Here is a 115,343-nt window from a genome sequence, read left to right as displayed (position 1 = left end):
AACCTTTGTTCCTCAAAAAAACAATTCAGTAACCAAAATCAACAACTCAGTATTATTTAATTTTAAATGAATAATAACCAAAGTACTTTTGAAGTATAAATTAACAATCAGAGTTTTAATCATCAAAATCAGAAGGCACTGAGTTGCTAAGAAACTAAGAAAAAAACTTAGATCTCAGAACCTTAGTCCCGAAGCCTCGGGATAGAAACTTAAAAAAGAAAAACCATGACCAAAATTATCGCAATCACAATGTTATTTATCTGCAGTTTTATTTCTGCTCAAAATGTAAAACTAACTGTTTCTATTTCAGGTTTAAAAAACAACACAGGAGTTGTTAAAGTAGGCTTGTACAACTCAGAAGGTACATTTCTTAAAACAGTTTATAAAAGTCTTGCTTCTGAAATTAAAAATGATAAAGCAGTTGTTACATTTGAAAATCTTCCGGCAGGAGAATATGCAATTTCAACGTATCACGATGAAAACAATAACGGGAAATTAGACAGAAATGCAATGGGAATACCTTCTGAAGATTATGCGGCTTCAAACAATGCTAAAGGATTTATGGGACCTCCTTCCTATAATGATGCTAAATTTGTTATCAATAAAGATTCAAAAATTGAAATTACATTATAAATACTAATCAATAAAATTAATATAACCATTTAATTACTTATAAAATGAAAAGAATAATCACTTTAATCGCATTATTTATAGTTGCAATAAGCGCTGCACAAACACAATTTGAACAAGGAATGGGGAAAGCTTTCGGACTTTGGAAAGAAGGAAAAAATTCAGAAGCTTCGGCTATGTTTGAAAGAATTGCTTCGGCAGAAAAAACAAGCTGGTTACCCAATTATTATGTTGCAATGGTAAATACGACAGCAGCATTTAGTGAAAAAGATCCAACTAAAATTGATTTGATGCTAACAAAAGCGCAAGATGCAATTGATGTTGAAATGATAAAAGATCAAAGCAATTCAGAATTATACGTGATTCAGGCTTTACTTTATACGGCTTATGTGGTTGCTGACCCAATGACAAATGCGCCAAAATATTCTTCTAAAATAATGGAAGCTTATGCAAAAGCAAAAACCTTGAATCCAAATAACCCAAGAGCAGTTTTTGGAGAAGCTGATTACCAGTTAGGCGGAGCAAAATGGACAGGAGTTGACACAAAACCGCTATGTGCGCAAGTTGATAAAGCTATCGAACTTTTTGCTACTTTTAAACCAGAAACACCTTTTTCTCCAAAATGGGGATTAGACAGAGCTTTGGAAACCCAAAAATCTTGTAAAAAATAATAATTAATAAAATAAAGTAATGTCTTTAAAACCAAATTTGTTTAAAGCGTTTTTAGTTGGCGGAGTTGTTTTTATATTCTCCTTTCTAATTCGTTTTGCTTCGATTGGAACCGAAGTTTTCAGCAAAGATTTATACATTTTTTTCTTGTATTGCATGTTATACAGCATTGTTTTATATGTTGTTAATGCCTCTTTATTTGTATATCTCGACAAAGTTTTTAAAGACGGGAGATTTTCAACAAAAAGAATTTTAATTGGATTTACAAGCTCCTTTTTCATTTCGCTCTTTGTCATTTTTTTATTGCGAATTTTTACGCAGGTTGTTATAGAAAAAAGGCCGATAATTAGTTTTTTGGCAAATGAAAGAGCGGCTAGTTATATTGAGTCTTCGGTTATAACTTTTATTATTTTACTGATATTTCATGCACTTCATTTTTATCGATTATATCAGGAAAATAAGGTAACGCAGCAAAAAATTATTGCAGGAACGGCAAATGCGAAATTCGAAAGTTTAAAAAATCAGATAGACCCGCATTTTCTTTTTAATAGTTTAAATGTATTAAGTTCTTTGATCGAAGAAAATCCGGATAATGCACAACGTTTTACCACTTCTTTATCTAAAATTTATCGCTACGTTTTGGAGCAAAAAGATAAAGAACTGGTTTCTGTTGAAGATGAATTGTCATTTGCAAAAACCTACATGAATTTGCTGAAAATGCGTTTCGAAAATAGTTTGTTTTACGAATTGCCAGCAACAACAGATATTAATCCCGATGCAAAAGTGGTTCCGTTATCGTTACAGCTTTTACTCGAAAACACGGTAAAACACAATATTGTAAGCGAGCAGAAACCGCTGCATATCAAAATTTTTGTTGACGGAGATTATTTAGCCATTCAAAATGTTTTTCAAAAGAAAGAAGTTTTGCAGGACAGACAAGGAGTTGGTTTGCAGAATATTGTAGATCGATACGGAATTATAACCAACAGAAAGGTTTTGATAGAACAAAACAAGGAAACTTTCACCGTTAAAATTCCAATTTTAACCAAACAAATTACAGTTATGGATGCAAGTGTAGATTATAATGATGAAAATAAAGCTTATTTCAGAGCTAAAAAAAGAGTTGAAGAACTCAAAGGTTTTTACGGAAACATACTTTCATATTGTTGTGTAATTCCATTTCTGATCTTTATAAATTTAAAATTTTCACCAGGATTTCAATGGTTTTGGTTTTCGGCTTTAGGCTGGGGATTTGGAGTAGTAATGCATGCGTTTAAAGTTTTTGGTTATAGCTCTGATTGGGAAGAACGAAAAATTAGACAGATTCTGGAAAAAGAGAATAACAATCAAAAAAACTGGAAATAGTCATGGAAACAAATTCTGATATTGATCGTGAAAAATTTGATTTTCAAATCGCAAATAAAAAAGTAATAAAACTAAAGTCATTTTATGTACATACGTTTATTTACATCACAGGATTAATTATTTTTATTTTAAAAGATTATTACGGATTTCCACTCAATTTCTTTCCGTTCAAATATCTTAATTACATTATAATGTTAATTTGGACTTGTGTATTTATAATTTCAGCAGTTGATATATTTGCTTATTATAAGATTTTTGGAGAGGAATGGGAGCAAAATAAAGTCAAAAATATTTTAGATAAAAGAAAAGAAAAACAAAAATGGGAGTAATCATGGAAATGAATTTTAGCGAAGAAGACAGATACTATCTTGCAAAAAAGAAAGTAGAAAGCATAAAAGGATTTTACGCAAATCTTACGTCATTTATTGGTGTGAATGTGATTTTAATTTTCATTAATTTATATACAACACCAGATCATTTGTGGTTTTACTGGCCGCTATTGTGGTGGGGATTAGGCGTGCTTTTTCACGGATTAAAGGTTTTTGAAGTACTTCCGGTTTTAGGAAAAGACTGGGAAAAAAGAAAAATCAAAGAATTCATGGAAAAGGAAAAAGAGAACAAAAACAAGTGGAAATAATTTAATTTAATAATATAATGGGAAGATTTAGAAGACGTATGTACGAAGAATATTCGCAAGAATTTTCAACAGATGAACGCTTTAATGAGGCGTACAGAAAAGTAAAAAGAATAAAAAGTTTTTATTCGCATTTAAGAATTTATATTATCGTAAACGCTATCATCATTGTTGCCAGTGTAAATGACGACTTTTTTTCAAAAGGAATTCTGGATAGCGGATTATTAGATTGGGAAACATATTCAACTGCTTTATTTTGGGGAATAGGTTTATTGGCTCACGGACTCTCGGTTTTTGGAAGAGATGTGTTTTTTAGTGCTGATTGGGAGCAAAGAAAAATTGAGGAATATATGAAAAAGGAAGCTGCCAGTAATAAATGGGAATAATTGTAAATTTACTTTTTTAAATTTTGCTTTGTAATAAATGACAACACTAATAATAGAAGACGAAAAACCGGCTGCAAGGTTATTGCAACGAAAGTTAGAAAAGCTAAATATCGCTGTAGAAACCATGCTGCATTCTGTAGAAGAATCAGTTAACTGGTTTTCCAATAATGAGCATCCGGATTTGATTTTTCTGGATATTCAATTGTCAGATGGTTTGTCGTTTGAAATTTTTGAAAAAGTAGAGATTAAAAGTGCTATCATTTTTACAACTGCTTATGATGAATATGCCTTAAAAGCATTTAAACTCAACAGCATCGATTATCTTTTAAAACCTATTGACGAAGATGATCTTGACGTCGCGGTTGCTAAATTTAAAATGCGTTTGCCTAAAATAGAATCCGAACCCAAAAATCTTCAACTGGATTTTGAGCAAATACGCCAAATGTTGTCTAATCCTTTTGAAAAGAGTTTTAAAAAGCGATTTACCGTTAAAATCGGGCAGCATTTAAAAGTAATTACCACAGATGAAATAGAATGTTTTTTTAGTGAAAACAAAGGAACTTACATTCATACTTTCGACAATCGAAACTATTTAGTCGACTCGACCTTAGAAATTTTAGAGCAGGAATTAGACATGAAGAATTTCTTTCGCGTAAGCAGAAAATTTATTGTTCAGCTTCCTGCAATCAAAGAAATTCAGGTGTACACCAATTCTCGCTTAAAAGTTATTTTGCCATCGTATAAAGAAGATGAGGTTATTGTAAGTCGTGAAAAAGTGCAGGATTTTAAAACCTGGTTGGGGTAAAACTGTTCGTTTAAAATTATCCAATCAAATTCATCTCAATAGTAAAGAGCCATCGGCTCGATCTATTTTGTAGGGCCGGATTTTAATCCGGTTTAAACATAGCGAATTCAGCAAATCAAAGCATAAAAAAATCCTTCATTTGAAGGATTTTTTTATGCTTTGAAATTTATTATTTACTTAATCGGTGTAATGTAAATGTCATAGCACTTAAAAGGAAAAATGCCATTATTTGATGAATTAATCCTAATGCCAATGGCACACTATATAAAAGTGTAAATACCCCAAGTAAAAATTGAATAAAAACGAAAACTACTAAAGTTTTGATTCCGTTTTTTTGTGTTTGGCTAAGTGAAAATTTACTGCTTTTGTAAGCAAGAAAAAGAATCAGAGCCACAACAACATAAGCAAAAGTTCTGTGTACAAACTGAACTCCACTTTTACCTTCAATTAAGTTTTTTACCAAAGTCGATTGTTCAATAAAAACTGAATCATGTATAAATTGACCATCGCTCATTAAAGGCCAGTGATTGTGAATTAATCCTGCATTTAATCCTGCCACAAAACCACCGTAAATAATCTGAATTAATAAAGCAACAAGAGCATATCTCGCAATATTTCGAAGCGGAATGATTTTATTGATGTCTCTCTTAGGATAAATCAAATCTAGCGCAACCCATAAAGTATAAGCAAAAGTGATAAAAGCAAAAGTAAGGTGTAATGAAAGTCTGAAATGGCTAACATCAGGATTATCAATTAATCCGCTGCGAACCATAAACCATCCTAAAAATCCTTGGAAACCGCCCATCGCCAAAAGAACGATACATTTTTTAATAGTTTCGCGATCCAGTTTTTTTCTGATTAAGAAATACACAAAAGGCACAAAGAAAACCAATCCAATGATACGACCGATAAAACGGTGAAACCATTCCCAGAAATAAATAAATTTATAATCGGCTAATTGAAAATCGTTGTGAATATTGATTTTTTGATATTCTGGAAACTTCTTATATTGTTCAAAAGCTTCATTCCATTTTGCATCTGTTAGAGGCGGGAAAGTATCTGTTACCAAATGCCAATCCGTCATTGATAAACCTGAATTTGTCAAACGCGTAATTCCGCCCACAACAACCATTAAAAATAATAAAACACAACCTGATAGTAACCAAATAATTACTGATTTATTTTCTTTTTTCATTCTATTCCAATTAATTCGATTTCATTTTTTGTTTTGGAAATTTTTTTAAGATAAAATTTCGCAAAATAATAATTTGTAATATTGCTTAAAACAATTACTATAATTGATTTTGTAATTCTATAAGCGTATGTGTTTTTTAGTGCAATCTTTAGAAAATCAATTAAGACTGAATTTTGAAAAGTGAAATAAAGTATGGCAATGGTCAAAATTGAAACAAGAGAGAATAAAAAAAACAAGAACATGTATTTAAACTTTTTTTTATGGATTTTTTGGAGCTTCTTATAAAATAATATATTAGATATGACTATTACAGCTATAAGAATTACTAGAAAAATATATCCTAATTCGTCCATTATTTTTTAAGCGTTAAATTTAATTTTTCTGCTCTTTTAATTATAAAATCGTAAGCAGCCTGATATTCATTCGGAATATCACCTTCTAAAATGGCTTCTTTTACAGCTTCCTTTAATACCCCGATTTCACGTGAAGGTTTTAAGTCAAACATTTCCATAATTTCTTCACCGGAAATTGGTGGTTGAAAATTACGCACATGATCGCGTTCCTCAACTTCAACAATTTTTTTGCGAACGATGTCAAAGTTTTTATGATACTTTTTAAATTTCGCCGGATTTTTAGTTGTAATATCCGCTTCGCACAACGTCATTAAATCTTCGACATCTTCGCCGGCATCAAAAACTAAACGACGAACCGCGCTGTCTGTTACAATATCTTGTGCTAAAACAATAGGACGTGAACTCATAATAACCATTTTTTGCACAAATTTCATTTTGTGATTCAATGGCATGTGCAGGCGTTCGAATATTTTTTTGGCCATTTTTCCACCCAAAAATTCATGTCCGTGAAAAGTCCAGCCTTGTTTTTTATTGAAACGTTTTGTTGGCGCTTTCCCAATATCATGCAATAGAGCCGACCAACGCAACCAGACATCATCTGTGTTTGGGCAAATATTATCTACAACTTCTAAAGTGTGATAGAAATTGTTTTTATGTGTATGGCCTTCAATTTCTTCAACCTGATTTAATGCAGTTAGTTCAGGAAGAATAATATCTAAAAGTCCTGTTTTGTATAAAAGTAAAAATCCAATAGACGGTTTTGGTGTAGATAGAATTTTGTTTAATTCATCAACAATTCTTTCACCGGAAATAATTTTAATACGATCTGCATTTTTCGTAATCGCATTCAATGAATTTTCTTCGATTTCGAAATTGAGCTGTGTGGCAAAACGAATCGCACGAAGCATTCGCAACGGATCATCAGAATAAGTAATATCTGGATTTAAAGGCGTTTTGATTGTTTTGTTTTCCAAATCAGCCAAACCATTAAAAGGATCAGAAAGATCTCCAAAAGTTTTTTCGTTTAAAGATAAAGCCAAAGCGTTAATGGTAAAATCACGACGATTTTGATCATCTTCCAACGTTCCGTTTTCAACAATCGGATTTCGGCTATCAAAATTATAAGATTCTTTTCGGGCGCCAACAAATTCAATATCAGTGTCTTCAAATCGAAGCATTGCCGTTCCGTAAGTCTTAAAAACCTGAACTTTTGGTTTTTTTGGAAGCAATTCAGAAACCTTCAAAGCCAATTCAATTCCGCTGCCAACAGCAACAACATCAATGTCTTTTTTAGAACCTCGATTTAAAAGCAAATCCCTGACAAAACCGCCAATAACATAACTGTCAACGTTGAGTTCCTGAGATGCTTTCGAAATAACTTCGAAGATTTTATGTTGTAAAGCTGTTTTATAATTTGTTTGTATAGCCACGAATTCAGTAATTTTTATAAAATAATACGTTTGTGTTCAAGTGAGACAGAATTAAAGTTTGCTAAAATTGCTAAATGAGTTTTAGAAACTTTTAGATAATTTAGACATTGCGCAATATGTTTGGGATGCAGAAAATCACTTGATTTTATTTCAAGTATAATTTTATCAAACAAAACAAAATCAGCATAAAATCTGTGATTCAATATTATGTCTTTATAATTTACCAAATATTCTTTTTCTCTTTCAAATGGAATATTGGCCTTTTTGAATTCATATTCTAAAGCATCTTTATATACGATTTCTGAAAAACCTCCACCTAAATTTCTATGAACATCAAATAAAATTCCCATTATTTGATAACTTTCGAGTTGATATAATATTTTTGTCATTGTCTAAAATTTTCCGCCACGAATTCACGAATTTTTTTTATTAATTTTTTAAAAAGTTAATTCGTGAATTCGTGGCTATATTTAGAATACAACTTCCAATTTTATATTGAAATGTTATTTGGAATTTTATAGCGGCAAATTTACAACATAGAATGCGCCTTTTACAATCTATTGTTTACTTTTTTGAATAAATTCATATTTTTTAGGATCAAATTTTATTAAAACAAAAAACGGTAATCCGAATTTCACGAATTCTATTGAATAAAAATTCGTGAATTCGTGGCGGAAAAAATAAGTTTAATTGATTTATAGAACTATCAAACAAATCAATTGCAATAACATATTTTTAAAATTTCAATTTGTATTTTTGATTTTATAAAATTGTACAAATGAAAATTGTTATATCGCCGGCTAAATCTTTAAATTTCGAAAAAGAATTACCTACTTCTCAATATACAGAACCCGCTTTTTTAAAAGAAGCACGTCAGGTTCATAAAGTTTTAAAACCCAAAAAGCCAGCTGAATTATCTGAATTAATGTCAATTTCAGAGAAATTATCTGATTTAAACTGGGAACGAAATCAAAAATGGAAAACACCTTTTTCTCCAGAAAATGCCCGTCCGGCAGTTTATACTTTTGATGGAGATGTTTATACGGGTTTAGATGCTTATACCATTCCGTTAGATAAAATAGATGCTTTGCAAAGTAAACTCCGAATTTTATCAGGACTTTACGGAATCTTAAAACCGCTTGATTTAATGCAGGCTTACCGTTTAGAAATGGGAACAAAATTACCCGTTGGTGAATATAAAAATCTTCATGAATTTTGGAAACCAACAGTTACTGCGGCTTTAAATAAAGAATTAAAAAAAGGAGAATTATTCGTGAATTTAGCGAGTAATGAATATTTTTCGGCAGTTGATGTTAAGGCACTAAAAGTTCCAATAATTACGCCAGACTTCAAAGATTACAAAGACGGAAAATTGAAGATGATTAGTTTCTTTGCCAAAAAGGCGAGGGGAATGATGGTACGTTATATTATCGACACCAATGCAGAAACTATTGAAGATTTAAAGGGTTTCAATTATGATGGATATGGTTTTGATGCCAATCTTTCTAAAGGAAATCATTTGGTTTTTACAAGATAATTTTTTTGAGGTTCAAAGGCTCAAAGAGACAAAGGTTCAGAGGTTTTTCTAGAGAATTGTAGACTAGAATTCATATTCAAAATTATAAAAATAAAAAAGCCGGGTTAAATTAATAACTCGGCTTTTTCGTATTATAAATCAATTATTATAATTATTATTAATGCATTGCATCAGCAGGATTAATCTTGTTCTTTCCTTTTTTAATTAAAAGGATAATCGGTATACAACATAAAAACATGATTCCTAAGTACATAAATATATCCATGTATGACATAACTGTACTTTGTTTCATTACTGAAAATTCTAGAGCCTGGTATGCTTTTTTAAGCGCTACGTCAGCACTATAGCCTTTAGCTTCAAAAGCTCTTTGCATTCCCAGAATACGTTGTTGAACCTGGTAATCTGCAGGATCTAAATTTGTTAGTAAATTTACTCGGTGTTCCTGGCTAAAACGGGTAATAAAAGTGGTAATAATCGCAATACCAAATGATCCTCCTAATTGACGCATCATTCCGGTAAAAGCAGCTCCTTCACCAATATGTTTTCCCTTTAGTGTAGAAAGTGAAAGCGTTGTAATAGGTACAAAAAGTAATCCTAAACCAATTCCTCTTAAAATTAAAGGCCAGTACATATGTTCTACACCAGTATCAGGTGTCATTCTTGTCTGCATCATAAAGGTAAAGAAGAAGAAAACTAAAAATCCTACTCCAACCATATAACCCTGAGGTACACCTTTTTGAATCATGTTTCCAACAAAAGGCATCATAATCGCGGTTGTAATCGAACCCGGAATCAATAATAACCCTGCGTCTGTCGCTGTCCATCCTAAAATAGATTGCGTATAAATCGGGATAATTAAAGTCGAACCATATAATCCGAAACCAAGAATAAAACACATTACGGTTCCAATTCTTAAATTTCCATCTTTTAAAACACTCAAATTTACAATCGGATGTTTATAAGTAAGTTCTCGCCATATAAATAATATTAAACCAAGAACTGTTACAACACTTAAGGTTACAATTAACGAATCGTTAAACCAATCGTCTTGCTGACCGTGTTCTAATACAAATTGTAGTGATCCAATAAATGAAGCTAACAATATAATTCCCCACCAGTCAACTTGATTTGCTTTTAATTTTTCTCCATATTTCGGACTTCTAACAAAAGTCAAAGCCAAAATAGTTGCTATAATTCCTAATGGAATATTGATGTAAAATATATAAGGCCAGGAATAATTATCTACTAAATAACCTCCCAAAGGCGGTCCCAATGTTGGACCAACAATTACACCCATTCCGTAAATAGCCTGCGCCATACCACGTTTTGCAACCGGATAACTTTCTGTAATAATAGTTTGGGCTGTTACCAATAAAGCTCCACCACCCATACCTTGCACAAACCTGAAAGCAACCAATTCCCAAATATTACTGGCGTTACCACATAAAAAGGAGCAGACTGTAAATATTATGATAGAAGCCACAAAATAATTACGTCTTCCAAATTGCTGCGATAGCCAGCTCGTCATCGGTATTACGATAACATTCGCAATTGCGTATGCCGTAATTACCCAAGCCACATCTGTCAAAGTAGCACCAAGGCTGCCTCGCATGTCTGTTAGCGCTACGTTTACAATCGTCGTGTCAACAATTTCCAACAGTGCACAAAGTACTGCAGTAATCGTAATGATCACACGTCTGTATCCGTATTCTACTAAATCGTCGTCTGCTTGTACTGCTGTTGCCATATTTTATTTTAAATGTACGTCTACGTCAACATTCATCCCCGGACGTAATAATTTTACTTTTTCTGGATCGTTTGATTCGTCTAAACTAATTTTCACAGGTAATCTCTGAATCGTTTTTACGAAGTTACCTGTCGCGTTATCAGGAGGTAATAATGAAAAACGTGATCCTGTAGCAGGCGAAAATGATGTTAAAGTACCTTTGAATTCATAATTTGGATATGCATCTACTTTTAAACTTACTTTTTGACCCACAATCATTTTGTTTAATTGTGTTTCTTTGAAATTGGCAACAACCCAGGCTTCAGTATTATTAATGATATAAAATAAAGATTGTCCTGGCTGAACCAATTGTCCCGGCTGAATATCTACTTTAGAAACCTGACCGTCAATTGCTGCAGTTACAACAGTATAAGTAAGATTTAATTTTGCAACATCAAGCATAGTTTTAGCTCTTTTGATGTTTGCTGATGCAACTTCTGTTTGTTTATCAGAAACTTTCGATTTTGACTGAATTACAGATTTTTGGTAAGAAGATGCTCTTTGTTGTTGTTCTAAAACTCGAACTTGGTTTTCAGCTTCGTCTTTTGCAGCCTGAGCTTGTTCAAATTGTTGTTTTGTAATAGTATGCGTTTTATACAAATTGTTATAACGGTTGAAATCGTTTGTCAATTGTCTCAATCTGATTTTTGCACTTTCTATAGAACCGCCTGCAGATCTCATTTGCGCATCAGAAACTGAGATGCTTGCATAAGCACTTCCAATATCTGCTTTTGCAGCTTCGTATTGCCCTTCAGCACCTAATAAAGCAGCATTAGCTTCATCAATCTTCAATTGGTAATCTCTTTTATCGATAGTAAATAAAGTATCTCCTTTTTTTACAAAATCATTATCTTTTACATACACTTTGCTGATATATCCTGAAACTCTCGGGATAATCGGATTCATTTTTTTCTCGATCTGAGCATCATCCGTTTCTTCGTGTGCTAATGAATGCATGTATTTTGTTATTCCGTAAGTTCCGCCCACTAAAATCAATACGGTTAGTATAATGATGAATTTAGTATTTGTTTTTTTCTTTTCCATGAGAGCTATCGATTATATTTTAGAAAGATTGAATGATTGTGATAATTGTCCTGATACTGAAAGTAATTCGTAATATTTTTGAATTATAGTTGCTTTAGATACCGCCGTATTTATTTTAGCGCTTAATTGTTCAACATCGGCTTCAACCAAATCATTGGTATCAGCAAGACCATTGTCAAATTTATCTTTTACAAGTCTGTAATTTTCAACTGATTGTTGAAGCGCTTCATCATAAACAACACTTTGATTAATAGCCAAGTCATAATCTTCAATAGATTTTTGAACTTCAACCTTAATACGGTCTGTCATAATAGCTTCAGTATTTTTTACTTCAAGTGCTTTGCTTTCAGCTTGTTTTACATGCGCGCTGTTTTTAAGGATACCAGATAAATCATAAGATAAACCTAAACCAAAATTCATCGCATATTTTACAGTAATTATATCTTTAAGATCTAACGCAGTATAACCGCCAAGTAACGAAATAGTTGGATAGTATCCGGATTTTGCTATTTTAATGTTGGCTTCAGAAGCTTTTTGCTGCAAGCGAATAGCCTCTAAATCTTTTCTGTTTTCAAGAGCCAAAGCATCAGATGTTGGTGCGTTGGTTGTCTTTAAATTAAAGAAATCATCTTCGTTAACCTGAATTTTTACAGACGGATCTAATTTAAGGATTGTCGTTAAATAAAAATTAATGTTATTGATATTATTATTAGCTTCATCAATAGATAATTGTGTTTTAGAAACTAATAATTGTGCTTTCAATAAATCATTTCTTGGAATAATTCCGTTTTTTTCCAGTTCTGTAAAATCAGTAACACGTTGTTTGGCGCTTTTTTGATTTTCATTTAAAACATCCAGCGTTTTTTGTGCCTTGTATAATGCAGTATAATAAGTGATTACTGTTAAAGCAACATCCTCTTTTGTTTTAATGGCATTAACGCTTTCAGCTTGATACAAGCTTTCGTATGCATCAATATTACTTTGAATTTTAAATCCTGCAAAAAGTGGCAAGCTTAAATTTGCCATTCCTATCATTGCGCGATCCGGAGAAGCTAAAGAAGCACTCTCACCTTGATTTGGCATGTCAATCGAAGCCTTTGTAAGGCGCTGATATTGACCGGATATTTTTAAATCAGGATATTGGTTATTTTTAACCGTTTGTAATTCGTATTTTTTTGTGTTTACCTTAGTGTTGGCAAGCGTAACTTCGTTACTTTTTTCCCAAGCCATTTTAACGGCTTCGTCCAAGGTTAAACTTGTTTTTTCTTGTGCTTCTATTGATGAAATTCCGATGAAGAAAATACCAAAGAGCATTAATTGATTAATTTTCATAAACAAGTAGAGCTTTTATAGTTTGTTGAATGTGCTTAGTAAGACTGGTTTTAATGTAATTGTTATACATTTCCTCGGTGTTTAAATTCAGTAATTCCACAAAAAATGATTTATTCATGTGGAAATGAAAAAAGGTTCCGATTATGGTCGGTGTAAGAAGCGGAATTATAATATCTTTTCTGAAAACCCCTTTGGCCTGGCCTTGTGCGATAATAGTTTCTACCGATTTTAAATTTCCTTTTTTTAATTCAGTAAAAGCGATCATGCTTCTTTCTCGTTTTTCGGAGTTGATTTCAAAATGTAAAACCCTGAAAATCCCTTTGTTACAACTTATTCTGTTAATGTAAATTTCGATTAATTTATTGACTTTATCAATCGGTTCGAGATTTTCTTGTAATAAATTTTCGAGTTGTAATTTTAAATCAGAAGTTTTGTAAAGAATCAAAGCCTCCAATAGCCTTTCTTTTGAGCCAAAATAATACGAGACCATTGCAATGTTAATTTTTGCATGTTTGGAAATATCCCGTATCGATGTACCCTCAAATCCTTTCTCAGAAAAAAGCTTTTCAGCAACTTCCAGAATCTGAATTTTTTTATCGTTTAATTCGATGTGTGACATGGTATTGTTTCTATTCGGGTACAAAATTAAACAAGTGTTTAAATTAAACGACCGTTTAATTTTTGTTTAACATAATATTAACATAAAACGGTGTAGTTGTTTTTATGGTAAAAAAATGTCTTAAGAAACAATTATTTTCCTAAAATAAGTTTTTGAGGATTTTGCTTCTTATCAAAAATATTAGAAACATATACAATTTGTCTATGCTCGTCTATCCAATATATGATTTTATAATTTTTGAAAATGAGTATCTAAAATCTTCAATTTTCTCTGAAAGAAGTTCTTCTTTTTGCCCACCGTAAGCATTAAACTCTAAAGTTAACGAAACATCAATTATTCCATTTACTAAGGTTTGAGCCACTTTGATTCCTGTTTTAAATTTCCAGTATTCAAAAATGTCATTAAGTTTATCTTCAGCAAATTGTGTCCAATAAACGGTTAATCCCATTTTTTAATTTTAGATTTCAAGTCTTTTGCCGATCTAATTCGACCATTTTTAGCATCATCAAGAGATTGATCAATTTCTTTATTAAATTGATCAATACTCATTGATTTCATTTCCTGATCTATTAATTCAACTTTTTGTTTGTGAAGTATTTTTTCAAGATGAATTACTATTTCTTCACTTTCAAGTCTTAGAAATTCCTGAACGAACGATATTTTACGAGCTTCTAAATCCATGATAATTGATTTTAGTCAAATGTACAAAATAATTGTAAATGTTTGGATTTATCGAATCTCCCCAACAAATTCCGAAATTTTTCCGGAACCATTTTCACTTAAATGTTTAATAAAAGCACTTCCAATTATGGCACCTTTTGCAAATTTTGTAGCTTGGTTAAAAGTTTCTTTATTCGAAATTCCGAAACCAATGATCTGAGGATTTTTCAAATTCATGTTTGAAATTCTTTCGAAATAATCTTCCTGAACATTTCCAAAACCAGATTGAGAACCTGTAACGCTTGCAGAACTTACCATATAAATAAATCCGTTTGAAACACTGTCTATAAAACGAATACGTTCGTCTGAAGTTTGTGGCGTAATCAAAAACACGTTTATTAAGCCGTATTTTTCAAAAATAGCTTTGTATTCATCAGCATAAACATCAACCGGTAAGTCTGGAATAATTAATCCATCGATACCAATTTCGGCACATTTTTTACAAAAAGCTTCCACTCCGTATTGTAACATCGGATTAAAATAACCCATAATAATCAACGGGATTTTTACGCTTTCGCGAATGTTTTTCAGCTGATCAAAAAGAATTTGAGTTGTCATTCCGTTATGAAGCGCGGTTGTTGAACTCGCCTGAATTGTTGGTCCATCTGCCAAAGGATCACTAAAAGGCAAACCGATTTCGATTAAGTCAACACCATTTTTTTCTAAATCCTGAATAATCTGAACCGTATCATTTAAGTTAGGATATCCTGCTGAAAAATAAATCGAAAGTATCTTTTTATCTTCTTGTAATTTTTGAGTTATTCTGTTCATTTCGTTTATGTTTTTTCTCCTGCAAGGTTTTCAAAACCTTGTAGGTGTTTCTTAATAAGTTTATTTTATACCTACAAGGTTTTGAAAACCTTGCAGGAACCTTTGTTAATTGAGAACAACACGACTCGTCCAATTATTATTGTCATTTTCGACCAATAATAATCCAGAATCAGAATCATTCATTTGCCCATTCAACTGTCCTTTGTTATTCCAAAAAGCGCTTTGTCCTGCCGAAGGATATCCCCAGGATTCTCCGCTAAAATTTGCCATCAAAACATTCATTTTATGTTTTTGAGCATAATTTTGTAAATCTCGATACGCATTCGGAATCCCGTTTGGAGTAAAGAAAATACTCGCAATATAAATATCAGTTTCTCTTTTACAGGCATTTTCAGGATGAAGCGGATTATCAATATCAGCACAAATTGCAAACGAAATCTTTTTATTCTCAATCATAATCATCGGATTATAATCAAAAGATGATTCAAAAAATTCATCTTCGCCTTCATGCAAAAATTGCTTTGTGTATATTGAAACTGAATTATCAGGAGAAATAATAAATTCTCCAATAAACATTTCATTTTCAATTTGAATTGGTGCGCCGGCAACAATAATAATATTATTTTCTACAGCTAATTTCCTTAAATGATCCAAACGGGAATCATCTTTTTTGAAAACCAGTTTTTGAGCATCTTCTCTTTCATAGCCTGAAATTGATAACTCAGGAAATACGATTAATTGAGCTTTATTTTGAACAGCCAATTCTATAAGACGATAATGATCTAATAAATTAGCTTCAATATTTCCTCGTGTTGGTTTTGTTTGTGCTGCTGCTAGAATCATTTTGCTCTGTAAATATTAATTTTCCATGTAAATCCAGGCTTCTGTTCCGGATTTCAATTTTACTCTAACTCTTTTATAGGAATTCGATTCGAATATATCAACTTTAGCTAAATCAGCATTAGAAACATCGAAAACTACGCCATGTATAATGTCTGAAGCATCTGCGCTTGGTACAACTACAACATAGTCTGCCATTCCAAATTCTTCTTCTATTTGCAAACTTTTAAGCTTGTGACCCAAAAGCTGATCCGGTTTTCCGGTTAATATTCTATTAAAAACCTGTCTTTGAATTTCTTTAGATCGTAATGTTCCGTAAGAAAATAATTGTTCCATGATTGCTATTTTTCTTGTTATTAGTTTTTGCGTTAGGGATGGGAGCGGTATCTCCCGATTTAGAAAAACAAGGCTTTTTAGCCGTAGTTTTTGTTAATCGGGAATTTAGCGGACAGGCCCGATCCGCCGCGGCGGAGAACGCCCAAATTATTATATTACAACTTAAAATAATCAATATAATTGTCTAAATCTTTATCACCACGACCAGAAAGACTTATGACCACAATATCTGTTGGTTTGAATTTCTTTTGATCTAAAACCGCAAAAGCATGCGCGCTCTCAATCGCCGGAATAATTCCTTCTAATTTAGTCAATTGTAAACCTGCATTCATTGCGTCATCATCGGTTACCGAGAAAAATTCTCCACGTCCCGTTTGTGCCAAATGTGCATGCATTGGGCCAACTCCTGGATAATCCAACCCTGCAGAAATCGAATAAGGTTCTGTAATTTGTCCATCGGGAGTTTGCATTAAAAGGGTTTTACAACCGTGAATAACGCCTACTTTTCCTAATTTACTGGTTGCTGCGCTATGCCCGCTGTCGACACCTTTTCCGGCAGCTTCCACTGCTATGATTCCAACTTCCGGCTCATGCAGAAAGTGGTAATACGTACCGGCAGCATTACTTCCGCCGCCAATACAAGCGACTACATAATCAGGATTTTCACGTCCTTCTTTTTCTTTTAACTGCCATTTTATTTCTTCTGAAATTACACTTTGAAAACGTGTCACCATATCCGGATAAGGATGTGGTCCAATGGCAGATCCAATAATATAATGGGTATCTACCGGATTGTTGATCCAGTCGCGAATTGCTTCGTTTGTAGCATCTTTCAATGTTCTAGAGCCCGAAAGTGCCGGACGAACTTCTGCACCCAACATTTTCATACGAGCCACGTTTGGTGCCTGACGAGCAATGTCGATTTCGCCCATATACACGATGCATTGCAAGCCCATTAAAGCACAAACTGTTGCCGTTGCAACGCCGTGTTGACCTGCACCGGTTTCGGCAATAATTCTTTTTTTGCCCAAACGTTTGGCAACCAATATCTGCCCAATTGTATTGTTAACTTTATGTGCGCCGGTATGATTTAAGTCTTCTCTTTTTAGGTAAACTTTGGTATTGTATTTTTCAGATAAACGCTTCGCAAAATAAAGTGGACTAGGGCGTCCAACATAATCTTTTAATAATTGGTCGAACTCAGCTTTAAAATCTGGTTCGCTTGTAATTTTTAAATAATTCTGGCGTAATTCTTCTACATTCGGATATAGCATTTCTGGAATATAAGCTCCTCCAAATTCTCCGTAATATCCTTTTTCGTTAACGTTAAAATTCATTTTATTAAAATTTTAAAAGTTGGCAACATCAAATTTTCGTTTGAAATTGCTAAATAGATTTTTGTTTTTTAGCCCTGGTTCGATTTCAAATTTACTATTTATATCGACTGCATAAATAGGAAGATTTTTTTTTGAAATTTCTTCGATGGCTTTTAATTCCTGAATTCCGATCCCGCCACTCAAAAAGAAAGGCTTTTTCGAATTGTATTTTTTTAATATCGTCCAGTCAAAAGTGGTTCCGTTTCCGCCGGGTAATTTTCCTTTTGTATCAAACATAAAGTAATCACAAACAGCTTCGAAAGGTTTTATAATTTCGAAATCAAAATTTTCATCTGCCGAAAAAACTTTGATGATTTCGATTTTCTTTGGCAATTGTTTTTTTAAATCTGATAAAAAATCAACAGATTCATGTCCGTGCAATTGAACGGCTTGTAAATTGTATTTTGCAACTTTTTCCAGAATTTCTTCCTGAGACTGATTTACAAAAACACCCACTTTTTTGATCGTTTCTATCAGTTCCGGAATTTCTCCGTTAAAGTATCGTGCGGATTTTTCCCAGAAAATAAATCCCATATAATCGGGTAGGAGTGCGCCTACCTCGAGGATGTTTTCTGGATATTTCATGCCGCATATTTTGAGTTTCATTTTTTTGTTGTTTTTGCCACGAAGGCGCTAAGACACTAAGTTTTTTTTGTTTTGATTGCGCTTAAAAAATGCAAAGCTTACAAAGTTTTTTTCGCCACGAATTCACGAATGATAATAAATAAATTCGTGAATTCGTGGCTATTTTTTATATGCTCAAGTTTTTAATAAACTCTGTTGCGGCTTGTCCGGCGTTATCGGTTTTCATGAAGTTTTCTCCAATTAAAAATCCGTTGTAACCGTAAGGTCTTAATTCTGAAATGGCTTCGATTGATGAGATGCCACTTTCGGATACTTTTACAAAATCATTTGGAATTTGCGACGCCAATTGTTTGCTGAAATCAAGACTTACTTCGAATGTTTTTAAGTTTCTGTTGTTTACGCCGATCATGTCTAAACTCGGCATAATCGATTTTTCTAATTCTTCCTGATTGTGAACTTCCAATAGAACTTCTAAACCTAATTTCTTTGCAAATTCAGATAATGATTTGATTTCTTCACGAGTTAAAACGGCTGCAATCAATAAAATCAAATCGGCTCCAAAAGCTTTGGCTTCAAGAATTTGGTATTCATCAACAATAAATTCTTTTCGCAAAAGCGGAATATTAACACTCGCTCTTGCTAAAAGTAAATCGTCAAGAGAACCGCCAAAATATTTTCCATCGGTTAAAACTGAAATTCCGCAAGCTCCGGCATTTTCATATCCTTTTACGACTTCTTCAACCGTAAAACTATGATTGATAACTGATTTTGAAGGCGAACGACGTTTGTGTTCTGCAATAATTCCGGTTGAACTTGTTCTTAATTTTTGACTTAAAGAAATAGTTTCTCTCCCAAAAAATACAGAACTTTCCAATTGTGAAACTGGAATGATCGATTTTTTTAGAACGACTTCTCGTTGTTTATCAAATATTATTTTATCTAATATGTTCATGATCTCGTTTGTTTCAAGTTTCAAGTTTCAAGTTTCAGGTTTCACGTTCCAACTAACTTGAAACTTGAAACCTGAAACAAAAGAAACTATTTTTTTATTTACTTAATTCTTGTAATGTCTGTAATGCTTTTAATCCCTTTCCGGAGAAAAGACTTTCTTTTGCTAATTCAAATCCTTCGAGCGGAGAACATTTTGTAACCGTTGCGATTGCCATTGCGGCATTTGCTAAAACTACATTATTCTGTGCTTCAGTTCCCTTTCCTGAAATGATGTCAGTGAACATTTCTGCCGATTCTTCGATTGTTTTTCCGCCTTCGATTTCGGTTTGAGATAAAAGTCTAACCCCAAAATCTTCAGGTTTCAACATTCCTTCCATGTGCGATGTTATCGTTTTGGTTGGACCTGTTAAAGAGATTTCGTCATAGCCGTCAAGCGAATGTAAAATGGTGAAATTGATATCGGTATTTTGGTATAAATAAGCATACATTCTAGCTAATTCAAGATTGAAAACGCCAACCAATTGATTCTGTGGAAACGACGGATTTACCATTGGTCCCAACATATTGAAGAATGTTTTTACAGCTAATTCTTTACGAATTGGTCCAACATTTTTCATTGCCGGGTGAAATAGGGGAGCGTGCAAAACACAGATTCCGGCTTTGTCGATACATTTTTCTAAAAACGAAGGATCATTACTGAATTTGATTCCCATTTTTTCCATCACGTTGCTTGATCCTGAAATCGATGAAACACCGTAATTTCCGTGTTTTGCTACTTTTATTCCCGCTCCTGCTGAAATAAATGAAGCCAAAGTTGAGATATTGAAAGTGTCTTTTCCATCACCGCCCGTTCCGCATAAATCGATCGTGTTGTAAGCTGATAAATCAACGCGAACACATAATTCCAACAAAGCTTCACGAAAACCCGAAAGCTCATCAATCGTAATGCTTCGCATCATAAATACGGTCAAAAATGCCGAAATCTGACTTGGATTGTAACTGCCGCTCGAAATATTAATCAATACGTTTTTTGCTTCTTCTTTAGTAAGAACTTCGTGGTTGATTAATTTATTTAATATAGTTTTCATTTTTTTTATTCTAAGGTTCTAAGATGTTGATATTCTACGGTTTTAAGTTTTTTTGACTGAGACTTAAAACGGAGACTGTATACTTGCTTTAATGTTCATCTCCCTGATAAATCCACATGGGTTCTGTTTTTCCTGCTCTTTCAAAACCATTTTTTTTATAGAAGTCAACTGCTTTTCCATCGGCGGTTAGCATTTGCATGTGAAAGTGACTGTATTTCTCCTGCATTTTATCTACAATCATTTTTCCAATTCCTTTTCCCTGATACTCCGGAAGAACCAATAAATGCGGATAATAAACCGTTAAAAATCCATCAGAAATTGCATTCCCAAGTCCTACTAATTTTTCCCCTTCCCAAGCTGTAATTAAGGTTTCTGAATTTGTAAGTGCATTGTATAATTCATTTGGTTTATTGGCAGAACTCCATTCGTTGGCTTTGTATAAAATCAGAATGTCTTCAATGTTGATTTCTTTTGTTTCTGAAAGCGTTATTTCCATAAGGTTCTAAGTTGCTAAGATTCTAAGTGACTAAGGTTTTAAACTGTGACTGTATATTAGCTTTTTATCCAATTTTCTAATATTAATTTTCCCTTCGGAGTCAAAACACTTTCCGGATGAAACTGAACACCTCTTACGTCAAACGTTTTGTGTCTTAATGACATAATTTGACCGTTTTCATCAATTGAAGTCGCTTCAAGAACGTCTGGTAAATTTGCGTCTACAACCCATGAATGGTATCTTCCAACTTCGAATTCGTTGCCTAAACCTTCAAACAAAATTTCATCTGAAACTACTGTTTTGACATTCGTTGCAACGCCATGATACACTTTATCAAGGTTTGAAAGCGTTCCGCCAAAAACTTCACCAATCGCTTGTTGTCCCAAACAAACTCCAAGAATACTTTTTGTTGGAGCATATTTTTCGATTACGGCTTTTAATAATCCCGCTTCATCCGGAATTCCGGGTCCTGGTGAAAGTAGAATTTTATCGAAAGTCGCGATTTCGTCAATCTCAAATTCATCGTTTCTGTAAACGGTAACTTCGCAGTTTAAATCTTCCAGATAATGCACTAAATTATAAGTGAAACTATCGTAATTGTCTATAACTAATATTTTTTTCATGTCTTAATTTTGTTTCAGGTTTCAGGTTTTTTTTGTTTCAAGTTTCAGATTCCAACAACTTGAAACTTGAAACAAAGAAAACCTGAAACTATTTTTACTCTCGAACGTACTTTTCTGTAATAATGCGGTCGATTCCTAATTTTTCTATTTTTTCGACTCCTTTTTGAGTTAGTGTATCATTTTTGATTTTTACTACGAACTCAAATTTCCCATTTTCCCATTGGCGGTTATTGAAATATTCCAGATTTTCAGTGTATACACTATCTTTTAAAGTGTATTTTCCACCTCCGCCAAAGAAGACTGCCGCTGTGGTGTCTTTTCCATTATTTAAATCATGATTGAAAAAAGCAAAATGTGTGTCATTTATAATTTTAATCATTTTTGTTTTTGGATTGAAAGTTGAGAACGTTGAATCTTTTTCTGTTGTTTCAGCTGAGATAAGTCGCCAGGTTCCTTTAATTGGATTCTCTTTTTTTTCCGAATTACAAGCTGTTACGCTAATGATTAAAACTAAAATTAAAATCGCTTTTTTCATGATTATTTATGGTTTTATAGTTTGTTTATTAATTGTTTCGGTTTTTTATCAATCTTGTCTCCAACGGTTGAAACCGTTGGCTATGTTTATATAACATTCTTTTTATTTTGCTTTTAAAATATTGCCCGAGGTTTTAACCTCGGGAGACATATTATTAATCATTCTGTGTCCCAGTCACTGCGACTGAAAACTTAGACTGAAAAACTAAATTTTCTCCGCCATTTCAAGCGCTGTATTCAACGCTCTTAATTTATTATAAACTTCCTGCATTTCGCTTTCTTCGTCAGAACTTGCTACAATTCCCGCTCCGGCCTGACAATGCAATTGATGATTTTTACTAAGGAAAGTTCGAATCATAATCGCGTGATTAAAGTTTCCGTTAAAATCCATGAAACCAATTGCACCTCCGTAGAAATTACGATTTGTTTTTTCGTAATCTTCAATCAATTGCATTGCTCTGTGTTTTGGCGCTCCGCTTAAAGTTCCTGCCGGGAAAGTATCTGCAACAACCTGCATTGTGGTTGCTTTTTCATGTAAATGTCCTGTAACTTTTGAAACCAGGTGAATTACGTGCGAGAAAAACTGAACTTCTCTATATTTCTCAACATTTACATCGTGTCCATTTCTGCTTAAATCATTTCTGGCTAAATCGACCAACATTACATGTTCGCTGTTTTCTTTTTTATCTTCTGATAGTTCTTTGGCCAAAAGTGCGTCACGTTCGTCATTTCCGGTTCTTTTAAAAGTTCCTGCGATTGGGTGAATTTCGGCTTTTCTGTTTTTTACGATAATTTGTGCTTCGGGCGAAGACCCAAATATTTTAAAATCTCCATAATCAAAAAAGAACAAATAAGGAGACGGATTTATACTGCGCAAAGCTCTGTAAACATTGAATTCATCACCTTTAAAACCTTGTGTAAAACGACGGGACAAAACCAATTGAAAAACATCACCACGGAAACAATGTTTCTTCGCTAAAGCCACATTATGTTTAAATTCCTCATCTGTTAAGTTAGAAAAACCTTCACCTTCTTTAGTGAATTTATATGAAGCTATATTTCTGGATTGAAGTAATTGCTCAATTTCCGAAATGTTGTTTCTTCCATCAACGCTATGACAAAAAATGTAAGCTTCATTTTTAAAGTGATTAATGGCAATTATGTTTTGATAAACGGCGTAAAATACATCCGGAATTGAGGTTGCATTGTCTTTTTTAGCAATCGAAACTTTCTCGAAATAACGAACAGCATCATAAGAAATGTATCCAAACAAACCGTTATTGATAAATTTAAAATCATTTTTTTCTGATTGAAACTGACTTGAAAATTCCTGTATTACTTCCGGAATATTAGTCGTTGCATCAATTGAAATTTTTTCTGTAGTTCCGTCAGGAAACGTTTTAGAAATTGTTTCGTTTTCAATTTTAATCGTCGCAATCGGGTTGCAGCAGATGTATGAGAAACTGTTGTCATTTCCATGATAATCACTACTTTCCAATAATAAACTATTAGGAAATTTATCTCTTATTTTAAAATAAATACTTACCGGCGTAATCGTGTCTGCCAGAATTTGTTTGTAGTGTGTGTTGAGTATAAAAGGTTTCAAAGTATGTTGTTTTTAATTTTAATTTATTTCACTTGAGTTTCGACCAAAAAAAAAGGCTTGTCGTGATGACAAGCCTTTTAAATTTATAGTTTTACAATACCATAGGAAGCTTTGTTCACGACGTTTGACGTAAATTCTTCCACCACCAAATATTGTTCATTGTTGTTTTCATATCTTATTTTGATGTCACAAATATATAAATGTAATTTGGATTAGAATACATAAAAATTCAAAAAAAACTTTTCTAAATCTTGAAATTTGTTAAATTTCATTAAAACAGCAGGTTATAAATCCTTAATTTCCAATTGCAATAGTGTTATTTTGGTTTACTCTAAAATCTGGACTTCCTTTGATATTAGGCGTTGTAAATAAGTCAATGTTTCTAATTTTAGTGAAATCCAAAGCAAATTGCGGTTTGCTGTAATAACTTTTAATTCCCGCATCATTACTGCTTGATTCACTTGTAATTTCGCCCTGGCAATTGTTTACAATTACATTTTTGAAGTTGATTTTAGATAAATTGGCATCTCCATTTCCTATATTTCCTTCTAATATAACAAAAGGTGTAAAACCGGATACGATACTATTTGTTAGATTAAAAAATGTATTTTCTTTTATATGAATAGATTCTCTAACCAGTCCCTGATTATTTTCTTCCAGATTAATAAGTGTAATATTTGAGGCGTTTATTTTAGTCAATTTATTGATGTCTGTATTTTCGATTTTATCATAAGAATCAATTTCAAAACATCTTGAACCTGAAATATCTGATGAAAAAGGATGGCGAATAGCAATACTGTTGCTAATATTAATTTGTGCTCCTTGTGTAAAATCAAAATCATCATCAGTAGTTCTGTAAGAAACCAAGTTGCTCATGTCTAAATTTCCTCCATAGCATTCAAATGAATCGTCGTTTGAAAAACTAATTTGTATGTTATTTAAAACCGTCTTTTTTCCAACAGCGGCTAATGAAAGTCCATTAAGTTCTTTTAAAGCACTTAATTTTCTTCCTGAATATTCGATTCTCACATATTTTAAAATTCCGGAATTATCTTCGGCATCCTGACCGCCATAATGATTTAATAAAGGATCAAGATCAAAAGGTAAAGTGTGTAATCCTCCAAGACTATTTATTGGGGCTTTTCCCATAATAATAATTCCACCCCAGTCACCCGGTTTTCTATCCAAAACATCCTTGTTTGATGTAAAAATAATTGGATCGGTTTCTAAACCTTCAGCCATTATTTTACAGCCATTTGTTATTACTAATGTTCCGCAGCTTTTGTCATCTCCGCGAATTACAGTTCCCGGTTCGATAGTTAAAACAGCATTGTTGGTTACATAAACAGTACCCACCAATTGATAAGTGTTTCGTTTGTATAATTTGGTGTCTTTGTCAATCGTTCCAGCAATAATATTGCTAGCTTCATTATATTCTGTGTTGGCCGGTTTAAAATTAGTCCAGTTGTTCATCCAGTTTGTGGTGCCAACAATTCCTCTTTGTTGCTGTGCCTGTAGAAAAAAACTGCTTAGAATACTTAGAATTGCAATGCTGATTTTTGTTTTCATAACTATAATGTGGATTTCTAGTTTTTGATTTTTTAATACTCCAAAATTAAAGGCCGTATGTTAATCAAAACATTGTGCGTTGTTATGAAAGGGTTATTTAAGTGTTAAGAACGTTATTATTATGAAAAGTATAAAAAAGAAACCCCAAAAGCCTAAACTTTTGGGGTTTTCTAAATTTTGAATCAGTAAGTCTAAAATATTAGAATTTTAAAGCTACAGTTAATTCGAAATCGTCATTGATAGTTTTGTCTCCTAAGTTTTCGAAGAAGTTACCAGAGTTGTATTTGATATCATATTTAGTTCTGTCAACTTTAAATGCAGTTGTAGCAGTGTTTCCAGCTACAGTGATGTCAAAAGTTACAGGTTTAGTGATTCCTTTGATAGTTAAATCAGCAGTTACAGTATAAACGTCAGTTGCTTTAGCTCCGATAGTTTTGAAAACTAATTTTGCAGTTGGAAATTTGTCAGTTCCAAAGAAATCGTCAGCTTTTAAGTGACCATTCAATTTTCCTTGGTATTCTCCAGTTAAATCAGTTGCAGTTAAAGAAGTCATATCCACAGTAAAACTACCACCAGTTAATTTTTTTCCTTTGAAAACCAGAGCTCCGTCTTTAAAGTTTACAGTTCCAGAGTGCTCTCCAGTTACTTTTTTACCTACCCATTTTATAGTAGATGCTTTAACGTCGATTTTTTTAGTTTGAGCATTTACTGAAATACTAGCCGCTGCTACGAATAATGCTATTGCAATTGTTTTTAAATTTTTCATTTTGTTAAAATTGATTTTGGATTAATAATAATTATATAGTGATAAATAATTCTTCGTGAGATTTTCTAACTTTTTTGTAATGTTGCGTATCGTCTTCACCATGTCTGTAACCTACAGTAGCAATTACTGAAGCGTTTAAACCTAGTTTGTCAAAACCTAGAATTTTATTAAATTCTGCAGCATTAAAACCTTCCATTGGTGTTGCGTCAATTTTTAATTCAGCAGCAGCACTTAATAAATTTCCTAAAGCGATATAAGTTTGTTTTGCAGTCCAGGTATTTTTTGCATCACTAGGTAAACCAGCAATCATACCTTTCATCATGTCGCCAAAACCAGCCAAAGCATCAGCAGGAACACCTCTTGTTTCGCTAATATTGTTGATGTAATCGTTTACGGCACTATCGCCAACATTTACGTCAGTTGCAAATACAAATAGGTGAGAAGAATCTGTAATTTGAGTTTGACCGTAAGCAACTTCTTTTAATTGTTCTCTTATTTCTGGATTTTCAACAATAACAACTTTGTATGGTTGTAATCCGTATGAAGAAGCACTTAATCTAATTGCCTCTTTTATAGTATTTAAATCTGTAGCAGAGATTTTTTTTGCCGCGTCGTATTTTTTAGTTGCGTATCTCCAGTTTAAATTGTCTAATAATGTACTCATAATATTAATTTTCTTGGGTTCGGTATTTTTCTAATAATTGATTTAATAATTCTAATTCTTCCGGGCTTATATTTCTGGCAAATGAACGCTCGTGTTCATCTACTTTCGGATCTAATTCTTTTAAAACATCTAATCCTTTTTGAGTGATTGATACTTCAATCTTTCTTCTATTGCCAGGACAAACATTTCTTGTAACATAATCTTTCAGTAACAGTTTGTCTACCAGTCTCGTCGTGTTGCTAGTTTTAGCAAGCATTCGTTCCTGGATTACACACATATTAGCAGGATTACCTTTTTGTCCTCTTAATATACGTAGCACATTATATTGTTCTCCGGATAAATCATACGGTTTCATCAACTCGCTGAAATGATCCTGAATCACGTTTTGCGTGTACATGATATTCAGAATAACTTTTTTCGCATTATCCATCTTAACTGTACTTTTAATAACCTCTTCAATTGTCATAGTCGTAAGTGTATAATTTGTATATACAAATGTATAACTTTTAATAGTTGTATATACAAGTGTTGTGTTAATTTTTTGTTAATTCAAATTAACAGCTATTATAACTTTATAAAGTCTATAGAATTAGTATAAAAGTAATGCAAAATTTTGATTAGATGTTCGATTTGCTGATAATAAAATGTTTTCCTATAATTTTATTCTGAAATTGATTTAGGATAGGAGCGTACTAAGCAGGCTTTTTGTCCTTATTAAGAAAGACTTGTTGAAATTCAGGCAGTAAAAAACCTTTAGAAATTTCTTTAAAGTTTAAAATTTCTTTATTGATCCAGGCTTCATTATGTCCTATTTCTTTGGCAAGTATTCTCGCTACTTTTTCAGACGATTCAATTGCAGCTCTGGCATCTAAGAATAATAAGCGAACACGTCTTGCTAAAATATCATCAACAGTTCTGGCCATTTCATGTCGAATAGCCCAAACAACTTCTGCCATTGTAAATTCGTGATCGGGATGTAATTTCTCTTTTAATTCGGGTTCGTTTTCTTGTAATTCAATTATTTTTGGGATATCCGAACCGTAGATATATAAATGATTTTCTCTATCTAAAGCAGAAGTGTCCTTATTTCCATAAATAGGAAGAAACTCCGTATTACAATCCTTTTTAGGAAGTTTGCCTGTCTTGATTGCTTTGTTTATAATGTCCTCAGAAATTTTTCTGTAAGTGGTCCATTTTCCTCCGGTAATTGTAATCAAGCCTGTTTCTGAAACAATAATTTTATGGCTTCTGGAAACTTCTTTGGTACTTTTTCCTTCTTCCTCCGGAGCTGCCAAAGGGCGTAAACCGGCAAAAACAGATAAAACATCTGCTCTGGTTGGTTTTTTTGATAAAAAACGTTGAGCAGTCTGCAATACAAATTCAATTTCACTTTCCAGTGCGATAGGTTCTAAGCTGTGTTTTTTTATTAATGTATCGGTTGTTCCCACAACAATATAATTATGCCAGGGTACAGCAAATAAAACTCTTCCATCGCTTGTTTTAGGAATCATCAAAGCGTGTTCACCCGGTAGAAAAGATTTGTCAAATACAAGATGAATTCCCTGACTTGGAACAATATATTTTTTATAAACCTTGTCATTCAGTTTCATTATAGCATTTGTAAAAACGCCTGTTGCATTAATGATGGCAGCTCCTTTTATTTCGTATCTGTCGCCTGTTTCATGATCGATTGCCAAAACGCCAATAATTTGGTTTTTATCGTCTTTTAATAAGTTTATGACTTTGGAATAATTTAAAAGACACGCTCCTTTTTCAATAGCAGTTTGTGCTAGATTAATGGCTAAACGCGAATCATCAAATTGCCCGTCGTGATAAATAACACCGCTTATCAAGCCTTTTCTTTCAACGGCGGGCAGCATTTCGATTGTTTTTTTCTTTGAGATATATTTTGAACTGCCAAAACTTAAACGTCCTGATAATAAATCATAGATTTTCAATCCGAAAGTATAAAACCAGCCGCCCCACCAATTATAATTTGGAATTACAAAAGATTGGTTTTTGACTAAATGACTTGCATTTTTTGCTAATAAACCTCTTTCTTTTAGTGCTTCTCTTACCAAATGAATATCTCCCTGTTCCAGATAGCGCACACCGCCATGAACAAGTTTGGTACTTCTGCTGGAAGTTCCTTTTGCAAAATCTACAGCTTCAAGCAAAATAGTTTTGTATCCTCTGCTAGCTGCATCAAGAGCTGTTCCCAAACCGCTTGCCCCGCCACCTATTATAATAACGTCCCACTTTTCAGTGTTTTTTAATATTGATAACTGTTCTGAACGTTTCATATTTATGGATTGTTTTGGCGGGTATTATTTTTAACAAACATAACTAAAGAAAATGAAACCAAACCTATTTTTAAAATTTGTCTGTTAATAGATTTAAAAGAGCAACTCAGGAAAAGTTATTAAAAGGCAAACCCGACAGGTTTTAAATCTGTCGGGTTTGATATTTTAATTCGGAAAAAAAATTAATGAGGCAATTTATCTTTTATCAAACCATAAAACCAAGTTCCTAAAATGGCGCTTAGTAAAGTAACTATAATTACAGTTACTCCGGTACCAATTTGAGCAAATAAAGGGCCAGGACAGGCTCCGGTTATTGCCCATCCAAAACCAAACATCAATCCGCCATAAATTTGTCCTTTACTGAAAGTTTTAGGCTGAATTTCTATTTTTTCTCCCTGGATGGTTTTAATATTAAATCTTTTTATGATTTGAACAGAGATTATTCCAACCACAACTGCACTTCCAATTACGCCATACATAAAGAAAGATTGTAATTGAAACATTTCCTGAATACGAAACCAACTAATGATTTCGGCTTTTACGAATACAATTCCGAAAAAGATTCCAACCAAAAGATATTTAAGGTTTCCGAATCCCGAATCTTTCAATTGACTTCCGTTGATTCCTTCTGTATCTGTATTTTTATTTTCTAAATTATTCATTTTTGAAATTTTAAAGTGAAAGAATATCCTAAAGTGCAAGAATATAAGGCAAAATTAAATTTGCCATGATAAAACCACCAATCATAAAACAGATTGTTGCTACTAATGAAGGCCATTGCAAGTTTGAAATTCCCATAATCGCATGGCCGCTCGTACAGCCGCCCGCATAACGCGTCCCGAAACCAACTAAAAATCCACCAACGACAATCATGATAAAGCCACGAAGTGTGAATAAACTTTCCCAGGAAAAAAGTTCCTTTGGTAATAAACCAGAACGGTCAGTGATTCCGTAAGACGCTAATTGTTGGGAAAGCTGTGGTGTAATTTCAACCTGATTTGGATTTGATAGAAAATAAGCTGCTATAATTCCACCAAGAAAAATTCCGAAAACGAAAAATAAATTCCAGCTTTCTTTTTTCCAGTCGTATTTAAAAAAGGAAATATTCGCCGGAATGCAAGCTGCACAAATATGGCGTAGCGAAGAACTAATTCCGAAAGATTTATTTCCGATAATCAACAAAATTGGGACAGTCAACCCAATCAACGGGCCGGCAACATACCAAGGCCAAGGTTCTCTTAAAATTTCTAGTAGGTTCATAGTTTATTTAAAAATTAGATTTTTTTTTACCATATAAGTGATATAAGCAATTATAAGCTGGAGTTTTAATCGCGCTGAACTTATATGAGCTCATATAAGTTACCAGCTTAAAGTTTAAACGCACCGTAATTAAATGAACTTATATAACTTATATGGTGAAAAAATATGTTTATGCTTTCAAAATCTTACTTTGACAAACAAAATCAGATTTTGGAATATTCGTTTTTGCAATTGCTCCAAAACCTCCGTCAATTTCGGTGAAATTTCTAAAACCTCGAGCTTGCAAAATCGAAGCCGCAATCATACTGCGATATCCTCCTGCGCAATGCAAATAAAAATGCTCATTTGGGTTAATGTCTTTTACCCAGTCATTTATGTAAGCAAGTGGTTTACTGTAAGCATCTTCTATGTGTTCTGCTTCGTATTCAGTTTCTTTACGAACATCAATAATTTTATCTTCTTTAATATTGAATTTATCAGCAAATTGCTCAGCCGAAATTCGGTTCACCGTATCCACTTCAAAACCTGCTTTTTGCCAAGCCTCAAAACCACCTTCAAGATGTCCAATAATTGTATCAAAACCTACACGACTTAAACGTGTTACCGTTTCTTCTTCAAGACCATTTTCGGTAACTAATATAATAGGTTGTTTTACATCAGCAACTAAAGTTCCAACCCACGGTGCAAAATCACCATTGATTCCAATATTAATAGATTGCGGAATAAATCCTTTGTAGAAATCAGCACTTTTGCGGGTATCTAAAATCAATGCTCCGGTTTCTTCGGCAACAGCTTCAAATTCTGCTGCTTTAATAGCTTTCATCCCGTTGTGCAAAACCGATTCGAAGCTTTCGTAACCGCCTTTGTTCATCGCCACATTCATACTGAAATAGGCAGGCGGAGGCAATAATCCATCCGTAACTTCTTCAATAAATTCAGCTTCGGTCATATTGGCACGCAAAGCATAATTCGTTGCTTTTTGATTCCCAATTGTCGAAACGGTTTCTTTACTCATATTTTTTCCGCAAGCGCTTCCTGCACCATGCGCCGGATAAACAATTACATCATCGGCCAAAGTCATGATTTTATTTCTTAAAGAATGAAATAAAATCCCGGCTAATTGATCTTGTGTCATTCCAGCAGCTTTTTGAGCCAAATCCGGACGGCCAACATCACCAATAAATAAAGTGTCTCCAGAGAAAATAGCGTGATCTTTTCCGTTTGCATCAATCAATAAATATGTGGTGCTTTCCATCGTATGGCCTGGAGTGTGCAAGGCTTTTATGGTAATATTTCCAACTTTAAATTCCTGCCCGTCTTTTGCAGAAATGCAGTCAAATTCGCAAGCCGCATTTGGCCCATAAACAATTGGTGCCTGAGTTTCTTTACTTAAATCGATATGGCCTGAAACGAAATCAGCGTGAAAATGCGTTTCAAAAATATATTTCAATTTTACCTGATCGCGCTCTAAACGATCCAAATAAGGCTGGATTTCTCTAAGTGGGTCGATAATAGCTGCTTCTCCGTTTGAGGTAATATAATATGCACCTTGTGCTAAACATCCGGTGTAGATTTGTTCTATTTTCATAATATGTGTTGTAAAAATAAGGGAATACAAAGGTAACTTAGTTTTTATTTAAAATGCGTGACTAATGTTACACAAATTTGATTTTTGTGTAAAAACATTTCCGGTTTCACCATATAAGTTATATAAGTAAAATTAAGATAGATTTTAAATCTGTAAAACTTAGGCTGATCTGTTACGTAAAACTAAATTGAACTTATATTACTTATATGGTAGAAAAAAAATCTACGTAATTTTACAGCTTAACAAAATCATTATGAACACAGAAGATTTATTGAATCAAATTGCTTTTATAAAAGAAATTGATAAAGTAAAATATATTCAGCGAAAAACGAAATTGTTCAATAGCGACCGAAATGAAAATGATGCAGAACACAGTTGGCATTTGGCATTAATGACGATTGTTCTGGCTGAACATTCAAATGAACCAATTGATGTTTTGAAAGTAGTAAAAATGGTTTTGATTCATGATATTGTCGAAATTGATTCCGGTGATGTTTTTATATACGATTCTGAAAAAAATCATTGTAATACAGATGAGGAACGATTGGCGGCAAATCGCATTTTTGGTTTATTGCCAAAAAACCAAGCCGAGGAATTAATTGCAATTTGGGAAGAATTTGAAGCTGGTGAAACCAATGAGGCCAAATTTGCAAAAGCAATGGACAGATTAGAACCTTTATTGCAAAACACCTCAAACAACGGAGGAACCTGGAAAGAGTTTGATGTGAAATATGATAAGGTTTACGAAAAAAAAAGCGTTATAAAAGAAGGTTCCGAAATTGTATGGAATTACGCTGAAAGTTTAATAAATGAAAGCGTCGCAAAAGGAATTTTGAAAAAATGATTAAACATAGCCCACGGTTTCAACCGTGGAAAACGTATGATGATTTTGCATGAGTTCCCGCGGTTGAAACCGCGGGCTATGTTTTGTTGAAAAGTTTAACAAATATCAGGTTATAAAGTTTTTTTTAAGGCAGGAATTTCGGGTTTTAATGGGTAAATTTGTGGGACTTCATAAACAAATACCACTCATGGAAGAAATGCTTTTTTATGACCGAATGCAATTTGCCTTCACCATTACCTTTCACTATCTTTTTCCGCAACTTACAATGGGTCTTTCGCTCATAATTGTTTATTTTAAATGGAAATACCTCAAAACCAAAAACGAACAATACAATCATGCCACGCATTTCTGGATGAAAATTTTCGCCCTGAATTTTGCAATGGGCGTTGTAACCGGAATTCCGATGGAGTTTCAGTTTGGAACCAATTGGGCAAAATTCTCTGAATTAACAGGCGGAATTATTGGTCAGACTTTGGCGATGGAAGGCATGTTTTCCTTCTTTTTGGAATCCTCATTTCTTGGAATATTTTTATTTGGAGAAAAACTTCTCGGACATAAATGGCATTTTGTCACCGGAGTATTAATTATGATTGGTTCCTGGGCGAGCGGTTATCTGATTATTGCCACACATTCGTGGATGCAGAATCCGGTTGGTTATGAAATCCTTGAAAACGGGAAATTTGTCCTTACGAATTTCAAAGCCTTGTTTCTCAATCCGTGGTTGTGGCCTTCATATTTACACAATCAGGCGGCTTCTTTGGTAACGAGTTCATTTGTCGTAGCCGGAATAGGTGCTTTTTATATTTTGAGTCAGAAGAACGTTTCTTTTGGAAGATTATTTCTTAAAACAGGAGTAATTTTCGGGTTGATTTCGAGTGTTATTGTTGCTGTTCCAACGGGAGATTTACTGGCTAAAAACGTTGTAAAATACCAACCCGTAACTTTTGCCGCAATGGAAGGAATTTTTCATACCGAGAAAAAAGGTTCAGAAATTGTTTTAATTGGTCAGCCCGATGTAAAAGACAAAAAACTAGACAATAAAATCGCTGTTCCAAATATTTTGAGTTTCCTGACTTACGGAAATTGGGATCAGGAAATCAAAGGTTTAGATCAGTTTGAAGAAGATTTACATCCAACAAATATTTCGGGATTGTATTATGCGTATCATATTATGGTGGGGCTCGGAACTATTTTTATTGGATTAATGGTTTTGTCACTTTTTCAGTTAATTAGAGGGAAATTATACCAAACCAAATGGATTTTATGGTCGCTCATGTTTATGATGCCATTTCCGTATATCGCCAATACAACAGGTTGGTACACAGCAGAATTAGGAAGGCAGCCCTGGCTTGTTTATAATTTGCTGCGAACTGCAGAAGGTGCATCGCCAACCGTTTCATCAGGAAATACCTTGTTTACTTTATTAGGTTTTATAGGATTGTATCTTTTACTCGGTATGCTGTTTTTGCTTTTAATTGGAAAAATTATCAATAAAGGTCCGCATCATGTGGAACTTTCAACAGAAAAAATATAAGTATGGAATTTTTTTGGTACGTAGTTTTAATGGGAATTCTGGCCGTTTATATTGTACTGGACGGTTATGATTTTGGAGCAGGAATTATACATTTATTTTTTGCCAAAACAGAAAAAGATAAAAAAGCAATCACCAATTCCATTGGTCCGTTTTGGGATGCCAATGAAGTTTGGTTGATCGCTGCCGGGGGAGTTTTATTTTTTGCTTTCCCAACTTTATATGCTTCTTCTTTCAGCGGATTTTATTTGCCTTTGATCATGATTTTATGGCTTTTGATTTTTCGTGCCATAGGATTAGAAATGCGAGGACAAGTGCATCACCCAATGTGGGAAGCAATTTGGGATAAAGCTTTCGGAATCGCGAGTTTGCTTTTAGCACTGTTCTTCGGAATTGCTTTAGGAAATATTGTTCGTGGTGTCAATCTCGGAATGGTGCAAAACGGTGTTTCAACACAAGAACCACATTTTTTCTTTTTGCCTTTATGGAATCCAACGTTTAGTCCGCAGGCAAATGAATTGGGAATTATAGATTGGTTTACACTTTTTCTGGGAATTGTGAGCGTTGTTGCTTTAATGATTCACGGTGCCAATTGGATTGTTTTTAAAACCAATTCAGACTTGAATCCGCAACTTAAAAATATGGTTTTCAAACTGAATATTGGTTTATTGGTTTTGGTTTGTATATCCCTGCAAATCTGGCATTTTATTGAGCCTGAACCGTTTCATAATTTTATTGAAACACCAATTCTCTGGTTTTTTCCTGTAATGGCTTTTGTTGGTATTTTAGGATTATTCAAAGTGCGTTCGTTCAAAAAAGACGGCCACGGATTTATATTCTCGTCTTTATTTTTAGTTGGTGGATTTGCTTCAACAGCTGTTTCGATTTTTCCAAATGTTTTGCCTTCAACAAATAAAGTAAATCCATCTCTTACGATTTATAATACCGCGGCCGGAGAATACGGTTTAAACGCCGGACTGAGCTGGTTTTTTATCGCTTTGTTTTTGGTGATTATTTATTTTATTATTCAATATCGCGTTTTTAGTGGGAAGATGGATGATATTGGGTATGGGGAGCATTAGGTTTTTTTGTTAGCCACGAATTCACGAATTAATTTTCGCTGTAAAATCTTTGTCAAAGTTTTAAACTTTGACAAAGATTCAAATGCTATTGTCTTTTATGCCGTTTAAAAGTTGATTGTTGTAGTGAGATTGCTTCCTTAAATTTAATTAATGAAATAAACTTCTTGTTTACTCTAGTTGCGTTAGGGATAGGAACGGTATCTCCCGATTTAGAAAAACAAGGCTTTTTAGTCGTAGTTTTTGTTAATCGGGAATATAGCGGATAGCCCGTTCGCCGCGGCGAAAACGCCCAAAAAATACAAATCCGCTTATTTCCTGAAATAAACGGATTTTTTTAGTTTCATCTTTGCCAAAATTTAAAACTTTGACAAAGATTACTCTACAAGTGAACTAAAATAAAACCTCTTTTGTGATAATATAAAATCCCATAACGAGAACAAACCAGCCAAAAATAGGTTTCAGTTTTGTTCCGTCTATTTTTTTAGAAAGCTGGCTTCCAATTATCATTCCCATGAGTGCCATTGCCGAAATGCCTAATAAAAAAGGATAATTTATGGGGGTTCCGATGTATAAATCTCCTGCGAAGCCTATCGAAGAATTGATTGAGATAATTAATAATGAAGTTCCAACGGCTTGTTTCATGGGTAATTTCGCGAAGAAGAGAAGGGCAGGAATAATCAAAAATCCGCCGCCTGCACCTAGAAATCCGGTTATGATGCCGACAATAAAACCTATAAAACTAAGTTGAAAGTAATTCGTTTCGGCACCTTTTATTTCGGGTTGGTTTTTTCGAATCATCGAAATCGCAGCCGTAATCATCAATACCGAAAAGATGATCATAATCAGAAAATCTTTGGAAACAGAATAAGAAGCAATCGAAAATAAAGTCGAAGCAATTTGAGGAAAAATAACTTCGCGAATAATCAGAATCGAAATCACAGAAGGAATCGCAAAATACAAAGCCGATTTTAGTTTAAGATTTCCCATTTTGTAATGGCTGTAACTCCCAAACATTGCGGTTAATCCAACAATAAATAAAGAATAAGAAGTGGCTTGCTCCGGATTTACTTTAAATAAATACACCAAAATCGGAATCGTTAATATAGATCCGCCCCCACCAATTAAGCCAAGCGAAATCCCGATAATGATTGAAGCAAAATATCCTAAATATTCCATTGCATTTGTTTTTATGCAAAGGTGCTTCGTTAATTAGAAATGTACAGTAACATTTATCACATAAGAGTTTTTTTGCTTGCGGATTTTTTTTGCCCGCGGATTTGGCGGATTAAACGGATTGTCGCAGATTATTTTTTTTAATTTTAAAAGTTCTAATTTGTCAGTTCGAGCGTCCCGAAACTTCGGGAGATATGCATTGTGAGTTCTCTCCCGAAGTTTCGGGACGCTCGAACTGACAAAAGAAAATCAGTGAAAACCGGTTTAATCCGTAAAATCCGCGGGCTTTTTTTACTTTAAAAGCTCAATCTGATTGCGGTTAAGTTTGACCAAACCGCGTTGTTCCATTTTTTTGAGTAATCTGGATACGACTTCGCGTGAAGTATTTAATTCGGTTGCGATTTCCTGATGCGATAATTTTACTTCAGAACAGCCACAGGCATCAGAATGTCTTTTTAGATAAAATTCTAAACGCTCGTCCATAGAACGGAAAGCAATATTATCGACAACTTCTAAGACTTCTTCAAAACGGCTTCGATAAGTTTCAATTACAAATTCATACCATGTTCTGTGTTCCATCATCCATTTGTCCATCATTTGCAGCGGAATCATCATAACCGAAACATCTTCGACAACTTTTGCCATAATCTGGCTTTTCTCGCTTTTGGCAGTACAAATCATAGAAATTGCACACGCTTGTCCCGGTTGTAAATAATACATTAAAAATTCGCCGCCATCTTCGCCTTCACGATAAATTTTGATTTTTCCTTTGGTAATCAAAACTGTGTTTTTAATGTATTGTCCGGTACGCATTAAAATGGTTCCTGCTTCAAAATCCTGTGCGCTTCCATTTTCTTCAATAGTAGAAATAAGTTCGCTGGAGAAATTGGGAAATATGTTTTGTAATGAATTTTGCATGTATCTGGTTTGCTTTTTTGCCACGAATTTCACGAATCAGCACTAATTAATTAGTGAAAATTAGTGAAATTCGTGGCGAACAATTTTAATCATTTTAATTTTTTAATCTGTGGCAAAAAAACTTCATCACTAATTTATTCGTAAAAATTAGAGCAATTCGTGGTAAACTTTTTTTATCAAATTAAGATTAAAGAACATAATATTATACAAAGATAGCAGATTGAAACGTTATTAATTGTCAGAAAACTATTTTTAAGATGTATTTTACGTAAATGCAAAAAACCTATTTTCCATCGATTTTATAGAGTATATTTTTAAAAATAGTAAGTAAATTTGTATTTCACTGATTATTATACTTTCTCTAAAACGTTTTCTGAGAATAATAATCGAAATCGCATTTGGTACGTTTTTAATTAATAGAAACGTCGTAATTTTACAAAAAACACATATTATGAATTTATCACAAGAAGATTGGGTTAATCAGCTTGCTGCTGACGAGAATGCAGTTATACTGGACGTAAGAACTGAAGACGAATTTAATGACGGTTATATCGAAAATGCCGTAAATATTGATATCAATAAAGGTCAGGGATTTATTTATGAAATCGAAGAACTTGACAAAAATAAAAATTATTATGTGTATTGCCGTTCTGGAGCAAGAAGTGCCAAAGCATGTCAGGTAATGAATGAGTTAGGTATACAAAATGCCTATAACCTGCTTGGCGGAATCCTGGATTGGGAAGGCGAAACTATAAACCCATAAAAGTGAAGAAGAGGCATAAAAGGCCTCTTTTTTCTTTTGAAATTGCTATTAATAACCAAACTATAAAAATTACCAGATTATGAGTTTTATACCCGAAGAATATCAGATTAAAACACTAATAAATCAAGACACTTATCTTGTAAATGGAGAATTGAAACAATGGACAGGACAAACAACTCCTGTTTTTTCGACGATTTCTTCTACAGAAAAATACTCGCCAACATTATTAGGATCAATCCCGTTTATGGGAGAAAAAGAAGCAGCAGAAGTTGTTGAGGCTGCCAATGGTGCATACCATAAAGGTCAGGGTTTATGGCCAACGATGAAAGTGGCAGACCGAATTAAATGCATGGAGAATTTCGTAAGACAAATGAAGGATACCCGCGAAGAAGTGGTGAAACTTTTGATGTGGGAAATTGGAAAAAATCTTGGCGATTCGCAAAAAGAATTTGACAGAACGGTAGAATATATTCAGGATACGATTGATAGTTATAAAGAACTAAACGGACGTAGTTCTCATTTTGAAAAAGTACAAGGTGTAAATGCCATGATTCGCCGCGGACCTTTGGGTGTTGTTTTATGCCTTGGACCTTACAATTATCCGCTTAACGAAACTTTTTCGTTATTGATTCCGGCTTTGATTATGGGAAATACTGTAATTTTTAAACCGGCAAAACATGGTGTTTTATGTATTTCGCCATTATTGCATGCTTTTAGAAGCAGTTTCCCAAAAGGTGTAATTAATATTGTTTATGGAAGAGGCCGTGAAATTGCTTCTCCAATCATGAAATCAGGGAAAATTGATGTTTTGGCATTAATCGGGAACAGTAAATCAGCGATTGCTTTGCAGGATCAACACCCTAATAAAAACAGATTACGTTTGATTTTAGGTTTAGAAGCCAAAAACCCGGCGATCGTTTTACCGGATGCCGATTTGGATTTGGCAATTCAGGAATGTATTGCAGGTTCTTTATCTTTTAACGGACAGCGTTGTACGGCTCTAAAGGTATTATACGTTCACGAATCTATTGCAGAAGAATTTAACAGACGTTTTTCTGAAAAAGTTGACGCATTAGTATTTGGAAATCCTTGGGATAAAAATGCTTCGTTGACACCGCTTCCTGAAACAGATAAGCCAGCCTATATTCAGGGATTAATTGATGATGCAACTTCTAAAGGAGCAAAAATCCTGAATGAAAAAGGTGGAAAACATACCGAAAATTATATTTTTCCGGCAGTTTTATTTCCGGTAAATAAAGAAATGAGAGTTTATCACGAAGAACAATTTGGACCTGTAGTGCCAATTATCTCATTTAAACATATTGATGAACCTCTGGATGATATGGCCGAATCAAATTACGGACAACAAGTAAGTTTGTTCGGAAAAGATATTAAAACTTTGGCTCCACTTATCGATTCTTTAGTGAATTTAGTGTGCAGAGTAAACCTGAACAGTTCTTGCCAAAGAGGCCCTGATGCTTTCCCTTTTACAGGTCGTAAAGATTCTGCCGTAGGAACTTTAAGTATCCCGGATGCATTGCGTTCATTCTCAATTCGTACGTTTGTAGCTTCAAAAGATATCGCTTACAATAATGAAATTTTGCAGGAATTGCTAAACAGCAAAGAATCAAACTTCATTAATACCGATTATATTTTGTAGTGATCAAGGTTATATATTAAATTGTAGATGCCGTCTTTTTCTTTTGAATTAGGCGGTTTTTTTGTTTGCCACGAAGGCACAAGGACGCAAAGTTTTTTTGTTTTGAGCTAAATTTTAATCTCGCAAAGTCGCGAAGACGCAAAGTTTTTTTAATTTGTGTCTTTAAAAAAGAATCTTTGCGTCCTTGTACCTTCGTGGCAAATTAACCCTAAACTTAAAAATATCTTTAAGTAATTGTAACATTCAGCAGAAAAACGCAACTAATAGTAACAGCAACTATTAAATAAACAAAATTCCCAAAACCACGTATGGAAAAATTTATACTAATTGTCTTTTTGTTTTTGGCACAAAATAATTTTGCGCAGGAACTTTATATGCCGCGAAATATCAAAGAAGCTTACGCAAAAGGGACTCGCTCGATGGACGGAAAACCTGGAAAAAATTACTGGCAAAACCACGGAAAATACGATATCGCATTAACTGTAAATGCTGACACAAAAATTATCAGCGGTACTGAAACTATTGTCTATACAAATAATAGCAGCGATACTTTAAAAAACTTACCAATTCGTTTTGTAAACAACCTTCATAAACCTTCTTCTCCAAGAAGCGGTGATGTTAGTAATGATTTTTTAAGCGACGGATTGACCATCACCTCTCTAAAAATTGAAGGTGAAGTATATAAAGAAGATGCCAGAAGCTGGGGAACGGTTGGAAATGTAAAAATGAAAAAACCATTGCCTCCACATTCTAAAATTACAATAAATATCGATTGGCATTATCCTTTATCGAAAGAGAGTGGAAGAGAAGGACAAATTGATAACACTACATTTTTTGCCGCTTACAGTTATCCTCGTGTGACTGTTTTTGACGATTACAACAGATGGGACAGATTACCACACACAGATCGTCAGGAATTTTACAATGATTTTAATGATTATACCTATTCTGTAAAAGCACCTAAAAACTATGTAGTTTACGGAACCGGAGATTTATTAAACCCAGATGAAGTTTTACAGCCTGAATTTGCAGCGCGTTTGAAAAAATCATATGTAACAGATGAAATTTTGCATATCGCAAACGAACAGGAAATGAAAAGTGGTACAGTAACCAAACAAAACGAATGGAATGTTTGGAAATTTGAAGCAAAACACATTTCAGATGTTTGTTTTGGTTTGAGCGATCATTATTTATGGGATGCGAGCAGCGTTGTTGTAGACAAAAAAACAAATCGTCGTGCGAGCGTTCAGGCGGCGTATGATGTTAAAGGAACTGATTTTGTAAATTCGATTAAAAACAATCAATATGCTCTGGACTGGTTTTCAAATAACTGGCCGGGAATTCCGTATCCATTTTCTAAAATGACCGCTTTTCAGGGTTTTGCAGATATGGAATATCCAATGATGTGTAATGATTCGCAGATGAACGATCCGGTTTTTGCACAATTAGTTCAGGATCATGAAGTAGCACATACTTATTTTCCTTTTTACATGGGAATCAATGAAACGCGTTATGCTTTTATGGATGAAGGCTGGGCAACCACTTTTGAATATTTAATAGGAATTGCAGAACATGGTAAAGAAGCTGCTGATAAATTTTATAAAGAATTTAGAGTAGAAGGTTACATAAATGATGTTTCAACAGAAGAAGATCAGCCTATAATTTCAATGTCATCTCAACTTTCAGGTCCGGGTTACGGAAACAATTCGTACGGAAAAGCTTCTCTTTCTTATATTGCATTAAAAGATTTGCTTGGAGATGATTTGTTCAAAAAATCGCTTCACGCATACATGGATAACTGGAACGGAAAACATCCAATTCCGTGGGATTATTTTAATTCGATGAACACCGCTTCAGGACGAAATTTGAATTGGTTTTTTAATAACTGGTTTTTTACCAATAATTATATAGACCTTTCAGTTAAAAAAGTCGAAAAAAATATTGTAGCTATAGAAAACGTGGGAGGTTTTGCTATTCCATTTGACGTAAATGTCATTTACACAGACGATTCAAAAGAAACTTTGCATCAAACTCCTGCAATTTGGCAAAACAATCAAAAAACAGCTTCAGTTACATTAAAAAATAAAAAACAAATTAAGCAGATAACACTTGATGGTGGTATTTTTATGGATGCCACACCAAACAACAATACCTTTTTAGTAAGATAAATTATCTGTTTTAGTAATAAAAAATCCTCTTTCTTAAAATAAGAAAGAGGATTTTGTGTTTTAATTAGCTGATATATAATTATTTACGTGTTGTTGGTTTGTACTTTATGAAAAAATACGTAAAAGCGTAAAATAGTTACGAATTTAACAATTATGTTTGCAAAAAAATAAAGCCATTTTTAAATGAGAAAAAAATACTTTACTCTTATTATTTTATTATTTGCTATTAAAAGTTTTGCTCAGATCGATGCAAAGGCTAAATTTCAAAAAAATAAATACGAATTAGCTGTTGCCTGTTACAAAAAATCAGATTTTGTAAATGCATTGGATCTATTTTCTGTGGCATCAAAAATTAAACCTGAAAATGAATTGGGTCAGGAATCAATTAAAAAAGTAGATACTTTAAAATGTCTCCTGAGAAAAGATATGATGCAAAAAGCTTTGGGTACCTGGAAACTGATTGGCGATAAACCACTTTGGGCAGTAAAAACAACAAAAGATTCTCAAAACAAGTTAGTTGATGAATTTGTTGAAATATCAGAAAATAAGATTTTGTTCTACGAGCAGGACAAAAAAACCTTAGTAAAAAAAATAATAAAAACAGAGAACTTAGTTTATTACAACAAAGACAAATCAGATTCATTATTTTCGGCCGTTATTTTGTCTGATGGTACAATTTGGAATTGTACTGTCGATGATAAATCACATGTATTGCACGTAATAAACATTGCCAAACAAACGGAAAACGGTGTTGAAAAAATTGAAAATGAAAATTTAGAACGTTATTATTTGAAAATGTAATTACTGCTAAAAAAGAGTTTTTCTAATTAAAATACTTATAAAAGCCGCAAAGAAATAAAACTCTTTGCGGCTTTTATTTTTCTTAGAATTGGTGCTTTAACAATCAATTTTTATCGTTTTTGTTTTATATTTATTGTCTAACTATTAACGCAAAAACAAAGATGAAAAAAATTAATTTTCGAGGTAATTTTTCAGTTTTTTTAAATTTCAATATGATTCTTTTATGTTGTATTTTATTGTTTGGAAATTATTCAAACGCTCAAAATAAAAACCAGATTACTATAGGAACAATTGATAGTATTTCTTCGAAAGTTTTAAATGAACAAAGAAAAATTTGGATTCATCTTCCCAGAAGTGTTCAATATAAAGGATTTTCTATCCAAAAATATCCGGTCGTTTATTTATTAGACGGAGATGCCCATTTTAGCTCTGTTGTTGGAATGATAGAGGAATTAAGCGAAATAAACGGAAACACAATTTGTCCGGAAATGATTGTTGTAGGCATTCCAAATACAAACAGAACCAGAGATTTAACCCCAACACATTCTGATATCGATTTGCCTTTTGTAAATAAAGGTTTAAGTGAGCAATCTGGCGGAGGAGAAAAATTCACAGAATTTTTGGAGAAAGAATTAATCCCTTATATCGATTCAAAATATCCAACAGCGCCCTATAAAACACTAATTGGACATTCTTTTGGCGGATTAACCGTTATGAATGTTCTTACCAATCATACCAATTTATTCAATTCTTATGTTGCCATTGATCCGAGTATGTGGTGGGATAAGCAAAAGTTTTTAAAAGAAACCACAAAAACATTAGCAACTAAAAATTTGGCAAATGTTTCTCTGTTTTTGGGAGTTGCCAATACAATGGAAGACAATATGGATCTTCTAAGAGTTCGAAAAGATACTTCGGTAATTACAAAACATATTCGATCTGCATTAGATTTAAACGATTTTTTAAGTCAGAATAAAAAAAGCAATTTACAATATCAATACAAATATTATAAAGACGATAATCATGGTTCGATTCCCTTAATTGCAACTTATGATGCACTTCGTTTCCTTTTTGCTTTTAATCAATTAAAGCTTTCAATTGGAGAGCAAATGAATTTTAATAAAGCGGTTTTTGCTAAAATTGAAAAACATTATGAAAATGTATCCAAACATCTTGGGTATAAAGTAAATATCCCAGAACAGGTCGTAAATGTATATGGTTATCAGGCTCTTTCAAAAAAGGATAATGATTTGGCAGGTTATTTATTTAAATTTAATGTTTTAAATTACCCTGAAAGCCCAAATACATATGATTCACTCGGGGATTTTTATGAAGCAAACGGAGATAAAAAAAATGCTATTGCCAATTATCAAAAAGCATTGACTTTAGATAAAGATTTTCCGGAAACAAGACCGAAATTAGAGAAACTCTTAAAATAATTATTTAGTAAAAAATAGTCATGTCAGGAGAAAAAGATTTAAAGCAATTGCTAAAAAGCATGAAACCGGAACATATTTCCGGAGATTATGTTTTTTGTAAAGTCGCCAATTTAGAAAACGTAAATCTAAATGAAGTTGAAATGTTCTTTAGAGAAAAAGAAGCGATTACCTTAATTCTGAAAAAAGAAATAGCAGAGATTCTAAAGCTGGAATATTCAGTTATAATGGCGTGGATAACGTTAACCGTTCATTCTTCGTTAGAAGCAGTTGGATTAACGGCAGCATTTTCGAAAGCACTTTCAGAAAACGGAATTAGCTGTAATGTTGTCGCAGCATTTTATCACGATCATATTTTTGTAAATAAAAACGATATAGAAAAAGCAATGGAAATTCTGAATGCATTTTCGAATTAAAGCTAAATATTTTTTGCCACCGATTTCACCCATTATAATTCTTTAAATCTGTGAAATCGGTGGTATTTATTTTTATAAAAATTTAAACCCAAGCGAAACATTCACAATTCCTGTTTTTAGTTCTCTATCGGAAGCATCAAGATCTGATAGACCTGCAAGGTAACGGGCATCTAAAGTAAATCTCCATACATCGACGCCTACGCCGCCAAGAATACTGCTATTGTCCTGCTCGAAAGCAATTAAGCTAAGATCATTATTGGCTTTTATATCAGAGTAATGTTTCCAGTTGTAGCCAACAAAAACACGAAGATTTCCCAATTTTCCAAACGGAAGTATTTTATAACCAGCAATTAAAGAAGCGTCTGTTCCTGATAATTCATATTCCGTTTCGCCAATTCCGGTTTGAGAAACACTAAATTTATTTTTTGCATAACCAAATTCGGCCTGACCGTAAAAAAGTAATAAATTAACTCTCGCAAATCCCGAAAAACCTATATCTGTACCTGAACTTTTAGAACTAAAATCATCTGTTACCGCCGAAGTAATATTGGATGAAAATTGAGGTCCAAATTGTATCAATTGTGCAAAACCATTTACACTTATACATAATAATACTGCTGCAAGGAATTTTTTCATAACTGGATTTGTTGTTTTTAGTTACTATAAAAATAATTATTATTCATTAGAATAGAGAGATTTATCTTATTTATTTTTTAATTATTTGTCTGGTATTTAAATAGATATGTTTTTGTCTTTTCTTTGAGGAAGAATAAAAGCAAATTGGCTTAATTTTGAAAACAAAAGAATTTAAAATGAAAATTGCAGCAATACAGGCTTCTCAAACCTGGCAAATCAGACATGACGTAATGTGGCCCGATCAGCCTTTTGAATTTGTTCAACTAAAGGAAGATGATTTAGGAGAACATTTTGGTGTTTTTACAGATGACAAATTAGTTTCAATAGTTTCCTGTTTTTTTTCAGGAGATGAAATGCAGTTTAGGAAAGTAGCAACTTTAGAACAATTTCAGGGACAGGGAATTGCGTCAGGATTATTGCATTATATCTTGAAATTGGCAAAAGAAAGAGGAGCAAAAAAAGTTTGGTGTAATGCCAGAACAAATAAAAAGAATTTTTACGGGAAATTTGGAATGACAGATACTTATAAAACTTTTGAAAAAAACGGACAGGAATTTACTATAATGGAAATTTTGTTTTAGAAAGCGTATCATAATTATGAAATAAAATATAGAGAATCAAATATTTACGATTCTCGTTTTTTGGAACTTGCTTATTTGTCAATATTTTAGTGAAGTTGCTTTTATGTTAATTTGCTCTATTATTTCCGCACAAAATCACTCGATTTATTGTTGAATTAATAGTGAAATAAAAAGAAAACGTTTTCGCAAATTATAACTTGTTAAGACTTTCTTATTTTATTTTTTTTATTCCGATCTTTTATTACTTTCGCACTCAAATGAGAAAGTTAGTAGTATTTTTAACATTTATGAATTTCCTTCTGCTAGGCGGAGGGCAATACCTTAATGCTGAAACACATCTAAATTCTCACCACAATCTTGAGAAAAGACACCGCGTAAAATTCACCAATAACGAACAAGGCAGTTCAATAATTGAAGATGCTGATATAGATTTGGATGAAGAATATTTTGGTGACGATTTTAAAGGTGGTCTTTCCAATAAATTTTTTGCAACAAACTACAGCTTACTTGATAGCTGGTATTTGACATTATCTCGTCAAAGCGCTGCAAAATCTTCCAATCATTTTGATATTTTCGGCTCATCTTGTGGCCAGTCAAATCCTATCTACATTACTCAGAGAGTTTTAAGAATTTGATTCTATTTTATACATCGGTTACCAAAGCGTGATCATGCATAAATATGGATTTTATTTTTAGAATTTACTTCTTAGAATTTACCACACTTACGACATTCAATTCACGTATTGGCGACTGATGCTTTCTACATCTAAAGGGATTTTTGCATCCCCATTCAATCGCTTAATTTCCAATTACATACCAATGAAAAGAATTATCGTGTTAACGGGCATGCTTGCCGTGTTGTGCCTTACCAGTTGTACATCAAAAAAAGAAGAAAAAGAAGAAGAAGAAAAATTTACAGTTACCAACCCTGTAAAAATTGACACTTCATTTACTAAAGAGTATGTTTCGCAGATAAAATCTGTTCGAAACATCGAAATCCGCGCCCAGGAAAAAGGGTTTTTACAAAACATCTATGTTGATGAAGGTCAGTTTGTTAAAAAAGGTCAGCTGTTGTTTAAAATTATGCCAAACATGTATCAGGCAGAATTGCTTAAAGCACAGGCAGAGCAAAAATCAACAGAAATTGAATTGCAAAATTCTAAATTATTAGCAGATAAAAATATCGTTTCTAAAAACGAATTAAGTGTAGCTCAGGCAAAATTACAATCAGCAAAAGCAGAAGTTGCATTAGCAAAATTACATTTATCATTTACCGAAATCAGAGCGCCGTTTGACGGAACAATCGATAGAATTCCTTTAAAATTAGGAAGTCTTATTGACGAAGGAGAATTATTGACAAGCCTTTCAGATAACAGTCAAATGTTTGCTTATTTCAATGTATCTGAGCCAGAATATCTTCAATATCAAACTGATGTAAAAGACCGCGCAGGAAATAATGTTGGTTTGCTTTTGGCAAATGGAGAGTCTTTTAAATATAAAGGAAATGTTGAAGTTATTGAAAGTGAATTCGATAACGAAACAGGAAATATTGCTTTTAGAGCGAGATTCCCAAATACAGGAAAACTGTTAAGAAATGGTGAAACAGGAAAAGTTCAAATGCTTGTTCCGTTGAAAAATGCTATCGTAATTCCACAAAAAGCAACTTATGAAATTCAGGATAAAAAATACGTTTTCGTAGTTGATAAAAACAACGTGGTAACTTCTAAAGAAATCACAATTACAGGTGAAATTCCGGATTTATATGTTGTAAGCAGCGGACTAGGAGAAAATGATAAAATCTTGCTTGAAGGAGTTCAAAAGGTAAAAGACAATGATAAGATTAAATTCGAATTCCTTTCTCCTAAAACGGTAATGAATAATTTACGATTAAAAGCGGAGTAATAAGTTTTGTTGTAATTGTTTCAGGTTTCAAGTTTCAAGTTGCGCACTGAACCTGAAACTTGGAACCTGAAACCAGAAACTTTCAAATTCCAATTTGGTTTAATCATTAAAAAATATAAAAATGTTTAATAAATTTATTCAAAGACCTGTACTTTCGATAGTTATATCGCTTGTGATAGTCTTTTTAGGGGTGTTGTCGGTGATGAATTTACCAATTACCCAGTTCCCTTCAATTTCTCCTCCAATGGTAAATGTTACGGCAGATTATCCTGGATCAAATGGAGAATTGATGATCAAATCGGTTGTAATTCCTTTAGAAAGAGCTCTAAATGGAGTACCGGGAATGAAATACATGACTTCTGATGCCGGAAATGATGGTGAAGCAAGTATTCAGGTTGTATTTAATTTAGGTACAGATCCTAATCAGGCAGCCATTAACGTTCAAAACCGTGTCGCTTCCGTTACAAATAAACTACCTCCTTTAGTCGTAAGAGAGGGTGTGAAAATTACGCGTGAGGTTCCGAGTATGTTGATGTATGTGAATCTTTATAGTACGGATAAAAATACCGATATGAAGTTCTTGTACAACTATGCTGATATCAATGTACTTTCAGAATTAAAAAGGGTAAACGGTGTTGGATCTGGAGATATTTTGGGAACACGTGAATATGCAATGCGTATTTGGTTGAAACCAGACAGAATGCTGGCTTATAAAATTTCTGCAGATGAGGTAATGGAAGCACTATCAAGTCAAAGTTTGGAAGCTTCTCCGGGTAAAACGGGAGAAAGTTCCGGTAAACGTTCTCAGGCGTTTGAATACGTTTTAAAATATTCAGGACGTTTTACAACAAAAGAACAATATGAGAATATCGTAGTAAGATCAACCAGTAACGGCGAACTTTTACGTTTGAAAGATATTGCAAAAGTGGAGTTTGGAAGTTCGATGTATGATATTTATTCGAACTTAAATGGTAAGCCGTCTGCTGCGATTGTATTAAAACAGTCTTTTGGTAGTAATGCGAATCAGGTTATTGAAGACGTAAAAGCAAAATTGGAAAAAATCAAGCAAAAATTCCCAAAAGGAATGAATTATGAAATATCATATGACGTTTCTAAATTCCTTGATGCTTCTATCGAAAAAGTAATTCATACGTTGATTGAGGCTTTTATATTGGTGGGATTAGTTGTGTTTCTTTTCTTAGGAGACTGGCGTTCGACCGTTATTCCTGCAATTGCGGTACCCGTTTCATTAGTAGGAACTTTTGTGTTCATGACTTTCTTTGATATTTCATTGAACTTAATTACGTTGTTTGCTTTAGTATTGGCAATTGGAGTCGTCGTCGATGATGCGATTGTAGTTATCGAAGCCGTTCACGCCAAGATGGAAGAAGAACATCTTTCTCCATTTAAAGCGACTAAAAAAGCAATGCACGAAATCGCAGGAGCTATTATTGCCATTACATTCCTTATGGCGGCGGTATTTATTCCGGTTGCATTTATGTCTGGTCCGGTTGGGGTTTTCTATAGACAATTTTCTATCACGATGGCAACAGCTATTATACTTTCGGGTATTGTGGCTTTGACTTTAACACCGGCACTTTGTGCAATGATGTTGAAAAACAATCACGGCAAACCGAAAAAGAAAACACCTGTAAATGTATTTATTGATGGTTTTAACAATAAGTTTAATCTCGCTCAGGGCAAATACCAAAATGTATTAGGTAAAATTGTAAACAGAAGAGCCGTTACCATTATTGCTCTTTTAGGATTTTGTGCCGGTACATGGTTAATCAGCAGTACAGTTCCTTCAGGATTTATCCCAAATGAGGATCAGGGAATGTTTTATGCTATTATCCAGACACCTCCGGGATCATCATTGGAAAGAACCAATAATATCGCTGAGAAACTGCAAAAAATAGCAGAAGGAGTAGAAGGAGTAAAATCAGTTTCTTCATTGGCAGGTTATGAAATTTTAACTGAAGGTACAGGATCGAATGCAGGAACTTGTTTGATCAATTTAGAAGACTGGAACGATCGTAAACAATCTGTACAGGAAATTATGACGGAGCTGGAAGAAAAATCAAAAGATATTGCAGGTGCCAATATCGAATTTTTTCAACCACCGGCAGTACCGGGATATGGAGCTGCGGGAGGATTTGAGCTTCGTTTATTGGACAAAACAGGTTCTAGTGATTTCAAAAAACTGGAAGCAGTTAATAAAGATTTCGTAGAAGAATTGAACAAACGTCCAGAATTATCTAACGTGTTTAGTTTCTTTAGTGCGAGTTTCCCTCAGTACATGATGAAAGTCGATAACGATTTGGCTCAGCAAAAAGGAGTTTCTATCGAAAACGCAATGAATACCTTGTCTACTCTTGTAGGAAGTAATTACGAAATCAGTTTCATCAAATACGGTATTAACTATAAAGTAATCGTTCAGGCCGCACCGGAATATCGCGCGCAGCCAGATGATATTTTAAAACTTTATGTAAAAAATAATCGTGATGAAATGGTTCCTTTTTCGGCCTTTATGAGATTAGAAAAAGTATATGGACTTTCGGAAATTACGAGACATAATATGTACACTTCTACAGAAATTAGTGGTGGTGCTGCTCCGGGATACAGTTCTGGTACAGCTATTAAAGTAATTCAGGATGTTGCAGCCAAAAAATTACCAAGAGGATATGATATTGACTGGGCAGGTATTTCTGCAGATGAGGTAGCACAGGGGAATCAGGCAATTTGGGTATTCCTTATTTGTTTAGGATTTGTGTACTTGGTTTTGGCGGCGCAATATGAAAGTTTTATTTTGCCATTATCAGTAATTCTTTCTTTACCTGCGGGTATTTTTGGAGCTTTCCTTTTATTAAAAGTTGCAGGATTAGAAAACAATATTTATGCACAGGTTGCCATGGTAATGCTTATTGGTTTACTTGGTAAAAATGCTGTATTGATTGTAGAGTTTGCGATACAAAGGCATGCGGCAGGAAAAACAGTTCTTGAAGCTGCAATGGAAGGTGCAAAAGCAAGGTTCCGTCCTATTTTAATGACTTCATTTGCTTTTATCGCCGGATTATTACCACTTGCATTTGCATCTGGTCCGGGTAAAATTGGTAACAGAACTATTGGTACTGCAGCTGCGGGAGGTATGCTTATCGGAACTATTTGTGGTGTATTTGTGATTCCCGGATTGTATTACATCTTCGCGAAAATTGCAGAGAAACACAAATTGGTTAAACATGAAGAAGAGAATCCATTAACAGAAGAAATTGACAACAATCATGTATAAATTTAAAACATATCAATATGGTGTTGCGTTGGGTGCTTGTCTTGCTGTAGCAAGTTGTAAAGCTCCACAAACGGTAGCCGAAACACCAAGTAAACCAGTTCCGGAGGTTTTTGCAAATAGCAAAGACACAACGAATATGGCAACTATTCCGTGGCACGATTTCTTTAAAGATCAAAATCTGGTAAATTTAATTGACTTAGCCCTGAAAAATAATCAGGAGTTAATGATGACTTTACAGGAAATTGAAATTGCCAAAAATGACGTTCGTGTTAGAAAAGGGCTTTTATTGCCAACAGTTGGCGTCAGAGCCGGAGCGGGTGTAGAAAAAGTAGGAAGATATACAAGTCAGGGTGCAGGTGATGCTTCGACAGAAATTATGCCAGGTAAGGAAACGCCTGATCCGCTAGGGGATTTCAAAATAGCCGCTTACGCGAATTGGGAAGTTGATATCTGGAAAAAACTACGTAATTCTAAAAAAGCAGCGTTAACCCGATATTTGGCTACTGTAGAAGGAAAAAACTTCGTAGTAACAAGCCTGATCGGTGAAATTGCAAATTCGTACTATGAATTATTGGCTTTAGACAGTCAGCTTGATATTGTAAAACAGAATATCGAATTGCAATCGAACGCTTTAGAAATTGTAAAAGTTCAAAAGCAAGCGGCGAGAGCAACAGAATTGGCCGTTCAGAAGTTTCAGGCTGAGGTTTTAACTTCAAAAAGTCTTGAGTTTGACATTCGTCAGAAAATAAAAGAAGCAGAGAACAAAATTAATTTCTTAGTGGGTCAATATCCACAGGAAATTAAAAGAGACCGAACCAATTTCCTGACTTTGTTACCTTCAACAGTACAATCAGGAATTCCATCTCAATTGTTAGCCAATCGTCCTGATGTTAAACAAGCCGAATTGCAACTTACAGCTGCAAAACTGGATGTAAAAGTTGCCCGAGCTGAGTTTTATCCATCTTTGGATATTTCTGCAGCGGTTGGCTTTAACGCTTTTAACCCATCGTATTTGTTTACGCTTCCAGAATCGTTATTGTATTCTTTAGCGGGAGATATTGCAGCGCCATTAATCAACAGAAATGCAATTAAGGCAGAATTTAACAGTGCCAATGCAAGACAGCTTCAGGCGTTGTATAACTACGACAAAACAATTTTGAACGCTTATATCGAAGTTTCGAACCAGCTTTCTAAAATTGATAATTTAGGAAAGAGTTACGATCTAAAATCGCAACAGGTTGATGCTTTAAACACATCTATTGATGTTTCGAATGATTTGTTTAAATCAGCCAGAGTAGATTATTTTGAAGTATTGATGACACAAAGAGATGCTTTGGAAGCTAAACTGGAATTAATTGAAACTAAAAAAGACCAATTAACGGCTGCAGTCAATGTTTATAAAGAACTAGGCGGCGGTTGGAAATAAAATATTGCCTTGTTAATTTGTAGACAAAAGCCTTTCGGGAGTAAAATCCTGAAAGGCTTTTTTATTTTTGGTTTTGAAAATTCTGAATAGTATTATGACTCCTTCTCATTATTAATCTCGGCTTCTTCTTTTTTTGGAACGTAGTTTAGCTCTTCTTCAATCTTTTTGCGGTCTTTTTTATTTTGTTTGATCAGAATATAAATCAGCAAGACAACGCCAATAATTATTGCACCTATAATAAACCAGTTGATTTCCATAAAATTGCTATTTAAGTTGATGTGAATTTCCGGATTTTGTTTTCTTAGTTTTGTTTTGATAAAAATTCACCAAACCATAATCCTGATTGTTTGATGGTTCTTTTTTGAGTATCAAAATCAACGTGAATTAATCCGAATCTTGCATTATAACCTTCGGCCCATTCAAAATTATCGGTAAGACTCCAAACAAAATAACCATCAACATTTAAACCTTCGTGTTTAGCTTTTAAAATCTGTTCCAAATTATCCTGTATAAAATGAGTACGTTTAATATCATATACTTTTCCATTTGTAACAGTATCGGGAAAAGCCGCGCCATTTTCGGTTATAATGATTTTTTTGATGTTTTTATAATCGTTAAATCTTTTCAAAACATGGTATAGGGCAGGAGGATAAACTTCCCATCCCATTTCGGTGGTAATTACATTTCTTTTTTCGGCACTAACAAGTTCGGCACCAATATACGGAATCAGCATTGACGATCTTACTATTTCGCGTGTATAACATTGTAATCCGATGAAATCAAAATCAAAAGCGAGATTGTCAAGATCGCCCTTTACAATATAATTGTTGAGTTTTTTAAGCACAGGCAAATCTTCCTGTGGATATCCAAGTCCTAAAATAGGTTCTATAAAAGTTCTGTTTAGCAGGGTATCGACTCTTTTTGCAGCCTGAACATCGGCAGGTTTGTCAGAGAAAGGTTCAATATGCGTACAGGAAAAAGTGGTGCCAATATTTGCATCAATAACTTTATTTCGCAATATTTTTGCGCCTGCAACAGTTGCTAATGTTACATGATGCATGGCTTTGATGTAATTGGTAATTCCTTTTTTTCCCGGAGCATGAATTCCTAAAAAATATCCTGCGCCTGTAAAAACAGAAGGTTCGTTTATCACCATCCAGTTTTTAACCCTGTCGCCAAAATATTGTGCGCAAACCTCGGTATATTCTGAAAACCATGAAACACATTCCCGATTGGTCCATCCGCCTTTTAATTCCAGCGCATGTGGTAAATCCCAATGATAAAGTGTAATCCAGGGTTCAATTTCACATTCAATTAAAAAATTAATGATTTTATTATAGTAGTCAATTCCTGCCTGATTTACAGGATGAACTCCTGTAGGCATAATGCGCGACCAGCTAATAGAAAATCTAAAATTTGGGATATTTAGCTGTCTTACTAACTGAATGTCATCTTTATAAGTATTATAAAAATCGCATGCATTAATGGCGTGATGACCATTTTTTATTTTGCCTTTTTGAGAAGTAAAAACATCCCAGATCGAAGCACCTTTACCTTCGGCATCATGCGCTCCTTCAATTTGGAAAGCGGCTGTAGAGACTCCCCACAGGAAATCCTTCCCAAATTGTTCTTTATTTAGTAGTGAGTGGTCAATTTTATTCATTTAAATATGCTGTCCTTTATTTTTTAGTCATTAATGAAGGAAAGTAGTTTGCATTGCTCTTAAAAAAAGCCATTCTTTAAATGAAGTCAGGAATGATAAGTTGAAGAATTTCATGATATATAGTTTTAATCAAATTAATAAAACATATATAAATTGAGCGTAACCTAAAGGTTATGAAATGGTTAACTATATTTTTTGTCCAAAAAATCAATATTGAATAAAAATTAACAAAAACTTAATTAAAAGAGCTATAAGTGATAATTATGCAACGATATTAGTTAAAATTATCTAAAAATATAAATTATGTAAGAAATGCCAAAAATTATAGAACATACTTCAGCTTCTTTCGGCCTAATTTTGACTTAGTAATTAAAAAATAATTAAAACGAGATCACATCATGAAAAATTTAAAACAAATATTATTCGTAGTAGCATTAAGCTTTGGTATGTTCGCAACATCTTGTAGTAGCGACGATAATGAAGGAGAAACAATTGTTCCAATTCAAGGTAAATTCAACCTAAGTCAAACAGGAACAATCGTTAATGGACAAGAAGTATTGGTAGATGCTCCACAAAATGCAAGTGGATGTAACAGAGATTATTTAGAGTTACGATTAAGTAACACAGCAGTTATAGGTGATTACGACGGTGCTAATTGTGCTTTAACAGAAACTACAGGTACTTACGTAAGATCTCATAATGATTTAACTATCACTGTAGGAAATGTAAGTTCAACATCTGATATCATGAATCTTACTAACAAAGAGCTGAAAATTAAAGATAAAGCAACTGGTATTATTACAGTTTATACAAGATAATTTATTTTTTTGAAGCAAATCCTGACTTCATAGAAGCCAGGATTAAAACGGAAACGACTCCATAAAAGTTGTTTCCGTTTTTTTATTTATGATTATAATGGGATATAGATGTCAAAAGTGGCGCCTTTATCCTTTTCACCTTTGGCGGTAATATAGCCATTATGGTTTTCTACAATTTTTTTTACGATAGCAAGGCCAATCCCGGTTCCGTTATATTTTTCTTTTCCGTGTAAACGCTGAAAAACTTCAAAGATTTTGGTGTTATATTGTTGGTCAAAACCAATTCCATTGTCAGAAATACTGATGTGGCAATAACTTCCTTCATTGGTTAAATTGTCTTCAGAGCTTTTTACCTGATGAATTTTACTTTTTATTTTTATAACCGGCTGAATATCCGGTTTAGAAAATTTAAGTGAATTGCTCACCAAATTATATATTAATTGTCTGAATTGAAATGGGATGATATTAATTTCACAAGATTCCGTATTTTCAACAACTGCATTTTTTAGTTCCAATTCCTCTTTTAGATCTTCTTTTACTTCATTTATAATTTCAGAAATATCTGTTTTTTCGAATATTCTTTCCTGAGTATTTGTTCTTGAATAAGAAAGTAAATCATTAATAAGTGTTTGCATTCTTTTGGCTGCGTTTTGCATTCGCTGAAACTTATCTTTTCCAACATCAGATAAATTTTCAGATTCTCTTTCCATAATCTGCGAAGCAAATGTTTGAATTTTTCGAAGCGGTTCCTGCAAATCGTGACTTGAGATATAGGTAAACGACTGAAGCTCTTTATTCATTTTCTCCAGTTCCATATTATTGCGCTCCAATTCTTCGGTTCTTGCTGCAACTTGCTTTTCTAATTCGTTTGTAAAAGCCTTTTCAGTCTGAATGTCTGTAAAAGCGCCAACCCATTTTATAATTTTATTTTCTTCGTCAAAAACCGGCTCGCCAATAACGGCATGCCATCTGTAATTTCCATCTTTACCTTTTACTCTTACATCGCACTTGTAAATCTCTCCAGTTGCGAGACTATGGCCCCAGATTTTTATATTCTCATCATAATCATCCGGATGAATCATAGCCTTCCATTCAGCTTCTCCATTAGGATGAATGCCTGTATATTCAAACCATTTTCCTGATGCAAACAAAGCGTTTCCTTTTTCGTCTGTTTCCCAGATTAATTGCGGAATACTTTCTGTTAAGGAACGGAATCTTTTTTCGCTTTCTTCTATTTTTTTTCTTGCCAGAACTTTTTCAGTAACATCAATTATGGTCACTTTTATTCCAGAAATGCAGTTGTCTTTCTCACGCATTGGTGCGTATTCAAAATCAATATACATTTCATGACCGCCATTTTTGCCATTAATAAAAATTAACGACTCAGACTCAGAATGTACTTTGCCGGTTGTGTAAACTTCGTTTAATAAATGGGCGTATTTTTGTTCTTTGAGTTCCGGAAATATGTCTAAGATTTTTTTGTCCTGTACGTCACTTTCATTTTTTCGCCAAATATTTTTTAATAAAACATCATTAGCCATTTCAATAATCATATCGCGTCCCTTCAGTATTGCCTTTGGTACAGGAGAATACATAACCAGATTGCGGAATCTTTTTTCACTGTCCTCCAGTTCCTGCTGATTTTTTTTCTCAAGAGTAGTGTCTCTTATAGTTCCTATTAATTTTTCGGGATTATTGTTTTCATCATAAAAAACTTTCCCCTTGCTTTCCATCCAATGTATCGATTTGTCAAGCCAAATCATTCTCGCTTCATACTGTAAATATCCTTTTCTAAAAGCGCTTTTAAGTGCCTTGTTTCGTACAGGCATATCATCGGGATGAATATGTTTTATTAATTGTTCGTGTGTTAATTGAATATGAGTGTCATAACCGCCAACTATTTCAAGATATTTTTGCGAATAAATGGCTTCTTTTGTTTTTACATTCAATTCCCAGGTTCCTAATTCGCTGGCTTCTACAACAATATTCAGGCGTTCTTCGTTTTGTTCTGTTATTTTTCTTGATTGAACTTTTTCGGTAACTTCGGTAACCGTTACTATAATTCCGGATATTTCGCCATTTTCTTCTTTTAAAGGATGATAAAGAAAATCAAAATAAAGATTTTGCAGTTTTCCGAATTTATTGATTGGTACGGGAAGTTCATTTCCGTGATACGGAATTCCGGTTTCCAATACACCAATTAATAAATCACTTACCGTTTTTTCTGTTTCAGGCAACGAATCAAATAAAGGTCTGCCAACAAAGGTTTTTTCTTCTTTGCCTACTAATTTTAAATAGGCTTCATTTGCCATTTCAACCATATAGTCTGAACCACGTAAAATCGTGATTCCAACCGGAGCCTGTTTTACAGTATTACGAAAACGCTTATCACTTTCTTCTATTTTTTTCTTTGCCAGATTTAAATCAGTCAAATCAACTCCCGTATTCATTACACCATAAATATTACCATTTATGTCGTAAAGAGGCGTTAAGCTATAATTAAAATAATAAGTATGAAGTTTTCCGTTTACCGTTAAATCAAGCGGTGTATTTTGAGTATGAAACGATTTTCCTGTTTCAAGAACCTCATTAATCTGCTCAAATACAAGCTGATTATCAAGTTCCGGCAATACCTCTTTAAAAGATTTTCCGATGACATCATTTCCTTTTCCCCAAATATTGATAATAGATTCATTTGCAAGTTCAATCCGCATTTCTTTCCCCACATAAACTGCAATAGGAAAAGGTGCATTATCTACCAATGCTCGTACTTTATGCTCGCTCTCTTCAACTTTTGCTCTCGATAATACCTGAGATGTTACTTCAATTGCCACGGCTACAACGCCAGAAATACTTCCGTCAGGTTCAGTAAGCGCTTCGTAGGCAAAATTGATATAGGTGTCTTCTATTTTTCCATTTCTGGGAAGTTTAACGAGTTGTTCGTTAGCCGTAATTTTTTCGCCCTTTTTGTATACATTATCCAGTAAACTTTCAAGATAATTGTTTTTAGTTTCCGGTAATGCTTCAAAAATGGGTTTGTTAATGACCTCTTCATTTGTAGTTCCCCATAAATGAACCATTTGCTCATTTGCAATTTCAACAACATGATTTTCACCTCTAAAAACACACATTGCTACAGGAGCCTGCATGATATTATTTCGAAATCGGATATTGCTTTGTTTTAAGGCTTCAGAATTTTTTTTCTTTTCAGTCGTTTCAATTACGGTGACCAAAACACCGCCAACTTCTCCGTTTTCTTTTTTGATCGGACTATATGAAAAATCAAAATAACATTCTTCTGTAAATCCATTACGGTTTAAAGGCACCATAAAATCAGGAATACTAACGGATTTTCCTTTCATTACATCCGCAAACATAGGTCCAATGGTTTCCCAAATTTCAGAAAATGTTTCTTTCGAACTAATTCCTAAAGCTTCCGGATGTTTAGTTAAACCCAAAATAGGCCGAAAACTGTCATTGTATAATTGAGTATATTCATTTCCCCATGCAATGTACATTCCAAAAGGGTTATTAAGAACTACAGACAGCATTGTACAAAGACTTTGAGGCCAAAAAGCCGGATCGCCCAAAGGTGTTTTACTCCAGTCTTTAGACCGTATGAGTTTCCCCATTTCTGCGCCACCTTCCAAAAAATACAGCTCTTTATTTGTAATGCCCATTCAAATAAATTTAAGGTTGAAGGATGAAATTTTCTCTTGCAGGTTGTTTAAAATTGCTTTCGGAGGCAATGCTTAAAGCACTTCCAATTACTTTTTTTAATTTAGAAAATTCACCGGGTTTTTGAATATAATAAACAGCTCCTTTTCCGTAAACTAAATCTACAATATCTCTGTCTAAGGAAGTAGAAAAAATAATGACCGGAAGATTTCTATATTCTTCCTGCTGTTTTATTTCCGTTAAACATTCCAGACCATTTTTTCGGGGCATATTTAGGTCAAGAAACAAAATATCGGGTAAATTTTCCGCACCACTTTCAGATAAGAAATCCATAAGTTGTACTCCGTCATTTACCGTTACAAGAGATGTAGGAAGAAGTAATTCGTCGAGAGCCTCTTTAAAGAAGTCACAATCATCTTCGTCGTCGTCTGCAAGTAAAAGATTGTATTGTTGTTTCATTATATTAAGGTAGAAATGTTTTAGCTAATATAAAACTATTTTTTTTACAAATATTAATGTGCAATAAATCAAACTCTATAATTTTTTATAGAGTTTAATAAACCGTATTGTCTTTCCCTTCATTTTTGGAGAAATAAAAGAAGCGAAATTATTTTTCGATATTCCTTGCGTTTTCCTGCAAGGTTTCTCAAATCTTGTAGGTATCTTGATTTAAATAATTAATCCTGCAAGGTTTTAGAAACCCTGCAGGATTAAAACTGTGAATATTTACTTTTTATTATAAAATATAAATAATGAAAACAAGTTTGAAATTAAACCCGCAACCAGCCACGAACGCATCCAAAAAAATAAAAAAGCAGATTTGTTTGTACAATTAATACTGGCTAATGTAAAGGTGATAAAAAACGTTGTTGTCAAATTTTGCAATACTGGAATTAGGTATTTCTTATTTTGAAACCGAACCATTTTCATCTTAATTCAAATTGATAAGTTGAGGTCCGAATTCTTCGTAAAAAATATTTTCCTGACTTACATTTAGATTTACCAAAGCTTCGTATTGTGTTTTAATAAATATTTCGGGACCACAGATATAATATTTTGCCTGATCTAATAAAATAGAATCTTTGCATTTATGAAGATCAACGCGCCCTTGAATTATTTCACTTTGACTATCATTTTCATTTTCTAAAGTGTCATAAAAAGTAAAAGTTTCAAGATGTTTTGCTTCTTCTTTTAATGTTGTAATCTGATTTTTGAAAGCGTGAACAGATTCATTTCTGCAGCCGTGAATCCAGATTGTTTTTTTATTCTGAATGTTGTTTAAATTAGTTTCGAGCATGCTTAACATCGGCGTAAGCCCAACTCCGCCACTGATTAAAACTAACGGATTTGGAGTATCTTTTTCTAAATGAAATAATCCGGCAGGAGCAGAGATTGAAATAAGATCGCCTTCTGATTTTGAATGCAAAGTATTGGAAACATAACCTGATGGATTTGGTGCAATACCGCTTTCTCTTTTTACCGAAATTCTATAATATTCGGGATTAAAAGCGCTTGACAAACTGTATTGTCGGGGTTGTAAAAGTTCTAATTCAGGAACATAAACCTGAACGCTAATAAATTGGCCGGGATGATAATTAGTGATTTCTTTTCCGTCTTCGGGATAGAGGTAAAAGGATTTGATTTCGGTGGATTCTTCTACGATTTTTTTGATTACGAATTTTCTCCAGCCGTTCCAGCTTCCGGGTTTGGCGCTGTTTTCCTGATACATTTCTTTTTCAATATCAATCATAATTTGGGCTAGCTGATAAAAAGCAACTGTCCAGGCGTCTAGTATTTCTGGTGTTGCGGCTTCTCCAACAACTTCGCCAATAGAAGCGATAAGTTGTGTTCCGACGATTTTATACTGGTCGGGCTGGATATTTAAACTTCTGTGTTTTGTTCCAATTCCTTTTAGAACACCAATTAAAACACTCGGATCGTCAATATTTTCGGCGTAAGCCAAAACTGCATTTGCCAGCGCTGATTTTTGTCTTCCGTTTGCCTGATTTCCCATGTTAAACATGTTTCGCAATTCAGGATGATGCGTAAACATTCTTTTATAGAAATAATTGGTAAGGTCTTCGCCGCTTGCTCTTAAAATTGGAATTGTAGCTTTGATAAGCTCTTTTTGATGTGGATTCATTTTTAATAATTAGGATTTGATTAGGATTAAATATTCAGATTCTAAAGCAATAAATGTGTTTAGAATTTGATATTTACAAATTTAAATAGGGCATAAGGCTCTATTTTATGACTCAAATCATAAGAATCAAAAAAGATGGAAATAAGTTGAAGTTGTTTTAGAAGCGAATAACTCCGAAAAAGTTCTAATGAATTTGGGGTTGCGTTAGGGATAGAAGCGGAAATCCTTTTTTTGAGCTTTTTCTGCTCAAAAAAAGATTGGGAGCGGATAGCCCGACCGGAGGAACGCCCAAAAGAACTAAATCCTGATCTAAAAAAGTTTAGCCGCAAATTTGACAAATTCGACACACAATCTAACTTGGTAATTTTTTATTCAGGTGGAAAATAATTGAAATTAATTTACGAATTAAGCCAGTTTTTGAAATTGTTAATTTCTTTTTTACTTAAAATAATAGGTTCAGTATCGGGAACGGAAATGTTAAGCAATAATTCGATTTTTTGGCTCGAATGTTTTACAATTTCCTGAATATGATGCCTGTTGATGATATATTTTCTGTTGATTTTGAAAAATAGTTTTGGATCCAGACTATTGATAAGATCTTTAAGATTGCTGTTGTATAAATAGCTGTTTCCAGAATTGGTGTGAAGGAAAAGATGTTTTCCGGTAGCAAAAAAATAGGGAATAGCCGTGTCATTTATAGAGATGAGTTTGTCTCTGTGATTGACCAAAAAATGATGTTGAATATTGCTTTGGTTTTCAATTTCAACCAAAGATTCAAGAATTGGATTTGGATTGAAAGTTTCCTTGATGTTTTTGTATTTAGACAGGGCTTCTAGTAATTCCTGTTCTTCATAAGGTTTTAGAAGATAATCTATCGTAAAATGTTTAAAAACTTTTACAGCATAAGAATCATATGCGGTAATAAAAATAACGGGACATGAAATGGTTGCTTCTTCAAAAATATCAAGACTTTTTCCGTCTCCCAAATGAATATCCATAAACGCAAGATCTACTATTTTTTCTTTAAAAAAAGCCACAGCATCTTTTACAGATTTTAATATAGTTACTTCACTTATGGTGATAATTTGTTGTTGTTCGAGAATTGATTTCAGATAATTTGAAGCCAGATGTTCATCTTCAATGATGGCAATTTTCATTTTCCTTTTTTTTGCAAAGGTAAAAAAAAAGCTCCGTTAAAAACGGAGCTTAATTTCAATCTACAAGTTTGGATTATTTAAACGTGCATCTTTAGGAAATGGTATCGTATAACGCGGATCATTTTCGATCAGTTTATATTCATTACCTTCACCATCATAATGCAGGATTTCTTTTTGATTATTTCTTCTCAAATCAAACCAGCGGTGTCCTTCTGCAGCAAATTCACGGTGTCTTTCTTCACCAATAAAATCAAGAAGTTCAGTTTGGTTCATTGCATCGATTTCAATACTAAGCTGATTGAAACCGGCAGCTTTGTATCTGTTTTTGATAAAAGTCAGTACAGTAGTCTTTGCCGTTGTAAGATCATTTAATTGTGCCGAAGCTTCTGCTTTAGTCAAATATAATTCAGAAGTTCTGAATGAACATTTTTGAGCATCTTCTCCACCTTTTAAAATAGAAATATCGCCTCCAAATCTTTGAAAATACAAAGCATAACGCAAATCGTTTGTTTGATCGTAGGCATCAGTCAATTCAGATGAAGCGTAAGAAATATTTTTTAAACCAACAACGAAGACATCTTCAAGAGCCAAAATTGATTCTACACCATCGTAACGGTTAGCTAAAACAGGTGTAGCATTTAAATCTACTAAAGCGCTTTTAATAGCTAATGCTTTATCTGCAGATTCTATAGCTTTTGCCCATTCTTTTTGGTATAAGAAAACACGAGTTTCTAATGCATAAATTGCAGCTTTAGAGAAACGATAGTTTAAACCTTTTGACTGCGTGTCTTTGTTAAGCAATTTTTTAGCTTCTTCTTTGTCGGAAAGAATTTGCTCGTAAATTCTGGCTGTGCTTTCAGGAACATACGCTTGCTCTAAATCTACTTTTAAAGCTAAAGGAACTCCTTTGTCTGTACCTGCAGTTGCAGCATCGTAAGGTTTTGCAAACAGGTTCAATAAATCAAAATAAGCATAAGCTCTTAAGGCATAAGCTTCTCCAATTAATTGATCTTTATCATCAGATACCTCAAGTTTACCATTTGCATCATTGATAATTACGTTTGCATAGAAAATAGTATTGTAAAGAGCTGCATACTGAAATTGTGTTGTAATACGGTCTGGAGTTGCATCATTCCAGTGATAAACATCTTTGAAAAAAGGATAATCAGGGCCAAAACTATAAGGATCCAGTAATAATTCATCTCCTCTTAGCGAAGCAAGGTTTTTATGTGAAGGGTAAGTTTCGTAACCTTTTGTAAGTACTGCTCTGTAATCTGTTAATGTTTCCGGAATTACTTTGCCAATTGGCTGTACGTCCAGATAATCATCACAGCTTACCGTAGTAATAGCTGTGACGAAAAAGAATGCATATTTTAATATATTTTTCATTTTAAATCAGTTTAAAAAGTTAAGTTACATCCTATAGATATTGATCTCGGGATTGGTTGCGCATAGATATTTCCGAATGTTTCAGGGTCAAAATATCCTTTGTAATCAGAGCTTACAACAAATAAGTTTCTTCCCTCAATACTAAATCTAATATCTTCCATGAAAATACTGTTAGTCGCTTTTTTAGGTAAAGAATATCCTAAACGCACACTGCTTAATCTCATGTAACTCATTTCTTTTACCCATGTATCAAGTAATGCAGTAGTATTGAACGGGCCTGAATCAGCATACCAGTTGTAAGCCATCCATGTATCATCTCCTGTTCCTGAGTTTCTACCCACAATACCTGGTAAGTTTGTATTGGTATTTGTAGACGAATGCGCATTCAAAATAGCAGTAGAATAGTTTTGTCCAGGATCTACTCTTGTTCCATTATAAGGAGGCGTCTCAACAACAGTTTGTTTAATGTTAAAAGTAGTAGCAATGGTTAGGTCAAAGTTATGTACTTTAAACGTGTTGATAAAACCTCCTGTAAATTTAGGGTCACGATCTCCTACGTAGGTAAATAGGTCTCTCGTTTCCTGAGCTGTTAAGCTCGATTGTGATAATTCTCCAGGGAAAATAAGAGGGTATTGGTCAATAAGGGCAAAAAGGGTATTCGTATTAACTGTTTCTCCTTTTTTATTAATATATAAAGGATAACCATTTTCATCAATTCCTGCTGTTTTCAGGGCAAAGACAGCATTAACCGGATGTCCTTCTCTTGAAGGCAAATAACTATTTTCTCTAATCTGAATACGATCTACATTACTCTTGTTGTGAGAGAAATTAATGTTTGTAGTCCATGAGAAATTAGGACGCTCGATATTTTTTGTTGTTAATGCAATTTCATAACCTTTATTAGACACTTGTCCCCAGTTTAGGTTAGAGTATTCAAAACCATTTTCAACAGGAAGTGATTGTAAACCAATTAAATCAGTACTTTTTCTTCCGTAAACATCAGTTACTACGCTTACACGGTTGTTAAACAAACCAAGATCAAAACCAAAGTTGGTATTGGTTGTTTTTTCCCATCTTAATTTATCGTTTGGCGGAGATAAGACATTGATAGTCTGCTCATTTTGCCCAGGTAAAAGAGTTGTATTACCGTATGCTCCAACTACATAAGGAGAAGTGTTTTTGTCGATATTTCCTTGTAAACCATAAGAGGCACGCAATCTTAATGCAGAGATTGTTTGGTTTTCTTTTAAGAAATTTTCTTCTGATACTAACCATGAACCAGAAAGAGCCCATAATGGTAAGTATTTGTATTTAGGATCTACACCAAATAAATCTGATCCGTCATAACGCACACTACCAAAAGCAGTATATTTTCTGTTGTAAGTATAAGATGCTGTTGCAAAGAATGAAGCAAATGCATTTTCATTCTCTGTTTTTTGATAGGTTCTGTATGTAGCCTCATTAGCAGCATTTGCGTTAGGAAAAATGATTGGTTGAGTAGTTAAAGTTTGAGGGTTATATCCAAAACCTTTAGTTGCGATAAAAGTATTGTAATTTCTTCTTAATTCGCTACCCGCCATTACCTCAACCTCGTGCTTTGTGTTGAAAACAGCACTGTAGTTTAACATCGTTTTCCAGTTGTATTGGAAAAAGTCAGTGTTTGAATTTTGGATAATTCCACCATCAGGAAGGAAGTAAGTAGGAACTCCACCACTAAATCTTCTTGTTTTTTCTCTTTCTTTTCTAGTGTAATATGTTTCTTTATCAGCAAATTTTTCAGAAGCGCTGTTGTCAAATTGAAGACCTACCTGAGTAGTTGCTTTGAAGTTTTTAGTAATGTTATAATCAATATCAAGTATCGCTTTTATAGCTCTGTTTTTTAATTCGTAAGATGTGTTTTCTCTTTCTTCAAGAATATTAAAAGGAACATATACAGAGTTATTACTGTATCCGCTAATATCCTTGTCGTAGTTATAACTACCGTCAGCATTTCTAGGAGTTAAATAAGGGTTTACAGTTCTTGAGTAATTTGCAGGATTTGTAAAACCATCTGTATCTGAAATGTAAGATTTTGTGGTACTTTGTGAACCAAAAATACTAATACCAACACGTAATTTATCACTTACTTCAAAGTTGTTTTTTAAAGTAAGATTGTATCTGTCGAATCCGGTTCCAATTGTAGTTCCTTCTTCATTATAAGCACCCAAAGAGAAATAGTAGTCAGATTTTTCTCCACCACCAGATAAACTCAAACCGTATTGTGTATTTACTGCATCCTGGTACAATAAGTTACCCCAGTTTGTATTGTTGTTTCTTAATGCATTGATAGAATTTTGAGAATCTGTACTTAAAGCTGAAAAACCTCCTGCTCTGTAAGCCCCTAATTCATTAGCGCCATTTAAAATACGAGAAACTTGTCCGTTCTCACTTCTGTAAGTTAAATTTGGATCAGCAGCCATTCCTAATTCAAAATCAACTTTTTGAGATGAATTCATCAAGTTTAATTTAGAAAAGTCAGGTCTTTGTGTAAGGAAAGTATTGGTAGTAAAGTTTACTCTCATATTTCCTTTTCTACCTTTTTTAGTAGTAACAACGATAACTCCGTTTGCAGCTCTTGCTCCATAAATAGCAGTTGCAGAAGCATCTTTTAAGATCGTAATATCTTTAATATCTTCAGGGTTTAAACCTGCGATAGAAAAGTTTGTCAATTGATCGATGTTGTCTTTGTCGTAATTTTGTGGAACATCATTTCCTTCTAAAGGCAAACCATCTAAAACCCATAACGGATCTTGTGGACCTGAAAGCGAAGCTGTACCACGAATTCTCACTTTTGCAAGAGTACCCGGAGCTCCAGTAGCCTGAGTTACGGCAACACCCGTAACCTGACCAATTAATAATTGATCAATACTGGCAACACCCGCTTGTTGAATGTCGATCATGTTAGCCTTACTAATAGCAGAAGTTAATTTTCTGGTTTCGATTTTTTGGTAACCTGTAACCACAACCTCTTTCAATTCTGCAGTTTCAGATTTCAAACTAACATTGTAGTTTTTTTGACTTGTAACTTCAAGTGAAGTAGACTCATATCCGATATAAGTTACCCTTAAAAACTTTACGTTACCGTTTATTTGTAATGAAAATGTACCATCAAAGTCAGTAACGGTACCAAGGCTTGAACTTTGAATTACACCTTTTTGTTGTGTGCTGTTTGAAATAGAAGCATTTTCTACAAAGACAGATACACCATATAGGGGCATACCATCTTTTGAATCTGTTACTTTTCCTTTAATAGTTCTGGTTTCCTGGGCATACCCGGACAGGGCAAGGAGAAAACTCAGCATGTAGAATAGATTTTTCATTCTGGAATTTGGGTTTGGTTAAAAATTTATAATGTGTTGTTTAATGCTCTTTCAATACGCTGAATCAGGTCGAAATAATGGTTTTTAGTTTCCTGGTTCCCGATGTTTCTTTTCGATTTTAATAATTGTAAAACCTGATTTAATTCTCCTTTTTTATCCGATGTTACTTCCGAAACTCTTTTCATGGCAGACTGATTAATATTGCGTGCCATTTTCGAATTATCCAAATAATCACACAATTGCGGCATGTTTAAGTTTTCGTGAATTTCGATAGTCTTTTTAGGTTCTGTTTTTTCAAAAAGTTTGTTTGTTGATACAATTAAAACATCAACATAATTTTTCTGAGTCAGACGCTCTAAAATCGTAAGTGATTTATTCTGAATTGTCGAAGCAAAAATATTCTGGCGTAATGTTTTAAATAATTGCGTTACCGTAAATACATTCTCTTTAGTTTCGTTACGCTGAAACAATTCGTTTTCAGTAATTCGAAGTAAACGTTCGTCGCTCAGCATGCTATAAAGAAATCCGTATTGTAATTCTCTTGCCAATGTATAAGGCGTGTATTCGTATGGTCCTACCGGCGTATCTTTTAAAGGATTTGTTTTGTCTAAAATCGGATTGAAAAACAACCACTGAGGAAGCGTAAGAGTATTTTTTAATAAATAAGCCACAGCTCTTTTTTGTATCTCAGCCGGAACCGCAACATAACTCGCTTTATTATCACCGTGAACAGTAGGATTTAAATAAATTCCGCCAAGATTGCTTAAAACATGGTAGTTGTATAAATTCCACTGACCAATTGCGCCAATATAAAGGTTACCTGTTCCGAAATAAGATTCGTCTTTATCATACGTCCAGTCCAGAATATTGCTTACCACTCTTTTCAGATTTTTCAGTCCGTATTCTCCGGCTTTCATGGCATCATTTCCTAAATCTTCAGATTGAGAACGCGGATCAATTGTAGAGTCTGCGCCTTGTTGTTCTCCATAAAAATAAATAGGATCATTTTGATGTTTCGTAATCAAAGTGTTTAAAGCAGTATGTTCTTCATTTTCGTTAGCATACCATCTGTAACCCCATTCGATAGCGTATTTATCATACTCACCAATTTTTGGTGTAATCGTTTCTACATGATCTTCTGGCTGAGCGATATAATTATATCGGGCATAATCCATAATAGAAGGAGCAGTTCCGCCCATTTTTGCCGTAAAATCCGGAGATCGAAGTGATTCTACATCATAAGCAAAAGAAGCGCCCATGTTGTGTTTTAAACCAAAAGTATGACCCACTTCATGCGATGAAACAAAACGAATTGCTTCTCCCATGTGTTCATCACTAAATTTGTTTCCTCTCGCTTTCGGGTCAATTGCACCGGTTTGTATACGCATCCAGCTATGAAGTGACGTCATCACATTATGCCACCAGATAATGTCTGACTCAATAATTTCGCCACTTCTTGGATCAACAACCGCTGGTCCCATCGCATTAGACTTTTGCGACGCAACATAAGTAATAACAGAATAACGAACATCGTCGATGTCAAAATCTGTATCTTCATCTGTAGGTTCTTTTGCGATAACGGCATTTTTAAATCCCGCTTTTTCAAACGCGATTTGCCAATCACGAACCCCTTGGATGATATAGGAGCGCCATTGTTTAGGTGTCGATGGATCGATATAGTAAACAATGGGTTTCTTAGGCTCTACTAATTCGCCATTTTTATATTTTTCAAGGTCTTCTTTTTTAGGTTCTAATCTCCAGCGTGTTATCAATTCTTTCTCACGCATTGCTTGTTGGTCATCGCTGAAATACCAGTGTTTTTCAGAGAAATAACCAACACGTTTATCTGCAAAACGAGGTTGCATTGGCACTTTATCTAATAATATTATATTACTCGTAACGCCCAGAGTGACTGAAATGGCAATGCCGTCTTCGAAAACCGAAGTGGTAAGCTGAGATTTAACAACTATATTTTTTGGAAACGTTTTCACACTTTCTATATACGAAAGCTCCGATTTTACAGATCCGCTAAGGCCAATATTGCTTAAAACATCGTTGAAACTTTTTTGTTTTCCGTCAAAAACTTTATTTGCTTTGATTACGATCGAAGTAGAATCATTATTTTTTGTTTCAATATCAAAAACTTCTATAATAGATTCTGAAAAATTTGCATTTACCGAAGCCGTTATAGCGTCTCCCGTTGGTGAAGAAACGTTTGGGACAGATGATTTTACCCAAACTTTTTTTGCAACAAGATCTTTATGAAAAGTAATAATCTTGTTTTCATAGTTCATTCCTCTGTTAAGCCCTTGCTCATTAATCGTCATAGGAACGTTTGAAATTTTATTAACCACCAAAAATTCTCTTTGAAACAAAGAATCATTGATTTCTAAATACAAATCTGTTTTTACCTGAATGGTATTAAACAAACCTTTTTTGAATGTACCTTGTTTGATAAGGTCATCGTATTTTTTCCCTTTTGAAGTTTTAAGAGAATCTGCAGCTTGTTCAGTTTTGTCTTTGTCTTTTTTATTCTTTTTTTGAGAAACCATAGTACCGGTACTCAATAGTACAGTTGCTAAAACAACGGTTTTTAGGTTTATCAGCAATGCCTTTTCCCTCATGATGAAAGTTAAGTTTAGGTTAATTTTTGCCGAAATTATTCTGTAAATAATGTTAAAAAAAACAAAATGGAGTGAGTGGCTTTTTTTTGGGAGTGAATGTTTTCTTTTTAGCCAATAAGCGGTAAAATGCAAGTAAAATCCCCGTCTTTTTTGTAGGCCTGAAAATGAGTTTTAGAGTAATAAGAATAAATACTTTCTAGGTATTTGTGACCAAATTTAGACTCTTGTCCAAAGCTAGGTTTCTCGTTTAGATTATTGGTAATAACAACCTCATTTTCTCTAATTTCGATGTTGATTTTAAGAGGGGTTTCATCAGAAGCAATATTGTGTTTTATGGCGTTTTCAATAGCAATCTGAAAAGCCAGATACGGAACTTTCTTCAACAAAACATTTTCATCATCAATAGTATTAATGGTAAAAACGAATTCTTCCTTAAAACGGGTTTGCTGTAAAAAGATATATTTTTCGATAAAAAGTAATTCTTCCTGCAGCGTAACGATATTCTGCACCGGCGGATTAATAAGATATCGGTAAATTTTCGAAAGATTCAAAGTAAACTTACGTGCTACGCCCGTATCACTGTCAATAAGCATATACAGCGAATTGAGCGAATTGAATAAAAAATGCGGATTAATCTGCTCTTTCAGCTGTTGTAACTGAATGAGGGCTTTCTCTTTATTTATCTTTTCATTTTCGAGAAGAAGCCTGTTTTTTTCTTTTGATAAAACAGCTTTTTCCTTAAAAGTCTTTTTATTAAAAATAGTAAACAGATAGAAAAACAAAATCAATATCGAAGTCGTAATGACATATATTAACGAAGCGTATTTTTTGACAGCCTCAACATCTTCACTTCCAATTTCTTTGGGAGAGCTCACGCTAATATACCAGTTTGTGTTTTTTACATTCAGTCGTTTTGTATATCGTACAATATCTAATTTCAGATATTCAGAAAGCGCAATTTTTTTACCATAAAACTCGTCATTGATAAACGTAGTATCTTGCGGAGTCATATTGGTAATCTTAAAAACATTTTGATTCAGAAGTTTTACTTCCGGATGATAAAGAATTGTTCCTTTTTTATCAAAAACAAAAGCGTAATTGGGTAAATTCTTATTGATGTTCTTAAAATAAGATTGCAGTGATTTAAGATCAACATCAAAACCGTATCGAACAATGGTTCCGTTTTCTGAAATAGATTTAAAATAAATACGCCAAAAAATGTTTTCATTATCCTTAACAATACTACTCGATTGATTTTTAGAATTATTTTTTAGAATAAAATCTTTTATAATAGCATCAAGATTTGAATTGCTTTTAGAAGTAGTAAATTCAATTTTGCTATCATTGATCTGAAACCAGTTGTTTTTAATCAAACTGTCATTGGCATGAATCGTACTTAAAACCTTTAAATGATCGGCAAGATTTTGTGTATTACTAATTTTGATAATATGATCCAGCTCTTTTTGTGTGTCCAGAAAACGTGAAAATTCCTGTTGTACAACTTCTTCTCTTTTAAGAAAGTTGCGATGTGTACTTTCTGTATTCGATTTTTCGGTTATCTGCGTAATCAAATTACTTAATACATAAAGAGAAAGCAATGTAAGGGCAATAAAAATAATTCCTAAAATGAAAAAGTTTCGGCCTGAAAAGATATTTTTTAAAGTGAATTTCAAAGATGTTTTTTAAATAAAGGAATATTAATTGTGGATTTTTTTTGCCGGGCAAATATAGTATTTCTTTTAAATCGATTTTGAATTAAACCCTTGATATTGGTGATTTTACTTTGTTTTTACTGCTCTTGTAAAGGTTTACTGATTTAATCAATACTTAAGAAAGTAAAAAAAAATTACGCTTCATAAAAAAAATAATAAATAAAAGAATGTTCATTCATTTATTATTTTACCTTTGTCAAAAATAGTTGTCATGAGAATAAGAGATATTGATAAAGAAAATTTGGTTATTGAAAATGCAATCGACCAAATTGTACGAGATGGATTTCAGGGTTTTAGTATGAATAAATTAGCAAAAGCCTGTTCTATTTCTGTAGCCACTTTATATATCTATTACAAAGACAAAGATGATTTAATTCAAAAAATAGGCGGAAAAATGGCATTAAAGTTCTTTTCGGGAACGGTTAAAGATTTTTCGCCGGATATGTCCTTTGAAGAAGGTTTGTGGAAACAATGGGAAAACCGCGCCAACTTTACGATGAAATATCCAAAAGAAGTTGCATTTTTTGAAATAATCAAACATTCGCCTCACGCAGAAACTATTTTAGATTCAATTAAAGAGTTTTCAGATTTCAGGGCTATTATGAAACAGTTTATCGACAACGGACTGAAAAATAAAGAGCTAATTCCGATGACATTTGAAGCTTTTTGGAGCATCGCTTATGGGCCATTATATACTTTACTGAATTTTCACACCGAAGGTAAAAGTATGGGAGGAAAACCATTTGTGTTGACCAAAGAAATAATGAGAGAAGCTTTTCAGGCGACTATTAAAGCATTAAAACCATGAAAAATTATGGAAACAGATTTACACAAAATACACATTTTTAAAACAAACATTGATAAAATATATCCGGATTGTGCCATCAATACAACATTGGGCAATCACAAGGATATTCAGCAATGGAGTGTCGATTGTGAAGATGTCGATCGTGTACTTCGCGTTGTTTCAGAAACGCTGCAGCCAGAAGTAATTATCGGCATCATCAATGAACTTGGCCACGAGTGCCAGGAATTACCTTAATCAAAATATCACCAATCTTATATGGAAAAAAATACAACAGAAAGCTTTGCTTTTACTTCACATCAAAAAATAATTATTGCCATACTGGCACTTTTACAATTTACCGTTATACTCGATTTTATGGTAATTTCTCCTTTGGGAGATATCCTGATGAAAACATTGGATATGACAACTGCAAACTTTGGTTTTGCTGTTTCTGCTTACGCCTTTAGTGCCGGAATTTCAGGATTGCTTGCCGCAGGTTTTGCTGATAAGTTTGACAGAAAAAAACTCTTGATTTTCTTTTATACAGGTTTTATTATCGGAACAGTTTTTTGTGCCCTTTCTACAAGTTATTTAATGTTGCTGATGGCAAGAATCGTTACCGGACTTTTTGGTGGCGTTATTGGTTCGGTTTCATTGGCAATTGTAACCGATTTATTTGTTATTCAGCAGAGAGGACGTGTCATGGGTTTTATTCAAATGGCATTTGCAACCAGTCAGATTTTGGGTATTCCGGTAGGATTATATTTTGCAAATAACTGGGGCTGGCATTCGGCATTTATTATGATTGCCGTTTTGGGAGTGCTTATTTTAATTGCCATAATTACACAAATGCAGCCCATAACCAAACACTTAGAACTGCAGTCAGAAAAAAATCCTTTTTTGCATCTTTGGCACACATTAAGCAACAAACATTATCAGGTAGGATTTACAGCAATCGCCTTTCTTTCTGTTGGAGGTTTTATGCTGCAGCCATTTGGCACCGCCTATTTGGTAAACAACATTCATATCAGTCATCTTCAATTGCCAATGGTATTTTTCTTCACCGGACTTTCGGTACTTTTTATAATGCCTTTGATTGGAAAATTGAGTGATAAAGTAAGTAAGTTTAAATTGTTTGCGGCAGGATCTGTGATTTCTGTTATAATGATTTTAATTTACACTAATCTTGATCCAATTCCGTTATGGGAAATTGTCGTAATCAATATGATTCTTTTTATGGGAATTATGAGCCGTATGATTCCCGCAACAACCCTTAATACAGCAATTCCCGAAATGAAAGATCGCGGTGCTTATATGTCTATTACTTCATCTTTGCAACAAATTGCTGGTGGAATTGCAGCCGTTTGTGCCGGGTTTATTGTTCATCAGGAAACAAAAACTTCGCCATTAGAAAACTATGACATATTGGGTTATGTAATTGCAGTCGTTACATTAATGACAGTATTTTTAATGTGGAGAGTAAACCAATTGGCAAAATCAAAAGATAAAGCTTTGGAAACACCGGTTATTATAGAATAAAACTTCAAAATACTTAAAATAAAAAGCCTTGTAAACTTATGTTTGCAGGGCTTTTTTTATACTTAATTTATAAATGTAATATCGAAAAGAAATAAGTCGTATTGTTTTGTTTTACAGTCTTTTAAATCGTCTTTTTGTTTTTGTTCGAATGTAAATTTGCATACTTAAATCTGGGTGCATGTTTGAGCTGAAATCAGGATAAATAAAAGTTCAGTTTACTTAGATTTTTATTAAATTTTAAAAACACATTTTTATGAAAATATTCAATTTAATTTTATTTTTTGCGGTAAGTTTTTTTGGAAATATAAAGGAAAATAATAACTCATTTACAGCTGCCGAATTAGAAAGATTTAATGAACAAGTAACAGAAGTAAAAGCAATAATCAATACTAAATCAAATTATAATACTAAGATTGCTTTTTTTGTTGATATGAAAATCAAATCCGGAAAAAACAGATTTTTTGTTTACGATCTTGTAAATGAAAAAATTATAGATCAGGGAGTTGTGGCCCATGGTTCTGGTTCTGAAACCAAAATAAAAGGTGAGCTAAAATTTAGCAATGAACCCAACTCCAATTCCACATCATTAGGGAGATATTCTATTGGAAAATCATATAACGGAATGTTTGGGAAATCATATCGATTATCCGGTATGGACGAAACCAACAGCAATGCTTCAAAAAGAGCCATTGTTTTACACCCTTATTCTGCAGTTCCTGAAGAGGAACAGGATTACTACATATTCAAACAGTCATAGCTGTCAAAATGGTAAACGAAAACTTCTTTAAAAGACTCGAAAAAATCATTGACAATTCAAAATCAAACATCATTTTGAACGTTTATTACTAATAAATCGTAATGGTCAAAATAGCCTTATAAAAAAAATAATTATTTGCTAAATGCCTATATTTACTAATGATTATTCTAATTTAGTCGAATAAAAAAACGATTTATTCAAAAAAATAATTACAAAATCGTTTTAGTAATTGTTTTTGCATATATTTGTGATATCGTTAATAAGCTTACAAAACCACAATCTGCTGAATGAAAAAGATTACTATTAAGGATATTGCTACAGAAGCCGAAGTATCCATATCTACGGTATCTTTTGTCATTAATGGTAAGGGAGAGAAAATGGGAATTAGTGGTGCTGTTATTAAAAAAGTACAAGATGTAGCAGAAAGGCTTAACTATAGACCAAGCATGATAGCGACGAGCCTTAGAACCGGAAAAACGCGATCTATTGGTTTAATTGTTGAAGATATTTCCAATCAGTTCTTTGCTGATTTGGCCAGAGTAATTGAAGACGAGGCTAAAAATATCGATTACAGAGTTTTTTATTGCAGTACAGGCGATGATGATGAACGTTCACAAGAATTAATACATAGTCTTTTGCAGGCTAACGTAGATGGTTTTATTATAACTCCCACAAAAAATCTGGAAGAAAGTGTTGAGCTTCTTATAAAATTGAAAAAACCGGTAGTTTTAATAGACAGGTATTTTCCAGGACAAAGAGTAAGCCATGTTGCAATGGATAATTACGAAGCATCAAATTCAGCTACCAAATTCCTGATTAATAAAGGCTGTAAGAATATTGCAGTTGTTAATAATACGTCTGAAATGATTCAGATGTCATTGAGGGAAGATGGTTGCAGAGACGCGTTGAAGGAAGCGGGAATTTATAAAGATTCACTTGTTCTTCACATGAAATATCACAGCAATGAACAAAACAGAATTGCAGCTGTAGTAGAATTTTTTCAGAAGAATAAAGAAATCGATGCCGTTATATTTCTAACGAATTATATGGGACTTACAGGTTTACAAGCTTTTAAAGATATGGGAATCAGAATTCCGCAGGATATTTCGGTTGTTAGTTTTGACGATCATGACAGTTTTAAATTACATACGCCAACCATTACAGTGATTGAACAGCCAATAAAAGAAATTGCTGTTAAATCTATACAATTGTTAATGAGTCAGATGACTGATATGGAGGTTTATAAAGTAGAAAAGAGCCTTAAAAAAGGAAAATTAATTATAAGAGAATCGGTGTAAAAACCAGCTTGAAATAGGAAAAAATAAAAGCAAATTGATTTTGTTTTTTTTTAACCGTTTTTACTAAATCGTTTTAGTAAAATTTTAGTTGAGTAAAATAAATAATTCACTATACAGTTATATCTAGTTTGCTACATCGATTGCGTAAAATATAAAAAGTCTATGTTGCTATAATCCAATAGTATTCAATGCGTGGAGACCACTGAATACCATATACAATTGAGTTCAAATTTTTATTAATTATTAAAACAAGCAGATTAAACAAAACAAAATCAAAACAAAATTAAACCAAAAAATGCTTATGAAACGAATATTGGCAATGTTAGCGATGGTGTTGTTGAGCAGCTTAGGAGCTGTAGCACAAAACCGCTTAATAACAGGCATAGTAGCAGATGGAGACAACAAGGGAGTTGTTGCTGCATCAATCGAAGTTCAGGGAAAACCTTTTAGCGCAATTACAGACGCTGAAGGTCGATTTAGAATGAACGTTCCGGAAGGTAAAGTTACTTTAAATGTATCTTCTATGGGTTTTGTATCAAAATCAGTAGTACTTCAGGAAAATGAAACCAGAATTTCAGTTGTATTGGTAGAAAATACACAGGAATTAAAAGATGTTGTTGTAACTTCATTTGGGGTTAAAAAACAGCGAAAAAGTTTAGGATACGCAGTTGGAGAACTAAAAGGAGACGACCTGACAAAAAATAAAGAAATCAATTTAGGAAATGCACTTCAGGGAAAAATTGCCGGAGTTAATGTTTCTGCGCCGGTTACAGGACCATCTGGTTCCAGCCGTGTTGTTATTCGTGGAGCAACTTCTGCTTCAGGACTTAACCAGCCCTTATATGTTGTAGATGGTATCCCGATAGACAATAGTCAGCAAGGAAATGCCGGTATGTATGGAGGAGCCGATAAAGGAGATGGGATGTCCTCTTTCAATCCGGATGATATCGCTTCGATGTCTGTATTAAAAGGTAGTGCAGCTTCTGCACTTTACGGGTACAGAGGATCAAACGGTGTTATTTTGATTACAACTAAAAAAGGAAAAAGCGGAACTGGAATTGGAGTAGATTTTAGTACAAATTCTACCTTCAATACACCAGCAACTCTTTTACATTGGCAGGATCAATACGGAGCTGGAGCGCCTGTAAATGGTGTTGCAACAAGATTTACAAGTTTACAGGAACTTAGGGATTCTTACTATTTTGCCTGGGGTGATAAATACGACGGAACCCCTTCTATTGGTATCGATGGAACGACAAGACCATATCAGGCATACGGACAAGACAACGTTAAAAATTTCTACAGAACCGGATATTCTTTCAGTAATACTTTAGCAATTTCCGGAGGAAACGAAACGACTAATTTCAGGTTATCTTTTGGAAATACTAAAGACGAATCTATTTTGCCAGGAACGAACTTTGGAAGAAATAACGTGACTTTGAGCTTGAATTCAGCGCCAAACAAAAAGGTAAGCATAGAGACAAATGCACAGTATATTTCTGAGAAAAGTCATAACAGACCTTATTTGAATGACTCTCCAAGAAACCCGTCTTTTCCGGTTACTTTTATGACTCCGGGAACAGACATTAGATGGATCAACAATGCTTATGATGAAAATGGAGGAGAGGCAGACTATTTTGCATCAAATGTATATCAGACAAATCCATATTTTGCTACGCAGGAAGACCTGAACAACGATCTTAGAAAACGTTTTATAGGTTCTGCAAAAGTAAATTATAATATTACCGATAAAATTTACGCAAAAGCTGTAGTGGGTATCGATGATATTAATTATGAATTTACAGAGATCGAACCAACCGGAATTAACTATGCACCGGGAGGAGCTTATGAAAACACAGTTCAAAACCGTTCTGAGTTTAATGCTTCAGGTTATTTAGGATACAAAGGCGATATCGTTAAAAATCTTTCTTTAGATGCTTTTATCGGAGCAAACCGTCAGGATAACAGAATGAGTGGTATTAAAATGAGAGGAAATAACTTCATAGTTCCGTTCAAGTATTTTTATGCAAACACTCAACCTGTAAAAACAGAAAAATTATTTTCTGAAAGCCAGGTAAATTCACTTTTTTATTCAGCAGATTTAGGGTATAAAGATTTCTTGTATGTGAGTTTAACGGGCCGTGAAGATTGGTTTTCAACTTTAGATCCGGCAAATAACAGTACTTTTTACCCATCTGTGAGTACGAGTTTTATTTATTCTGAAGTAATTAAATTACCGGAATGGATGTCTTATGGTAAAATTAGAGCAGGTTGGGGTAATGTTGGTGGAGCTTTGCCGGATGCTTATGCTTTATCACTAACTTATACTGCGCCAGACGGACAAACAGATTCGCAAGGACAGACAATTTTAGGTATTAATGGAGAAACAGTTCCAAACAAATATTTAAAACCTTATAATGTAAGTACAATCGAATTTGGTTTCGAAAATACATTTTTCAACAACAGATTAAGTACAGATTTGACTTTTTACCAAAAAAGAACAACGAATGATATTGCCGATGCTGATATTTCTAAAGCTTCCGGTTACAGAACTACAAAAATCAATGTGGGAGAAATCCTGAATCAGGGTGTTGAATTTGCCGTAAATGTAAAAGCAGTAAAAACACCTAATTTTAGCTGGAGTGTTGGTTACAATTTTGCTTACAACGAAAGTGAAGTTGTTAATCTTTCCGATAAAATTCCAACAAAACTTTTAGATGATAACAGAGATGCAAGAGCTTCAGTAGTATTAGAGAAAGGACAGCCTTTTGGTGTAATCAAAGCTTATGATTATTTGAGAGATGCAAACGGAAATATTGTACTTGACCCAAGCGGTAAATTCCTTAGAGGAAACTTAATCATTGCAGGACAAGGTGTTGCGCCAACTTCAATGGGACTTTCAAATGATTTCTCTTATAAAAATTTCACACTTTCTGTTTTCGTAGATGCGAAATTTGGAGGAGAAATTTATTCTGCAACAAACCAATTAGGAATGCGTTACGGATTATCTGAAGCTTCGCTTCCTGGCCGTGAAGGCGGAGTTGCAGTTTCAGGAACTGATACTAACGGAAATCCTGTAAACACAACCGTTTCTGCATACGATTACTGGAGAAGTTATAGCGATGTAACATCAAATTTTGTTTACGATGCTGATTTTGTAAAACTAAGAGCAATCTCTTTTAGCTACAATTTTCCAAAAGAGTATATCAAAAAAACACCTTTCCAATCGATTAGTTTAGCATTCTCTGCCCATAATTTATGGACAATTTATGACAAAGTGCCTAATATCGATCCAGAGTCAAACTATAATAATAGTAATGCTCAGGGACTTGAAAGAGCTTCTATGCCTTTGACAAGAAATTATGGTTTAACACTTAATGTCAAATTCTAATAATAAAAAGATGAAAAATAAAGCTATAAAAATATTTTGTATCGCAATTGTTAGTGCCATGACATTAGCATCATGCGATAAAGGATTTGAAGAAATGAATACGAATCCAAATGCCTTAACAGATCCTGCAATAAAATCGATGTTTACACTTGCTGAGATTTATGTTGACGGTCAGGATTTTTCTAATACACGAGGAAATAACATTTATGCAGCACAAATCGTACAGCAATTTTCTTCACCAGGAGGAGCAGGTTCAAAATACACCTATTCTTCTGAATATTCAGCGGCTCTTTTTGGAGAATCTTACGGAAAAGGATTGAACCAGATTTATCAGTTAATGTCGGTTTTACCAAACACTGATGAAAATTCAAACACAATTCAGGCTTTAAGAATTATGAAAGTTTTAATGTTTCAAAAACTAACAGATACTTATGGAGAAGTTCCTTATTTTGAAGCAGGAAAAGGATACAATGGAAATATTTTTACCCCAAAATATGACACTCAGGAAGCTATTTACAATGACCTTTTAAAAGAATTAGACGAAGCCGGAACAGCGTTGGATGCTAACAAAGGTTTTGTTGGTGCAGCAGATTTGTATTACCAAAGCGATGTTGCAAGATGGAAAAAATTGGCCAATTCCGTAATGCTAAGAGTAGCGATGCGTTTATCTAAAGTAAATCCGGCTAAAGCTAAAGAATATGTAGAAAAAGCAGTTGCAAAAGGTATTTTTACTTCAAATGATGACAGCCTTGTTTTAAAACATGATGCAGGTCCACAAGGAGTTAGAACAAATCCTATCACTTCTGCATGGGTTACAAATGATTTGAACGGCGGAGAAGCAAATATAAAATTCAGTAAAACATTTATCGATTTATTGAAAAACACAAACGATCCGCGTTTAAGAATCTATGCTAAATTAGAAGCAACGGGAGATAACAACCCTGCAAACCAACAAGGTCTTGCCAATGATGCTAAAGACTTTCCGGGAGGAGACAAAAAAGTTTTCTCAGACCCAAATACTTCAACAGTATTACGTTTAGATGCACCAACATTAATTATGTCATATGCCGAAGTTCAATACATATTGGCAGAAGCAGCAGTAAAAGGCTGGAACGTTGGCGGAAGTGCACAGCAATACTATGAAAACGGAGTTAAAGCAGCGATGGAAATACTAACCATTTTTGGAGACAAAGTTCCAGCCGTTACAAGTGCAGAATACAACACTTACATCACCACTTATCCGTTTAAAACTGCAGGAACTGATGCTGAAAAAATCGAACAGATTATCACTCAAAAATGGATTGTATTGTTGTTTAATGGTTTTGAAGCTTTTTCAGAATACAGAAGAACAGGATATCCGGTTTTAGTTCCGGTAAATGATCCTACGGGAGAAACAAATGGAACAATTCCGAGAAGATTAATCTACGATCAGTCAGAGCTTTTAACAAATGCAGATAATTATCAACAAGCAATAAGCCGTCAGGGATTAGACAGAATGACAACCAGAATCTGGTGGGATAAGCAATAGTTTAAATTTAGTCAGTTAGTTGAGTTTTTGACTTAAGCCGGGTAGGATTACCTGTACCGCGCCCGGCTTATTTTTTTTGAAGGTTCAGAGGGACAAATGTTCAGAGGTTCAAAGAGACAAAGCTTTGCGAACTTATATCAACTTTTATGTTCAAAGCTTCAAAAAAACTTTGCGTCCCGAGGCTTCGGGATTGCGTAAAACCTTTGCGAACTCTGCGGTTAAATTTTTATGTTCAAAAGGAAGAAAAAATTACACTTTGCAGTAAATTTATATTCAAAGATTATCAGAAAAAATCCGCCTAAATCCGTGTCATCCGCGTTCCATTACTTGCAGCAAAAAAATAAAAAATGAAATTTATAAAAAACTTTTATTGGTTAATATGTCTTTATATTGCGAATCTCTCATTTGTAGTCAATGCTCAAAATATTGATATAAAAGAAGATTGGCAATATCGGGAAATAAAAACTGATAAATGGTTTCCAGCCACAGTGCCGGGAGAAATTCACACTGATTTACTGAATAATAAAGCAATTCCGGATCCATTTTACAGAGACAATGAAAAAAAAGTACAATGGATAGAAAAGAAAGATTGGGAATATAAAACTACTTTTAAAGTTACCGCATCAACATTAAAAAAGAAAAATACAGAACTGGTTTTTGACGGTTTAGATACCTACGCAACAGTTTATCTAAACAACCAATTGATTTTAACAGCCAATAACATGTTCCGTCAATGGCGTGTAGATGTAAAGAAGATTTTAAAATCAGGAAATAATGATTTGGTTGTCGTTTTCAAATCGGCGCAAAATGTAGTCGATTCACTGGCAAAAAAAGATTTGCCCTTTATAATTCCGGACAATCCACGAGCTTATGTTCGCAAAGCACAATACCATTTTGGATGGGATTGGGGACCAAAATTCACCACATGTGGAATATGGAAAACACCGCGTTTAGAAGCTTACGATGAAAAATCTTCGGAGAAACCATACGTTCTAAATCGCAAAATAGAATTAATACAACAGCCGGACAGTCTTGGTAAATCATTTTATTTTAAAATTGATGGAAAACCAGTTTATATGAAAGGCGCCAATTATATCCCGTCTGATGCTTTTCTTTCGAGAATGAACAAAAAAGAATATGAAAAAGTAATTGCTCTTGCAAAAGATGCCAATATGAATATGCTTCGTATTTGGGGCGGCGGTATTTACGAAGACGATTATTTTTATGATTTATGTGATAAATACGGAATCAATGTCTGGCAGGATTTTATGTTTGCCGGAACAATGGTGCCCGGTGACAAAGCTTTTTTTGATAATGTAAAAGAAGAAGTTCAGTATCAGGTAAAACGCCTGAGACACCATCCAAGTATCGTTTTATGGTGCGGTAACAACGAAAGCGATGAAGCTTTTAAAAGTTGGGGCTGGCAAAAAAGCATGAAAATGTCCAAACAAGATTCAACCCGTTTGTGGCATGATTACGTAAGATTGTTTCACGACAGTATTCCGAAATGGGTAAAAGAAGTCGACGGAAAAAGACCTTACATTAGTTCTTCACCTTTATTTCATTGGTCAAAAGAAAAGAGTACTACCCAGGGCGACAGTCATTATTGGGGAACGTGGTGGGGTTTACAGGATATTGAAATCACAGAGAAAAAAACAGGACGTTTTGTGAGCGAATATGGAATGGAAGCAATGCCCAATTATTCTTCAATAGAAAAATTTACCTTGCCGGAAGACCGATATTTATATTCAGATATTCTGGAAGCGCATCAAAAAGCCGGAAAAGGATTTATGAAATTAGAGTCTTACCTGAATCGCTATTTCATCAGTTCAGAAAAAATAAAAAAGATGTCTGTTGAAGATTATACCTATCTCACACAATGTCTGCAATATTTTGCCTTAAAAAATATCATCGGAATCCATCGTTCAAAAGCACCCTACAATATGGGAACTTTAGTCTGGCAACTTAACGATTGCTGGCCTGTAGCAAGCTGGAGCGTAACCGATTATTACGATCGACAGCCCAAAGCGGCGTGGTACGCGATGAAAGAAGCCTATCGGGATGACAAAACCCCTGAAATTGAGTTAACACGCCCAATCGATTTAAAACTCGAAGATCCAAAAATAATATGGGTAGTAAAAGGAAATAAAGTAACTTTAAAAGCTGTGAAACCAGCAAAATACGTATATGTTTCCATAAATGGATATACCGGAAAATGGAGCGATAATTACATAGATTTGAAAGAAGGAGAAGAAAAAACAATTTCTTTTGAAGGGAAAATTAAAGAGCCAGTTATTAAAGTTTTTTCTTTATATGAGGTTTTGAAGAAATATTAATTAAGGTTCTATCCCGAAGCTTCGGGACTGAGATACTAAGGTACTAAGGTTTTAGGTTCAAAGTGGCAAAGGTTCAGAGGTTCAAAGGCAAAAACTTTGCGAACCTTGCGGTTAAACCTATGTTCAAAGAATTAAAAAAAATCCGTTAGAATCCGCCAAAATCCGTGTCATCCGTGGCCCAACACACAAGTAAAATAAAAAATATAGAATAATGTTTACAAAGTATAACAAAACAGTCTTTACCAGTATTTTAGCGATAAACCTATTTTTTGCCAATCCTGCAATTTCACAGCAAAAGAAAGCAAAAGAAAAAAGTATCGATTACACGCAATACGTAAATCCGTTAATAGGTTCAGCAGGTCACGGTCACGTTTTTGTGGGGGCCAATGTTCCTTTTGGAGCCGTTCAGTTAGGACCTGTAAATATTTTTGAGGGCTGGGATTGGTGCAGCGGTTACAACTATGCCAGTAATACCATTTTAGGTTTTACGCACACGCATTTAAGCGGAACCGGAATTGGTGATTTAAATGATATTCTTTTACTTCCAGTTTCAGGAAAAGTGCCGCTTTTTAAAGGCACAAAAGAAGATATGGTAAACGGTTACGGTTCTTATTTTTCACATGAAAATGAAATAAGCAAACCCGGTTATTACAGTGTTTTATTAGATAAATATAAAATCAAGGCAGAATTAACGGCGAGCGAAAGAGTTGGTTTTCATAAATATACTTTTAACGGTGCTACAGATTCTCATATCTTATTAGATCTTGCCGATGGTGTAGGATGGGATAAACCCGTAAAAACGTTCATTAAAAAAATAAACGACAAGACAATTGTTGGTTATCGTTTCTCTTCGGGATGGGCTGTCGATCAGCGTGTTTATTTTGCAATCGAATTCTCTGAATCAATTGTAAACATGGCATTGTATGATGATAAAACAGCTGTTACAGGAAACGAAGGCGAAGGATTAAAAATGAAAGCAGTTTTAGATTTTACATCTTTAAAAAACAAACAGGTTTTAGTAAAAGTTGGAATTTCCCCGGTAAGTTACGAGAATGCCTTAGCAAACATAAAAACCGAAATTCCGAATTGGGATTTTGATAAAATAGTCAAAGAAGCCACCTCAAAATGGAACAACGAATTAAGTAAAATTCAGATAAAAGCCAATGATAAAACGATGAAGGTTTTTTATACTTCATTGTATCACACTGCATTTGCGCCTTCTATTTTTAATGATGCAAACGGAGATTACAGAGGAACAGACAAAAAGGTTTGCGAAAAAGCCAATTTTACCAATTACACGACTTTTTCACTTTGGGATACTTACAGAGGTTTACATCCTTTGTACACCATTACACAGCCGGATAAAATTAATGACATCGTAAAATCATTTTTGGCAATTTACCAACAGCAGGGAAGATTACCCGTTTGGCATTTAATGGGCAATGAAACCAATACCATGAACGGAAATCATTCGATCGCAGTAATTGTAGACGCCTATTTAAAAGGCTACAGAGATTATGATACTAATTTAGCATACGAAGCCATCAAAAAAACAGCCATGCAAACCCGCGACGGAATGGATTATGTTCAGAAATTAGAATATATTCCTGCTGATAAAATGCTGGAATCTGTTGGAAACGCTTTAGAATATGCTATTGATGATTACTGTGTGGCGCAAATGGCAAAAACCTTAAACAAGACAGAAGATTATACTTATTTTACAAAAAGAGCCAATTTGTATAAGCTTTATTTTGATAAGGAAACCACTTTCATGCGAGGAAAATTAACCGATGGAAATTGGCGAACACCTTTTAATCCGCTTTCGTCAGCACACCGAAAAGACGATTATGTAGAAGGAAATGCATGGCAATATACCTGGCTGGTTCCACAGGATCCGTATGGATTAATTGATTTGTTTGGAAGTGAAACTAAGTTTTTAGAAAAATTAGACCAATTATTTCTGATAACAGATAAAGTAGAAGGTGAAGAAGTTTCTCCGGATATTAGTGGTTTAATCGGGCAATATGCACAAGGAAACGAGCCAAATCATCATATTCCGTATTTGTATGCATACGCAGGCCAGCCTTGGAAAACTGCAAAATTAATTCGGGAAATTGATGATAAATTTTATTCGACTAAACCAGACGGATTATGCGGAAATGAAGATTTAGGGCAAATGTCAGCCTGGTATGTTTTATCCTCAATGGGATTTTATTCTGTTAATCCTGCAAATGGAATTTATGTTTTGGGAAGTCCATTGGTAAACGAAGCCACAATTCATCACAAAAAAGGTATTTCATTTACATTGAAAGCGATTGATAATAGTGCTACAAATATTTATATTCAAAAAGCAGAATACAACGGAAAACCGTATACAAAATCATACATAATACACGATATGATTGCAAACGGAGGAGAATTGAAATTATTTATGGGAAGCAAACCTTCGGCGACTTTTGGTGTAAAAAAAGAAGTCAGACCTCAATAATTGTAGATTTAAGAATTGAGCATCATCTCCTGCAAGGTTTTCAAAACCTTGTAGGTATAATTTAAGTTCTGGATTACGTAAGCTTTGTCAAAGTTTAAAACTTTGACAAAGCTTTGGAAGTCGACAATTCACATTTTACAACAAAGACCTGACGGGTTTTAAAAACGGGTTAGGATAATTATACAGAATATGAAAATAACGCATTTGTTTTTTTTGGGATTAATACAGTGTTTTACAGCAAATGCACAGTTAGACCCCGTAGATTATGTAAATCCATTAATGGGAACACAATCGTTGCCCAATCTTTCAAACGGAAATACCTATCCCGCTATTTGCAGGCCTTGGGGAATGAATTTCTGGACGCCGCAAACCGGTAAAATGGGAGACGGATGGGCGTATACGTATACTGCCGAAAAAATTAGAGGATTTAAGCAAACGCATCAGCCTTCGCCGTGGATGAACGATTACGGACAATTTTCGATTATGCCCGTAACAGGCAAAATAGTTTTTGACGAAACAGAAAGAGCAATTTGGTTCAGCCATAAAGCTGAGGTTTCAAAACCATATTACTACAGCGTTTATCTTGCTGATTATGATGTTACAACAGAAATTACGGCAACAGAAAGAGCAGCACATTTTCAAATTACATTTCCGGAAAACGAGAAATCTTCGATAGTTGTTGATGCTTTTGATAAAGGATCTTACATCAAAATAATTCCATCAGAAAATAAAATTATAGGTTATACAACGCGCAATAGTGGTGGAGTTCCAACGAATTTTAAAAACTATTTTGTTTTGGTATTCGATAAACCATTTACATCCAATTATACCTGGCACGATAAAATTTTAGAAAAAGATAAATTAGAGAAGACTAATATTCATGTGGGCGCAATAGTCACTTTTAAAACCAAAAAAGGAGAAATAATAAATGTAAAAACTGCTTCATCATTTATTAGTCCGGAACAAGCGGAATTGAATTTGAAAAACGAATTAGGTACATCATCATTTCAGGAAACTTTAGAAAACTCTAAAAAAGAATGGAATACTGTTTTGAGTAAAGTTAAAGCCGAAGGTGGAACTGAAGAACAGCTAAAAACATTTTATTCCTGTTTATATCGTGCAACTTGTTTTCCTCAAAAACAATATGAAATAGATTCTAATGGCGATGTTATTCATTACAGTCCATACAACGGCAAGGTTTTACCGGGCTATATGTATGCAGGAACAGGGTTTTGGGATACTTTTCGTGCTCTTTATCCATTGCTAAATCTTGTTTATCCTTCGATAAATAAGGAAATGCAGGAAGGTTTGATTAATGATTATAAAGAAGGCGGATTTTTGCCCGAATGGTCAAGTCCCGGTTTTAGAAATGTGATGGTAGGAAATAATTCGGCCTCAGTAGTTTCTGATGCTTACATGAAAGGGTTGCGTGGTTACGACATCAATAAATTGTATGAAGCCTTAGTGCACGGCGCCAACAATGAAGGACCGATGGATGCTGTGGGCAGAAAAGGAGTTTCGTATTATAATACATTAGGTTACGTTCCTTATAATGTAAAAATTAATGAAAATGCTGCCAGAACGCTTGAATACGCTTATGATGATTTCGCGATCTGGAAACTGGCAAAAGCCTTAGACCGCCCAAACAAAGAGATTAAATTATTCGAAAAAAGAATGATGAATTATAAAAATCTCTATAATCCGGCGATCGGATTAATGAGCGGAAGAAATCTGGACGGGAGTTTTCCGGCCAATTTTAATCCGCTAAAATGGGGAGATGCTTTTACAGAAGGAAATGCCTGGCATTATAGCTGGAGCGTTTTTCATGACATACAAGGTTTGATTGATTTAATGGGCGGTGAGAAAAATTTCACAGCAAAATTAGACGCTGTTTTTACAACGCCACCGGTTTTTGATGACAGTTATTACGGATCTGTAATTCATGAAATTCGCGAAATGCAGATCATGAATATGGGGCAATATGCGCACGGAAACCAACCTATTCAGCATATGATTTATTTGTATAATTATGCAGGAGAACCGTGGAAAACACAATATTGGTCCAGAGAAGTAATGAATCGTTTATACAAACCAACACCGGATGGATATTGTGGAGATGAAGATAACGGACAAACTTCGGCCTGGTATATTTTCTCTGCAATGGGATTTTATCCGGTTTGCCCCGCAACAGAAGAGTATGTTTTGGGAGCGCCTTTGTTTAAAAAAGTGACCTTACAACTAGAAAATGGAAAACAGTTTATTATCAACGCTCCCGATAATTCTGAAATTAACCGATATGTCGAAGAGTTAGAATGGGGCAATAAAAACTATTCCAATAATTATATCAACCATTTTAATGTATTAGAAGGCGGCGAATTAAATTTCGATATGACAAGTTCTCCTAATTTAAAAAGAGGAACTTCAGCAAAAAACTATCCTTATTCTTATTCAAATTCAAAATAATAATATGCACTCACGTAGAAAATTTATAAAAAATACAGGCATTTTTTCTGCCGGATTATTGGCACTTCAAACCGATGTTTTTGCACTTCCGTCAGATACTTTCAATTTTGCGCTTAAAAATTTTATCAGCAAAAGACCTCCATTGGCAGAAAGGAAATTTACAAGCGAAGCTGTAGAAAAAGCAATTGTTCGCATCAAAAAACAAATTGCCAATCCGGAGCTTGCGTGGCTGTTCGAAAATTGTTTTCCCAATACTTTAGACACCACTGTTGATTTTGAAATTATTGATGGAAAACCGGATACTTACGTCATTACCGGCGATATCGATGCGATGTGGCTTCGGGATAGTACCGCTCAGATTTGGCCGTACATTCCGTTTGTAAAAGAAGATAAAAAACTGGCAGAACTGGTAAAAGGCGTAATCAATCGTCAGGCAAAATGTATTTTGTTAGATCCTTATGCCAATGCCTTTTATAAAGATTTTACAAAAGAAAGCGAGTGGAAAAATGATTTAACCAAAATGCAGCCCGGTATTCACGAACGCAAATGGGAGATAGACAGTTTATGTTATCCAATTCGTCTGGCACATGGCTATTGGAAGGAGACAGGAGACATAAGCTTATTTGATAGTAAGTGGAAAGAAGCCATGCTTTTGGTATTACAAACATTTAAAGAACAGCAAAGATTAGACGGAAAAGGCGGTCCTTATAGTTTTCAGCGTCAAACGGCGTGGGCAACAGATGGCGTTCCGTTAGGAGGATACGGATATCCTGTAAAACCTTGCGGACTAATTGTTTCGACTTTTAGACCAAGTGATGACAGCACTTTATTTGGCTATTTAATTCCGAGTAATATGTTTGCGATTGAAGTACTTGGATATCTGATCGAAATTTTCTCTTTGCCAGCCTTAAAAGATGATAATCTGGTTGCTAAAGCCAAAGAACTAAGAGACCAGGTTCAGAAAGGATTAGAAGAAAACGGAATCATCGAACATCCGAAATTTGGAAAAATAATTGCTTTTGAAGTAAACGGATACGGCAGTTTTAATATGATGGATGATGCCAATGTTCCTTCTTTATTGTCATTACCCTATTTAGGCGCGATCGAGCCAGATAATCAGCTTTATCTAAATACCCGAAAAGTAGTGCTTTCAGAAAACAATCCGTTTTTCTATAAAGGAAAAGCAGGAGAAGGAATTGGAGGTCCGCATACAGGAGTTGATACGATTTGGCCAATGAGTATAGTTTTAAGAGCGATTACAAGTGTCGATGAAAAAGAAATCAAAATGTGTATCAGTAATTTGATCAAAACCAATGCTGATACCGGTTTTATGCACGAATCATTTCATAAAGATGATGTTGCCAAATTTACCCGAAAATGGTTTGCGTGGGCGAATACACTTTTTGGAGAAATGATTGTTCACACGAGCATCAAATATCCTCAGATTTTAAAAGATAAAAACATTTAATTAAAAATATTAAACCATTAAGACATTAAGAAAAATTAAGTAATTGTACTTGATTTAATTCTATGTGTCTTGATTTCTTAATCTCTCAATGGTAAAAAAATATAAAAGCATGAATGAAAATTACGCTGTCGGAATAGATATTGGAGGAACACATATTACCGTTGCGGTTATCAATATTTTAGATATGAAAGTGATTGACTTTTCACTGCATAAAGAATGTTTCGATTCTAATATGCCCGTTGAAAAAGTCATGGCTGTCTGGAAAAAAGCAATTGAAATTTCGATCAGAAATTCTAAAGTAGAAAACATACAAGGTATGGCGATTTGTATGCCTGGTCCGTTTGATTATGAAAGTGGAATTTGCATGATAAAAGACCAATCTAAATACGAACATTTTTACGATTTAAATGTGCGTGATTTGCTTCACGAAACATTAAATCTTTCAAGCGATTTTCCGATTCTTTTTGAAAATGATGCCGTTTGTTTTGGAAAAGGCGAAGTATTTAAAAATGCAGAGAATCTTTCAAAAAAAGTAATGGCAGTAACTCTGGGAACCGGACTTGGCGCTTGTTTTATTGATAAAGGAGTTTCGATTTCTACCGGAGAATCAGTTCCTCAGGACGGAGAAATCTGGAATCTTCCTTATAAAAACGGAATTGCCGAAGATTACGTTTCAGTACGCGGACTTTTAAATAATTACAAATCGCTAACTGGAAAAAAACTTAATAATGGCTTAGAACTTTTTAATTTGGCTGTAGCCGAAGATAAAATTGCCATACAGGTTTTTGAAGAAATGGGTGAGGATCTGGCTTTGGTTGTGCTTTCGTGGTTAGAAAAATTTGGAGTAGAAAGTTTTATCATTGGTGGAAAAATTGCAAATGCAAGTGAATTTTTCCTGAATTCTTTCAACAGAAAATTAAAAGAAAACAGCATTGAAATTACAGTTTCTATTTCTGCAGATAATGAAATTGCAGCATTATTGGGAGCTGCGAGTTTATTGTTAACGCGTGATTAAATTATGCCAGAAAAGGCTGCCTGGCAAAAGGCAACCTTTAATGACTAATAAAAAATAAAAAAGTATTCTTAAGTTCTTATTTTTCCGGATTACCTTTCCGGATTCATAATTACCTCAACACTATTAGAACTATCCAAAATTTGCTTGCTTAACTGCTGAATAGTTTTCTGATTAATTTTAGAAATTAAATTTTTATAATCCGCGTCCTGTAAAAACCGAACCTGATTCATTGTAATATTATAGATTTTGTCGCTCCAGAAAGAATTGGTTTTCATTGATTCTTCTCTGTTTTTCAAAAGTGCTTTTTTAATGTCTTCCAGATCATTTGCATTAACCGGTTTCGATTTTAAATCATTGATTTCCTGCCATACAATCTGCATTAATTTTTCTTGTTTGTCAGGATTACAATCAAAACTCAAAGAAAGATCAAATGCTTGTTTTGGTGTTGTCAAAAGACTTCCGCTCACATTTACGCCATAACTTCCGCCTTCTTCCTCGCGAATGGTCTGCAAAAAGCGTTTCGAAAGCAATTCGCCAATAACATACATGCCAAGAGCATTCTCTTCGCTGTATTCCATTTTACCGGTTAAACTCAAATAAGCTGTGGTTTTTGCCACTTCCATTGGGCGTTTAAATACCACTTTGGTTTTTCCTTTGGCAGGTTCTATATTATGATCTTTAAAAGTTTCTGTTGCAGCCGGATTACTTTTAATATTTCCGATATATTTTTGAATTAAGCCTAAAGCCGAATCCGGAATGTTTCCAACAAAAACAAAAGTAAAATCAGCAGCATTATTAATTCTCTGTTTATAGATTTGTTCTGCTTTTTTCAGGTCAATATTTTTTAGAAATTCTTCATTAAAAAGAAAAGTTCTCGGATTATGGTTTGAATTCGCCAATGCAACCGTATCATTAAAAGCGTTATCATTATCTTTTTTAAGATTTTCTAAACGGTTTTGATATTGCGATTTTAAAATTTCAAAAATAGTAGGATCAAAACGTGGCGCTTCAAAAGAAAGATACAGCAATTGCAGCATCGTTTCAAGATCAGCCTGATTGCTACTTCCCTTAAAACCTTCGGTGTTGTCTGTAATAAAAGGCGAAGCCTGAGCTACTTTTCCGGTTAGTTTTTCTTTTAATGCCGTAATGTCAAAATTACCCAATCCGGAAGATCTTGCCAATGTGGTTGCAATTTCTGCAGAGGCTAAATCTTCTGTTTTTACCAAAGATTTTCCACCTTTTCCAAAAGCACTAAATACAATCTGATCCTGAGAGTAAGTGGTTGGCAAAATAATTACTTTTGCGCCATTTTCAAGCGTATAACCTTTTGCTTTGTCTATTCCGGCAATTTCAAACGTACTTTTTACAGCGACAGGTTTTAGGTCTGAAGCAATTAAGGGTTCTTTGTTTTCTTTTTTTGAATATGGTTCCAAAGTCATACTTTCTACCTTTTTCATTACCTCAACAACAGCTTCTTTTTTAGGGAATTCATTCTGGTCTTTATCAGAACCGCTAATTAAAACGACCTGATTTGTGGGCTGCTGAATGGTTTTCGCGTAAGCGTTTAATTCTTCCAGCGAAATGTTTTTTAGGATCCCAACAATAAGATCATAATCATCTTCTGGCGAAAGAAAAGGCTTTGCTTTCAGGAAATAATTGGTCAGTTTATCGGCCCAATCATCGCTGTTTACTTTGTCTTTATTTTTAATAAAATCATCATAAGAGCTTATGAAGTTTTTCTTGGTTCGCTCCAATTCTGATTGAATCACGCCGTATCTTTTCATTCTTTCGGTTTCGGTATACACTTCTTCAAAAGAGGCCAATACTTTTCCTTTTTTGCCCAAAGCCGCAATATTAAAAGAAGTATTTAATCTTGAAATGGGTTCAAAATAAACTTTTAAACTTAAGCTTGAATTTTGGTTTTTCAACAATAATTCTTTCAAACGATTATTTAAAATACTCGTATAAAAAGAGCTCATTACATTTTTGCGTGTTACCGAAGTATCTTTTACCATTGGTTCATCAAGAACATATTGCAATTTAATACTCGTTGACGATGCTTCTTTATCTGTTGCGGTTCCAAAATACAATTCGTTGTGTTTCGGAATATCAAAATACTTTCTTTCGGCTACTTTTTTAGCCAGCGGAATAGTCGAAAATATGGTTTTAACTTTTTGTTCAATAGCTTTTACATCAATATCTCCTACAATAATTACAGCTTGTAAATCCGGGCGATACCATTTTTTGTAATAATTTCTAAGTTCTTCGTATTTGAAATTATTAATGATGTTTAAATCGCCAATAACATCTCTTTGCGCATATTTTGAACCTTTGTATAAAAACTGATCCATTTGACCTTTTAGACGAAAATCGCTTGTTCGTCTGGTTCTCCATTCTTCTCTGATTACACCTCTTTCGGCATCTATTTCTTCATTTGTTAATGAAAGAGAACCAGACCAGTCGTGCAATACCCAAAGTGTAGAATCGATAAGCGTTTCATTATTTACCGGAACGCCGCTAATGTTGTAAACTGTTTCATCCTGAGCAGTATAAGCGTTAATGTCTTTACCAAAACTTACGCCGTCTTTTTCGAGCATTTTGATAATTCCTTTGCCTTTAAAATGTTCTGTTCCGTTAAAAGCCATGTGTTCTAAAAAGTGAGCCAATCCGTTTTGGTTGTCTTCTTCGAGAATGGCACCTACATTTTGAACAAAGTAAAAACTCGCGCGGTCTTTTGGTTCTTCATTATGCAGAATATAATAGGTTAAACCGTTTTTAAGTTTACCGGTTGTTACGTTTTTATCCAGCGGAATTGTGGTTTTGAACTGAGCCAATGCGCCTTGAAAAGACAACACTAAAAGTCCAATGATGATATTTTTTTTAGTATTCATTTTGTTGTTTTTTATCTTCTGTTTCTTCTAATTAATATAAAAGCGCCAGCAGCTATTATCAATAAGGGAAATAGAGCAATGAAGGTAATTTTAGTGATAAAAACCTGATTTGAACTTACCATTATTTTATTATCTGTAGATTTGGGACGTGTGGTATCAATAGGAAATTCGTAATTGCTGAACCACGTAAAAACATCGGTAAAAAATTGAAATGTTCCTGATTGCTGACGGCCTAATTCGGCGTTGCCCATGAAATCGGCATCTCCGGCCACAATTATTTTTTGCGATTTACCGTTAATATTTCTCGTTAAGGCTACAACAAGCGGTACAGCTTTCGCCGATGGCTGTTTCTTTAAATCTTGAGAAATGGAACTAATTCCTGCTGGAGATTCCCAAACCGGCTGACTGTTTGTTTTTAATAACGGCGTCACTTTAAATCCGGCATCTTTTGCAGTAATGATTCCGCTGCTTCCCAAAAGAGGAATTGTATATTGACTTTTATGTAATTTAATAACCGTTGTGTCAATTGTTTTTTCAAATTCAGTAACGAGATAATCCGGTGCATTTGTTTCGCTTTCCTGAACCAGTGTTTGTTTGGTAAAACCTAAACCTAATTTAGCTGTAATTGGGGTTAACGCTGTGTTGGTTTCAGGTTCTGCCAAAAGCATTACGTTTTTTCCCTGATCGATATATTGGCTGATGCGATCAATGGCTCCCTGACTTAACTGCGTTTTCGGATCGGCAACAATTAAAATATCAGTTTGTTGCGGAATATTCTGTGCATTAATGTCTACAGAAGCAACATCAAATCCCTGATTGATTAAAGAGTTTCTGAAGGTTATTTCGTTGAAACCTATTTTGTAATTTTTGTCTCCATTTTTTTCAATGCTTCTTTCCATGTTTCCTGTAGCAAAAACAATTTTTACAGGAGTTGTAACCAAACGTTTTAATGAAGCTGAAATTTCTTTTTCAAAAGGAATTTTAAACATGTCATCGTACATACGTAAATACGTTTTCTTTCCGTTGTATTCAACCGTTCTCACAACTCTGTTTTGTTCTGGTTTTAAGTTGATTATTTTGTTTATTTCGGCAGGAGAGTATAGTTTTTTTAGTTTTATATCCTGAGTTTCCAGCAATTTTTCTGCCAGTTGTTTGTCATTCAATCCCGGATTTTGCTCATACAAGGCTGTGTTTGTAGACGTATCGTAATAATACACATAATCCATTTCTATCTGAGGTAAAAAACGAGAGTATTTGTCAAAACTGGCAAAATCCTGATTTTGAGAATATGGCATACCCATATAATAATTAATATCTAACAGGTTGACATAAGTGGTGATTTTGATAGGCCCGTCGATCTTTTTTACAATTTCCTGACTTGCTTTGGTTAGTGTTCTATCGTTTGTGCGCGTCATATCTGCATAAAAAGTCAAAGGAGCTCTGGAAGTAATATAACCAAGTGAAAAAATTGCAACGACTAATCCGCTATATTTTAAAACTCTTTTAGAAACTGTCTGAGCATCTCTGCCTGTTTGTAATTTAAAAATACTCAAACCAATAAAAAGCGTACTCACCAAAATAAAGTAAAGCACATCTTTACTCACAATAAGCCCTTCGATCATTTCATTGGCGCGGCCGGAAATAGAAAGGAAATAGGTAAGATCTTTAACATAATCAATATCCTGCCATAGTTTGCCTACAAAGTTTAAACCTGCTAAAACTACTAAAGTACTAATGGCAGCCACAACCTGATAAGAGGTAAGACAAGACATGAATAAACCAATTGCAGCGTATGTGCAAACCAATAAATACAAGCCCAAAAGACCCGATAAAACGAAACTAATGTCTAAATTATCAATACAAAAATAGGCAGAGACACCAATTAAACCCAGAATAGCCATAAATAATAAGCAGTAGCCGGCAATGGCAAGGAATTTACCCAATACGATATCTTTAATTTGGATGGGTGATGAAAGTAAAAGTTTGATAGAACCGCTATTGATTTCGCGGCTTATTAATCCCATTGTTAATAGCGGAACATAGAGGTATAAATAATTTTGCATTTCGGTAAAAAGACCACTAAATCCAGAAAATATGACTTGTGTCATATTATCCATGTTTTGTCCCATTTTTTGCCCCTTTTCAAAACGTTCGAGTGTGTCAAAGAATTTCCAGCTCGACTGGATCGAAAATATTACTAAAACAACCCATGCAACAGGCGAATAAAACATGGTGTTGAGTTCTGTTTTAGCGATTCTATATATTGTTTTCATTTGTTTATTTTTTAAGAAGTAGGAGAGTTTTTAGAAGGCGCTTTTTTAGATAATTGTGCAAAAATTTCGTCAAGAGAAACTTTCTCAAATTGAATTTCACGCAATTTCCAGTTGTTATAAACGCTGAGCGCTACAATTTTTTCGGCGATTTCCTGTGTGCCTTCAAAAGTGATCTGCATTTTTTTATCTGAAAGGAAAACAGCATTTAGAACTTCAGGAATATCTTTGATAACCTTAATTTCAGGCGGATTTTCGAAACTAGCCGTTAATGTATTGGCTTCAATATGATTGTTAAAAGCTTCGAGAGAATCTGCAAAAACCATGTGTCCGTTTTCGATCATTCTAATTTCCTGACAGGTTGCCTGAACTTCAGATAAAATGTGAGAAGAGAAGATAACCGCTTTATCTTTTGAGATTTTCTTGATTAAATTTCTAACTTCTAAAATCTGGTTAGGATCCAGTCCGTTTGTTGGCTCATCTAAAACTATTAATTTAGGTTCGTGAATAATGGCCTGCGCAATTCCCACACGCTGTCTGTATCCTCCTGATAAATTGCGGATTAAACGATTGCTGAAATGTGAAATTCCGCATTGTTCCTTCGCTCTTTCCACGGCATTTTTTAAATCTTCTTTTTTTACATGACGTAATTCTGCACAATGCGTTAAGTATTCATTTACTGTTAAATCTAAATGCAAAGGCGGTGTTTGAGGCAGAAATCCAATCAGTTTTTTCGCCTCAACCGGGTTTTCTTTTAAATTAATTCCGTCGATAAAAATGTTGCCTTTGGTTTGGTTTAAAACTCCGCAAAGAATATTCATGGTAGTCGATTTTCCGGCTCCGTTTGATCCCAGAAGCCCTAAAATCCTGTTTTCTTTGATTTCAAAACTAATATTTTGTATCGCCCAATCCTTACTATATTGATGCGACAAGTCCTCAACTCTTACAATTGTTGTTTCCATAGTGTTTTTTAAAATGCAGGAATGTATTTTTACTGAAAACACATTCCCGCATTATTTTAATATTTAGTATCCTGTATTTTGAATTAAGAAGGGATTCGAACGAATAGCATCTTCGGGAATTGGATATAAATTATCCGTAGTTTTCCAGATTTTATCGGCTAAAACAGAAAGTGTTTCATCAAGTTTTCCGGTTCTTTTAAGATCCAGCCATCTGTGACCGCATTCTGCAAAAAACTCACGTTGTCTTTCCAAAGCAATTAAATCTGATAACTGGGTAGGATCTGTTAAAGATGTTGATTCTAATAATGCTCTGTTTCTGATCACATTGATATCTTCCTGAGCGCCGGTAATATTATTTAATTTCACACGGGCTTCTGCTCTTATCAGATAAAGCTCTGCTAATCTTAATATTGTAGAACGCTCTGCAGGAGAATCATTAAAGTTATTTTTGTATTTTCTTGGCGCAATGCCTAAAAAGACGCCGGCATTGTTAATGATATCAATTGTCCAGTTTGTTTTTCTGTCATCACCGGTTTCAAAAAGTGCATTTCCTTTTCTTAGTAAAAAAGTACCTCCTGTTGTAAATACAGCAGATCCTTCATAAGTATAGGTAACATTAAAGTACGGTATTTGCAGGATAGCTTCTTCGTTATCGGCAATAAACGGATTGTTAGTATCTGTTAAACCGGTAACGATTTTGTAAGTGTCGCTTTGGTTTATTACGGCAGAGGCATGAGCATCAGCTTCATTCCAATTTCCTAAATACAAATTTACTCTTGCCAATAAAGTTTCGGCAGCCCATTTTGTAGCTCTGATTCTTTCGTCATCATAATTATCATAATTAACCGGAAGATCTTTTGAAGCATCTGTAAGATCAAGAACAATTTGAGTATAAACCGCCTGCTGAGCAGTTTTTGGTGCCAAGGCAGTTACGTCTATATTTGTCGATAATATTAAAGGTACATCACCCCATATATTGGTTAGGTAAAAATGGGCATAAGCTCTTAAGAATTTTGCTTCGGCAAGCCATTGTTTACTTTTAGCAGGATTAAGTGTGGTACTTTTGCTAATTCCTTCTATCACATTATTAGCATTATAAATCGTTTTATAAAATTGGGTCCACATGCTGCTCATCGATCCGTCGGTTTCAGGGATTTCGTTAGAGCTGTAAACGTTGGCAATACCGGTTCTGGGCACTAACTCATCTGAAGTTTCGCCAAGAACAGTATGTATATCACTATAATAAGCAGATTCGACCATGCTTTGGTAAATTCCGTTTACGGCAGCTTCGGCAGTAACATCTGATTGGTAAACAGTTGCCGATGATAACTGATTACTTGGCAAATCAACATCTAGTGCATCATCGCAGCCTGTAAGTCCTGCTAAAAGAAAAAACGAAAATATATAGGTATATTTAGTATAATAATTTTTCATGATTTTTAGATTTAAAATGTAAACTGAGTTCCAAGAGTGATTGTACGCATAGGAGGTAAAGCCAAACCTTGCGTTTCAGGATCAAGTCCTTTGTATTTAGTAAAAGTTACCAAATTCTGGCCCTGAAGTGAAATACGAATACTCTGCAATATTTTTTGCGTAGCAGTATCTAAAGGGATCATGTAAGAAGCACTCACATTTTTAAGTTTGATGTACGAAGTATCTGTTATAGTGGCAGTAGAGCCTAAATAATTAAAGAAACTATTTTGAAAACCTGAACTCAAAACATTTCCTTGTGCCACATAATTATTATATTCATCAACCTGATAATTGCTAATGCTATACGGATAACCCGGTTGTGCTCCAGTAGTAGCCATTAAAGTAGTACCTTCCTGTTTTACAAACTGAAATAAAAAGTCTAATGAGAATTTTTTGTAACTAATTGTATTTGAGATTCCTCCGTAATATTTAGGATAAGTTGGCCCGTAATATTGTCTGTCGCCTCTGCCGGTCTCAGCAAGTCCGTTAGATATTCTGCCATCTCCGTTTACATCTTGAAACTGAGCAATTCCAGCATCATTTACACCTGTAAAAGTGTGTAAATATCGGCTGTTTAATGGTTTTCCAACGATATATTGCGTGTAATAGCTTGTAAATTCGATACCATCAAATCTGTTCAGTTTATTAGCATTGGTCGAAATATTAAAAGAAGTAGACCAATTTAGATTTTTAGTGTGAATGTTTGTTGTACCAAGAGTAAACTCCCATCCCGTGTTTTCAACCTCAGCCGGTAAATTTGCCGTGTATGATGTAAATCCTGCCTGAGAGCTAAGTGTATAACCCACCAATTGATTGCTGGATGTATTTTTATAATAAGCAGCAGTAAAGGAAACACGATCATTAAAGAAACTTAAATCAATAGCGGCTTCAAATTTCTTGGTTAATCCCCATTTAATGTTAGGGTTTTGAATTCTGGCAGCCGTCATAGATGGATTTCCATCACCATAAGTTCGAGTGTCAAAAGTATCGGCATATTGATAATCTCCAATTTCATCGCTTCCTATTTCTCCATAACTCGAGCGGATTTTTCCAAAGCTTAATACCGTAATATCTTTCATGAAATTTTCTTCTGTAAAAGCCCATGCTGCACCAATAGAACCAAAATTTCCAAAACGGTTGTTTGCTCCAAAACGAGACGAACCATCTCTTCTAAAATTGATATTCAAAATATATTTATTGGCAATATTGTAGTTAACTCTGCTAAAAAGAGAAATGTATTTGTATTCTGAACTGCCGTTGTAAACTGTTACATTTTCTGCAGTACCTAAATTTCCAATTAAATTATCTGAGCTGTAGCCGCTGGAATTTACATAAGAAGGCATTTCTGATTTTCTGTTTTGCCAGGAACCTCCAACCAAAGCAGATAAATTTCCTTTCCATAATTCAGTCGTATAATTCAGCTGAGGTTCTACACTAAAATTATTCGTGTTATTGGTCGAAACCGTATAGGATCTTGAAAAGTTCAAATCGTCACCGTTCGCTTCTGAATAGGCAAAATTACCAGACGATGCAGGCAAAGTTTGCTTGCTCTGCATTTGGGCTCTTCCGTAACCTAAATCTGTTTTAAAAGAAAATCCTTTTGCAATTTCATATTGTACACTGAAACTTGTAATCAGGTTTATTCCTTTATCATCTACTCTTTTGCCCAAAGCGCCAATAGGGTTGATGTCGCTAAAATAATCCGGTGACCAGTACAAGCTTCCGTCTGCATTATATAAAGGACGGTTTGGTGCAGTACCCACGGCATAAGTTGTAATATCAAAGAAAGGAAGTTTGTTATTATCTGTAGCAAAAATAACAGAGGCTCCTAATCTCAGTTTTTTATCCAGCGTAGTGTGGTTGACATTAAAGTTGGTAGAAAATTTATTATAACTAAAATCTCCCGGAACTACAGTGGTTTCTTTGTGATAAGCGGCACTTAAAAGGAAATTCGTAGTATCGCTTCCACCTTTTAACGAAGCCGAAAAATTATTAAAGTTTGCTGTCCCTCCAATTAATTTTTCCTGCCAGTTGGTTTGCGCATTCGGATCCCAGTCTGTAAGGGCAATACCATTGCTATCAACATCTGCAACATCGCCATTATTGTTCAAAGCTGTTTGCAGCATATTAAGATAAGCAGGCGTATCTAGTGTTTTTACCATATGTGCTACCTCAGAAACTCCTGAATTGGTAGTTACGGTAAATTCTGTTTCTCCTGATTTTCCTTTTTTGGTTGTAATAAGTACAACACCATTTGCTCCTCTTGAACCATAAATAGCCGTTGCATCAGCATCTTTCAAAATTTCGATGCTTTCAATATCATTCGGGTTGATAATATTAAGCGGACTTGTAGATTTTTGAGCGCCTCGTATTACATTATCCTGCTGTACCTGCTCTTTAATATCATCTCCAATATAAGGAACACCATCTACAATATAAAGCGGAAGATTATTTCCTGCGATAAAATTTCTGCCTCGAATACTAATGTTCATGTCACTTCCTGCATACCCGGAAGTCTGCGTTACAAAAACACCCGGAGTTCTTCCTTGTAAGGTTTGTAAAAGATTCGTTACAGGCTGTTTTTCAATATCTTCAGAGGTAATTTTAACTACAGATCCAGTTGCTGTTCTTTTAGTGGTTGTTCCATACCCAATAACTACAATCTCGTCTAGTTTAGCTAAATCAGGCTGCATTTTAATGGTTACAGATACTTGGTTTTCAACAGTAATATCCTGAGATTTATATCCTAAATAAGAGACTCTCAAAACGTGTTTTCCAGAAGGCAACTCAATATAAAATTGTCCGTCAAAATCGGATATTCCCTGTTTGTTTCCGCTCAAAAGTGTAACGGTTACGCCCGGCAACGGCAGACCATTTTCATCCAGCACTTTTCCTGCAAGCATATAATTTGCTTCGGCAGCATTTTCTTTTGCTAAATTGGTTTCTGTTTTGCTGCTTTCTTTTCTGTAAATCACAACATTTTTATCTACCTGTTTATAGACAAGGTTGCTGCCTTTTAATACATAATCGAGAATATCGCTTACAGATCTTCGTCCTTTTGGTGTATTTATTTTCGGAAAATCTTTAATAATCTGCGGTTGATACGCAAAAAGCAATCCCGTTTTATTTTCAATATTTTTAAATAAAGTCTTTATATTCTGGTTATGAAGCTCAATATCAACAGATATTGATTCTAAAGACTGACCGTTCATTTCATTTGCGAAAACCATGTGGGTGCCGCAGGTCAATAAGAAAATGTGGAATAAGCTGATTCGCATAATCTTGAGGGTTTTTTTTGACAGGTGAAATAAAGGTGCATTCTTTTCCCTATCAAACGTGGTTGTTTTACAGCGTAATTTCATAAATTTGCATGTTTTTTAATGGTTACTGGTATAATTATTAAGAATCGTGGCCATCTGGTGTAGGAGCTAGATGGCTTTTTTTTTGGTTTTATGCTATAGGCTAGTTTTTTTAAGGTTAATTATTAATAGATTTTTATTCGCAACCTTTTCCTTCCAGAACAATTGCGCCGTTTTTTGTATAGTGATATTCCGTTTCAATAACACTGCAGACTACTTTTAGAATATGATCCAGATCTTCATCATTTAGGAAACTGGCAGTAATTCGGCAATTTTTAATATTTTCGTTAGAAAGCGTAATAGGCACTTTATATTTTTGTGAAATAAGCGCAATCGCTTCTTCCATATTAATGTTATCCAGAATCAGGTATTTACTTTTCCATTCTACAACAGCCTCAGCATTTACTGTATTTTGTGTGTGATCAAGCGTGTTTTTATTTACCGTAATCTGCTGGTTTGGTGTAATTACACCGTATACTTTTTCGACATCGCCCACCTGTACTTTACCTCGGGTTACTGTAACTTCAATTTTGCCGGATTTGCTGTAAGCATTAATATTAAAAGCCGTACCTAAAACTTTGGTCTGTATTTTATCAGTATGTACGATAAACGGTTTTGTTTCATTTCGTTTAATGTCAAAATAAGCTTCTCCGGTTAAGGTTACTTCTCTGGTTTTAGTATTAAAAGTATTCTGATTGTATTCGATACTGCTGTTTTCGTTCAGTAAAATTGTACTTCCGTCAGTCAAATGAATAAGCTGTTTGCCGCTAAAAGCTAAAACCGGATTTACTTCCTCGGCTGTTTCAGATGTTGCTGTTTTTACAGGATCAGGCGTATTTGTATAAAAGAAAACACTTCTGATGGCGAATAAAATTGTAATCGCAGCTGCAATCGACAAGATTACGCGAATTGTTTTTTTAGATGATTTTTCACTAATCGGAATAACTTTCGTTGAAGGACTAGAAAGAATATATTTTAAAATACTATCACTTTTTTGAGTGTCTAAAGGATCCAAACCTTTATTCTCCTGAAGCAGCATAGTGATTTTTTCTTTGATGAAATCATCATGCATTCCATTACGAATAATTTCCATTAGCTGTTCTTTTTCTACTTCAGAAATTGTATTCTGTAAATAGCTTTCCAATAATTCTTCAAATACTTTTTGATGCATTTGCTTTGTAATTATGAGTTAATATTAGTTTTTTTATAAATGGTAAACCTGGGGAGTTTAAAATTTAAATGCCAAAAAGAAAAAAGGAAATTAAAAAAAGGGAAATTCCAAAATTTAAATTCCAAATTCCAAAAATTGAAATCTTTAAATTTATATTAGAAACTCTAAAACTAAACCCTAACATTGGAATTTGGAATTTAAATATTGGAATTTCCTTATTTCAATTCTTGTTCTTTATTATAAAGACGATTGAAAAAGAGGGAGGGAGTAGTTGAAAGTGAAAAAAATGTAAAAAAATCGTAAAAAAAATAATTTTGCGGTTTTCAAAGGTGTTTTTCCGAAGTAATTTAGATACTTGAAAACAAAAATAAAGACATAAAAAGATTCATGTAAGGCGAAATTTTAAAACGGACAAATTTCAAAGCCTGAGCCATGTGTTTTTTAACGGTTTCTGTAGAAATGCCTAAATTCTCTCCAATTTTCTGATGACTTAAACCTTCCATCTTCGCCATTTTGTAGATTTTTTGCTGCTGTGGCGGAAGCTGTTCAATAATCTGGTTTAAAATAACATTGTACTGATCGTCTTTAATTGCCGTATCAGTATCATCAGCAGCAATATTTTTATAAGTTATGTCAGAAGCCAGATTCGTTTCGCGGGCTGTTTTTTTGATCATATCAAAAATATGATTGCGGGAAATAATGAAAAGATAATTTTCAAAATTGGTTATTTCGGCTGCCTTTTCCTGATTCTGCCAAATTTTTAAAAATACATCCTGAACAGCCTCTTCAGCCAGGACTTTTGATTTTGTTATTTTTAAAGCCGTACCGTAAACCAAATTTTTATAACGATTGTATAATTCCGTAAAAGCCAGCTCGCTTCCCTGAGATAACTCATGAAGAAGTTTATTTTCGTCAAAACTGGAGTTTAAAGACATAATCAGAATGATTTATTCACTTTAGCAATATTATTAATTTTTTGGATACTCAAATATTCTTTATTTCTAATCGCCTCTATAAATGCTGAATTGTTAATTTATAAGCAAGAAATCTTTAATTTTTTAAAAAACGGAATATTCTTTTGCAGAAGATTCAAATATTTGTAAATCTGTGTTTAGTGAATTGTAGGTTAAGTCTTGTTTTAATTGAGAATTAGTAAAGATTTAAATTGAAAATAAGTCATTTTTTGAAGAATCTTTAGAAATTAATTACAGAATTGATTTAATTGAAAGTGAAGGAATTGTAAACGATATTTTATCATTTTAAAAAGGGCTTAAAATCAAAAAAAATATTTTGTTATCATTTAATTACTAAGTTTGGATTTAAATTAAAACCCATGAGAAACAAAATTATACTACTTTTTATAGCTTACAGCGGAGTTGTTTTTGCACAGGCAATTAAAAAACCTCTGGTAAGTGCGATAACCATAAAGGATTTAAAAACAGATATGTACGAAATGGCCGGCGATCATTTTAACGGTCGCGAAGCCGGAACTTTAGACGAATTAAAAGTGTCGATGTGGCTGGCCAATAAAGCCAAAGAAGCCGGAATGTCGCCAGCCGGAGATGATGGAACTTTTTTTCAGTTTTTTGATTTATACAGACATCAGGTTACCGCAAATACAATCTTCAAAATAGGGCAGAAACAGTTCAAATTGTGGAGCGAAGTTTTAATAGCCGAAACTACCAATATCAAAGTCAATGCTCCGTTAATTTATTTAGGAACTTCATCAACTCAGGAAATTGACAAAATTGATATTAAGGGAAAAGCCGTTGTTTTATTAGCTTCAAAAGAAGGAATTCCAGATGAGATTTCGCTTTTTGACAGACGTTATCCAGGACTTGTAAAACAAAAATATTATGAATTTTTAATTCAGAAAGGAGCCGTTGCACTTATTATTGTAGCCGATGAATTGGGAGAAAAAAGCTGGTCGCAGGTTGAGCCGCAAATGACAAGAGGCGTTTACGGAATTCAAGGTTTTAGAGATAAAATTCCGGTGCCGCCAAGAATGCCTGTTTTTTGGCTGCACAACGATCAGTTAGAATTTCTAAAAAACTCAAAAGATAATTTAGCTGCCGAAGTCGTTTCAGAAACCTACAAATATCCCTCTGTAAATGTGGTTGGAAAAATTGAAGGAACTGATGCTAAATTGAAAAATGAATATGTACTTTTTAGCGGACATCAGGATCATGATGGCGTGAGACAAAAATACGGTCAGGATTCTATTTACAATGGTGCAGACGATAATGCAAGTACGTGTGTAGCGATGCTGGCTATGGCAAGAGCCTACAAAAAGCAACCCGGAAAAAGAACAGCTTTATTTGTTTTTCACGGAGCCGAAGAACGTGGTTTATTAGGATCCAGCTGGTATGCAGAACATCCTACAGTTCCTGAAAAAGATATTGTTGCGGTTTTAAACGGAGACATGATTGGTCGAAATAATGTGAATCAGGCAGCCCTTTTAGGTTCGACTCCGCCACACGAAAATTCCTCAGATTTGGTTGCAATTGCGAAAAAAGCCAATGACGAAGGTCCGAAATTTGAATTGGATAAATTATGGGACAAACCAGAACATCCGGAGTATTTTTTCTTCCGTTCAGACCATTTACCATATGTACGCAAAGGAATTCCGGCTGTATTTTTTACCAGTGTTTTGCACAATCAATACCACACACCAATGGATGAATCTGAAAACATTGACTATACAAAACTCCACAAAATGACAGAATGGATGTACCGCACCGGATGGATTTTATCGAATGATGCAAACAGACCAAAACTTTTACCAAAGGTGGATTTGGAACGATGATAAATTGTTTTTTTTATTAAAATGAGGCTTTCTAAATTTTAGAAGGCCTTTTTTTATTTCATTACTTAAAGACAGAATTTAATTGTCTCTTTTTATTTATAAATATGCTAATTAATAAAAAAATAACATAAAAAAAAGAATGCTTATGTTGTTTAAGTACTTGTTAATTAAGTGGTTATTTGTATTTAATTAAATTCTAATGTTATTCTAATGTTGCGCTTTCAATTTAGTTTTAACTTGCGCACCCACGAAAAAATGGTATAAAAATCAGCTTAAATAAGAGCGGTTTTGTATACAAAATGAGATCTGTTTTTTTGGGTAAAAAGTAAATTTAGAAACGATAGAATGCTGAACAAAATTAAAAATAGTCTTTTATGCAAATGCCTTCAGGTGTTGCTGATTGGGTACTTTTTAATGAGCAGTATGAACATGTCTAATAGTCTGAGCCAAATCATTAAAGAAAATACAGAACAGGATTCTATTAAAGGAATGACCTGTAATTTTCTAAAAAAGATTTTTAAATGTGACGGTATTACCGAAGAAAAAAATGATTTTGAATCTAAAGATGCAAAGACTGCTAAAGTTGCAAAAGGTATTCCTTCATTAGATTATTTAATTCCTTTAAGTGCTTCATTGCCTGATTTATATATTAAAACAGGGACTAAAGGAAAAAATTATATAAATAACCCGATTTTTACTTTCGGTTTTCATGGCAAAATTCATTTGCCTCCTCCTCAATTCATAGTATAAATACTCTTTTTTTTTCGGATTAGAAGCAATTCTAAAATCCTTTATATGGCATTTGCCGTATATATTATCTATCTATTAATCTTGTATTTATATATAAATTCATGACACCATTTAAACGTTTTATTAATTTACTAAAACTAGATAAACGCGACGTATATCAAATTATTTTTTACGCTGCTTTTGCCGGTTTGGTCAACCTTTCGCTGCCGTTAGGAATCCAGGCTATTATAAACTTTATACAAAGCGGTCAGCTTAGTGTTTCCTGGATTGTACTTGTATTTTTAGTTACTGTCGGAGTAGGATTTGGAGGTGTTCTCGTTATTTTACAGCTTCGAATTGTGGAGAATTTGCAACAGCGAATTTTTGTGCGATCTTCATTTGAATTTGCTTACAGAATGCCTTTAATCAAATTTAAGGAAATGTACTCTGAATATGCACCCGAAAAAGCAAACCGCTTTTTTGATACTTTAATGGTACAAAAAGGAACCGCAAAACTTTTATTAGACTTTTGTACCGCTTTTTTGCAGGTAGGTCTTGGGATTATATTATTGGTTTTATACCATTCTTTCTTTACCGTAATTGGGCTTTTCTTTATCGCCATTTTATATATCATTTTTAAATTTTCATACAGAGACGGTCTTGAAACCAGTCTTAACGAATCGAAATTTAAATACAAAGTTGCGGCCTGGCTTCAGGAAATAGCACGCAACCGCGAAAGCTTCCGCAAAAAAGGAAGTTTCGAATATGCTCTCGAAAGAAATGACAGTTACGTAAGTCAATACGTCAATTACCGCGAAAAACACTTTCAGGTAATGAAAAAACAATACATTCAGCTTACTATTTTTAAAGTAATAGTTACGGCTGCCCTGTTGTCGATTGGTGGTTTTCTGGTAATTCACCATCAAATGAACATTGGGCAGTTTGTAGCTGCTGAAATTGTTATCGTATTATTAATCAATTCTGTAGAAAAAATAATCTTCGGTTTGGAATCTTTTTATGATGTGCTGACTTCTGTAGAGAAAATTGGTCAGGTAACAGATATGGAAATATCCTGTATCCCGAAAACAGCAACAGTAACCGAAACCGGAATTACAATCGAAACCGAAAGTATTGCCTATAATTATCCGGGTTATAATAAAAAATCACTCAAAAATATTAATCTGAAGATCGCTCAGGGCGAAAAAATAGTATTACGAGGAACAAACGGAGCCGGAAAAAGTACCTTATTACGTTTACTTTCCGGTTTACTTGAGCCTGAAAGTGGTGCTATGTATGTGACAGATAATTACATGAACCGTCTTGACGAAGATGCATACAGAGCGCAGGCCGGAACTTTCCTGCAGGGCGATACGCTTTTTGCCGGAACCATTAGAGAGAACATTCTTTTTGGAAATAAAGCCATTAATAATGATGATTTAAAATGGGCATTGGATAATGTTTGCCTTACTCCGTATATCAAAACTTTTCCAAACGGACTTGAAAACCAGATTCATCCGGGTGGGGGAGAACTTTCGGCGTCCGATATTCAAAAAATATTGTTGGCACGAAGCATTGTTCACAAACCTAATATATTGTTTCTAGAAGATCCTGTTGATAAAATGGACGAACTGACTTCGGGTAAAATCATTGATTTTTTACTTTCTGAAGAAAATAACTGGACGGTAATTGTGACTTCTAAAAATGATATTTGGATGGACAAATGCGACCGTATGATCACGATTGATGACGGAAAAATTATTAACGACATAAAGCTTTAATCATGCTCAATATATCTAAAGATAATAATATACTCATAACTCCGGGACAATACGCTTCTATTACCAGCGTTGCCCGCAGACCACATTATAAAATTTTAAACAGGGTAATAGTTGGTTTTTTACTATTTGCTGTTGCCTGTCTTTTTCTACCGTGGACTCAGAATATTTCAGGAAGCGGTTCAGTTACAACTTTAAAACCGGATCAAAGACCTCAGACCGTCCATAATGCCATTGCCGGAAGAATCGAAAAATGGTACGTTCAGGAAGGTGATTATGTAAAAAAAGGAGATACGATTTTGTTTATTTCTGAAACCAAAGAAGATTATTTAGATCCAAATTTGGTTGGAAATACAAAAGATCAGGTTGATGCCAAAAAAATGGCAGTAGAATCGTATGGTGATAAAGTAAACTCACTTGATGTTCAGGCACAGTCGCTTAATACAGAAAGAGAATTAAAACTACAACAGGCTCAGAATAAAATAAAACAGGCGCACTTAAAAATTAAAAGTGACAGTATGGATCTTGAGGCCGTAAAAACGCAATTAAGAATCGCTACTACTCAATTTAATCGTTCGACAGCACTTAACAAAGAAGGTTTAAAACCACTTACAGATGTCGAACAAAAAAGATTAAAACTTCAGGAATCTGAAGCGTATATCATTACGCAGCAAAATAAATTGTTGAGCAGTAAAAACGAACTGATCAATGCAAAAGTCGAAATAAATAGAATTACAGCCGAATATGCTGAGAAAATTTCGAAATCAAAAAGCGATAAGTTTACTGCTTTAAGTACGCAATATGATACTAAAGCCCAGGTCAATAAACTGCAAAATCAATATGTAAACTATAGTTTAAGAAACGGCATGTATTATATTACGGCTCCGCAAAGCGGTTACGTAAATCGTGCTTTATTGGCGGGTCTTGGGGAAACAATTAAAGAAGGAACTCCGGTTGTAAGTATTATGCCATCAAGCTATGATATTGCGGTAGAAACTTATGTAGATCCTATCGATCTTCCGTTGGTGCATCGTGGTGCAAAAGTTAGAGTTTGGTTTGATGGATGGCCAAGAATTGTATTTTCGGGCTGGCCGGGTTTATCTTATGGAACTTTTGGAGGAAGAATTGTAGCGATTGAAAACTTTATAAGTGCCAACGGAAAATACAGAGTGCTTATTTCTCCAGATGGTAAAGATCAAAAATGGCCAAAAGAATTGAGTATTGGAGCCGGGGCACAAAGTATCGCCTTATTAGAAACAGTTTCTGTATGGTATGAAATATGGCGTAACCTAAATGGTTTTCCGCCAAATTATTATAAGTCAGATGAAAAAGCAGCAAATGGAAAAGAGAAAAAATAAAATAAGATACGTTGTGTTTTCTTTTTTGTTTTTCCTTGGTTTTTTACATTCATACAGTCAGGATTTTAACAAAGAAGAACTAAGCTACAGCGAATTTTTAGGATACGTAAAAAAATACCACCCGCTGGTAAAACAAGCCAATCTTGAAGTAAGTAATGCGCAGGCAAAACTTATGGTGGCGCGTGGTGGTTTTGATCCAAAGATTGAAATAGATTACAATAAAAAAGAATTTAAAGGAACAGAATATTATTCGCTTTTAAACAGCAGTTTCAAAATTCCAACTTGGTACGGAATTGAAGTTAAAGCCGGATTTGATGATACAGACGGGCAATATTACAACCCGCAAAATCGTACACCGGATGCCGGATTAACTTCTCTTGGAATTAGTGTGGCTCTAGGGCAGGGAATGTTCATCAACCAGCGTATGGCCGATGTAAGAGAAGGTAAACTACAGATAAAATTAAGCGATGCCGAACGAAAATTAAAAGCGATAGCTGTTTTATACAAAGCAAGTGAGGCTTATTTTGAATGGAGGAAAAGCTTTAACGAAGCCGAGCTTTATAAAAATTATCTGGGCTTTGCAAGTACCCGTTTTGAAGGCGTAAAAAAACTGATCGAACTTGGTGATTCTCCCGCAATTGATAGTGTCGAAGCTAAAATTACTGTACGAAACAGGCAATTGAATGTTGAAAACGGAAACTTGAAATTGGCAAAAGCCAGACTTAATCTTTCAAATTATTTATGGATTGAAAATGTTCCGGTAGAATTGGAAGATCATGTAAAACCGGAACAAAACTTAATTGAAACTGTTGAAGAAACGCTAAAAACAGATGCAATGATGGTAAATGTTGAAACATTGGAATCACATCCTAAAATACAAGCTTTAGAGACTAAATTATCCATATTGGAAATCAACAGAAAATTGAAAGCAAATTCGCTTTTGCCAAAGGTTAATGTAGGCTACAATTACATTTCTGAACCTGTTTATTTTGATTCTTTTAATGCCGATGATTACAAATTTAATATCGATTTCAGCATTCCGATTTTTTTGAGAAAAGAACGCGGAAGCTTAAAATTGGCTAAACTAAAAATACAGGATCTAAAGTTTGATATCGATCAGCAAAGACTAGAACTTAAAAACAAAATAAAAGCGCAGCAAACTGAAATTACATCTTTAAAAAAGCAAAAAGAAGTTATTGACAGTCTGGTAAAAGATTATTTGACAATGCTAAACTCTGAAGAGAAATTATTTTCATTTGGTGAAAGCTCCATTTTCCTGATCAATTCTAGAGAGAATAATTTGGTGAGTGCAAAACTGTCTCAAATTGGTATTGAAAACCAGTTTTATATTTCAAATGCCGAGTTGTATAAGATATTGGCAAATCCGGATTAATTTATTTTTTAATAGTTAATTGTTTAAAGAGAAACCTGTAAATTTTTTATTTGCAGGTTTTTTTATATAACTCATTTATAGGTAAAAATCTTAAGTAACAAACCAATTAAAACCACAACAATAGATTTTATCTATCAAAGTAGATTGATATAATATTCATAACGCATACATCCTTTTTATTTTGTTTGTAAATTAGTAGTATCGAAAATTATACAAAAACAAAAAAAATAAAAAATTTGTAAATCATGGAAAATCAATCAAATGACATCAGTAAGTGCCCTTTTCATAATGGCAGTATGGATAATGCAGCTGCAACAGGCACAAAAAACCGTGACTGGTGGCCCAATCAGTTAAAGGTAAGTATCCTGCGACAGCATTCGCCACTTTCAGATCCTATGAATAAAGACTTCAATTATGCAGAAGCATTTAAAAGTCTTGATCTTGAAGCAGTAAAAAAAGATTTGCATGCACTTATGACAGATTCGCAAGATTGGTGGCCGGCAGACTTTGGTCATTACGGAGGTTTATTCATTCGAATGGCATGGCATAGCGCAGGAACTTATCGTGTGCAGGATGGCCGCGGTGGAGCAGGTGCAGGGCAACAACGTTTTGCTCCTCTAAATAGTTGGCCGGATAACGTAAGTCTTGATAAAGCAAGAAGACTTTTATGGCCTATTAAACAGAAATACGGACAAAAAATTTCATGGGCAGATTTAATGATATTAACCGGAAATGTAGCTTTAGAATCTATGGGCTTTAAAACTTTCGGTTTTGCGGGAGGACGCGCTGATGTATGGGAACCGGATGAAGCTGTTTATTGGGGTTCGGAAACTACATGGCTAGGCGGAGATGAACGTTATAGTGATGGTTCTGAAGGAGTACCAAAAGATCATGGCGTTGTATCTTCTGATGATGATGCAGATGGTCATGTTCACTCCAGAAATTTAGAAAATCCTCTTGCTGCTGTACAAATGGGACTTATATATGTAAACCCTGAAGGCCCTGACGGAAATCCTGATCCAATCGCTGCAGCCAAAGATATTAGAGACACTTTTAGTCGTATGGCGATGGATGATGAAGAAACTGTAGCATTAATTGCCGGAGGACATACATTTGGAAAAACCCACGGTGCAGCTTCTTCTGATCACGTAGGGAAAGAGCCTGAGGCATCAGGTCTTGAATTACAGGGATTTGGCTGGCAAAATAGTTTTGGTTCCGGAAAAGGCGCCGATGCAATTACAAGTGGATTAGAAGTTACGTGGACAAAAACTCCAACGCAATGGAGTAATAATTTCTTCGAAAATTTATTTGGTTTTGAATGGGAGCTTTCTAAAAGTCCTGCCGGCGCGCATCAATGGGTAGCAAAAAATGCAGAAGCGATTATTCCGGATGCTTTTGACAGTAGTAAAAAACATTTGCCAACAATGCTTACTACCGATTTATCATTAAGATTAGATCCTGCTTATGAAAAAATATCACGTCGTTTTCTTGAAAATCCTGATGAATTTGCAGACGCTTTTGCACGCGCATGGTTTAAGCTAACACACAGAGATATGGGACCTCGCGAACGTTATTTAGGACCTGAAGTTCCGCAGGAAGAATTGTTATGGCAAGATCCTATTCCAGAAGTAAACCATACCTTAATTGATGAAAATGATATTGCTCAATTAAAACAAAAAATAGTAAATACAGGATTAAGCACATCTCAATTGGTTTCGACTGCGTGGGCTTCGGCATCTACCTTTAGAGGATCAGATAAACGTGGAGGTGCAAACGGTGGGCGTATAAAACTGGCTCCGCAAAAAGACTGGCAAGTAAATAATCCTGCACAACTAAAACAGGTTTTGGACAAACTTGAAGGTATTAAAGCAGAATTTGATGCAGCGCAAGTAAACAAAAAAGTTTCACTAGCCGATTTAATCGTTTTGGCAGGTTGCGCCGGTGTAGAAAAAGCAACAGGAAATACAGTTAGAGTGCCTTTTACACCAGGTCGTATGGATGCGTCTCAGGAACAAACAGATGTTGAATCATTTGGATATTTAGAACCTAAAGCAGACGGTTTTAGAAATTACAGAAAAACAAGATCAACAGTTTCTACAGAAGAGCTTCTTATTGATAAAGCAAATTTATTAACACTTACACCACCAGAATTGACTGTGCTTTTAGGAGGTTTACGTGTGTTGGATATTAATACAGATGGAAGTAAGAATGGAGTTTTTACACATCGTCCGGGTCAGTTAACTAATGATTTCTTTATAAACTTGCTTGATATGAATACCCAATGGAAAGCAGTATCAAATGATAAAGAACTTTATGCAGGAAACGATCGTAATACAGGTCAGCCAAAATGGATTGGAACTCGTGCAGATCTTGTTTTTGGATCTAATTCAGAATTAAGAGCAATAGCAGAAGTATACGCAAGTGCTGATGCTCAGGAAAAATTTGTAAACGACTTTGTTGCAATATGGAATAAAGTAATGAATTTAGACAGGTTTGATTTAGCAAAATAAACGTTGTTAAACATCAAAAAAAGAGGAGATTCATATCTCCTCTTTTTGTTTTTATCTTAAAAAAACACTTCTATCGTAGTTCCGTTTCCTATGTCAGATATTATTTTTAATTTTCCTTCTAATGCAGTGGTTCTCTCCTCAATATTTTTTAATCCAATACCATATTTTACTTTTTCGATATTAAATCCATTTCCGTTATCCCAAATCCGAATCGTAATTTTATCTCCGGTTTTTAATAGCATTATATAACATCTTTCGGCATTCGAATATTTATTGATGTTTTGCAAAGCTTCCTGAATAATGCGGTAAATATGTATTTTGTTTATGCTTGATACAGAAAACCAATCTATATATTTATCTACCGATACATCAAACTTTGTGTTAAACTGATTTTTTTGAGATTCAACAAGGTTTGTCACTATTTCGGGAAAACTCTTATCTTCAAAAAGCAGGTTTTGTGTTAAATTATGCGAAACTCGCCTTATTTCATTCTCTGTTTTTTCAAGTTCCTTAACCAATAGCTCTTTTTTATCTGTTTGAATTGAATCTAGTTGAATAAGATTGAATCGGGTAGTAAAAACACTATTCACAATGCCATCATGTAATTCCATTGCAATACGATTTCGTTCCTCATTGCGGGCCAATTCTGTTTCAGATTGCTGCTGTAACATCAACTGGTATATCTTTTCATTTGCTTCCTGTTGTTCTTTAATATAAAACAGTTCTTTATTTTTTGATTTCAAGCGATATATTATAAAAAACACAAATGAAAAAAGAATTACAATGCCAAAACCAATAATAATATAGCTGTTTCTTTTAGATAAAATTTCATTTTTTTCTTCAACCTGATCTGTTTCAAAAGCAATTCTTGCAAATTGATTTTTTGTTATTCTTTCTACTTTTTGCAGGCTGTCATCAATTTTTAAATACTGATTTGTATAAAACGTCTTGTTTTTGAAGTCATTCTCCATCAACAATTTTAAAGATTGAATAGTTAATTCATTAGATTTTATTTTTTGGGATAATTCAAATCCTTGCTTAATATAATTTAACGCTTTTACAGTATCTTTTTTAAATAGAAAATATTGCCCAATATTAATTTTATTAGATATCATAATGGGTTTTATATCAAGACTATCGCTTACTCTTAACGATTCGCTCAACAGTTGATATACATTCGTATAATTTCCTGTTTTCATTTGAGAATGCCCAAGATTATCCAGCAGCATTGCATACGATTTTGGATAATTTTGTTTTAAATCCTTGATTTGTAAAGCAGTATTATATAATTGTATTGCTTTTTTATGATTGTTTAGTTTTTCATAAATCCGGCCCATATTATTGCAGCAGGAAATTCTCGATTTAATAATTTTTTCCTTTGGATAATTTTCTTTTTCAAGCTGATTTAATTGCTTTAGAGCGAGGTTGAAATATCGTAATGAATTAGAGCAGTCATTAACTTCATTCAATGAAATAGCCAACAAAACATAAGATTCATAGATTAATCGTGTATTGGTAGTTTTCGAAAGAAGCCTTAAAGCGCTTACAGCTTCAATTTCACTTTCAGAAAAAATTCCGGCATCAAATAAAATTCCGGCTTTGTATAATTGTGTTCTTCCTGAATTTAAAGTGTCATTTTTTATTTTGTATAGTCTTTCAGACTGCGAATAATAACTAAAAGCACTATCTAATTGCGATTTTTGTTCATAATAATCGCCAAAAAAATAGAGTGCTTTTGCAATATGAGTAGTATCATCCTGTTTTAGTCCAAGATTGTAAACTTTTTTAACAGCAGTTAAAAATTTTTCATATTGGCCAATATTGTAATACTTGCTGGCAACTTTAAAATACAGATTTCTGGTAACAGAATCATTTTCATATTTTGATAAATAATTATAAATAGTATCTACTATTTTTTCTTTACTATCATTTTTAAATGTTTCTGAATCAGTATTTTTTAAAGCTTCAATTACTGCTTTTTTAAATTTGCTGGAATGATTTTTTTTGTGGCATGCTATAATTAAAAACAACAACAACAAGAATATTTTAGATTTTATCTTCAATGTCTTCGGAAAAAGTTTACCCAAAAATAGATATTAATAACCAGATAATTAGAAACATTATCTGGTTATTATAAAAATATTACCCTTGATTTTTATCTTTATCAGATATCTCAAGTAGATTTTGAGGAGTTGTACTATTTAAACTGTCAGTAGTTACCGATGGCAAAATTTGGTTCTTGTTTATTAAATTTTCTGTTTTCCCCTCTTCCAAATTGTCAGTAGAGCAAGAAGAAATGACAATCATAGCCGCAATAGAGCCAATAGCAAATAATAGCTTTTTCATAAAAAGTAATGAATTAAATAATTAGTAAATAATATCTGGGGCAGTCTTCCTTTCGGAATTACCTTTTTGAAAAGCCGGGAAGTGACAATTCTAATTATTGAAAATGACATTACTTAAAAGCAACATTTTCCCCACTTTCAATAATTATTTTGGTTGATTATAATGGCAAATAAACAGGAAAAAAGAGGTTTGATATTTAG

General features: G+C 34.0%; 92 protein-coding genes. 41 read left to right on the top strand and 51 right to left on the bottom strand.

Annotated features, from left to right (window positions below; translation table 11 throughout):
* Nucleotides 1–225: 225 nt before the first annotated feature.
* Both BUE22_RS12860 and BUE22_RS12855 read left to right on the top strand, forming a co-directional pair.
* Nucleotides 226–633, top strand: a complete 408-nt coding sequence (locus BUE22_RS12860; protein WP_089075919.1) for a DUF2141 domain-containing protein — start codon at nt 226–228, stop codon at nt 631–633.
* Nucleotides 634–677: 44 nt separating this feature from the next.
* Nucleotides 678–1,301 (top strand): hypothetical protein, encoded by a 624-nt coding sequence (locus BUE22_RS12855; protein WP_073395366.1) that lies wholly within the window; start codon nt 678–680, stop codon nt 1,299–1,301.
* A 3-nt stretch (nt 1,302–1,304) separates the two neighbouring features.
* Here BUE22_RS12855 and BUE22_RS24075 read toward each other — a convergent pair whose 3' ends face one another.
* Nucleotides 1,305–1,595 (bottom strand): hypothetical protein, encoded by a 291-nt coding sequence (locus BUE22_RS24075; protein ID WP_394332802.1) that lies wholly within the window; start codon nt 1,593–1,595, stop codon nt 1,305–1,307.
* Here BUE22_RS24075 and BUE22_RS12850 point away from each other — a divergent pair.
* From BUE22_RS12850 to BUE22_RS12830, 5 genes are read left to right on the top strand one after another with little or no spacing between them, the layout of a single operon-like run.
* Entirely contained in the window at nt 1,549–2,664 is a 1,116-nt protein-coding gene (locus BUE22_RS12850; RefSeq protein ID WP_394332801.1) for a histidine kinase, read from the top strand. The two genes, BUE22_RS24075 and BUE22_RS12850, sit on opposite strands and share 47 nt — an antisense overlap.
* A gap of 2 nt (nt 2,665–2,666) precedes the next feature.
* A complete protein-coding gene (locus BUE22_RS12845) occupies nt 2,667–2,993 on the top strand; it encodes a 2TM domain-containing protein (RefSeq protein ID WP_073395364.1) in 327 nt (108 codons plus the stop codon).
* Entirely contained in the window at nt 2,984–3,301 is a 318-nt protein-coding gene (locus BUE22_RS12840) for a 2TM domain-containing protein (RefSeq protein WP_082036945.1), read from the top strand. Before BUE22_RS12845 ends, BUE22_RS12840 begins: the two co-directional genes overlap by 10 nt.
* A 17-nt stretch (nt 3,302–3,318) precedes the next feature.
* The gene (locus BUE22_RS12835) at nt 3,319–3,684 is read left to right on the top strand and encodes a 2TM domain-containing protein (protein ID WP_073395363.1); all 366 of its coding nucleotides are present in this window, start codon (nt 3,319–3,321) and stop codon (nt 3,682–3,684) included.
* 37 nt (nt 3,685–3,721) lie between these two features.
* Nucleotides 3,722–4,489, top strand: a complete 768-nt coding sequence (locus BUE22_RS12830) for a LytR/AlgR family response regulator transcription factor (RefSeq protein ID WP_073395362.1) — start codon at nt 3,722–3,724, stop codon at nt 4,487–4,489.
* A 169-nt stretch (nt 4,490–4,658) separates the two neighbouring features.
* On the opposite strand, the gene BUE22_RS12825 is transcribed toward BUE22_RS12830, so the two are convergent.
* The 3 genes from BUE22_RS12825 to BUE22_RS12810 form a co-directional block, all read right to left on the bottom strand.
* Nucleotides 4,659–5,684, bottom strand: a complete 1,026-nt coding sequence (locus tag BUE22_RS12825; RefSeq protein ID WP_073395361.1) for a COX15/CtaA family protein — start codon at nt 5,682–5,684, stop codon at nt 4,659–4,661.
* A 352-nt stretch (nt 5,685–6,036) separates the two neighbouring features.
* Complete coding sequence (locus tag BUE22_RS12815) at nt 6,037–7,467, bottom strand: CCA tRNA nucleotidyltransferase (protein ID WP_073395359.1); 1,431 nt, start codon at nt 7,465–7,467, stop codon at nt 6,037–6,039.
* A gap of 14 nt (nt 7,468–7,481) precedes the next feature.
* Nucleotides 7,482–7,856, bottom strand: a complete 375-nt coding sequence (locus tag BUE22_RS12810; protein ID WP_073395358.1) for a GxxExxY protein — start codon at nt 7,854–7,856, stop codon at nt 7,482–7,484.
* A gap of 389 nt (nt 7,857–8,245) precedes the next feature.
* On the opposite strand from BUE22_RS12810, the gene yaaA reads away from it, so the two are divergent.
* Nucleotides 8,246–9,004: a peroxide stress protein YaaA gene (gene yaaA, locus BUE22_RS12805; protein WP_073395357.1), complete on the top strand. Its 759-nt coding sequence runs from the start codon at nt 8,246–8,248 to the stop codon at nt 9,002–9,004.
* 157 nt (nt 9,005–9,161) lie between these two features.
* Here yaaA and BUE22_RS12800 read toward each other — a convergent pair whose 3' ends face one another.
* The 25 genes from BUE22_RS12800 to BUE22_RS12680 all read right to left on the bottom strand — a co-directional run bounded on the left by BUE22_RS12800 (nt 9,162) and on the right by BUE22_RS12680 (nt 31,861).
* Entirely contained in the window at nt 9,162–10,751 is a 1,590-nt protein-coding gene (locus tag BUE22_RS12800; protein WP_073395356.1) for an MDR family MFS transporter, read from the bottom strand.
* 3 nt (nt 10,752–10,754) lie between these two features.
* Nucleotides 10,755–11,834, bottom strand: coding sequence for an HlyD family secretion protein (locus BUE22_RS12795; protein ID WP_073395355.1), 1,080 nt, complete (start codon nt 11,832–11,834; stop codon nt 10,755–10,757).
* A 12-nt stretch (nt 11,835–11,846) separates the two neighbouring features.
* Nucleotides 11,847–13,166 (bottom strand): TolC family protein, encoded by a 1,320-nt coding sequence (locus BUE22_RS12790; protein WP_073395354.1) that lies wholly within the window; start codon nt 13,164–13,166, stop codon nt 11,847–11,849.
* Nucleotides 13,156–13,785 (bottom strand): TetR/AcrR family transcriptional regulator, encoded by a 630-nt coding sequence (locus tag BUE22_RS12785; RefSeq protein ID WP_073395353.1) that lies wholly within the window; start codon nt 13,783–13,785, stop codon nt 13,156–13,158. Before BUE22_RS12785 ends, BUE22_RS12790 begins: the two co-directional genes overlap by 11 nt.
* A gap of 211 nt (nt 13,786–13,996) precedes the next feature.
* Nucleotides 13,997–14,233 (bottom strand): type II toxin-antitoxin system RelE/ParE family toxin, encoded by a 237-nt coding sequence (locus BUE22_RS12780; protein ID WP_084540256.1) that lies wholly within the window; start codon nt 14,231–14,233, stop codon nt 13,997–13,999.
* A complete protein-coding gene (locus tag BUE22_RS12775) occupies nt 14,224–14,466 on the bottom strand; it encodes a hypothetical protein (RefSeq protein ID WP_073395352.1) in 243 nt (80 codons plus the stop codon). The genes BUE22_RS12780 and BUE22_RS12775 overlap by 10 nt, the downstream gene beginning before the upstream one ends.
* 48 nt (nt 14,467–14,514) lie before the next feature.
* The gene (gene trpA, locus BUE22_RS12770) at nt 14,515–15,276 is read right to left on the bottom strand and encodes a tryptophan synthase subunit alpha (RefSeq protein ID WP_073395351.1); all 762 of its coding nucleotides are present in this window, start codon (nt 15,274–15,276) and stop codon (nt 14,515–14,517) included.
* 105 nt (nt 15,277–15,381) lie between these two features.
* A complete protein-coding gene (locus BUE22_RS12765) occupies nt 15,382–16,119 on the bottom strand; it encodes a carbon-nitrogen hydrolase family protein (RefSeq protein WP_073395350.1) in 738 nt (245 codons plus the stop codon).
* Nucleotides 16,120–16,134: 15 nt separating this feature from the next.
* Nucleotides 16,135–16,452 carry a gamma-glutamylcyclotransferase family protein gene (locus BUE22_RS12760; RefSeq protein ID WP_073395349.1) on the bottom strand — a complete coding sequence of 106 codons (318 nt, stop codon included), beginning with the start codon at nt 16,450–16,452 and terminating at the stop codon, nt 16,135–16,137.
* A gap of 155 nt (nt 16,453–16,607) precedes the next feature.
* Entirely contained in the window at nt 16,608–17,789 is a 1,182-nt protein-coding gene (gene trpB, locus BUE22_RS12755) for a tryptophan synthase subunit beta (protein WP_073395348.1), read from the bottom strand.
* Between the two features lie 12 nt (nt 17,790–17,801).
* Nucleotides 17,802–18,434 (bottom strand): phosphoribosylanthranilate isomerase, encoded by a 633-nt coding sequence (locus BUE22_RS12750; protein WP_073395347.1) that lies wholly within the window; start codon nt 18,432–18,434, stop codon nt 17,802–17,804.
* 145 nt (nt 18,435–18,579) lie between these two features.
* Nucleotides 18,580–19,365: an indole-3-glycerol phosphate synthase TrpC gene (trpC, locus tag BUE22_RS12745; protein WP_073395346.1), complete on the bottom strand. Its 786-nt coding sequence runs from the start codon at nt 19,363–19,365 to the stop codon at nt 18,580–18,582.
* 94 nt (nt 19,366–19,459) lie between these two features.
* On the bottom strand, nt 19,460–20,452 hold the full coding sequence (trpD, locus tag BUE22_RS12740) for an anthranilate phosphoribosyltransferase (protein WP_073395345.1): 993 nt from the start codon (nt 20,450–20,452) through the stop codon (nt 19,460–19,462).
* 88 nt (nt 20,453–20,540) lie between these two features.
* A complete protein-coding gene (locus BUE22_RS12735; RefSeq protein ID WP_073395344.1) occupies nt 20,541–20,948 on the bottom strand; it encodes a GNAT family N-acetyltransferase in 408 nt (135 codons plus the stop codon).
* A 56-nt stretch (nt 20,949–21,004) separates the two neighbouring features.
* A complete protein-coding gene (locus BUE22_RS12730; protein ID WP_073395343.1) occupies nt 21,005–21,571 on the bottom strand; it encodes an anthranilate synthase component II in 567 nt (188 codons plus the stop codon).
* A 94-nt stretch (nt 21,572–21,665) separates the two neighbouring features.
* Entirely contained in the window at nt 21,666–22,106 is a 441-nt protein-coding gene (locus BUE22_RS12725) for a hypothetical protein (protein WP_073395342.1), read from the bottom strand.
* Between the two features lie 204 nt (nt 22,107–22,310).
* Nucleotides 22,311–23,711, bottom strand: a complete 1,401-nt coding sequence (locus BUE22_RS12720; RefSeq protein WP_042564642.1) for an anthranilate synthase component I family protein — start codon at nt 23,709–23,711, stop codon at nt 22,311–22,313.
* A 294-nt stretch (nt 23,712–24,005) separates the two neighbouring features.
* Nucleotides 24,006–25,280, bottom strand: coding sequence for a hypothetical protein (locus tag BUE22_RS12715; RefSeq protein WP_073395341.1), 1,275 nt, complete (start codon nt 25,278–25,280; stop codon nt 24,006–24,008).
* Nucleotides 25,281–25,479: 199 nt separating this feature from the next.
* The gene (locus tag BUE22_RS12710) at nt 25,480–26,046 is read right to left on the bottom strand and encodes a YceI family protein (protein WP_042564641.1); all 567 of its coding nucleotides are present in this window, start codon (nt 26,044–26,046) and stop codon (nt 25,480–25,482) included.
* Nucleotides 26,047–26,077: 31 nt separating this feature from the next.
* Complete coding sequence (locus BUE22_RS12705) at nt 26,078–26,710, bottom strand: NAD(P)H-dependent oxidoreductase (RefSeq protein WP_073395340.1); 633 nt, start codon at nt 26,708–26,710, stop codon at nt 26,078–26,080.
* A 4-nt stretch (nt 26,711–26,714) separates the two neighbouring features.
* Complete coding sequence (locus BUE22_RS12700) at nt 26,715–27,176, bottom strand: MarR family winged helix-turn-helix transcriptional regulator (RefSeq protein WP_073395339.1); 462 nt, start codon at nt 27,174–27,176, stop codon at nt 26,715–26,717.
* 226 nt (nt 27,177–27,402) lie between these two features.
* On the bottom strand, nt 27,403–29,013 hold the full coding sequence (locus tag BUE22_RS12695; protein ID WP_073395338.1) for a glycerol-3-phosphate dehydrogenase/oxidase: 1,611 nt from the start codon (nt 29,011–29,013) through the stop codon (nt 27,403–27,405).
* 182 nt (nt 29,014–29,195) lie between these two features.
* A complete protein-coding gene (locus BUE22_RS12690; protein ID WP_073395337.1) occupies nt 29,196–29,675 on the bottom strand; it encodes a DUF6691 family protein in 480 nt (159 codons plus the stop codon).
* 28 nt (nt 29,676–29,703) lie between these two features.
* A complete protein-coding gene (locus BUE22_RS12685) occupies nt 29,704–30,273 on the bottom strand; it encodes a YeeE/YedE family protein (RefSeq protein ID WP_073395336.1) in 570 nt (189 codons plus the stop codon).
* Nucleotides 30,274–30,442: 169 nt separating this feature from the next.
* Complete coding sequence (locus BUE22_RS12680) at nt 30,443–31,861, bottom strand: MBL fold metallo-hydrolase (protein ID WP_073395335.1); 1,419 nt, start codon at nt 31,859–31,861, stop codon at nt 30,443–30,445.
* 253 nt (nt 31,862–32,114) lie between these two features.
* Between BUE22_RS12680 and BUE22_RS12675 the strand changes: the two genes are divergently transcribed.
* From BUE22_RS12675 to cydB, 3 genes are all read left to right on the top strand, one after another.
* Nucleotides 32,115–32,705 carry an HD domain-containing protein gene (locus tag BUE22_RS12675; RefSeq protein ID WP_073395334.1) on the top strand — a complete coding sequence of 197 codons (591 nt, stop codon included), beginning with the start codon at nt 32,115–32,117 and terminating at the stop codon, nt 32,703–32,705.
* A 187-nt stretch (nt 32,706–32,892) separates the two neighbouring features.
* Nucleotides 32,893–34,239: a cytochrome ubiquinol oxidase subunit I gene (locus tag BUE22_RS12670; RefSeq protein WP_073395333.1), complete on the top strand. Its 1,347-nt coding sequence runs from the start codon at nt 32,893–32,895 to the stop codon at nt 34,237–34,239.
* A 2-nt stretch (nt 34,240–34,241) separates the two neighbouring features.
* Nucleotides 34,242–35,318 (top strand): cytochrome d ubiquinol oxidase subunit II, encoded by a 1,077-nt coding sequence (gene cydB / locus BUE22_RS12665; RefSeq protein ID WP_073395332.1) that lies wholly within the window; start codon nt 34,242–34,244, stop codon nt 35,316–35,318.
* Nucleotides 35,319–35,708: 390 nt separating this feature from the next.
* On the opposite strand, the gene BUE22_RS12660 is transcribed toward cydB, so the two are convergent.
* Complete coding sequence (locus BUE22_RS12660; protein WP_073395331.1) at nt 35,709–36,494, bottom strand: sulfite exporter TauE/SafE family protein; 786 nt, start codon at nt 36,492–36,494, stop codon at nt 35,709–35,711.
* Between the two features lie 288 nt (nt 36,495–36,782).
* Complete coding sequence (locus BUE22_RS12655) at nt 36,783–37,409, bottom strand: Crp/Fnr family transcriptional regulator (protein WP_073395514.1); 627 nt, start codon at nt 37,407–37,409, stop codon at nt 36,783–36,785.
* Nucleotides 37,410–37,860: 451 nt separating this feature from the next.
* Here BUE22_RS12655 and BUE22_RS12650 point away from each other — a divergent pair, with 451 nt between their 5' ends.
* The 6 genes from BUE22_RS12650 to BUE22_RS12625 all read left to right on the top strand — a co-directional run bounded on the left by BUE22_RS12650 (nt 37,861) and on the right by BUE22_RS12625 (nt 44,653).
* The gene (locus BUE22_RS12650) at nt 37,861–38,172 is read left to right on the top strand and encodes a rhodanese-like domain-containing protein (protein ID WP_042564629.1); all 312 of its coding nucleotides are present in this window, start codon (nt 37,861–37,863) and stop codon (nt 38,170–38,172) included.
* Between the two features lie 79 nt (nt 38,173–38,251).
* A complete protein-coding gene (locus tag BUE22_RS12645) occupies nt 38,252–39,832 on the top strand; it encodes an NADP-dependent glyceraldehyde-3-phosphate dehydrogenase (RefSeq protein WP_042564628.1) in 1,581 nt (526 codons plus the stop codon).
* A 308-nt stretch (nt 39,833–40,140) separates the two neighbouring features.
* Nucleotides 40,141–42,000 carry a M1 family metallopeptidase gene (locus BUE22_RS12640; protein WP_073395330.1) on the top strand — a complete coding sequence of 620 codons (1,860 nt, stop codon included), beginning with the start codon at nt 40,141–40,143 and terminating at the stop codon, nt 41,998–42,000.
* Nucleotides 42,001–42,183: 183 nt separating this feature from the next.
* Nucleotides 42,184–42,801 (top strand): hypothetical protein, encoded by a 618-nt coding sequence (locus BUE22_RS12635; protein WP_073395329.1) that lies wholly within the window; start codon nt 42,184–42,186, stop codon nt 42,799–42,801.
* A gap of 161 nt (nt 42,802–42,962) precedes the next feature.
* Nucleotides 42,963–44,240, top strand: coding sequence for an alpha/beta hydrolase-fold protein (locus tag BUE22_RS12630; protein ID WP_208611232.1), 1,278 nt, complete (start codon nt 42,963–42,965; stop codon nt 44,238–44,240).
* Between the two features lie 20 nt (nt 44,241–44,260).
* Complete coding sequence (locus tag BUE22_RS12625; protein WP_073395328.1) at nt 44,261–44,653, top strand: ACT domain-containing protein; 393 nt, start codon at nt 44,261–44,263, stop codon at nt 44,651–44,653.
* Between the two features lie 72 nt (nt 44,654–44,725).
* On the opposite strand, the gene BUE22_RS12620 is transcribed toward BUE22_RS12625, so the two are convergent.
* Entirely contained in the window at nt 44,726–45,289 is a 564-nt protein-coding gene (locus tag BUE22_RS12620; RefSeq protein ID WP_042564624.1) for a porin family protein, read from the bottom strand.
* Nucleotides 45,290–45,465: 176 nt separating this feature from the next.
* On the opposite strand from BUE22_RS12620, the gene BUE22_RS12615 reads away from it, so the two are divergent.
* From BUE22_RS12615 to BUE22_RS12595, 5 genes are all read left to right on the top strand, one after another.
* A complete protein-coding gene (locus BUE22_RS12615; protein WP_073395512.1) occupies nt 45,466–45,870 on the top strand; it encodes a GNAT family N-acetyltransferase in 405 nt (134 codons plus the stop codon).
* Between the two features lie 287 nt (nt 45,871–46,157).
* Nucleotides 46,158–46,505 carry a hypothetical protein gene (locus tag BUE22_RS12610; RefSeq protein ID WP_242607190.1) on the top strand — a complete coding sequence of 116 codons (348 nt, stop codon included), beginning with the start codon at nt 46,158–46,160 and terminating at the stop codon, nt 46,503–46,505.
* 184 nt (nt 46,506–46,689) lie between these two features.
* Nucleotides 46,690–47,772, top strand: a complete 1,083-nt coding sequence (locus tag BUE22_RS12605) for an efflux RND transporter periplasmic adaptor subunit (protein WP_073395327.1) — start codon at nt 46,690–46,692, stop codon at nt 47,770–47,772.
* A gap of 121 nt (nt 47,773–47,893) precedes the next feature.
* On the top strand, nt 47,894–51,061 hold the full coding sequence (locus BUE22_RS12600) for an efflux RND transporter permease subunit (RefSeq protein WP_073395326.1): 3,168 nt from the start codon (nt 47,894–47,896) through the stop codon (nt 51,059–51,061).
* Nucleotides 51,054–52,487 carry a TolC family protein gene (locus BUE22_RS12595; RefSeq protein WP_073395325.1) on the top strand — a complete coding sequence of 478 codons (1,434 nt, stop codon included), beginning with the start codon at nt 51,054–51,056 and terminating at the stop codon, nt 52,485–52,487. Before BUE22_RS12600 ends, BUE22_RS12595 begins: the two co-directional genes overlap by 8 nt.
* Nucleotides 52,488–52,579: 92 nt before the next feature.
* Here the strand turns inward: BUE22_RS12595 and BUE22_RS23805 are convergent, their stop codons facing one another.
* Nucleotides 52,580–52,744, bottom strand: coding sequence for a hypothetical protein (locus BUE22_RS23805; protein ID WP_165768485.1), 165 nt, complete (start codon nt 52,742–52,744; stop codon nt 52,580–52,582).
* Nucleotides 52,745–52,788: 44 nt separating this feature from the next.
* On the bottom strand, nt 52,789–54,150 hold the full coding sequence (locus BUE22_RS12590; RefSeq protein ID WP_073395324.1) for a GH1 family beta-glucosidase: 1,362 nt from the start codon (nt 54,148–54,150) through the stop codon (nt 52,789–52,791).
* A gap of 446 nt (nt 54,151–54,596) precedes the next feature.
* Here BUE22_RS12590 and BUE22_RS12585 point away from each other — a divergent pair, with 446 nt between their 5' ends.
* Nucleotides 54,597–54,968 (top strand): lipocalin family protein, encoded by a 372-nt coding sequence (locus tag BUE22_RS12585; RefSeq protein ID WP_243396816.1) that lies wholly within the window; start codon nt 54,597–54,599, stop codon nt 54,966–54,968.
* A gap of 92 nt (nt 54,969–55,060) precedes the next feature.
* Here BUE22_RS12585 and BUE22_RS12580 read toward each other — a convergent pair whose 3' ends face one another.
* The 8 genes from BUE22_RS12580 to BUE22_RS12540 all read right to left on the bottom strand — a co-directional run bounded on the left by BUE22_RS12580 (nt 55,061) and on the right by BUE22_RS12540 (nt 70,991).
* Nucleotides 55,061–58,648, bottom strand: coding sequence for a PAS domain-containing sensor histidine kinase (locus tag BUE22_RS12580; RefSeq protein WP_073395322.1), 3,588 nt, complete (start codon nt 58,646–58,648; stop codon nt 55,061–55,063).
* Between the two features lie 10 nt (nt 58,649–58,658).
* Entirely contained in the window at nt 58,659–59,105 is a 447-nt protein-coding gene (locus BUE22_RS12575) for a response regulator (protein ID WP_073395321.1), read from the bottom strand.
* Between the two features lie 472 nt (nt 59,106–59,577).
* Nucleotides 59,578–60,789, bottom strand: a complete 1,212-nt coding sequence (gene hmpA, locus BUE22_RS12565) for an NO-inducible flavohemoprotein (RefSeq protein WP_073395319.1) — start codon at nt 60,787–60,789, stop codon at nt 59,578–59,580.
* A gap of 398 nt (nt 60,790–61,187) precedes the next feature.
* Complete coding sequence (locus tag BUE22_RS12560; protein ID WP_073395318.1) at nt 61,188–61,946, bottom strand: LytR/AlgR family response regulator transcription factor; 759 nt, start codon at nt 61,944–61,946, stop codon at nt 61,188–61,190.
* A 60-nt stretch (nt 61,947–62,006) separates the two neighbouring features.
* A complete protein-coding gene (locus tag BUE22_RS12555) occupies nt 62,007–63,335 on the bottom strand; it encodes a RagB/SusD family nutrient uptake outer membrane protein (protein ID WP_073395317.1) in 1,329 nt (442 codons plus the stop codon).
* A gap of 11 nt (nt 63,336–63,346) precedes the next feature.
* Complete coding sequence (locus BUE22_RS12550) at nt 63,347–66,694, bottom strand: SusC/RagA family TonB-linked outer membrane protein (RefSeq protein WP_073395316.1); 3,348 nt, start codon at nt 66,692–66,694, stop codon at nt 63,347–63,349.
* Nucleotides 66,695–66,720: 26 nt separating this feature from the next.
* Nucleotides 66,721–69,318: a zinc-dependent metalloprotease gene (locus BUE22_RS12545; RefSeq protein WP_073395511.1), complete on the bottom strand. Its 2,598-nt coding sequence runs from the start codon at nt 69,316–69,318 to the stop codon at nt 66,721–66,723.
* A gap of 107 nt (nt 69,319–69,425) precedes the next feature.
* Nucleotides 69,426–70,991 carry a histidine kinase gene (locus BUE22_RS12540; RefSeq protein WP_084540254.1) on the bottom strand — a complete coding sequence of 522 codons (1,566 nt, stop codon included), beginning with the start codon at nt 70,989–70,991 and terminating at the stop codon, nt 69,426–69,428.
* A gap of 250 nt (nt 70,992–71,241) precedes the next feature.
* On the opposite strand from BUE22_RS12540, the gene BUE22_RS12535 reads away from it, so the two are divergent.
* The 12 genes from BUE22_RS12535 (at nt 71,242) to BUE22_RS12475 (ending at nt 90,100) form a co-directional block, all read left to right on the top strand.
* Nucleotides 71,242–71,838, top strand: a complete 597-nt coding sequence (locus BUE22_RS12535) for a TetR/AcrR family transcriptional regulator (protein ID WP_073395315.1) — start codon at nt 71,242–71,244, stop codon at nt 71,836–71,838.
* Between the two features lie 6 nt (nt 71,839–71,844).
* Nucleotides 71,845–72,072 carry a hypothetical protein gene (locus BUE22_RS12530; RefSeq protein WP_073395314.1) on the top strand — a complete coding sequence of 76 codons (228 nt, stop codon included), beginning with the start codon at nt 71,845–71,847 and terminating at the stop codon, nt 72,070–72,072.
* 21 nt (nt 72,073–72,093) lie between these two features.
* Nucleotides 72,094–73,356, top strand: a complete 1,263-nt coding sequence (locus BUE22_RS12525; RefSeq protein WP_073395313.1) for an MFS transporter — start codon at nt 72,094–72,096, stop codon at nt 73,354–73,356.
* A 253-nt stretch (nt 73,357–73,609) separates the two neighbouring features.
* Nucleotides 73,610–74,113, top strand: a complete 504-nt coding sequence (locus BUE22_RS12520; protein ID WP_243396817.1) for a murein L,D-transpeptidase catalytic domain-containing protein — start codon at nt 73,610–73,612, stop codon at nt 74,111–74,113.
* 287 nt (nt 74,114–74,400) lie between these two features.
* Nucleotides 74,401–75,411: a LacI family DNA-binding transcriptional regulator gene (locus tag BUE22_RS12515; protein ID WP_073395312.1), complete on the top strand. Its 1,011-nt coding sequence runs from the start codon at nt 74,401–74,403 to the stop codon at nt 75,409–75,411.
* Nucleotides 75,412–75,712: 301 nt separating this feature from the next.
* The gene (locus tag BUE22_RS12510) at nt 75,713–78,802 is read left to right on the top strand and encodes a SusC/RagA family TonB-linked outer membrane protein (protein ID WP_073395508.1); all 3,090 of its coding nucleotides are present in this window, start codon (nt 75,713–75,715) and stop codon (nt 78,800–78,802) included.
* 10 nt (nt 78,803–78,812) lie between these two features.
* Nucleotides 78,813–80,330 (top strand): SusD/RagB family nutrient-binding outer membrane lipoprotein, encoded by a 1,518-nt coding sequence (locus BUE22_RS12505; RefSeq protein ID WP_073395509.1) that lies wholly within the window; start codon nt 78,813–78,815, stop codon nt 80,328–80,330.
* A gap of 347 nt (nt 80,331–80,677) precedes the next feature.
* On the top strand, nt 80,678–82,666 hold the full coding sequence (locus BUE22_RS12495; RefSeq protein WP_084540253.1) for a beta-mannosidase: 1,989 nt from the start codon (nt 80,678–80,680) through the stop codon (nt 82,664–82,666).
* A 211-nt stretch (nt 82,667–82,877) separates the two neighbouring features.
* The gene (locus BUE22_RS12490; RefSeq protein WP_073395310.1) at nt 82,878–85,154 is read left to right on the top strand and encodes a GH92 family glycosyl hydrolase; all 2,277 of its coding nucleotides are present in this window, start codon (nt 82,878–82,880) and stop codon (nt 85,152–85,154) included.
* Between the two features lie 189 nt (nt 85,155–85,343).
* Nucleotides 85,344–87,617, top strand: a complete 2,274-nt coding sequence (locus tag BUE22_RS12485) for a GH92 family glycosyl hydrolase (protein ID WP_073395309.1) — start codon at nt 85,344–85,346, stop codon at nt 87,615–87,617.
* A gap of 4 nt (nt 87,618–87,621) precedes the next feature.
* Nucleotides 87,622–89,085 carry a glycoside hydrolase family 125 protein gene (locus tag BUE22_RS12480; RefSeq protein WP_073395308.1) on the top strand — a complete coding sequence of 488 codons (1,464 nt, stop codon included), beginning with the start codon at nt 87,622–87,624 and terminating at the stop codon, nt 89,083–89,085.
* Nucleotides 89,086–89,194: 109 nt separating this feature from the next.
* Nucleotides 89,195–90,100, top strand: coding sequence for an ROK family protein (locus BUE22_RS12475; protein ID WP_073395506.1), 906 nt, complete (start codon nt 89,195–89,197; stop codon nt 90,098–90,100).
* 89 nt (nt 90,101–90,189) lie between these two features.
* Here BUE22_RS12475 and BUE22_RS12470 read toward each other — a convergent pair whose 3' ends face one another.
* The 7 genes from BUE22_RS12470 to BUE22_RS12435 form a co-directional block, all read right to left on the bottom strand.
* Nucleotides 90,190–92,991, bottom strand: a complete 2,802-nt coding sequence (locus BUE22_RS12470; protein ID WP_073395307.1) for a M16 family metallopeptidase — start codon at nt 92,989–92,991, stop codon at nt 90,190–90,192.
* An 11-nt stretch (nt 92,992–93,002) separates the two neighbouring features.
* On the bottom strand, nt 93,003–95,264 hold the full coding sequence (locus BUE22_RS12465; RefSeq protein ID WP_073395306.1) for a Gldg family protein: 2,262 nt from the start codon (nt 95,262–95,264) through the stop codon (nt 93,003–93,005).
* A gap of 11 nt (nt 95,265–95,275) precedes the next feature.
* Nucleotides 95,276–96,223, bottom strand: coding sequence for an ABC transporter ATP-binding protein (locus BUE22_RS12460; RefSeq protein WP_073395305.1), 948 nt, complete (start codon nt 96,221–96,223; stop codon nt 95,276–95,278).
* Between the two features lie 63 nt (nt 96,224–96,286).
* Nucleotides 96,287–97,657, bottom strand: a complete 1,371-nt coding sequence (locus BUE22_RS12455; protein WP_073395304.1) for a RagB/SusD family nutrient uptake outer membrane protein — start codon at nt 97,655–97,657, stop codon at nt 96,287–96,289.
* 11 nt (nt 97,658–97,668) lie between these two features.
* Nucleotides 97,669–100,926 carry a SusC/RagA family TonB-linked outer membrane protein gene (locus BUE22_RS12450; protein ID WP_208611231.1) on the bottom strand — a complete coding sequence of 1,086 codons (3,258 nt, stop codon included), beginning with the start codon at nt 100,924–100,926 and terminating at the stop codon, nt 97,669–97,671.
* 265 nt (nt 100,927–101,191) lie between these two features.
* On the bottom strand, nt 101,192–102,226 hold the full coding sequence (locus BUE22_RS12445; protein WP_073395303.1) for a FecR family protein: 1,035 nt from the start codon (nt 102,224–102,226) through the stop codon (nt 101,192–101,194).
* 347 nt (nt 102,227–102,573) lie between these two features.
* The gene (locus tag BUE22_RS12435; RefSeq protein WP_073395301.1) at nt 102,574–103,161 is read right to left on the bottom strand and encodes an RNA polymerase sigma factor; all 588 of its coding nucleotides are present in this window, start codon (nt 103,159–103,161) and stop codon (nt 102,574–102,576) included.
* A gap of 398 nt (nt 103,162–103,559) precedes the next feature.
* Here BUE22_RS12435 and BUE22_RS12430 point away from each other — a divergent pair, with 398 nt between their 5' ends.
* The 6 genes from BUE22_RS12430 (at nt 103,560) to katG (ending at nt 112,797) form a co-directional block, all read left to right on the top strand.
* A complete protein-coding gene (locus BUE22_RS12430; RefSeq protein ID WP_073395300.1) occupies nt 103,560–105,032 on the top strand; it encodes a M28 family metallopeptidase in 1,473 nt (490 codons plus the stop codon).
* Between the two features lie 345 nt (nt 105,033–105,377).
* Nucleotides 105,378–105,782: a hypothetical protein gene (locus BUE22_RS12425; RefSeq protein WP_073395299.1), complete on the top strand. Its 405-nt coding sequence runs from the start codon at nt 105,378–105,380 to the stop codon at nt 105,780–105,782.
* A 101-nt stretch (nt 105,783–105,883) separates the two neighbouring features.
* Entirely contained in the window at nt 105,884–107,539 is a 1,656-nt protein-coding gene (locus BUE22_RS12420; RefSeq protein ID WP_073395298.1) for a peptidase domain-containing ABC transporter, read from the top strand.
* Between the two features lie 2 nt (nt 107,540–107,541).
* The gene (locus BUE22_RS12415) at nt 107,542–108,894 is read left to right on the top strand and encodes an HlyD family secretion protein (protein WP_042563141.1); all 1,353 of its coding nucleotides are present in this window, start codon (nt 107,542–107,544) and stop codon (nt 108,892–108,894) included.
* The gene (locus tag BUE22_RS12410) at nt 108,875–110,287 is read left to right on the top strand and encodes a TolC family protein (protein ID WP_073395504.1); all 1,413 of its coding nucleotides are present in this window, start codon (nt 108,875–108,877) and stop codon (nt 110,285–110,287) included. The genes BUE22_RS12415 and BUE22_RS12410 overlap by 20 nt, the downstream gene beginning before the upstream one ends.
* 245 nt (nt 110,288–110,532) lie before the next feature.
* Nucleotides 110,533–112,797, top strand: a complete 2,265-nt coding sequence (gene katG / locus BUE22_RS12405) for a catalase/peroxidase HPI (RefSeq protein ID WP_073395297.1) — start codon at nt 110,533–110,535, stop codon at nt 112,795–112,797.
* 56 nt (nt 112,798–112,853) lie between these two features.
* On the opposite strand, the gene BUE22_RS12400 is transcribed toward katG, so the two are convergent.
* Nucleotides 112,854–114,827, bottom strand: coding sequence for an ATP-binding protein (locus BUE22_RS12400; RefSeq protein WP_073395296.1), 1,974 nt, complete (start codon nt 114,825–114,827; stop codon nt 112,854–112,856).
* Nucleotides 114,828–114,939: 112 nt separating this feature from the next.
* Nucleotides 114,940–115,143: a hypothetical protein gene (locus tag BUE22_RS12395; protein ID WP_042563139.1), complete on the bottom strand. Its 204-nt coding sequence runs from the start codon at nt 115,141–115,143 to the stop codon at nt 114,940–114,942.
* Nucleotides 115,144–115,343: the final 200 nt, after the last annotated feature.

Source organism: Flavobacterium pectinovorum, assembly GCF_900142715.1.
Taxonomy (GTDB): Bacteria; Bacteroidota; Bacteroidia; order Flavobacteriales; family Flavobacteriaceae; genus Flavobacterium; species Flavobacterium pectinovorum.
The sequence above is the reverse complement of the archived record's forward strand: the minus strand, read 5'-3'. Positions and strand labels throughout refer to the sequence as shown.

Excerpts from the sequence above, each read along its gene's own strand:
- BUE22_RS12860 (WP_089075919.1), top strand. The coding sequence starts at position 226 with ATGACCAAAATTATCGCAATCACAATGTTATTTATCTGCAGTTTTATT.
- BUE22_RS12855 (WP_073395366.1), top strand. The coding sequence starts at position 678 with ATGAAAAGAATAATCACTTTAATCGCATTATTTATAGTTGCAATAAGC.
- BUE22_RS24075 (WP_394332802.1), bottom strand. The coding sequence starts at position 1,595 with ATGACAAAGAGCGAAATGAAAAAGGAGCTTGTAAATCCAATTAAAATT.
- BUE22_RS12845 (WP_073395364.1), top strand. The coding sequence starts at position 2,667 with ATGGAAACAAATTCTGATATTGATCGTGAAAAATTTGATTTTCAAATC.
- BUE22_RS12840 (WP_082036945.1), top strand. The coding sequence starts at position 2,984 with ATGGGAGTAATCATGGAAATGAATTTTAGCGAAGAAGACAGATACTAT.
- BUE22_RS12835 (WP_073395363.1), top strand. The coding sequence starts at position 3,319 with ATGGGAAGATTTAGAAGACGTATGTACGAAGAATATTCGCAAGAATTT.
- BUE22_RS12830 (WP_073395362.1), top strand. The coding sequence starts at position 3,722 with ATGACAACACTAATAATAGAAGACGAAAAACCGGCTGCAAGGTTATTG.
- BUE22_RS12825 (WP_073395361.1), bottom strand. The coding sequence starts at position 5,684 with ATGAAAAAAGAAAATAAATCAGTAATTATTTGGTTACTATCAGGTTGT.
- BUE22_RS12810 (WP_073395358.1), bottom strand. The coding sequence starts at position 7,856 with ATGACAAAAATATTATATCAACTCGAAAGTTATCAAATAATGGGAATT.
- yaaA (WP_073395357.1), top strand. The coding sequence starts at position 8,246 with ATGAAAATTGTTATATCGCCGGCTAAATCTTTAAATTTCGAAAAAGAA.
- BUE22_RS12800 (WP_073395356.1), bottom strand. The coding sequence starts at position 10,751 with ATGGCAACAGCAGTACAAGCAGACGACGATTTAGTAGAATACGGATAC.
- BUE22_RS12795 (WP_073395355.1), bottom strand. The coding sequence starts at position 11,834 with ATGGAAAAGAAAAAAACAAATACTAAATTCATCATTATACTAACCGTA.
- BUE22_RS12790 (WP_073395354.1), bottom strand. The coding sequence starts at position 13,166 with ATGAAAATTAATCAATTAATGCTCTTTGGTATTTTCTTCATCGGAATT.
- BUE22_RS12785 (WP_073395353.1), bottom strand. The coding sequence starts at position 13,785 with ATGTCACACATCGAATTAAACGATAAAAAAATTCAGATTCTGGAAGTT.
- BUE22_RS12780 (WP_084540256.1), bottom strand. The coding sequence starts at position 14,233 with ATGGGATTAACCGTTTATTGGACACAATTTGCTGAAGATAAACTTAAT.
- BUE22_RS12775 (WP_073395352.1), bottom strand. The coding sequence starts at position 14,466 with ATGGATTTAGAAGCTCGTAAAATATCGTTCGTTCAGGAATTTCTAAGA.
- trpA (WP_073395351.1), bottom strand. The coding sequence starts at position 15,276 with ATGAACAGAATAACTCAAAAATTACAAGAAGATAAAAAGATACTTTCG.
- BUE22_RS12765 (WP_073395350.1), bottom strand. The coding sequence starts at position 16,119 with ATGATTCTAGCAGCAGCACAAACAAAACCAACACGAGGAAATATTGAA.
- BUE22_RS12760 (WP_073395349.1), bottom strand. The coding sequence starts at position 16,452 with ATGGAACAATTATTTTCTTACGGAACATTACGATCTAAAGAAATTCAA.
- trpB (WP_073395348.1), bottom strand. The coding sequence starts at position 17,789 with ATGAATTTTAACGTTAACGAAAAAGGATATTACGGAGAATTTGGAGGA.
- BUE22_RS12750 (WP_073395347.1), bottom strand. The coding sequence starts at position 18,434 with ATGAAACTCAAAATATGCGGCATGAAATATCCAGAAAACATCCTCGAG.
- trpC (WP_073395346.1), bottom strand. The coding sequence starts at position 19,365 with ATGAACATATTAGATAAAATAATATTTGATAAACAACGAGAAGTCGTT.
- trpD (WP_073395345.1), bottom strand. The coding sequence starts at position 20,452 with ATGAAAACTATATTAAATAAATTAATCAACCACGAAGTTCTTACTAAA.
- BUE22_RS12735 (WP_073395344.1), bottom strand. The coding sequence starts at position 20,948 with ATGGAAATAACGCTTTCAGAAACAAAAGAAATCAACATTGAAGACATT.
- BUE22_RS12730 (WP_073395343.1), bottom strand. The coding sequence starts at position 21,571 with ATGAAAAAAATATTAGTTATAGACAATTACGATAGTTTCACTTATAAT.
- BUE22_RS12725 (WP_073395342.1), bottom strand. The coding sequence starts at position 22,106 with ATGAAAAAAGCGATTTTAATTTTAGTTTTAATCATTAGCGTAACAGCT.
- BUE22_RS12715 (WP_073395341.1), bottom strand. The coding sequence starts at position 25,280 with ATGAAAACAAAAATCAGCATTGCAATTCTAAGTATTCTAAGCAGTTTT.
- BUE22_RS12710 (WP_042564641.1), bottom strand. The coding sequence starts at position 26,046 with ATGAAAAATTTAAAAACAATTGCAATAGCATTATTCGTAGCAGCGGCT.
- BUE22_RS12705 (WP_073395340.1), bottom strand. The coding sequence starts at position 26,710 with ATGAGTACATTATTAGACAATTTAAACTGGAGATACGCAACTAAAAAA.
- BUE22_RS12700 (WP_073395339.1), bottom strand. The coding sequence starts at position 27,176 with ATGACAATTGAAGAGGTTATTAAAAGTACAGTTAAGATGGATAATGCG.
- BUE22_RS12695 (WP_073395338.1), bottom strand. The coding sequence starts at position 29,013 with ATGAAACGTTCAGAACAGTTATCAATATTAAAAAACACTGAAAAGTGG.
- BUE22_RS12690 (WP_073395337.1), bottom strand. The coding sequence starts at position 29,675 with ATGAATAATTTAGAAAATAAAAATACAGATACAGAAGGAATCAACGGA.
- BUE22_RS12685 (WP_073395336.1), bottom strand. The coding sequence starts at position 30,273 with ATGAACCTACTAGAAATTTTAAGAGAACCTTGGCCTTGGTATGTTGCC.
- BUE22_RS12680 (WP_073395335.1), bottom strand. The coding sequence starts at position 31,861 with ATGAAAATAGAACAAATCTACACCGGATGTTTAGCACAAGGTGCATAT.
- BUE22_RS12675 (WP_073395334.1), top strand. The coding sequence starts at position 32,115 with ATGAACACAGAAGATTTATTGAATCAAATTGCTTTTATAAAAGAAATT.
- BUE22_RS12670 (WP_073395333.1), top strand. The coding sequence starts at position 32,893 with ATGGAAGAAATGCTTTTTTATGACCGAATGCAATTTGCCTTCACCATT.
- cydB (WP_073395332.1), top strand. The coding sequence starts at position 34,242 with ATGGAATTTTTTTGGTACGTAGTTTTAATGGGAATTCTGGCCGTTTAT.
- BUE22_RS12660 (WP_073395331.1), bottom strand. The coding sequence starts at position 36,494 with ATGGAATATTTAGGATATTTTGCTTCAATCATTATCGGGATTTCGCTT.
- BUE22_RS12655 (WP_073395514.1), bottom strand. The coding sequence starts at position 37,409 with ATGCAAAATTCATTACAAAACATATTTCCCAATTTCTCCAGCGAACTT.
- BUE22_RS12650 (WP_042564629.1), top strand. The coding sequence starts at position 37,861 with ATGAATTTATCACAAGAAGATTGGGTTAATCAGCTTGCTGCTGACGAG.
- BUE22_RS12645 (WP_042564628.1), top strand. The coding sequence starts at position 38,252 with ATGAGTTTTATACCCGAAGAATATCAGATTAAAACACTAATAAATCAA.
- BUE22_RS12640 (WP_073395330.1), top strand. The coding sequence starts at position 40,141 with ATGGAAAAATTTATACTAATTGTCTTTTTGTTTTTGGCACAAAATAAT.
- BUE22_RS12635 (WP_073395329.1), top strand. The coding sequence starts at position 42,184 with ATGAGAAAAAAATACTTTACTCTTATTATTTTATTATTTGCTATTAAA.
- BUE22_RS12630 (WP_208611232.1), top strand. The coding sequence starts at position 42,963 with ATGAAAAAAATTAATTTTCGAGGTAATTTTTCAGTTTTTTTAAATTTC.
- BUE22_RS12625 (WP_073395328.1), top strand. The coding sequence starts at position 44,261 with ATGTCAGGAGAAAAAGATTTAAAGCAATTGCTAAAAAGCATGAAACCG.
- BUE22_RS12620 (WP_042564624.1), bottom strand. The coding sequence starts at position 45,289 with ATGAAAAAATTCCTTGCAGCAGTATTATTATGTATAAGTGTAAATGGT.
- BUE22_RS12615 (WP_073395512.1), top strand. The coding sequence starts at position 45,466 with ATGAAAATTGCAGCAATACAGGCTTCTCAAACCTGGCAAATCAGACAT.
- BUE22_RS12610 (WP_242607190.1), top strand. The coding sequence starts at position 46,158 with ATGAATTTCCTTCTGCTAGGCGGAGGGCAATACCTTAATGCTGAAACA.
- BUE22_RS12605 (WP_073395327.1), top strand. The coding sequence starts at position 46,690 with ATGAAAAGAATTATCGTGTTAACGGGCATGCTTGCCGTGTTGTGCCTT.
- BUE22_RS12600 (WP_073395326.1), top strand. The coding sequence starts at position 47,894 with ATGTTTAATAAATTTATTCAAAGACCTGTACTTTCGATAGTTATATCG.
- BUE22_RS12595 (WP_073395325.1), top strand. The coding sequence starts at position 51,054 with ATGTATAAATTTAAAACATATCAATATGGTGTTGCGTTGGGTGCTTGT.
- BUE22_RS23805 (WP_165768485.1), bottom strand. The coding sequence starts at position 52,744 with ATGGAAATCAACTGGTTTATTATAGGTGCAATAATTATTGGCGTTGTC.
- BUE22_RS12590 (WP_073395324.1), bottom strand. The coding sequence starts at position 54,150 with ATGAATAAAATTGACCACTCACTACTAAATAAAGAACAATTTGGGAAG.
- BUE22_RS12585 (WP_243396816.1), top strand. The coding sequence starts at position 54,597 with ATGTTCGCAACATCTTGTAGTAGCGACGATAATGAAGGAGAAACAATT.
- BUE22_RS12580 (WP_073395322.1), bottom strand. The coding sequence starts at position 58,648 with ATGGGCATTACAAATAAAGAGCTGTATTTTTTGGAAGGTGGCGCAGAA.
- BUE22_RS12575 (WP_073395321.1), bottom strand. The coding sequence starts at position 59,105 with ATGAAACAACAATACAATCTTTTACTTGCAGACGACGACGAAGATGAT.
- hmpA (WP_073395319.1), bottom strand. The coding sequence starts at position 60,789 with ATGAATCCACATCAAAAAGAGCTTATCAAAGCTACAATTCCAATTTTA.
- BUE22_RS12560 (WP_073395318.1), bottom strand. The coding sequence starts at position 61,946 with ATGAAAATTGCCATCATTGAAGATGAACATCTGGCTTCAAATTATCTG.
- BUE22_RS12555 (WP_073395317.1), bottom strand. The coding sequence starts at position 63,335 with ATGAAAAATATATTAAAATATGCATTCTTTTTCGTCACAGCTATTACT.
- BUE22_RS12550 (WP_073395316.1), bottom strand. The coding sequence starts at position 66,694 with ATGAAAAATCTATTCTACATGCTGAGTTTTCTCCTTGCCCTGTCCGGG.
- BUE22_RS12545 (WP_073395511.1), bottom strand. The coding sequence starts at position 69,318 with ATGAGGGAAAAGGCATTGCTGATAAACCTAAAAACCGTTGTTTTAGCA.
- BUE22_RS12535 (WP_073395315.1), top strand. The coding sequence starts at position 71,242 with ATGAGAATAAGAGATATTGATAAAGAAAATTTGGTTATTGAAAATGCA.
- BUE22_RS12530 (WP_073395314.1), top strand. The coding sequence starts at position 71,845 with ATGGAAACAGATTTACACAAAATACACATTTTTAAAACAAACATTGAT.
- BUE22_RS12525 (WP_073395313.1), top strand. The coding sequence starts at position 72,094 with ATGGAAAAAAATACAACAGAAAGCTTTGCTTTTACTTCACATCAAAAA.
- BUE22_RS12520 (WP_243396817.1), top strand. The coding sequence starts at position 73,610 with ATGAAAATATTCAATTTAATTTTATTTTTTGCGGTAAGTTTTTTTGGA.
- BUE22_RS12515 (WP_073395312.1), top strand. The coding sequence starts at position 74,401 with ATGAAAAAGATTACTATTAAGGATATTGCTACAGAAGCCGAAGTATCC.
- BUE22_RS12510 (WP_073395508.1), top strand. The coding sequence starts at position 75,713 with ATGAAACGAATATTGGCAATGTTAGCGATGGTGTTGTTGAGCAGCTTA.
- BUE22_RS12505 (WP_073395509.1), top strand. The coding sequence starts at position 78,813 with ATGAAAAATAAAGCTATAAAAATATTTTGTATCGCAATTGTTAGTGCC.
- BUE22_RS12495 (WP_084540253.1), top strand. The coding sequence starts at position 80,678 with ATGAAATTTATAAAAAACTTTTATTGGTTAATATGTCTTTATATTGCG.
- BUE22_RS12490 (WP_073395310.1), top strand. The coding sequence starts at position 82,878 with ATGTTTACAAAGTATAACAAAACAGTCTTTACCAGTATTTTAGCGATA.
- BUE22_RS12485 (WP_073395309.1), top strand. The coding sequence starts at position 85,344 with ATGAAAATAACGCATTTGTTTTTTTTGGGATTAATACAGTGTTTTACA.
- BUE22_RS12480 (WP_073395308.1), top strand. The coding sequence starts at position 87,622 with ATGCACTCACGTAGAAAATTTATAAAAAATACAGGCATTTTTTCTGCC.
- BUE22_RS12475 (WP_073395506.1), top strand. The coding sequence starts at position 89,195 with ATGAATGAAAATTACGCTGTCGGAATAGATATTGGAGGAACACATATT.
- BUE22_RS12470 (WP_073395307.1), bottom strand. The coding sequence starts at position 92,991 with ATGAATACTAAAAAAAATATCATCATTGGACTTTTAGTGTTGTCTTTT.
- BUE22_RS12465 (WP_073395306.1), bottom strand. The coding sequence starts at position 95,264 with ATGAAAACAATATATAGAATCGCTAAAACAGAACTCAACACCATGTTT.
- BUE22_RS12460 (WP_073395305.1), bottom strand. The coding sequence starts at position 96,223 with ATGGAAACAACAATTGTAAGAGTTGAGGACTTGTCGCATCAATATAGT.
- BUE22_RS12455 (WP_073395304.1), bottom strand. The coding sequence starts at position 97,657 with ATGAAAAATTATTATACTAAATATACCTATATATTTTCGTTTTTTCTT.
- BUE22_RS12450 (WP_208611231.1), bottom strand. The coding sequence starts at position 100,926 with ATGGTTTTCGCAAATGAAATGAACGGTCAGTCTTTAGAATCAATATCT.
- BUE22_RS12445 (WP_073395303.1), bottom strand. The coding sequence starts at position 102,226 with ATGCATCAAAAAGTATTTGAAGAATTATTGGAAAGCTATTTACAGAAT.
- BUE22_RS12435 (WP_073395301.1), bottom strand. The coding sequence starts at position 103,161 with ATGTCTTTAAACTCCAGTTTTGACGAAAATAAACTTCTTCATGAGTTA.
- BUE22_RS12430 (WP_073395300.1), top strand. The coding sequence starts at position 103,560 with ATGAGAAACAAAATTATACTACTTTTTATAGCTTACAGCGGAGTTGTT.
- BUE22_RS12425 (WP_073395299.1), top strand. The coding sequence starts at position 105,378 with ATGCTGAACAAAATTAAAAATAGTCTTTTATGCAAATGCCTTCAGGTG.
- BUE22_RS12420 (WP_073395298.1), top strand. The coding sequence starts at position 105,884 with ATGACACCATTTAAACGTTTTATTAATTTACTAAAACTAGATAAACGC.
- BUE22_RS12415 (WP_042563141.1), top strand. The coding sequence starts at position 107,542 with ATGCTCAATATATCTAAAGATAATAATATACTCATAACTCCGGGACAA.
- BUE22_RS12410 (WP_073395504.1), top strand. The coding sequence starts at position 108,875 with ATGGAAAAGAGAAAAAATAAAATAAGATACGTTGTGTTTTCTTTTTTG.
- katG (WP_073395297.1), top strand. The coding sequence starts at position 110,533 with ATGGAAAATCAATCAAATGACATCAGTAAGTGCCCTTTTCATAATGGC.
- BUE22_RS12395 (WP_042563139.1), bottom strand. The coding sequence starts at position 115,143 with ATGAAAAAGCTATTATTTGCTATTGGCTCTATTGCGGCTATGATTGTC.